The organism is Pseudomonas sp. S35, from assembly GCF_009866765.1.
Lineage (GTDB): Bacteria > Pseudomonadota > Gammaproteobacteria > Pseudomonadales > Pseudomonadaceae > Aquipseudomonas.
The window spans coordinates 804,715-918,009 of the sequence record NZ_CP019431.1 but is presented as its reverse complement, the minus strand read 5'-3'; the positions used below and the strand labels follow the sequence as shown (position 1 = coordinate 918,009).

At 60.6% G+C, this 113,295-nt stretch carries 111 protein-coding genes, 2 tRNA genes and 1 pseudogene (2 of these 114 cut by a window edge); 61 read left to right on the top strand and 53 right to left on the bottom strand.

What is annotated here, in order from left to right; translation table 11 throughout:
• The 3 genes from clpB to rluD form a co-directional block, all read right to left on the bottom strand.
• Positions 1-1,413: the 5' portion of an ATP-dependent chaperone ClpB gene (gene clpB, locus PspS35_RS03985; RefSeq protein ID WP_159932877.1), read on the bottom strand. Its footprint begins 1,152 nt before the window's first position; 1,413 of the gene's 2,565 nt are visible here — the first part of the coding sequence; the start codon lies at positions 1,411-1,413; its stop codon lies beyond the left edge, outside the window.
• Positions 1,414-1,545: 132 nt separating this feature from the next.
• Positions 1,546-2,271, bottom strand: a complete 726-nt coding sequence (gene pgeF / locus PspS35_RS03980) for a peptidoglycan editing factor PgeF (RefSeq protein ID WP_159932876.1) — start codon at positions 2,269-2,271, stop codon at positions 1,546-1,548.
• On the bottom strand, positions 2,268-3,230 hold the full coding sequence (rluD, locus tag PspS35_RS03975) for a 23S rRNA pseudouridine(1911/1915/1917) synthase RluD (RefSeq protein ID WP_003171668.1): 963 nt from the start codon (positions 3,228-3,230) through the stop codon (positions 2,268-2,270). The genes pgeF and rluD overlap by 4 nt, the downstream gene beginning before the upstream one ends.
• A gap of 149 nt (positions 3,231-3,379) precedes the next feature.
• On the opposite strand from rluD, the gene PspS35_RS03970 reads away from it, so the two are divergent.
• Positions 3,380-4,405: an outer membrane protein assembly factor BamD gene (locus tag PspS35_RS03970; RefSeq protein ID WP_159932875.1), complete on the top strand. Its 1,026-nt coding sequence runs from the start codon at positions 3,380-3,382 to the stop codon at positions 4,403-4,405.
• A gap of 127 nt (positions 4,406-4,532) precedes the next feature.
• On the top strand, positions 4,533-4,766 hold the full coding sequence (locus tag PspS35_RS03965) for a PP0621 family protein (protein WP_159932874.1): 234 nt from the start codon (positions 4,533-4,535) through the stop codon (positions 4,764-4,766).
• Here PspS35_RS03965 and thiO read toward each other — a convergent pair.
• Genes thiO through pilV form a run of 5 tightly spaced genes read right to left on the bottom strand, consistent with a single transcriptional unit; the run spans position 4,753 to position 8,063 of the window.
• Positions 4,753-5,862: a glycine oxidase ThiO gene (thiO, locus tag PspS35_RS03960; protein WP_159932873.1), complete on the bottom strand. Its 1,110-nt coding sequence runs from the start codon at positions 5,860-5,862 to the stop codon at positions 4,753-4,755. The genes PspS35_RS03965 and thiO overlap by 14 nt on opposite strands.
• A 60-nt stretch (positions 5,863-5,922) precedes the next feature.
• A complete protein-coding gene (locus PspS35_RS03955; protein ID WP_159932872.1) occupies positions 5,923-6,324 on the bottom strand; it encodes a type IV pilin protein in 402 nt (133 codons plus the stop codon).
• Positions 6,325-6,335: 11 nt separating this feature from the next.
• The gene (locus PspS35_RS03950; protein ID WP_159932871.1) at positions 6,336-6,866 is read right to left on the bottom strand and encodes a PilX N-terminal domain-containing pilus assembly protein; all 531 of its coding nucleotides are present in this window, start codon (positions 6,864-6,866) and stop codon (positions 6,336-6,338) included.
• Positions 6,867-6,873: 7 nt separating this feature from the next.
• Positions 6,874-7,581, bottom strand: coding sequence for a prepilin-type N-terminal cleavage/methylation domain-containing protein (locus PspS35_RS03945; RefSeq protein WP_159932870.1), 708 nt, complete (start codon positions 7,579-7,581; stop codon positions 6,874-6,876).
• Positions 7,578-8,063: a type IV pilus modification protein PilV gene (gene pilV / locus PspS35_RS03940; RefSeq protein WP_159932869.1), complete on the bottom strand. Its 486-nt coding sequence runs from the start codon at positions 8,061-8,063 to the stop codon at positions 7,578-7,580. The genes PspS35_RS03945 and pilV overlap by 4 nt, the downstream gene beginning before the upstream one ends.
• 201 nt (positions 8,064-8,264) lie before the next feature.
• On the opposite strand from pilV, the gene PspS35_RS03935 reads away from it, so the two are divergent.
• On the top strand, positions 8,265-8,846 hold the full coding sequence (locus PspS35_RS03935) for a GspH/FimT family protein (RefSeq protein ID WP_159932868.1): 582 nt from the start codon (positions 8,265-8,267) through the stop codon (positions 8,844-8,846).
• Here PspS35_RS03935 and ispH read toward each other — a convergent pair.
• From ispH to murJ, 6 genes are all read right to left on the bottom strand, one after another.
• Positions 8,800-9,747: a 4-hydroxy-3-methylbut-2-enyl diphosphate reductase gene (gene ispH / locus PspS35_RS03930; RefSeq protein WP_159932867.1), complete on the bottom strand. Its 948-nt coding sequence runs from the start codon at positions 9,745-9,747 to the stop codon at positions 8,800-8,802. The two genes, PspS35_RS03935 and ispH, sit on opposite strands and share 47 nt — an antisense overlap.
• A 101-nt stretch (positions 9,748-9,848) precedes the next feature.
• A complete protein-coding gene (gene fkpB, locus PspS35_RS03925) occupies positions 9,849-10,286 on the bottom strand; it encodes an FKBP-type peptidyl-prolyl cis-trans isomerase (protein ID WP_174244855.1) in 438 nt (145 codons plus the stop codon).
• A gap of 7 nt (positions 10,287-10,293) precedes the next feature.
• Positions 10,294-10,803, bottom strand: a complete 510-nt coding sequence (lspA, locus tag PspS35_RS03920) for a signal peptidase II (protein ID WP_099583982.1) — start codon at positions 10,801-10,803, stop codon at positions 10,294-10,296.
• On the bottom strand, positions 10,796-13,627 hold the full coding sequence (ileS, locus tag PspS35_RS03915) for an isoleucine--tRNA ligase (protein WP_159932866.1): 2,832 nt from the start codon (positions 13,625-13,627) through the stop codon (positions 10,796-10,798). Before ileS ends, lspA begins: the two co-directional genes overlap by 8 nt.
• Positions 13,628-13,641: 14 nt before the next feature.
• Positions 13,642-14,580: a bifunctional riboflavin kinase/FAD synthetase gene (gene ribF / locus PspS35_RS03910; RefSeq protein ID WP_174244783.1), complete on the bottom strand. Its 939-nt coding sequence runs from the start codon at positions 14,578-14,580 to the stop codon at positions 13,642-13,644.
• A gap of 119 nt (positions 14,581-14,699) precedes the next feature.
• Entirely contained in the window at positions 14,700-16,238 is a 1,539-nt protein-coding gene (gene murJ / locus PspS35_RS03905) for a murein biosynthesis integral membrane protein MurJ (protein ID WP_159932864.1), read from the bottom strand.
• 253 nt (positions 16,239-16,491) lie between these two features.
• Between murJ and rpsT the strand changes: the two genes are divergently transcribed.
• Positions 16,492-16,770, top strand: coding sequence for a 30S ribosomal protein S20 (rpsT, locus tag PspS35_RS03900; protein ID WP_003188401.1), 279 nt, complete (start codon positions 16,492-16,494; stop codon positions 16,768-16,770).
• Positions 16,771-16,950: 180 nt separating this feature from the next.
• Here rpsT and PspS35_RS03895 read toward each other — a convergent pair whose 3' ends face one another.
• Positions 16,951-17,436: a peptidylprolyl isomerase gene (locus PspS35_RS03895; RefSeq protein WP_032886172.1), complete on the bottom strand. Its 486-nt coding sequence runs from the start codon at positions 17,434-17,436 to the stop codon at positions 16,951-16,953.
• Between PspS35_RS03895 and PspS35_RS03890 the strand changes: the two genes are divergently transcribed.
• The 3 genes from PspS35_RS03890 to PspS35_RS03880 are packed head-to-tail and all read left to right on the top strand — an operon-like array spanning position 17,405 to position 20,800.
• On the top strand, positions 17,405-17,740 hold the full coding sequence (locus tag PspS35_RS03890) for a DUF3565 domain-containing protein (protein WP_159932863.1): 336 nt from the start codon (positions 17,405-17,407) through the stop codon (positions 17,738-17,740). The two genes, PspS35_RS03895 and PspS35_RS03890, sit on opposite strands and share 32 nt — an antisense overlap.
• A 60-nt stretch (positions 17,741-17,800) precedes the next feature.
• Positions 17,801-19,900, top strand: a complete 2,100-nt coding sequence (gene pta, locus PspS35_RS03885; protein ID WP_159932862.1) for a phosphate acetyltransferase — start codon at positions 17,801-17,803, stop codon at positions 19,898-19,900.
• A complete protein-coding gene (locus PspS35_RS03880; RefSeq protein WP_159932861.1) occupies positions 19,901-20,800 on the top strand; it encodes an acyltransferase in 900 nt (299 codons plus the stop codon).
• 95 nt (positions 20,801-20,895) lie between these two features.
• Here the strand turns inward: PspS35_RS03880 and cysN are convergent, their stop codons facing one another.
• From cysN to PspS35_RS03865, 3 genes are all read right to left on the bottom strand, one after another.
• Positions 20,896-22,794 carry a sulfate adenylyltransferase subunit CysN gene (gene cysN / locus PspS35_RS03875; RefSeq protein ID WP_159932860.1) on the bottom strand — a complete coding sequence of 633 codons (1,899 nt, stop codon included), beginning with the start codon at positions 22,792-22,794 and terminating at the stop codon, positions 20,896-20,898.
• A 9-nt stretch (positions 22,795-22,803) separates the two neighbouring features.
• The gene (cysD, locus tag PspS35_RS03870) at positions 22,804-23,721 is read right to left on the bottom strand and encodes a sulfate adenylyltransferase subunit CysD (protein ID WP_032886164.1); all 918 of its coding nucleotides are present in this window, start codon (positions 23,719-23,721) and stop codon (positions 22,804-22,806) included.
• Positions 23,722-23,899: 178 nt separating this feature from the next.
• Positions 23,900-24,658: a Nif3-like dinuclear metal center hexameric protein gene (locus PspS35_RS03865; protein ID WP_159932859.1), complete on the bottom strand. Its 759-nt coding sequence runs from the start codon at positions 24,656-24,658 to the stop codon at positions 23,900-23,902.
• A 102-nt stretch (positions 24,659-24,760) separates the two neighbouring features.
• On the opposite strand from PspS35_RS03865, the gene algW reads away from it, so the two are divergent.
• The gene (algW, locus tag PspS35_RS03860) at positions 24,761-25,915 is read left to right on the top strand and encodes a Do family serine endopeptidase AlgW (RefSeq protein ID WP_032886161.1); all 1,155 of its coding nucleotides are present in this window, start codon (positions 24,761-24,763) and stop codon (positions 25,913-25,915) included.
• A 112-nt stretch (positions 25,916-26,027) separates the two neighbouring features.
• Positions 26,028-28,133: a TonB-dependent receptor gene (locus PspS35_RS03855; protein ID WP_159932858.1), complete on the top strand. Its 2,106-nt coding sequence runs from the start codon at positions 26,028-26,030 to the stop codon at positions 28,131-28,133.
• A 53-nt stretch (positions 28,134-28,186) separates the two neighbouring features.
• Here the strand turns inward: PspS35_RS03855 and hemH are convergent, their stop codons facing one another.
• Both hemH and PspS35_RS03845 read right to left on the bottom strand, forming a co-directional pair.
• A complete protein-coding gene (hemH, locus tag PspS35_RS03850) occupies positions 28,187-29,212 on the bottom strand; it encodes a ferrochelatase (RefSeq protein ID WP_159932857.1) in 1,026 nt (341 codons plus the stop codon).
• A gap of 14 nt (positions 29,213-29,226) precedes the next feature.
• Entirely contained in the window at positions 29,227-30,126 is a 900-nt protein-coding gene (locus PspS35_RS03845; protein WP_159932856.1) for a TIGR01777 family oxidoreductase, read from the bottom strand.
• 212 nt (positions 30,127-30,338) lie between these two features.
• Here PspS35_RS03845 and PspS35_RS03840 point away from each other — a divergent pair, with 212 nt between their 5' ends.
• The 12 genes from PspS35_RS03840 to PspS35_RS03785 all read left to right on the top strand — a co-directional run bounded on the left by PspS35_RS03840 (position 30,339) and on the right by PspS35_RS03785 (position 40,323).
• Positions 30,339-31,325 carry an FAD-dependent oxidoreductase gene (locus tag PspS35_RS03840; protein WP_159932855.1) on the top strand — a complete coding sequence of 329 codons (987 nt, stop codon included), beginning with the start codon at positions 30,339-30,341 and terminating at the stop codon, positions 31,323-31,325.
• Positions 31,322-31,537 carry a TIGR02450 family Trp-rich protein gene (locus tag PspS35_RS03835; protein ID WP_159932854.1) on the top strand — a complete coding sequence of 72 codons (216 nt, stop codon included), beginning with the start codon at positions 31,322-31,324 and terminating at the stop codon, positions 31,535-31,537. The genes PspS35_RS03840 and PspS35_RS03835 overlap by 4 nt, the downstream gene beginning before the upstream one ends.
• Positions 31,538-31,649: 112 nt before the next feature.
• A complete protein-coding gene (locus PspS35_RS03830) occupies positions 31,650-32,609 on the top strand; it encodes a DUF523 and DUF1722 domain-containing protein (RefSeq protein WP_159932853.1) in 960 nt (319 codons plus the stop codon).
• Between the two features lie 3 nt (positions 32,610-32,612).
• Complete coding sequence (locus PspS35_RS03825) at positions 32,613-33,542, top strand: MerR family transcriptional regulator (RefSeq protein ID WP_159932852.1); 930 nt, start codon at positions 32,613-32,615, stop codon at positions 33,540-33,542.
• Positions 33,543-34,985, top strand: coding sequence for a deoxyribodipyrimidine photo-lyase (phrB, locus tag PspS35_RS03820; RefSeq protein WP_159932851.1), 1,443 nt, complete (start codon positions 33,543-33,545; stop codon positions 34,983-34,985). It begins immediately after the preceding gene.
• Positions 34,978-35,400, top strand: a complete 423-nt coding sequence (locus PspS35_RS03815) for a nuclear transport factor 2 family protein (RefSeq protein WP_159932850.1) — start codon at positions 34,978-34,980, stop codon at positions 35,398-35,400. Before phrB ends, PspS35_RS03815 begins: the two co-directional genes overlap by 8 nt.
• Entirely contained in the window at positions 35,397-36,179 is a 783-nt protein-coding gene (locus tag PspS35_RS03810; RefSeq protein WP_159932849.1) for an SDR family NAD(P)-dependent oxidoreductase, read from the top strand. Before PspS35_RS03815 ends, PspS35_RS03810 begins: the two co-directional genes overlap by 4 nt.
• Positions 36,176-37,423 carry an FAD-dependent oxidoreductase gene (locus PspS35_RS03805; RefSeq protein WP_159932848.1) on the top strand — a complete coding sequence of 416 codons (1,248 nt, stop codon included), beginning with the start codon at positions 36,176-36,178 and terminating at the stop codon, positions 37,421-37,423. The genes PspS35_RS03810 and PspS35_RS03805 overlap by 4 nt, the downstream gene beginning before the upstream one ends.
• Complete coding sequence (locus PspS35_RS03800; RefSeq protein ID WP_159932847.1) at positions 37,420-38,229, top strand: DUF1365 domain-containing protein; 810 nt, start codon at positions 37,420-37,422, stop codon at positions 38,227-38,229. The genes PspS35_RS03805 and PspS35_RS03800 overlap by 4 nt, the downstream gene beginning before the upstream one ends.
• Entirely contained in the window at positions 38,216-39,487 is a 1,272-nt protein-coding gene (locus tag PspS35_RS03795; protein ID WP_159932846.1) for a cyclopropane-fatty-acyl-phospholipid synthase family protein, read from the top strand. The genes PspS35_RS03800 and PspS35_RS03795 overlap by 14 nt, the downstream gene beginning before the upstream one ends.
• Positions 39,480-39,965, top strand: a complete 486-nt coding sequence (locus PspS35_RS03790; RefSeq protein ID WP_159932845.1) for a DUF2878 domain-containing protein — start codon at positions 39,480-39,482, stop codon at positions 39,963-39,965. Before PspS35_RS03795 ends, PspS35_RS03790 begins: the two co-directional genes overlap by 8 nt.
• A 52-nt stretch (positions 39,966-40,017) precedes the next feature.
• Positions 40,018-40,323, top strand: coding sequence for a YkgJ family cysteine cluster protein (locus PspS35_RS03785; RefSeq protein ID WP_159932844.1), 306 nt, complete (start codon positions 40,018-40,020; stop codon positions 40,321-40,323).
• A gap of 65 nt (positions 40,324-40,388) precedes the next feature.
• On the opposite strand, the gene PspS35_RS03780 is transcribed toward PspS35_RS03785, so the two are convergent.
• From PspS35_RS03780 to hemA, 6 genes are all read right to left on the bottom strand, one after another.
• A complete protein-coding gene (locus PspS35_RS03780) occupies positions 40,389-40,907 on the bottom strand; it encodes an acyloxyacyl hydrolase (RefSeq protein ID WP_159932843.1) in 519 nt (172 codons plus the stop codon).
• A gap of 102 nt (positions 40,908-41,009) precedes the next feature.
• The gene (gene murI, locus PspS35_RS03775) at positions 41,010-41,804 is read right to left on the bottom strand and encodes a glutamate racemase (RefSeq protein WP_159932842.1); all 795 of its coding nucleotides are present in this window, start codon (positions 41,802-41,804) and stop codon (positions 41,010-41,012) included.
• Positions 41,797-42,552: a molybdopterin-synthase adenylyltransferase MoeB gene (locus PspS35_RS03770; RefSeq protein ID WP_159932841.1), complete on the bottom strand. Its 756-nt coding sequence runs from the start codon at positions 42,550-42,552 to the stop codon at positions 41,797-41,799. Before PspS35_RS03770 ends, murI begins: the two co-directional genes overlap by 8 nt.
• On the bottom strand, positions 42,546-43,376 hold the full coding sequence (gene prmC, locus PspS35_RS03765; RefSeq protein WP_159932840.1) for a peptide chain release factor N(5)-glutamine methyltransferase: 831 nt from the start codon (positions 43,374-43,376) through the stop codon (positions 42,546-42,548). The genes PspS35_RS03770 and prmC overlap by 7 nt, the downstream gene beginning before the upstream one ends.
• Positions 43,377-44,459, bottom strand: coding sequence for a peptide chain release factor 1 (prfA, locus tag PspS35_RS03760; protein ID WP_099583953.1), 1,083 nt, complete (start codon positions 44,457-44,459; stop codon positions 43,377-43,379).
• On the bottom strand, positions 44,456-45,745 hold the full coding sequence (gene hemA, locus PspS35_RS03755) for a glutamyl-tRNA reductase (RefSeq protein ID WP_159932839.1): 1,290 nt from the start codon (positions 45,743-45,745) through the stop codon (positions 44,456-44,458). The genes prfA and hemA overlap by 4 nt, the downstream gene beginning before the upstream one ends.
• A 182-nt stretch (positions 45,746-45,927) precedes the next feature.
• On the opposite strand from hemA, the gene PspS35_RS03750 reads away from it, so the two are divergent.
• From PspS35_RS03750 to PspS35_RS03660, 19 genes are all read left to right on the top strand, one after another.
• Complete coding sequence (locus PspS35_RS03750; protein ID WP_159932838.1) at positions 45,928-47,652, top strand: tetratricopeptide repeat protein; 1,725 nt, start codon at positions 45,928-45,930, stop codon at positions 47,650-47,652.
• A gap of 4 nt (positions 47,653-47,656) precedes the next feature.
• Positions 47,657-48,274, top strand: a complete 618-nt coding sequence (gene lolB / locus PspS35_RS03745; protein ID WP_159932837.1) for a lipoprotein insertase outer membrane protein LolB — start codon at positions 47,657-47,659, stop codon at positions 48,272-48,274.
• A 1-nt stretch (position 48,275) separates the two neighbouring features.
• Positions 48,276-49,127, top strand: a complete 852-nt coding sequence (gene ispE / locus PspS35_RS03740; RefSeq protein ID WP_159932836.1) for a 4-(cytidine 5'-diphospho)-2-C-methyl-D-erythritol kinase — start codon at positions 48,276-48,278, stop codon at positions 49,125-49,127.
• Positions 49,128-49,164: 37 nt separating this feature from the next.
• Positions 49,165-49,239, top strand: a tRNA-Gln gene (locus tag PspS35_RS03735).
• Positions 49,240-49,285: 46 nt separating this feature from the next.
• Positions 49,286-50,227 (top strand): ribose-phosphate pyrophosphokinase, encoded by a 942-nt coding sequence (locus tag PspS35_RS03730; RefSeq protein ID WP_003171603.1) that lies wholly within the window; start codon positions 49,286-49,288, stop codon positions 50,225-50,227.
• Positions 50,228-50,365: 138 nt separating this feature from the next.
• Positions 50,366-50,965, top strand: a complete 600-nt coding sequence (locus tag PspS35_RS03725; RefSeq protein ID WP_099583948.1) for a 50S ribosomal protein L25/general stress protein Ctc — start codon at positions 50,366-50,368, stop codon at positions 50,963-50,965.
• A 168-nt stretch (positions 50,966-51,133) separates the two neighbouring features.
• On the top strand, positions 51,134-51,718 hold the full coding sequence (gene pth, locus PspS35_RS03720) for an aminoacyl-tRNA hydrolase (RefSeq protein ID WP_017529915.1): 585 nt from the start codon (positions 51,134-51,136) through the stop codon (positions 51,716-51,718).
• 22 nt (positions 51,719-51,740) lie between these two features.
• Positions 51,741-52,841, top strand: a complete 1,101-nt coding sequence (gene ychF, locus PspS35_RS03715) for a redox-regulated ATPase YchF (RefSeq protein ID WP_159932835.1) — start codon at positions 51,741-51,743, stop codon at positions 52,839-52,841.
• Positions 52,842-53,206: 365 nt separating this feature from the next.
• Positions 53,207-54,133 (top strand): sigma 54-interacting transcriptional regulator, encoded by a 927-nt coding sequence (locus tag PspS35_RS03710; protein WP_159937976.1) that lies wholly within the window; start codon positions 53,207-53,209, stop codon positions 54,131-54,133.
• A 189-nt stretch (positions 54,134-54,322) separates the two neighbouring features.
• Positions 54,323-54,604, top strand: a complete 282-nt coding sequence (locus PspS35_RS03705; RefSeq protein ID WP_159932834.1) for a hypothetical protein — start codon at positions 54,323-54,325, stop codon at positions 54,602-54,604.
• Between the two features lie 87 nt (positions 54,605-54,691).
• The gene (locus PspS35_RS03700; protein ID WP_159932833.1) at positions 54,692-55,054 is read left to right on the top strand and encodes a hypothetical protein; all 363 of its coding nucleotides are present in this window, start codon (positions 54,692-54,694) and stop codon (positions 55,052-55,054) included.
• Positions 55,055-55,061: 7 nt separating this feature from the next.
• Complete coding sequence (gene sctJ / locus PspS35_RS03695) at positions 55,062-55,847, top strand: type III secretion inner membrane ring lipoprotein SctJ (protein WP_159932832.1); 786 nt, start codon at positions 55,062-55,064, stop codon at positions 55,845-55,847.
• Positions 55,840-56,388, top strand: coding sequence for a type III secretion protein (locus PspS35_RS03690; protein WP_238785979.1), 549 nt, complete (start codon positions 55,840-55,842; stop codon positions 56,386-56,388). The genes sctJ and PspS35_RS03690 overlap by 8 nt, the downstream gene beginning before the upstream one ends.
• A gap of 11 nt (positions 56,389-56,399) precedes the next feature.
• Positions 56,400-56,978: a type III secretion system stator protein SctL gene (gene sctL / locus PspS35_RS03685; protein WP_159937975.1), complete on the top strand. Its 579-nt coding sequence runs from the start codon at positions 56,400-56,402 to the stop codon at positions 56,976-56,978.
• 75 nt (positions 56,979-57,053) lie between these two features.
• Entirely contained in the window at positions 57,054-57,272 is a 219-nt protein-coding gene (locus PspS35_RS03680; protein WP_159932831.1) for a hypothetical protein, read from the top strand.
• Positions 57,253-57,666, top strand: coding sequence for a type III secretion protein (locus tag PspS35_RS03675; RefSeq protein ID WP_238785977.1), 414 nt, complete (start codon positions 57,253-57,255; stop codon positions 57,664-57,666). Before PspS35_RS03680 ends, PspS35_RS03675 begins: the two co-directional genes overlap by 20 nt.
• A 17-nt stretch (positions 57,667-57,683) precedes the next feature.
• Positions 57,684-59,828: a type III secretion system outer membrane ring subunit SctC gene (gene sctC, locus PspS35_RS03670; RefSeq protein ID WP_159932830.1), complete on the top strand. Its 2,145-nt coding sequence runs from the start codon at positions 57,684-57,686 to the stop codon at positions 59,826-59,828.
• The gene (hrpT, locus tag PspS35_RS03665; RefSeq protein WP_159932829.1) at positions 59,825-60,028 is read left to right on the top strand and encodes an HrpT family type III secretion system protein; all 204 of its coding nucleotides are present in this window, start codon (positions 59,825-59,827) and stop codon (positions 60,026-60,028) included. Before sctC ends, hrpT begins: the two co-directional genes overlap by 4 nt.
• Complete coding sequence (locus PspS35_RS03660; RefSeq protein WP_159932828.1) at positions 60,025-60,336, top strand: transcriptional regulator; 312 nt, start codon at positions 60,025-60,027, stop codon at positions 60,334-60,336. The genes hrpT and PspS35_RS03660 overlap by 4 nt, the downstream gene beginning before the upstream one ends.
• On the opposite strand, the gene sctU is transcribed toward PspS35_RS03660, so the two are convergent.
• From sctU to sctW, 11 genes are read right to left on the bottom strand one after another with little or no spacing between them, the layout of a single operon-like run.
• Positions 60,322-61,419, bottom strand: coding sequence for a type III secretion system export apparatus subunit SctU (sctU, locus tag PspS35_RS03655; protein WP_159932827.1), 1,098 nt, complete (start codon positions 61,417-61,419; stop codon positions 60,322-60,324). The two genes, PspS35_RS03660 and sctU, sit on opposite strands and share 15 nt — an antisense overlap.
• Positions 61,416-62,204 carry a type III secretion system export apparatus subunit SctT gene (gene sctT, locus PspS35_RS03650; protein WP_159932826.1) on the bottom strand — a complete coding sequence of 263 codons (789 nt, stop codon included), beginning with the start codon at positions 62,202-62,204 and terminating at the stop codon, positions 61,416-61,418. The genes sctU and sctT overlap by 4 nt, the downstream gene beginning before the upstream one ends.
• A 9-nt stretch (positions 62,205-62,213) precedes the next feature.
• Positions 62,214-62,477: a type III secretion system export apparatus subunit SctS gene (sctS, locus tag PspS35_RS03645; RefSeq protein ID WP_159932825.1), complete on the bottom strand. Its 264-nt coding sequence runs from the start codon at positions 62,475-62,477 to the stop codon at positions 62,214-62,216.
• A 7-nt stretch (positions 62,478-62,484) separates the two neighbouring features.
• Positions 62,485-63,138: a type III secretion system export apparatus subunit SctR gene (gene sctR / locus PspS35_RS03640; RefSeq protein ID WP_159932824.1), complete on the bottom strand. Its 654-nt coding sequence runs from the start codon at positions 63,136-63,138 to the stop codon at positions 62,485-62,487.
• The gene (locus tag PspS35_RS03635) at positions 63,135-64,151 is read right to left on the bottom strand and encodes a FliM/FliN family flagellar motor switch protein (protein ID WP_238785975.1); all 1,017 of its coding nucleotides are present in this window, start codon (positions 64,149-64,151) and stop codon (positions 63,135-63,137) included. The genes sctR and PspS35_RS03635 overlap by 4 nt, the downstream gene beginning before the upstream one ends.
• A gap of 11 nt (positions 64,152-64,162) precedes the next feature.
• Entirely contained in the window at positions 64,163-64,609 is a 447-nt protein-coding gene (locus PspS35_RS03630; RefSeq protein WP_159932822.1) for a type III secretion system HrpP C-terminal domain-containing protein, read from the bottom strand.
• Positions 64,606-65,019 (bottom strand): YscO family type III secretion system apparatus protein, encoded by a 414-nt coding sequence (locus tag PspS35_RS03625; RefSeq protein ID WP_159932821.1) that lies wholly within the window; start codon positions 65,017-65,019, stop codon positions 64,606-64,608. The genes PspS35_RS03630 and PspS35_RS03625 overlap by 4 nt, the downstream gene beginning before the upstream one ends.
• Positions 65,006-66,364, bottom strand: coding sequence for a FliI/YscN family ATPase (locus PspS35_RS03620; RefSeq protein ID WP_159932820.1), 1,359 nt, complete (start codon positions 66,362-66,364; stop codon positions 65,006-65,008). Before PspS35_RS03620 ends, PspS35_RS03625 begins: the two co-directional genes overlap by 14 nt.
• Entirely contained in the window at positions 66,361-67,260 is a 900-nt protein-coding gene (locus PspS35_RS03615) for an FHA domain-containing protein (RefSeq protein ID WP_174244782.1), read from the bottom strand. Before PspS35_RS03615 ends, PspS35_RS03620 begins: the two co-directional genes overlap by 4 nt.
• Entirely contained in the window at positions 67,253-69,358 is a 2,106-nt protein-coding gene (gene sctV / locus PspS35_RS03610; protein ID WP_159932819.1) for a type III secretion system export apparatus subunit SctV, read from the bottom strand. The genes PspS35_RS03615 and sctV overlap by 8 nt, the downstream gene beginning before the upstream one ends.
• On the bottom strand, positions 69,355-70,425 hold the full coding sequence (gene sctW, locus PspS35_RS03605) for a type III secretion system gatekeeper subunit SctW (RefSeq protein ID WP_159932818.1): 1,071 nt from the start codon (positions 70,423-70,425) through the stop codon (positions 69,355-69,357). The genes sctV and sctW overlap by 4 nt, the downstream gene beginning before the upstream one ends.
• Before the next feature lie 263 nt (positions 70,426-70,688).
• Here sctW and PspS35_RS03600 point away from each other — a divergent pair, with 263 nt between their 5' ends.
• Positions 70,689-71,240: a sigma-70 family RNA polymerase sigma factor gene (locus PspS35_RS03600; RefSeq protein ID WP_159932817.1), complete on the top strand. Its 552-nt coding sequence runs from the start codon at positions 70,689-70,691 to the stop codon at positions 71,238-71,240.
• Between the two features lie 51 nt (positions 71,241-71,291).
• Here the strand turns inward: PspS35_RS03600 and PspS35_RS03595 are convergent, their stop codons facing one another.
• Complete coding sequence (locus tag PspS35_RS03595; RefSeq protein WP_159932816.1) at positions 71,292-72,488, bottom strand: MFS transporter; 1,197 nt, start codon at positions 72,486-72,488, stop codon at positions 71,292-71,294.
• Between the two features lie 247 nt (positions 72,489-72,735).
• Here PspS35_RS03595 and PspS35_RS03590 point away from each other — a divergent pair.
• From PspS35_RS03590 to ggt, 7 genes and pseudogenes are all read left to right on the top strand, one after another.
• Positions 72,736-72,812 (top strand) — tRNA-Met (locus PspS35_RS03590).
• Positions 72,813-73,013: 201 nt separating this feature from the next.
• Positions 73,014-73,129: pseudogene (locus PspS35_RS03585) on the top strand (cell filamentation protein Fic); the annotation flags it as partial.
• A 197-nt stretch (positions 73,130-73,326) separates the two neighbouring features.
• On the top strand, positions 73,327-73,854 hold the full coding sequence (locus tag PspS35_RS03580; RefSeq protein WP_159932815.1) for an RNA polymerase sigma factor: 528 nt from the start codon (positions 73,327-73,329) through the stop codon (positions 73,852-73,854).
• The gene (locus PspS35_RS03575) at positions 73,847-74,803 is read left to right on the top strand and encodes a FecR domain-containing protein (RefSeq protein WP_159932814.1); all 957 of its coding nucleotides are present in this window, start codon (positions 73,847-73,849) and stop codon (positions 74,801-74,803) included. The genes PspS35_RS03580 and PspS35_RS03575 overlap by 8 nt, the downstream gene beginning before the upstream one ends.
• Positions 74,804-74,906: 103 nt before the next feature.
• Positions 74,907-77,348: a TonB-dependent siderophore receptor gene (locus tag PspS35_RS03570; RefSeq protein ID WP_159932813.1), complete on the top strand. Its 2,442-nt coding sequence runs from the start codon at positions 74,907-74,909 to the stop codon at positions 77,346-77,348.
• Between the two features lie 97 nt (positions 77,349-77,445).
• Positions 77,446-78,225, top strand: a complete 780-nt coding sequence (locus PspS35_RS03565; protein WP_159932812.1) for a PhzF family phenazine biosynthesis protein — start codon at positions 77,446-77,448, stop codon at positions 78,223-78,225.
• A 35-nt stretch (positions 78,226-78,260) separates the two neighbouring features.
• Positions 78,261-80,090, top strand: coding sequence for a gamma-glutamyltransferase (gene ggt, locus PspS35_RS03560; RefSeq protein ID WP_159932811.1), 1,830 nt, complete (start codon positions 78,261-78,263; stop codon positions 80,088-80,090).
• A 21-nt stretch (positions 80,091-80,111) separates the two neighbouring features.
• On the opposite strand, the gene ddlA is transcribed toward ggt, so the two are convergent.
• Complete coding sequence (gene ddlA / locus PspS35_RS03555) at positions 80,112-81,206, bottom strand: D-alanine--D-alanine ligase (RefSeq protein ID WP_159932810.1); 1,095 nt, start codon at positions 81,204-81,206, stop codon at positions 80,112-80,114.
• A 44-nt stretch (positions 81,207-81,250) separates the two neighbouring features.
• Positions 81,251-81,889, bottom strand: a complete 639-nt coding sequence (locus PspS35_RS03550; RefSeq protein ID WP_159932809.1) for a LysE family transporter — start codon at positions 81,887-81,889, stop codon at positions 81,251-81,253.
• A gap of 136 nt (positions 81,890-82,025) precedes the next feature.
• Between PspS35_RS03550 and PspS35_RS03545 the strand changes: the two genes are divergently transcribed.
• A complete protein-coding gene (locus PspS35_RS03545; RefSeq protein ID WP_159932808.1) occupies positions 82,026-82,835 on the top strand; it encodes an AraC family transcriptional regulator in 810 nt (269 codons plus the stop codon).
• A 49-nt stretch (positions 82,836-82,884) separates the two neighbouring features.
• On the opposite strand, the gene PspS35_RS03540 is transcribed toward PspS35_RS03545, so the two are convergent.
• The 3 genes from PspS35_RS03540 to PspS35_RS03530 form a co-directional block, all read right to left on the bottom strand.
• Positions 82,885-83,484 (bottom strand): flavin reductase family protein, encoded by a 600-nt coding sequence (locus PspS35_RS03540; protein WP_159932807.1) that lies wholly within the window; start codon positions 83,482-83,484, stop codon positions 82,885-82,887.
• Positions 83,485-83,543: 59 nt separating this feature from the next.
• A complete protein-coding gene (locus tag PspS35_RS03535; RefSeq protein WP_159932806.1) occupies positions 83,544-84,860 on the bottom strand; it encodes a methyl-accepting chemotaxis protein in 1,317 nt (438 codons plus the stop codon).
• Between the two features lie 104 nt (positions 84,861-84,964).
• Positions 84,965-85,297: a DUF2790 domain-containing protein gene (locus tag PspS35_RS03530; RefSeq protein ID WP_159932805.1), complete on the bottom strand. Its 333-nt coding sequence runs from the start codon at positions 85,295-85,297 to the stop codon at positions 84,965-84,967.
• A 225-nt stretch (positions 85,298-85,522) separates the two neighbouring features.
• Here PspS35_RS03530 and PspS35_RS03525 point away from each other — a divergent pair, with 225 nt between their 5' ends.
• The 3 genes from PspS35_RS03525 to PspS35_RS03515 all read left to right on the top strand — a co-directional run bounded on the left by PspS35_RS03525 (position 85,523) and on the right by PspS35_RS03515 (position 89,242).
• Complete coding sequence (locus tag PspS35_RS03525; protein WP_159932804.1) at positions 85,523-86,842, top strand: OprD family porin; 1,320 nt, start codon at positions 85,523-85,525, stop codon at positions 86,840-86,842.
• Positions 86,843-87,185: 343 nt separating this feature from the next.
• Positions 87,186-87,860: a heavy metal response regulator transcription factor gene (locus PspS35_RS03520; RefSeq protein WP_159932803.1), complete on the top strand. Its 675-nt coding sequence runs from the start codon at positions 87,186-87,188 to the stop codon at positions 87,858-87,860.
• The gene (locus PspS35_RS03515) at positions 87,857-89,242 is read left to right on the top strand and encodes a heavy metal sensor histidine kinase (protein ID WP_159932802.1); all 1,386 of its coding nucleotides are present in this window, start codon (positions 87,857-87,859) and stop codon (positions 89,240-89,242) included. The genes PspS35_RS03520 and PspS35_RS03515 overlap by 4 nt, the downstream gene beginning before the upstream one ends.
• A gap of 192 nt (positions 89,243-89,434) precedes the next feature.
• On the opposite strand, the gene PspS35_RS03510 is transcribed toward PspS35_RS03515, so the two are convergent.
• The 4 genes from PspS35_RS03510 to PspS35_RS03495 all read right to left on the bottom strand — a co-directional run bounded on the left by PspS35_RS03510 (position 89,435) and on the right by PspS35_RS03495 (position 96,389).
• Entirely contained in the window at positions 89,435-92,578 is a 3,144-nt protein-coding gene (locus PspS35_RS03510) for a CusA/CzcA family heavy metal efflux RND transporter (RefSeq protein ID WP_159932801.1), read from the bottom strand.
• An 18-nt stretch (positions 92,579-92,596) separates the two neighbouring features.
• Positions 92,597-93,703 (bottom strand): efflux RND transporter periplasmic adaptor subunit, encoded by a 1,107-nt coding sequence (locus PspS35_RS03505; protein WP_159932800.1) that lies wholly within the window; start codon positions 93,701-93,703, stop codon positions 92,597-92,599.
• Between the two features lie 18 nt (positions 93,704-93,721).
• Positions 93,722-94,942, bottom strand: a complete 1,221-nt coding sequence (locus tag PspS35_RS03500) for a TolC family protein (protein WP_159932799.1) — start codon at positions 94,940-94,942, stop codon at positions 93,722-93,724.
• Between the two features lie 157 nt (positions 94,943-95,099).
• Positions 95,100-96,389 carry an MFS transporter gene (locus PspS35_RS03495; RefSeq protein WP_159932798.1) on the bottom strand — a complete coding sequence of 430 codons (1,290 nt, stop codon included), beginning with the start codon at positions 96,387-96,389 and terminating at the stop codon, positions 95,100-95,102.
• Positions 96,390-96,574: 185 nt separating this feature from the next.
• Here PspS35_RS03495 and PspS35_RS03490 point away from each other — a divergent pair, with 185 nt between their 5' ends.
• The 5 genes from PspS35_RS03490 (at position 96,575) to PspS35_RS03470 (ending at position 102,190) form a co-directional block, all read left to right on the top strand.
• Positions 96,575-97,993 (top strand): TIGR00366 family protein, encoded by a 1,419-nt coding sequence (locus PspS35_RS03490; RefSeq protein WP_159932797.1) that lies wholly within the window; start codon positions 96,575-96,577, stop codon positions 97,991-97,993.
• Between the two features lie 130 nt (positions 97,994-98,123).
• Complete coding sequence (locus tag PspS35_RS03485; RefSeq protein ID WP_159932796.1) at positions 98,124-98,444, top strand: hypothetical protein; 321 nt, start codon at positions 98,124-98,126, stop codon at positions 98,442-98,444.
• 82 nt (positions 98,445-98,526) lie between these two features.
• On the top strand, positions 98,527-100,227 hold the full coding sequence (gene acpA, locus PspS35_RS03480) for an acid phosphatase (protein WP_159932795.1): 1,701 nt from the start codon (positions 98,527-98,529) through the stop codon (positions 100,225-100,227).
• Positions 100,228-100,348: 121 nt separating this feature from the next.
• Complete coding sequence (locus PspS35_RS03475) at positions 100,349-101,518, top strand: hypothetical protein (RefSeq protein ID WP_159932794.1); 1,170 nt, start codon at positions 100,349-100,351, stop codon at positions 101,516-101,518.
• 147 nt (positions 101,519-101,665) lie between these two features.
• Positions 101,666-102,190, top strand: a complete 525-nt coding sequence (locus PspS35_RS03470; protein WP_159932793.1) for an SET domain-containing protein-lysine N-methyltransferase — start codon at positions 101,666-101,668, stop codon at positions 102,188-102,190.
• Here PspS35_RS03470 and can read toward each other — a convergent pair.
• Entirely contained in the window at positions 102,187-102,831 is a 645-nt protein-coding gene (can, locus tag PspS35_RS03465) for a carbonate dehydratase (RefSeq protein ID WP_053134092.1), read from the bottom strand. The genes PspS35_RS03470 and can overlap by 4 nt on opposite strands.
• Positions 102,832-102,970: 139 nt before the next feature.
• Between can and PspS35_RS03460 the strand changes: the two genes are divergently transcribed.
• On the top strand, positions 102,971-103,375 hold the full coding sequence (locus PspS35_RS03460; protein WP_159932792.1) for a serine kinase/phosphatase: 405 nt from the start codon (positions 102,971-102,973) through the stop codon (positions 103,373-103,375).
• Positions 103,376-103,433: 58 nt separating this feature from the next.
• On the opposite strand, the gene rimI is transcribed toward PspS35_RS03460, so the two are convergent.
• Complete coding sequence (gene rimI / locus PspS35_RS03455; protein ID WP_159932791.1) at positions 103,434-103,886, bottom strand: ribosomal protein S18-alanine N-acetyltransferase; 453 nt, start codon at positions 103,884-103,886, stop codon at positions 103,434-103,436.
• Positions 103,879-104,622 carry an energy transducer TonB gene (locus PspS35_RS03450; protein ID WP_159937972.1) on the bottom strand — a complete coding sequence of 248 codons (744 nt, stop codon included), beginning with the start codon at positions 104,620-104,622 and terminating at the stop codon, positions 103,879-103,881. The genes rimI and PspS35_RS03450 overlap by 8 nt, the downstream gene beginning before the upstream one ends.
• A 187-nt stretch (positions 104,623-104,809) precedes the next feature.
• On the opposite strand from PspS35_RS03450, the gene mksB reads away from it, so the two are divergent.
• Genes mksB through mksF form a run of 3 tightly spaced genes read left to right on the top strand, consistent with a single transcriptional unit; the run spans position 104,810 to position 109,621 of the window.
• Positions 104,810-106,087 (top strand): Mks condensin complex protein MksB, encoded by a 1,278-nt coding sequence (mksB, locus tag PspS35_RS03445; RefSeq protein WP_159932790.1) that lies wholly within the window; start codon positions 104,810-104,812, stop codon positions 106,085-106,087.
• The gene (gene mksE, locus PspS35_RS03440) at positions 106,077-106,784 is read left to right on the top strand and encodes an Mks condensin complex protein MksE (protein WP_090409743.1); all 708 of its coding nucleotides are present in this window, start codon (positions 106,077-106,079) and stop codon (positions 106,782-106,784) included. Before mksB ends, mksE begins: the two co-directional genes overlap by 11 nt.
• On the top strand, positions 106,781-109,621 hold the full coding sequence (gene mksF, locus PspS35_RS03435) for an Mks condensin complex protein MksF (RefSeq protein WP_159932789.1): 2,841 nt from the start codon (positions 106,781-106,783) through the stop codon (positions 109,619-109,621). The genes mksE and mksF overlap by 4 nt, the downstream gene beginning before the upstream one ends.
• 342 nt (positions 109,622-109,963) lie before the next feature.
• On the opposite strand, the gene PspS35_RS03430 is transcribed toward mksF, so the two are convergent.
• The 3 genes in view from PspS35_RS03430 to PspS35_RS03420 are tightly spaced (each overlapping or abutting the next) and all read right to left on the bottom strand, a layout consistent with a single transcriptional unit that may run on beyond the window.
• Positions 109,964-112,267 carry an MlaD family protein gene (locus PspS35_RS03430; protein WP_159932788.1) on the bottom strand — a complete coding sequence of 768 codons (2,304 nt, stop codon included), beginning with the start codon at positions 112,265-112,267 and terminating at the stop codon, positions 109,964-109,966.
• Complete coding sequence (locus tag PspS35_RS03425) at positions 112,260-112,883, bottom strand: paraquat-inducible protein A (RefSeq protein WP_159932787.1); 624 nt, start codon at positions 112,881-112,883, stop codon at positions 112,260-112,262. The genes PspS35_RS03430 and PspS35_RS03425 overlap by 8 nt, the downstream gene beginning before the upstream one ends.
• On the bottom strand, positions 112,870-113,295 hold the 3' portion of the coding sequence (locus tag PspS35_RS03420) for a paraquat-inducible protein A (RefSeq protein WP_159932786.1). Its footprint extends 234 nt past the window's final position; only the last 426 of its 660 coding nucleotides appear in the window; its start codon lies beyond the right edge, outside the window; its stop codon occupies positions 112,870-112,872. Before PspS35_RS03420 ends, PspS35_RS03425 begins: the two co-directional genes overlap by 14 nt.

Sequence of the window (113,295 nt, the reverse complement as noted above, 5' to 3'; positions counted from 1 at the left end):
GCCCTGCACCTCAGCTTTTTCCGAGGTCCAGATCTCTTCAAGGTCTGAATACTCGCGTTCCAGACGCACGATTTCCTCCTGGAGTTTTTCCAGGCGTTTCTTCGCCGCGTCGTCCTCTTCCTTTTTAAGCGCCTGAGATTCGACTTTCAGTTGAATCAGGCGCCGGTCCAGGCGGTCGAGCACTTCCGGCTTGGAATCGATTTCCATACGAATACGGCTGGCCGCTTCGTCGATCAAGTCGATGGCCTTGTCCGGCAACTGGCGGTCGGTGATATAGCGATGGCTCAATTTGGCCGCCGCAATGATCGCCCCGTCAGTGATCGCCACCTTATGGTGGACCTCATAGCGTTCTTTCAGGCCACGCAGGATCGCAATGGTGTCTTCTTCGCTCGGCTCTTCTACCAGCACTTTCTGGAAGCGCCGCTCAAGCGCCGCGTCCTTCTCTATATATTGGCGGTACTCGTTGAGCGTCGTTGCACCAACACAATGCAACTCGCCCCGCGCCAAGGCTGGCTTGAGCATGTTGCCGGCGTCCATGGAGCCCTCGCCTTTACCGGCGCCGACCATGGTGTGCAACTCGTCGATAAACAGAATGATCTGCCCTTCCTGCTTCGACAGTTCATTCAGCAAGGATTTCAGGCGCTCTTCGAACTCGCCACGGAACTTGGCACCGGCGATCAGCGACCCCATGTCCAGGGACAGCAGGCGTTTGCCCTTGAGGCCATCCGGCACTTCACCATTGATGATGCGCTGGGCCAGGCCCTCGGCAATCGCGGTTTTACCCACGCCAGGCTCACCGATCAGCACCGGGTTGTTCTTGGTGCGACGCTGCAGGACCTGGATGGTGCGACGGATTTCATCGTCACGGCCGATTACCGGATCCAGCTTGCCTTCTTCGGCGCGCTTGGTCAGGTCGACGGTGTACTTGTCCAGGGCCTGGCGCGACTCCTCGTGGTTAGGGTCGTTTACCGCGTCGCCACCACGCAGGTTGTTGATGGCATTCTCCAGGGCCTTCTTGCTCACCCCCTGGCCCAGCAGCAACTTGCCAAGCTTGCTGTTTTCGTCCATGGCGGCGAGCAGCACCAGTTCGCTGGAGATGAACTGGTCACCTTTCTGCTGGGCCAGCCGGTCGGCCTGATTGAGCAGGCGCGCCAGATCCTGCGACATGTTCACGTCGCCGGTCGGGTTTTGGATTTTCGGCAGTTGGTCGAGCTCTTTGCTCAATTCCTTGCGCAGGCTGTTGATGTCAAAGCCCACCTGCATCAGCAAGGGCTTGATAGAACCACCCTGCTGCTCCAGGAGCGCCTGCATCAAGTGAGCAGGCTCGATGGCAGGGTGGTCAAGACCCACCGCCAACGATTGGGAGTCCGACAACGCCAACTGTAATTTGCTGGTTAAACGATCAATACGCATTTAGTCACCTTCCTTTTGAGCAGGCCGGAGCTATAAAACATTCCTGAATGAAGAAACCTGCCAGATACCCTTATAGATGGGGTGGATTCTGGAAGATTCAAGCCACGGGCAGTTGACGTAAGTCAGGAGAGTCTAGCGTTCGAGCCAGATAAGGGAGGCGAATCGACCGGTGCGCGGGCTGCGCCGGTAAGAAAAGAAGCGCGGGTCGGTCACGGTGCAGAAACCGCCACCGTAAACCGCCGCAACACCCCGTGCGGCGAGGCGCAGGCGTGCCAGTTGATAGATGTCGGCCATGAACTTGCCGGGGTTACGACTCGGCACAAAGGCTTCAGCCGTGATCGGCAGTTGCTGCACGAAGGCTTCAAGCACTTGCGGGCCGACTTCAAAGGCTTGCGGACCGATTGCCGGGCCCAGCCAGACCAGTACGTCGGCAGGCTCGCAATCCAGGCTTTCGAAAGCGGCTTCCAGCACGCCAGCCGCCAACCCACGCCAACCGGCATGGGCCGCTGCGACGCGAGTCCCCGCACGGTTGCAGAACAGCGCGGGCAGGCAATCGGCAGTCATGGCGGTGCAGGCGATGCCTGGGGTACGGGTCCAACTGCCATCGGCTTCAGCCGTGCGGCCAGGGTCGGCCTCGACCACGCTCACGCCATGGACTTGGCGCAGCCAGGCCGGCTTGATCTCAAACGCGTCGCTAAGACGACGGCGATTTTCAAGGACGGCGTCCAGGCTGTCCTCGACGTGATCGCCCAGGTTGAGGCTGTCGAACGGCGCCAGACTGACACCGCCCGCACGGGTGGTAACGCAGGCCTTTACCCGAGCGGGCGCGGGCCAGTCAGGTATCAGCCAGTTACTCATCCGACAAACGCCTCGCGATCCTGCTTGAGCAGCGACAGCAACCAGACAAAATCGTCCGGCAGTGGCGACTCCCAGCTCATGCGCTGACCGCTCGTCGGATGATCCAGTTCCAGGAAGCGTGCATGCAGTGCCTGGCGCGGGAACGTCTTGAGCGACTCAACCATGGTCTGGCTGGCCGCAGGCGGAATACGGAAGCGCCCACCGTAGGCAGGGTCACCGACCAACGGGAAGTTGATGTGGGCCATGTGCACACGAATCTGGTGGGTACGACCGGTTTCCAGCTTGACCCGCACGTGAGTGTGGGAACGGAAACGCTCCAGCACACGGTAGTGGCTCACGGCCTGCTTGCCGCCCTCCATTACCGCCATGCGCTGGCGCTGCTGGCCGTGGCGGCCGATGGGGGCGTTGATCTTGCCACCCGCGACAACCACGCCAATCACGATGCACTCGTAGATCCGGCTGACGCTACGGCTCTGCAATTGCGTAACCAACTGCGTCTGCGCCTGAATGGTCTTGGCGACCACCATCAGGCCAGTGGTGTCCTTGTCCAGACGGTGCACAATGCCGCAGCGCGGCACGTTGATGATGTCCGGGATGTGGTGCAACAGGGCATTGAGCAAGGTGCCATCAGCGTGCCCGGCCGCCGGGTGAACCACCAGGCCTGCGGGTTTGTTGATGACCAGGATGTCGTCGTCTTCATAGACGATATCCAGCTCAATGTCCTGGGCGACCCATTCTCCCTGGGCTTCCTGCTCGGCAGTCAGCTCAAGAATCGCACCACCATGAACTATGTCTCGCGGGCGGATAACCGCTCCATCCACAGTCAGGCGGCCGTCTTTGATCCAGGCGGAAAGGCGCGAGCGCGAGTGCTCAGCGAATAATTGTGCGGCGACTTGATCGAGGCGTTGGCCGCCCAATTCGGACGGCACCTCTGCGCGAAGTTCAATTTTATCGGACATGCTCAGACTAGGCGTGGCACAGCCTTTGGTTTCGGCTGCGCGCTTGTGGTTAAATACGGCGTCTTTTGCCCCGAGGCTTTCAACGGGGCGCTCATCATAACAGGACGGCCCCGCCCAAGACAGCGGCCGTCATAGGGACGCAAGCCGCCATGCAAGTGAAACACCTGCTGCTGATCGCCATCCTCGCCATGACTGCTGCTTGCTCGTCAACAAAGGACGTCGTCGACGAAAACCTGAGCGAAGTCGAGTTGTACCAACTGGCTCAGAAAGATCTGGACAATAATAGCTACACCAGCGCCACAGCGAAGCTGAAGGCACTGGAGTCGCGTTATCCGTTCGGACGCTACGCCGACCAGGCCCAGCTTGAGCTGATCTACGCCAACTACAAGAACGCTGAGCCGGAAGCCGCCAAGTCCGCCGCCGAGCGCTTCATCCGCCTGCACCCGCAGCACCCGAATGTCGACTACGCCTACTACCTGAAGGGTTTGACTTCGTTCGACCAGGACGTTGGCCTGCTGGCGCGCTTTCTGCCGCTGGACATGACCAAGCGCGACCCGGGCGCAGCCCGCGACTCCTATAACGAGTTCGCCCAACTGACCAGCCGCTACCCCAACAGCCGCTACGCGCCAGACGCCAAGCAGCGCATGATCTACCTGCGCAACCTGCTGGCCTCCTACGAAATCCACGTAGCCCACTACTACCTGACCCGTCAGGCGTATGTAGCGGCTGCCAACCGTGGTCGTTATGTGGTGGAGAACTTCCAGGAAACCCCTTCCGTGGGTGACGGCCTGGCGGTGATGACCGAGGCTTACCAGCGTCTGCATCTGGACGAACTGGCCAACACCAGCCTGGAAACCCTGAAGCTCAACTACCCGGATCACCCAAGCCTGAAAGACGGTCAGTTCGTGCCTCAGGTTGCCGAAGCAGACAACCGTTCGTGGCTGAGCAAATACACCCTGGGCCTGATCGAATCGCGCCCACCGTTGCCGCCAGGCGAGACCCGCGCCAACCAGGACGTGATCAAGCAGTTCCAGGACGCCAAGGAAGCCATTCCTTCGGAGCTCAAGCCGCACGACGAGAACGGTGACGTGATCGAAGAAGAAGAGCCACAGGCCCTGGGCAACAACCAGGACCGCTCGTGGTTCAGCTACATGACCTTCGGCGTGTTCGACTGACCTGTCGACACGCAATGCAAAAAGGGAGCCCCTAGGGCTCTCTTTTTTGTGGGCCAGCATTATTGCGCTGTGCGCCCGCCACGTCCTTGGCTAAACTGGCGCATTACCTGTCGAGAAACTGCTCATCATGCTTCGTCTTCTATTCTGGATAGCTGTCATTGCGGCCGCGGTATGGTTCTGGCGTAAATTCAAAAGCCCGGCCACCCAGCAGCGGCGCCCTGACGAACCCGGTGCAGCCCTGATGGTGCGCTGCGCACACTGCGGCGTGCACCTGCCGCAGGATCGCGCCCTAAGCTCGCGCCAGGAGTGGTATTGCACGCAGGCGCATCTGGAACTAGGGCCGAAGTCTATTCAACGTTGATCCGACCTTCAGGCGCATAGGGTGCCGGATCGATGATCGGCGCACGCGCCAGCAACAGATCTGCAAACAACTGACAGGACGCCGGCGCCAGTACCAAGCCGTTGCGATAATGCCCGCAGTTGAGCCACAGCCCTTTGAAACCGGGCACCGGGCCGATATAGGGAATACCTTCCGGTGAGCCAGGCCGCAACCCCGCCCAATGCCCCACCACTTCGGCATCGGCCAGGGCGGGAATCAGTTCCACAGCCGAGGCCTTGAGGCTTTCCAGCGCCGTTTCGGTGGGTGTTTTGTCGAACCCCTCATGCTCCAGAGTGCTGCCGATGAGGATATGCCCGTCGCGTCGGGGGATGGCATAACGCCCCTTGGCCAGGACCATGCTCGAAAGGAAGTCCGAGGCGCACTTGTACAAAATCATCTGCCCCTTGACCGGCTCCACCGGCAGCGCCAAGCCCAACGTGGCGAGCAACTCACCGCTCCACGCGCCCGCAGCCAGCACCACCTGATCCCCCAGAATCTGCCCCTCTGCCATATTCACACCCACCACATTGCCGCCGTCCAGAACAAACCCGGTGACTTCACACTGCTCGTGAACGGTTACGCCAGGCAGCGCTAACAGCGCCGCCTTGAGGGATTTGACCAAACGAGGGTTGCGTACGTTGGCCACATTGGCCATGTAGACCGCCCGGGAGTAACCGCCTCCCAGCACCGGAACCGCATCGTGAGCAGCAGACACATCCACTTTGCTCAGCGGACGTGCTTCGCGGGCCGCCCAGTCCAGCGCCTCGGTTTCGTCGTCAAGATCAAGCCAGTACAAGCCTGTGGTATGCACCTCAGGATCGATGCCGGTATCGGCGAAAAGCCGCTCCGCCAGTTGTGGATAAAAATCCTGGGACCAATGTGCCAGCGCAGTGACCGCCGGACTGTAACGCCACGGATACAGCGGCGAGACAATGCCTCCGCCTGCCCAGGATGACTCCTTACCTACACCCGCACGCTCCAGCAGTACCACCGCCTGCCCCTGGCGCGCCAGGTTGTACGCCGTCAACAAGCCGATGACTCCGCCACCGACAATCACCACCCGCTGTTGCTTAGCCATCATTTGATCCAGCCAATAAATAGGAACAAGCGCACACGGCGCCCAGTCATCCCGCCCTCATCACTGCCCCCAGCATATCCGGCGCGACATTTCAGGCGCCGCGCCCGGATTGTCCCGCACGCCGGTACTGCTCAGGCTGAAGTCGCCGCAAGGGTCGCCGGCCATCGCTGAGTCCGCGATCGGCGCAGCTGTAAGCTTGAAATCCTGAGGGTTCAACGCAACCGTGATTCTATAGCGATCATTGCCCGCACTGACGCCGCCTGCATCAATAAAAGTGCCGTTCCTCGTATAAAACCGCTCCAGGTGTTGAGCTTGCTCCGTCAGCAGCACGACAATTTCGCCACGGTAGATCTTTTTTACATGGCTGGTGTATCCGGGGTAAGCAACCCCGGCTACCACCGCGATGATCGCCACGACGATCAGTAACTCGATCAGGGTGAAGCCTCGGCTGTCCATGCCCATCTCACTGCTCCTTATTGAAGTTGCCGCCATGCCACTCGCTGAAACCAGGAGATACCACCCTCTTCCACCCGCGCATATACAGTCTCCAATACTGTGCGCGATTGACCACTGAGTCCGACCGCCGTTACCCGGTACAACGCCGCAGGTGTTTGTGGCGGTAAATTCGCCAGTCCGATGCCAGGCCCCAGGGATTGAATGCCGTACAACGCGCCCTTGACGGCAACCCAGGTGACCGCCGAAGAGGGATTTGTCCCGGCGCCAATCACTGAGAACGCCTCATCCGGCGGCGCACAGGTAATGCTCGACGAACACTTCGGCAACGCCGTACCCGTTCGCTGCACGACCTGCTCCCCCAGCCTCAAGCCGCCTTCAGCACTTTGAAGGGATTGGTTGCGATGCCAGAAGCTGCCGGTGATTTTTTGCTGGGCCACAGCGCCTTGTATCGACGACAAACCAATCAAGGACAACAGCAGCAGAAGCACCAGGCTGACCAACAGCACCATGCCCGCCTGTCGCGAAAAAATACGTCCTGCATACACCATGATCGCCCTACCCCTGACGGTTGCGCAGCGTCGCCACGACGTTGTAAGTTTGGTCTTTTACCCGTCCCGCCGGGTCTTGCAGTGTCATGCGAACGCGCACGCTGCGGATCAACGTCTCGTCGGCCGGGGCTTCGTCGTAACGCACCACCTGCGTCGACTCTGACCTGGCAGCCACGCCAAAACTGAGGTCAAACGCCCGCACGTTATCCACCAGCACCGCCTTGGCCGGCATCGCAGGTGTGCTGACCTTCAACTGGCCCGACTCGAAGGTATAGGTGAGTTGGCGTATCGCAAACCGAATCTGCCCGGGCGCGGACGCAGGCAAGCTGCCGGGATAGGCTTGGGCGGCCGTTGTGCAGTCAGACAGCACCGTCCAGTCTGGCCTGCCGACTTCGCCACCAACATCTGCAGTGACCAGCGTCAGCGATTTCGATCCGCCTGCGGCACTCCACCCGACAGGCCGCCCAAAGGCTGGAGGAGCGTTGTGGATAAAGGCCGTGGCCAAACACCCAAACATGCCCGCCTGACGGATATCCTGGATCATCTTGCCCAACACAAAACGTGCATCATCCTGCAACAGCATGGCCGCTTGCTGGCTGGCGTGAGTCGCTCGCGAACTCATCATCACCTGACTGCCCCCGAGCACCACAACCAGCCCGAGCGTCAGCGCCAGCAGCAACTCCACCAAACTGAAACCTCGAACCAGCGGCCTCATTGCATACCACCTGACGCCCTGTCGATACGGCTGGTCAGCGTGAAGGTTTCCCGCGTGCCAGGGGTATTGGCCGCCCGGCGGTCATCCCAACTGATACTCACAGTTACTTCGCTTGCACTGACAGTCACCGATCCCTTGGCGCCCTCCCCTGCAAAGCCAAGGATATTGGCTTCGAAATCGTGCAAGTCCAGGTCGCGTACGCTGGCGGTGGCAGGAATGGCCAGGACTCGATCAGCTCCACCCCATGAATAGTCGGCGCCAGAGTTGGCGCGGATTCGGTCGAGCACATCGTAGGCGATGAAACTGGCCTGGCTGATCATCCTCGAATTGTCGGTGTGCTTGAGCGAATTGAGCTGAAGTACTGCCGCACCTAGTAGGCCGACAGCGAGAATCAGTACCGCCACAAGCACCTCGATCAGCGTCATGCCGGTCTGGAGCCGGAGTAACGGGTAGCAGGAACAAGTGTTCAGGTTGCGGGGCATTACCGTCGTCATCCGTGTCGAAGATCGAAAATAAGCAGGTAGTACCTGCTGCTCGACCCTAGCCTAGCGGCGGTTTTTCGCCCGTGCGGCTCACGGAACAAAGGGAAATACTTTGGACATAAAGGCCATCACTCAAGGCTGAGGCCTGGACGCTATACCTATGTCTCACCCGGCATTCACTCGCGTCCACGGAGGGACCCCATGAAACAACAAGGCTTCACGCTGATCGAGTTGTTGCTCGCTCTTATACTGAGCAGCGTCATGGCGCACTTGGCGGTGCCCAGCTTCAAAAGCCTTTTAGAATCGCAACAGCAGCGCAGCGCGGCACAATCGCTGGCCGGCGGGCTTCGTTTCGCCCGCACCGAAGCCATCGCGCGCAACCGAGCCGTGGTCATCCACGCACGCGATAACGACTGGAGCCAAGGCTGGCGGGTGATAGTGGATGTGAGCGGGCGCGGCCACCTGGACGATGACAACCCGGTATTGCTGGAGCACCAAGGCAACGGCCGCGTACCGATAATCGGCAATGGACCGGTCAGGGAACAGGTGCGCTTCAGCGGGTTAGGTGAACCGGTATTTTCAGGAGGGGGTTTTCGTGCCGGTACGGTGCATGTGTGCGCCGCGGCCCCGGCACAAAGCCTGTACCAGGTAGTGCTGGCCCCCAGTGGACGCATCAGCCTGCGCAGCGATAAAACCGAGCAGGCGCTGTGCCGGAGCTACTCCGGCGCCCTGGCACTCAGAGCAGTGAGCGAACCCGCAACTCCTTGGGCATGGAGAAAGTGATGTTCTCCTCACGTCCGGCCAATTCGTCGGCGCCAGTGGCTCCCCAGGCGTGCAGTTGCTGGATGACACCACGCACCAGCACTTCCGGGGCTGAAGCGCCTGCAGTGATGCCGATACGCTCGACGCCATCGAACCAGCTGCGCTGCATGTCTTCGGCACCGTCGATCAGATACGCCGGCGTCGCCATGCGCTCAGCCAGTTCGCGCAAGCGGTTGGAGTTTGAGCTGTTAGGGCTACCTACCACCAACACTACATCGCATTCATTGGCCAACTGCTTAACCGCGTCCTGGCGATTCTGCGTGGCATAACAGATGTCGTCCTTGCGCGGGCCGCCAATGGCCGGGAACCGGCTGCGCAGCGCGTCAATAACGCGGCTGGTATCGTCCATGGATAAGGTCGTCTGGGTCACGAACGCCAAACGATCGGCATTACGAACCTGCAGGTTGGCGACGTCCTTTTCGTCTTCTACCAGGTAGATGGCGCCACCATTGCTGGCATCGTACTGGCCCATGGTGCCTTCGACTTCCGGATGTCCGGCATGCCCGATCAAGATGCACTCACGGCCGTCACGACTGTAGCGAGCAACTTCGATATGGACCTTGGTGACCAACGGGCACGTCGCGTCGAATACCTTCAGGCCGCGACCTGCCGCTTCGGTACGCACGGCTTGGGAAACGCCGTGGGCACTGAAGATAACGATAACGTCGTCCGGCACCTGGTCCAACTCTTCGACAAAGATCGCGCCACGTGCACGCAGGTCTTCGACCACGAACTTGTTATGAACGACTTCATGGCGCACGTAAATCGGCGGCCCGAAGACTTCCAGGGCGCGATTGACGATTTCGATCGCCCGGTCCACGCCGGCGCAGAAGCCACGGGGGTTGGCGAGTTTGATTTGCATGCTGTGCCTCGTGTCTTGCCCTGTGGATGTGCGCTTTGTGGTGAGGGAGCTTGCTCCCTCACTACAACAAGCCCTACACCACAATAGGCCGGAATCTTCTGTTAGAGCGCTTTAACGTCGAAGATTTCAACGTCAAACGTCAAGGTTTTACCGGCCAACGGATGGTTGAAGTCGATGGTCACTTGCGCGTCATCGAAGGTTTTTACCACGCCAGGCAACTCGGTATTCGCCGCATCATTGAAAATCACCAGCAGGCCTTCCGACAGGTCCATATCCTGGAACTGCGAACGCGGGATGATCTGCACGTTTTGTGGGTTAGGCTGGCCAAAAGCGTTTTCCGGCAGGATCTGCAGGGTGCGCTTGTCGCCGGCCTTGAAACCGAACAGGGCTGCTTCGAAACCCGGCAGCAGGTTGCCGTCGCCGACCTTGAAGGTCGCCGGGGCTTTGTCGAACGTACTGTCGACCGTGTCGCCATTCTCCAGGCGCAGTGCAAAATGCAAAGTGACTTCCGTGTTCTGGCCGATGCGTTGCTCAGCCAATACCTGATCAGTCATTGACGGTCTCTCCGGTTTTCTTACTTTTGAACATATCCAACGCCAGCATGATTGCACCGACGGTGATGGCGCTGTCGGCGAAGTTGAACGCCGGGAAGTAATGACGGTTCTGCCAATGCACCAGGATAAAGTCGATCACATGGCCCAAGGCAATGCGGTCGTACAGGTTCCCCAACGCGCCGCCCAGCACCAGGGCCAACGCGACGGCCAGCCAGGTGTCATCGCGACCCAGACGCTTGAGCCAGACGACGAGCACCGCACTGACCACCAACGCAATAACGGCGAACAGCCAGCGCTGCCAGCCACCGCCATCAGCGAGGAAGCTGAACGCGGCGCCGGTGTTGTAGGCCAGGGTCCAGCTGAAGTAATCCGGGATCACCACGATTTGCTGGAACATTTCCAGGGAGCCTTCGAAGTGAGCCTTGCTGACCTGGTCAATGACCAGCACCAGCAGACTCAATACGAGCAAGCCCAGACGTCCGAAACGGCTGGCGTTAGGCATAGTGGCGAACCTCGCCTTCACCGCTGATGTTGTCGACGCAACGACCGCAGATTTCCGGATGCTCCGGGTTCACGCCGACATCTTCACGGCAGTGCCAGCAACGGGCGCACTTGGCAAAGGCGGACTTCATCACTTTAAGCTTGAGGCCCGGCACTTCGGTGGCCACGGCATCAGTCGGGGCTTGAGCGAATGGCGCCAGGCTCGCGGTGGAGGTGATCAGCACGAAGCGCAGCTCGTTACTCAACTTGGCCAGGTCAGCGGTCAAGCTTTCCTCGGCAAACAGGGTGACTTCGGCCTGCAAGTTGCCGCCGACGGCCTTGGCTGCCCGCTGAACTTCCAGCTCCTTGTTTACCGCAACCTTGACGGCCATCACGCCTTCCCAGTATTCGCGGCCCAGTTCGAAGTCAGCCGGCAGTTCGGTCAGGCCTTCGTACCAAGTGTTGAGCATCACCGATTCGTTACGCTCGCCCGGCAGGTATTCCCACAGTTCGTCGGCGGTGAAGGCCAGGATCGGCGCGATCCAGCGCACCAGCGCTTCGCTGATGTGGTACAGCGCAGTCTGCGCCGAACGGCGCGCCTTGCTGTTGGCGCCGGTGGTGTACTGGCGGTCCTTGATGATGTCGAGGTAGAAACCACCCAGCTCCTGCACGCAGAAGTTGTGGATCTTCGAGTAGACGTTCCAGAAGCGGTATTCGCCGTAGTGTTCCTGCAACTCGCGCTGCAGCAACAGGGTACGGTCCACGGCCCAACGGTCCAGGGCGAGCATGTCCTCGGCCGGCAGGATGTCGGTGGCCGGGTTGAAACCGGTCAGGTTCGACAACAGGAAGCGTGCGGTATTACGGATACGACGATAGGCATCGGCGCTGCGGGCCAGGATCTGGTCCGAGACGGCGATTTCGCCCGAGTAGTCGGTCGACGCAACCCACAGACGCATGATGTCGGCGCCCAGGGTGTCGTTGATCTTCTTCGGCTCGATCACGTTTTTCAGCGACTTGGACATCTTGCGGCCCGTCTCATCGACGGTGAAGCCGTGGGTCAGCAATTCGCGGTACGGAGCGTGGTCGTCGATGGCGCAGCCAGTCAGCAACGAGGAGTGGAACCAGCCACGGTGTTGGTCCGAGCCTTCCAGGTACAGGTCGGCACGCGGGCCAGTCTCGTGGCCCATCGGGTGCGAACCGCGCAATACGTGCCAGTGGGTGGTGCCCGAGTCGAACCACACGTCGAGGGTGTCGCTGATCTTGTCGTACTGCGGCGCTTCATCGCCCAGCAGTTCAGCGGCGTCGAGCTTGAACCAGGCTTCGATGCCTTCCTGTTCAACGCGCTGGGCCACGATTTCCATCAGTTCGACGGTGCGTGGGTGCAGCTCGCCGCTTTCCTTGTTCAGGAAGAACGGGATCGGCACGCCCCAGTTACGCTGGCGGGAGATGCACCAGTCCGGACGATTGGCGATCATCGAGTGCAGGCGCGCCTGGCCCCAGGCCGGGACGAACTTGGTGTCTTCGATGGCTTTGATCGCGCGGTTGCGCAGGGTCTCGCCGCTTGCGGGCTCTTTGTCCATGCCGATGAACCACTGCGCGGTGGCGCGGTAGATCAGTGGGGACTTGTGGCGCCAGCAGTGCATGTAGCTGTGCTTGATGGTGTCGGTTTGCATCAGCGCACCGACTTCACGCAGTTTGTCGATGATCGGCTGGTCGGCCTTGAAGATGAACTGGCCGCCGAAGAACTCCAGCGACGGCACGTACACGCCGTTGCTTTGCACCGGGTTGATGATGTCATCGTTAACCAGGCCGTACTTCTTGCAGATCACAAAGTCGTCCACGCCATAGGCGGGCGAGCAGTGAACCACGCCAGTACCCGAACCCAGCTCGACGTAGTCAGCCAGGTACACCGGCGACAGACGGTCATAGAACGGGTGGCGGAAGTTGATCAGTTCCAGCGCGGAGCCGGTGGTGGTGGCGATGACCGAACCCTGCAGCTCGTAACGCGCCAGGCACGCCTCGACCATTTCCTCGGCCAGCACCAGCAGGCGGTCGCCCACATCTACCAAGGCGTAGGTGAACTCCGGGTGCACGTTCAGCGCCTGGTTGGCGGGAATGGTCCACGGGGTGGTGGTCCAGATCACGATGGCAGCTGGTTTGCTCAGGCTTGCCAGGCCGAACGCCTGGGCCAGCTTGGCGTCGTCGGCAATCGGGAACGCGACGTCGATGGTCGAGGACTTCTTGTCTTCGTACTCGACTTCGGCTTCGGCCAGGGCCGAGCCGCAGTCGAAGCACCAGTTCACAGGCTTGAGGCCCTTGAACACGAAGCCGCCCTTGACGATCTCGGCCAAGGCGCGGATTTCACCGGCCTCGTTCTTGAAGTTCATGGTCTTGTAGGGGTTGTCCCACTCGCCCAGCACACCCAGGCGGATGAACTCGGACTTTTGCCCTTCGATCTGCTCGGCGGCGTAGGCACGGCACAGTTCGCGGGTTTTATCGGCGCCCAGGTTCTTGCCGTAGGTCACTTCAACCTTGTGTTCGATCGGCAGGCCGTGGCAGTCCCAGCCCGGGACATAAGGTGCGTCGAAGCCCGAAAGGGTTTTCGAGCGCAGGATCATGTCCTTGAGAATCTTGTTCAGCGCATGACCGATGTGAATCGTGCCGTTGGCATAAGGAGGGCCGTCGTGCAGGACGAATTTCGGACGATCCTTGCCAATTTCGCGCAACTTTCCGTACAGGCCAATACTGTCCCAGCGCTGCAGGATCTGCGGTTCGCGCTGTGGCAGGCCGGCCTTCATTGGGAAGGCGGTGTCCGGAAGGTTTAGCGTGGCTTTATAGTCGGTCATTTAAGGCTCTTCGGTTAGCGATGGGCGCTAGGTGCGGCTAGTGCACGGGCGGCGGCGACATCCGCATTGATCGCCGTTTTCAACGCCTCAAGGGAGGCGAAACGCTGCTCTTCACGCAGCTTCTGGTGGAAAACCACCGTCAAACGCCGGTCGTATAAATCACCGGCAAAATCCAAAAGGTGAACTTCCAGGTGGGCCTTGCCATCACCTGCAACCGTGGGCCTGACGCCTATGTTGGCGACTCCTGGCGACGGCTGGCCGTCGATGTCGACGCTCACCAGGTAAACCCCGGTCAGCGGTACACGACGGCGCTTGAGCTGCACGTTGGCAGTTGGCGTGCCCAGTTGGCGCGCCAGCTTCTGGCCGTGCAATACCCGTCCGGCAATGCGGAACGGGCGACCGAGCAAACGCTCGGCCAAGGCGAAGTCGGCAGCGGCCAGGGCGTTACGCACCTGGGTACTGCTCACGCGCAGGCCGTCGAGTTCGACGGTTTGCGCGGCTTCGACGGTAAAGCCCTGACTGATACCGGCGTGTTGCAGGAATTCGAAATCCCCAACCCGGTCGCAACCAAAACGAAAGTCGTCACCGACCTCCAGATGCTGTACACCCAGGCCATCCACCAGGATGCGGTCGACGAACTCGGCGGCACTGAGGCTTTGCAAACGCTGGTTGAAAGCCAGGCAGAGGACGCGGTCCACACCTTCTTCGGCCAGCAGTTGCAGCTTGTCCCGCAGGCGGGCCAGACGGGCCGGCGCCGTTTGCGGGGTGAAATATTCCCGCGGCTGTGGCTCAAAAATCACCACGCAGCTGGGCACGCCCAACTCGACCGCACGCTCGCGCAGCCGCGCCAGGATAGCCTGGTGGCCACGGTGAACACCGTCAAAGTTGCCAATAGTGGCGACGCAGCCCCGATGCTGGGGGCGCAGGTTGTGGAGACCTCGAACCAGCTGCATAACGCGCTTCTTGCTCATAAAGTGGTCGATTATAACCACACCCGGCCCCAGACGACAGGCAACAGCGCAGGGCAAATGGATCGAATCGATAAAACTGCCGCTTTATCGCGGCAAACTTTCTAACTCAACGACTTGCGATTGAAATCCCGCAGGCGGAAACCCTGCAGCAGCAACATCCCGAAGTACACCACCACGCCGACGACTACCAGCACGCCAAGGCGCATGAAGCGCTCCAGCATATGGCCTTCGTCCCAGGCAGGCATAAAGTGCATCAGGCCGAGCAATACCGCAGACATCATCGCAACCGCCACCAGCAGCTTGAGCGCAAACATGCCCCAACCCGGCTGTGGCTGAAACATTTGCTGTTTGCGCAGCTGATAAAACAGCAGGCCGGCGTTGATACACGCACCGGCACTGATTGCCAGGGCGAGGCCGGCGTGGGCCAGCGGGCCGATAAACACCAGGTTGAGCAATTGCGTGACGATCAGCGTGAAGATCGCGATTTTCACCGGCGTACGGATGTTCTGCTGCGCGTAGAACCCCGGCGCCAGCACCTTGATCACGATAATCCCCAGCAGGCCTACGGAGTAGGCAACCAGCGCATGCTGCGTCATCAAGGCGTCATGGGCGTCGAACTGCCCGTATTGGAACAGCGACACTGTCAGCGGCTCGGCCAGGATTCCCAGGGCCAGGGCGCACGGCAACACCAGCACGAAGCACAGGCGCAGGCCCCAATCGAGGATGCGCGAGTATTCCTGGCGGTCCTTGCTCGCGTAGGTACGGGCCAGGGTTGGCAGCAAAATCGTGCCGAGGGCTACGCCCAGTACGCCAGACGGCAACTCCATCAGACGATCAGCGTAATACATCCACGACACCGAGCCCGATACCAGCAGCGAGGCAAACGCGGTGTTGATGATCAGGGAAATCTGACTGACCGATACGCCCAGGATCGCCGGCAGCATATTGCGCATCACGCGCCAGACGCCGGTGTCCTTGAGGTTCAGGCGCGGCAGTACGAGCATGCCGATCTTTTTCAGGTGCGGCAGTTGATAGAGCAATTGCGCCAGGCCACCGGCCAGTACCGCCCAGCCGAGCGCCATGACCGGAGGATCGAAGTACGGCGTGAGGAACAACGCAAAAATGATCATGCTGACGTTAAGCAGCGTCGGCACAAACGCAGGGACCGAAAACCGATTCCACGTATTGAGGATCGCCCCGGCCAGGGACGACAGGGAAATCAGCAATATATAAGGAAAGGTCACTCGCAGCAGATCAGTGGTCAGCGCAAATTTTTCCGGGGTGTTGGCAAAACCGGGGGCAGTGGCCCAGATCACCCAGGGTGCGGCGAGCATGCCGAGGATGGTCACCAGCATCAACACCAGGGTCAGCAGGCCCGAAACGTAGGCAATAAAGGTGCGGGTGGCTTCCTCGCCCTGCTGAGTCTTGTATTCGGCCAAGATCGGCACGAACGCTTGGGAAAAAGCGCCTTCAGCGAAGATCCTGCGCAGCAGATTGGGCAGTTTAAACGCAATAAAAAAGGCATCCGTGGCCATGCTGGCGCCAAAAATACGCGCCAGCAGGGTGTCACGCACGAACCCCAAAACCCGGGAGATCATCGTGATAGAGCTGACGGCGGCCAACGATTTGAGCAGATTCATTGAAAGAGTTTGCGCCTATAGATAAAGAGCAGGCGAACTAAGCGCCCACTTATGCGATACTGCGCGCCTGCAACAGCACAGCGCCAAAGCTCGCGAGTTTACAGGTCAAGCGCCGGAAATAAATCACCCGCCTCTTCAGATCGACCACTCAGCAGTTCGCATCAGCCGCTCTTGACAACACATCAAGTCATCGGCATGATTCGCGGCCTATTTTGTTTGCTATTTCCTAAAAAGTCTTTCGAGGAGCTCGACGGTGGCCAACACACCTTCCGCCAAAAAACGTGCAAAACAGGCTGAGAAGCGTCGCAGCCACAACGCCAGCCTGCGTTCCATGGTTCGTACCTACATCAAGAATGTAGTTAAAGCCATCGACACCAAAGACGCTGAAAAAGCTCAAGCAGCTTACGTTCTGGCTGTGCCAGTTATCGACCGTATGGCCGATAAAGGCATCATCCACAAGAACAAGGCCGCTCGCCATAAGAGCCGCCTGAACGGCCACATCAAGGCTCTGAGCGTTCCTGCTGCAGCCTAAGTGGTAACAACTGCGACGTAGCCTCGGTTACGAAACAGTTAAAAAATGCCCCGTACCGAAAGGTCCGGGGCATTTTTGTTTTCTGGAGGGTACACCTTTGAACTTCAGCGCTTTTTAAGCGCAAAAAAAACGCCCCGAACCAGTCGGGGCGCTTTTGCTGTCAGCTGATTAACGCATCAATCAGTGCTGATGACCGCCTTCACCGTGGACGTGGCCGTGAGCCACTTCTTCCTGGGAAGCGTCGCGGATGGCAACGATCTTCACTTGGAAGTTCAGGCGCTGGCCCGCCAGAGGGTGGTTGCCGTCGACGGTTACGTCGTCGCCGTCCAGATCACGAATGGTCACGATCTGCATTTGGCCGTCCGGCGCGGAAGCGTGGAACTGCATGCCCACTTCCAGCTCATCAACGCCTTCGAACATGCTGCGGCTCAGGGTACTGACCAGTTCAGCCGAGTATTCGCCGTAGGCATCTTCAGGTTCTACGGCAACAGTCAGTTCATCACCAACTGCCTTGCCTTCCAGCGCCTTTTCCAGGCCTGGGATGATGTTACCTGCGCCTTGCAGGTAGACCAGCGGCGCGCCGCCGGCGGAGCTGTCGATGACCTCACCAGCGTCGTTGGTCAGGGTATAGTCGATGGAGACAGCCTTGTTAGCGGCGATCGTCATGGGGCGAGACCTTTTGCATAAGAATGAAGAACGGACAAGTCTAAACAAGGATTTGCCCGAAAGCGAACAGAACCCGGACAGACGGGACCAATCCAGGGTCACGATCATCGGTTTTCATCTGGACGAAGAAGGGCACTGGGTGGCCGAGCTGTCCTGCGGCCACACCCAGCACCTGCGGCACCTGCCGCCTTGGCAGTCTCGCGCCTGGGTACTCGACCCCGTGCAGCGCCTGGAAAAAATAGGCCAACCCTTTGCCTGCGGCTGGTGTGCGCAAGCGCCGAATAACGATAACCTTGGCGCCTGATTCCCGGTAGGCCCTCAGCCATAGAGCGCCACCGAAGCCATGCACCTCCAGAGAATTCGCATGCAGACTTTTTTTATCGCGCCCACCGATTTTGGTGTGGGTCTGACCTCCATCAGCCTTGGGCTGGTGCGCACCCTTGAGCGGGCCGGGCTGAAAGTCGGTTTCTTCAAGCCGATTGCCCAGCCGCACCCCGGCGACACCGGCCCCGAACGCTCCACCGAACTGGTGGCACGCACCCACGGCCTCAAGCCGCCACAGCCTTTGGGCCTGGCCCATGTCGAGCGGATGCTCGGTGACGGTCAACTCGACGAACTGCTCGAAGAAATCATCACGCTGTACCAGCAAGCCGCTGTGGGCAAGGACGTGCTGATCGTCGAAGGCATGGTGCCGACGCGCAACGCCAGCTATGCGGCGCGGGTCAACCTGCACCTGGCCAAGAGCCTGGATGCTGAAGTGATCCTGGTCTCGGCCCCGGAAAATGAAGTGCTCACCGAACTCTCCGGACGCGTGGAATTACAGGCCCAACTGTTCGGCGGCCCGAAAGACCCGAAAGTGCTTGGCGTAATCCTCAACAAGGTGCGCACCGACGAAAGCATGGAGGCATTCTCCGCGCGCCTCAAAGAGCATTCGCCGTTGCTGCGCAGTGGTGATTTCCGCCTGCTCGGATGCATTCCTTATCGCCCCGAACTCAACGCACCACGTACCCGCGATGTCGCCGACCTGATGGGCGCCCAAATCCTCAACGCGGGCGATTACGAAAGTCGGCGCATGAGCAACATCATCATCTGCGCCCGCACCATGCGTAACACCGTGGAGCTGCTCAAGCCCGGCGTGCTGGTCGTAACCCCCGGCGACCGCGACGACATCATCCTCGCCGTCAGCCTCGCGGCGATCAACGGCGTGCCCCTGGCCGGCCTGCTGCTGACCAGCGACACCCTGCCCGACCCGCGCATCATGGATTTGTGTCGCGGGGCGTTCCAGGCCGGGCTGCCAGTGCTGTCGGTGAGCACGGGCTCCTACGACACCGCCAACCAGCTCAACAGCCTGAACAAGGAAATCCCCATCGATGACCGCGAGCGGGCCGAGATCATCACCGATTTCGTCGCCAGCCACCTCGATGCGCGCTGGCTGCACCAGCGATGCGGCACGCCACGGGAGATGCGCCTGTCGCCCGCCGTGTTCCGCTACCAATTGATCCAGCGCGCCCAGGCCGCCAACAAGCGCATCGTCTTGCCCGAAGGCAGCGAACCGCTGACCGTGCAGGCAGCCGCCATCTGCCAGGCGCGGGGCATCGCCCGTTGCGTGTTGCTGGCCAAACCCGCCGATGTGGAAGCCGTCGCCCGCGCCCAAGGCATCGAGTTGCCCGAAGGCCTGGAAATTCTCGACCCGGACCTGATCCGCCAACGCTACGTCGAACCGATGGTCGCGCTGCGCAAAAGTAAAAGCCTCAACGCGCCGATGGCCGAGCAACAATTGGAAGACACCGTGGTGATCGCCACCATGATGCTCGCGCTGGATGAAGTCGACGGCCTGGTGTCCGGGGTTATCCACTCCACCGCCAACACCATCCGCCCTGCCCTGCAACTGATCAAAACGGCGCCGGGCTGCACGCTGGTGTCGTCGGTGTTCTTCATGCTGTTCCCCGAGCAGGTGCTGGTGTACGGCGACTGCGTGATGAACCCGCACCCAAGCGCCGCCGAACTGGCGGAGATCGCCCTGCAAAGCGCCGACTCGGCGGCGGCGTTCGGCATCACCCCGCGCGTGGCGATGATCAGCTATTCCAGCGGTGATTCGGCCAGCGGCGAGGAAGTGGAAAAAGTCCGCGAAGCCACCTTGCTCGCCCATGAACAGCAAAGCTCGCTGCTGATCGACGGCCCGCTGCAGTACGACGCCGCCGCCAACGAAACCGTGGCCCGGCAACTGGCACCCAACAGCCAGGTCGCCGGCAAGGCCACGGTGTTTGTGTTCCCTGACCTGAACACGGGCAACACCACGCACAAAGCCGTGCAACGCAGCGCCGATTGCGTGAGCCTGGGGCCGATGCTCCAGGGCCTGCGCAAACCGGTCAACGACCTGCCCCGCGGCGCCCAGGTAGACGACATCGTGTACACCATCGCACTGACTGCGATCCAAGCCGCCAATCGACCTATGGATATCTAAATGCTGGATTTTCTACCTGCCGCCGTGCGCGGGGTGATCGCGTCGTTGCTGCTGGCGCTGAACACGATCCTGCTGTGTTCGTTCCTGTTCATCGTCGCGCTGTTCAAAGCTCTGCCGTTTGCCAAGCGCTTCAGTGAATGGCTGATGAACCACACCCACGAAGCCTGGGTCACCAACAACAAGGGCTGGATGAACCTGGTGCAACCCACGCGCTGGCACCTCAAAGGGCTTGAGGGCCTGGATTACCAGCACTCGTACCTGGTGACCAGCAACCACCAGAGCTGGGTCGACATCATGGTGTTGCAATACGTGCTCAATCGACGCATCCGCCCGCTGAAGTTCTTCCTCAAGCAAGAACTGATCTGGGTACCGGTGATTGGCCTGGCGTGGTGGGCACTGGGTTTTCCGTTCATGAAGCGCTACACCAAGGCCTATCTGGAGAAACACCCGGAGAAGAAAGGCAAGGACCTGGAAACCACGCGCAAGACCTGTGCGAAGTTTCGCGACAACCCGGTCGGGATTTTCAACTTTGCCGAAGGCACGCGGTTTACTGATGGCAAACATGCCCAGCAAAAATCGCCGTTCCGTTACCTGCTCAAACCCAAGGCTGGCGGCATCGCATTTGTGCTGGACGCCATGGGCGAGCAGCTCAAATCACTGGTCAACGTGACTATTCACTACCCTGGCGGACGCCCTGGCTATTGGGATTTGCTATGCGGGAATGTGAAGGACGTGGTGGTGCAGTTTGAAGAGGTGCAGATCCCGGCCGAGTTCATTGGCAAGAATTATGAGCAGGATGGGGAGTATCGGCTGGCGTTCCAGGGCTGGATCAATAAGCTTTGGGAAGACAAGGATGCTCTGCTAGACAAGCTGCACACCGAATTTCCAGACAAAAAGTGATCAGCCAGCTCCCACATTGATCGAGTCCGGTCTTGAGGAAGTAAAAAAGCCCGCCACCGAGTGATCGGTGGCGGGCTTTTTTGTGGTCGCGAAGTTTAGATCGCGCCGCGTTGACGCAACAGCTCCAGCACTTGCTTGACGCTGTCTTCCAGCGACAGGGCCTGGGTGTCGAGCACCAGATCGGCATTCAACGGCACGTCGTACGGGAAGGATTCGCCAGGGATATTATCCCCGCCGGCAGCGTACAGGCCTTGCGGATCACGCTCGGCGCATACCAGTGGCGACGCCTGCACGTAAACGGTCAGCAAGCGGTCGCTGCCGATCAATGCCTTGGCCTGTTCGCGGCCTTCGGCATCCGGGGCAACGAACGCGGCCAACGTCAGCAGGCCGGCTTCGTTGAACTGGCGCGCCACGTGAGCGGCACGACGCCAGTTCTCGGTACGCCCGGCACGGTCCTGCGGCAGGCCTTTGTTCAGGTCGTGACGCAGGTTCTGGCCATCCAGTACGAATACCGCACGCCCCATGTCGAACAGCTTGCGCTCGACCGCATAGGCCAAGGTGCTTTTGCCAGCGCCCGACAGGCCGCTGAACAGCACGGTGGCCGGTTGCTGGCCGAAGCGCTGGGCACGCTCTTCAGTGGCCACGTGAGCCAACTTGCCATGCTGCGCCGCGCTGCCGTGGGTCACCGGCGGTGCGATGATCATGCCGGCGGCGACGGTGCCGTTGGTCAAACGGTCGATGACGATAAACGCACCCGTGGTGCGGTTGCTGTCGTAGCCGTCCAACGCGATGGCGGCGTCGAGGCTGACCTTGACCCGGCCAATCTCGTTCAATTGCAGCGAACTCGCCGGGCCTTCGGCCAGGGTGTTCACGTCCACGCGGTGCACGATGCTGGTGATGGAACCCGGCACGTAGCTGGTGGCGCGCTTGATGTCGTATTTCTTGCCCGGCAGCATCGGCTCTTCGGCCATCCACACCAGCATGGCGTCGAAGGCGTCAGTCACTTGTGGCACGTTGTCGGCATGCACCAGCAGGTCGCCACGGGAGATGTCGATCTCGTCTTCCATGGTCAGGGTCACGGCCTGGCCTGGGCCGGCGTGCTCAAGCTCGCCGTCGAAGGTGACGATGGACTTGACGCGACTGCTCTTGCCCGATGGCAGGACAACAATTTCATCGCCCTTGTGCACGATGCCGCTGGCCAGGGTGCCGGCGAAACCACGGAAGTTCAGGTTCGGACGGTTGACGTACTGCACCGGGAAACGCAGGTCGGTGTAGTTGCGGTCGTTGGCGATCTCGACGGTTTCGAGGATCTCCATCAGCGACTGCCCGGTGTACCAAGGCGAACGCTCGCTCTTGTTCACCACGTTGTCGCCCTTGAGCGCTGACATCGGCACGAAGGCCAGGGTGCTCGGCTTGAACGCGATACCGTCGGCGAACTTCAGGTAATCGGCCTTGATCGACTCGAATACGCTTTGGTCAAAGCCATTGATGTCCATCTTGTTGATGGCAACCACGATGTGCTTGATGCCCAGCAGCGAGGCGATGAAGCTGTGGCGACGGGTCTGGGTCTGCACGCCGTAGCGGGCGTCGATCAGGATAATCGCCAGGTCACAGGTGGACGCACCGGTGGCCATGTTGCGGGTGTACTGCTCATGGCCGGGGGTGTCGGCGATGATGAATTTGCGCTTGGCGGTGGAAAAGTAGCGGTAGGCAACATCGATGGTGATGCCCTGCTCACGCTCGGCCTGCAGGCCGTCGACCAGCAAGGCCAGGTCGATGTCGTCACCGGTAGTGCCGGACTTCTTCGAATCGCGGGTGATGGCTTCCAGGTGATCTTCGTAGATCATCTTGGAGTCGTGCAGCAGGCGCCCGATCAGGGTGCTCTTGCCGTCGTCGACGTTGCCGCAGGTCAGGAAGCGCAACATCTCTTTGCGCTCGTGCTGGCCCAGGTAGGCGAGGATGTCCTCGCTGATCAAATCAGATTGATGCGACATGACAGCCCCTTAGAAATAGCCTTGACGTTTTTTATCTTCCATCGAGCCTGCGCCATCGTGGTCGATGACCCGGCCCTGGCGCTCGGAAGTTCGCGTCAGGAGCATTTCCTGAATGATGTCCGTCAGCGTCTCGGCTTCGGACTCCACCGCGCCCGTCAACGGGTAGCAGCCAAGGGTACGGAAACGTACTTTCTTTTTGACGATACGGGCTTTGTCTTCGTCGGACAGGTGCTCGAGGATGCGGTCGTCGTCGATCATGATCAACGTGCCGTTCTTCTCGATCACGTCGCGCTCGGCGGCGAAGTACAGCGGCACGATCGGGATGCCTTCCAGGTAGATGTACTGCCAGATGTCCAGCTCGGTCCAGTTGGACAGCGGGAACACACGGATCGACTCACCCTTGTTGACGTTGCCGTTGTAGACGTTCCACAGCTCGGGGCGCTGGTTCTTCGGGTCCCAGCGGTGCTTGCTGTCGCGGAACGAGTACACGCGCTCTTTGGCGCGGGATTTCTCTTCATCACGACGGGCACCGCCGAACGCTGCGTCGAAACCATGCTTGTCCAATGCCTGCTTGAGGCCTTCGGTCTTCATGATATCGGTGTGCTTGGCGCTGCCGTGGGTGAACGGGTTGATGCCCTGCGCAACGCCATCGGGGTTGACGTGGGTGATCAGGTCCAGGCCCAGTTCCTCGACCATCTTGTCGCGGAACGCGTACATCTCCTGGAATTTCCAGCGGGTGTCGACGTGCATCACCGGGAACGGCAGTTTGCCCGGAAAAAAGGCCTTGCGTGCCAGATGTAGCATCACGGCGGAGTCTTTACCGATCGAGTAGAGCATCACCGGGTTGTCGAACTCGGCGGCGACCTCGCGGATGATGTGGATGCTTTCCGCCTCCAGCTGTTTCAGATGCGTCAGTTTGTCGACCATGGTTACTCACGGAAAAACGATCTTATGGACGGCCTGCGGGCCGTGTTCGAGCGAGGCATGCTAGCACAGCACCTTCTTCTATTCAGGGAGCTGGCTAGATCGAAACGGTATATGAATATGCCGCCAGGTTTGGCCTGCAATGAGGCAAGCCCGCTCCCACATTTGTTCCCGGGCGTTATCAGATTGGGTTGGGGCAGTCGATGAATAAATGTTCAAGGGCAAAGCGTCGCGCCAGGTAATCGCCCAGCGCCTGCACGCCGTAGCGTTCGGTGGCGTGATGGCCGGCGGCGATGAAGCTGATGTGGTTTTCCCGGGCGCTGTGAAAGGTTTGCTCGGAAGCTTCGCCACTCAGGAACAGGTCGACGCCGGCGGCAATCGCATTGTCGATGTAGCCTTGGCCACCGCCGGTGCACCAGCCGACGCGGCGGATCATCTCACTGCCTTCGATCAGCAGCGGCTCGCGGCCCATGACGTCCTGCACGCGGCGGGCAAAGTCACGGGGCGACAGGGGTTCGGCGAGGGAGCCGACCAGCCCGACGACCTTCGGGTTGCTGGGGTCGAGCGGGCCTTCGACGGTGATGTCCAGTTGGCGAGCAAGCTGCACGTTGTTGCCGACGTCAGGATGCAGGTCCAGCGGCAGATGGTAGGCCAGCAGGCTGATGTCGTGCTTGAGCAAGGTTTTCAGGCGGCGCTGCTTCATGCCGGTGATGCAGGGGTTCTCGCCTTTCCAGAAATAGCCGTGGTGCACCAGGATCAAATCGGCCTGGGCTTCGACGGCTGCATCCAGCAGGGCTTGGCTTGCGGTAACACCGCTGACGATACGCATCACCTGCGGGCGGCCTTCGACTTGTAGGCCGTTGGGGCAGTAATCGGCAATTTTTGCACTGCCGAGGTAGCGGTCCGCTTCCTCGACGAGGGTGGTAAGGGGGACGGCCATAAAAGACTCCTAAATATCCCGTTCCGAGGCGCTCTCAGCCTCGTATAATGCGCGACATTATGGGCGCTCTCCCGCCCCCTGCAACCTGTCAGGACTTACTTGATGCTCAAGGCACTGCGTTTTTTTGGATGGCCATTGTTGGCTGGCGTGCTGATCGCGATGCTGATTATTCAGCGTTTCCCCCAGTGGGTGGGCTTACCGAGCCTTGATGTAAACCTGCAACAGGCCCCGCAAACCAGCGCGGTGGTGCAAGGCCCGGTGACGTACGCAGACGCGGTGGTCATTGCCGCCCCGGCCGTGGTCAACCTGTACACCACCAAGGTCATCAACAAACCGGCGCATCCGTTGTTTGAGGACCCGCAGTTCCGCCGCTACTTCGGCGACAACGGGCCCAAGCAGCGTCGCATGGAGTCCAGCCTGGGTTCCGGGGTGATCATGAGCCCCGAAGGCTACATCCTCACCAACAACCACGTGACCACCGGCGCCGACCAGATCGTGGTGGCCCTGCGTGATGGCCGGGAAACCCTGGCCCGTGTGGTGGGCAGCGATCCGGAAACGGACCTGGCGGTGTTGAAGATCGATTTGAAAAGCCTGCCGTCCATCACCCTCGGCCGCTCCGACGGCCTGCGCGTGGGTGACGTGGCGCTGGCCATCGGCAACCCGTTCGGGGTGGGCCAGACCGTGACCATGGGCATCATCAGCGCCACCGGGCGCAACCAGTTGGGGCTCAACAGCTACGAAGACTTCATCCAGACCGACGCGGCGATCAACCCCGGCAACTCCGGCGGCGCGCTGGTGGATGCCAATGGCAACCTGACCGGTATCAACACCGCGATTTTCTCCAAGTCCGGCGGCTCCCAAGGCATCGGTTTTGCGATCCCGGTAAAGCTGGCGATGGAAGTGATGAAGTCGATCATCGAGCACGGCCAAGTGATTCGCGGCTGGCTGGGGATCGAAGTACAACCGTTGACCAAGGAATTGGCCGAGTCGTTTGGCCTGACCGGGCGCCCTGGCATCGTGGTCGCCGGGATCTTCCGCGACGGCCCGGCGCAGAAAGCCGGCCTGCAATTGGGTGACGTGATCTTGAGCATCAACGGCGAACCGGCCGGCGATGGCCGCAAGTCGATGAACCAGGTGGCGCGGATCAAGCCGACCGATAAGGTGACGATCCTGGTGATGCGCAACGGTAAAGAGATCAAGTTGTCGGCGGAAATCGGCCTGCGCCCACCGCCGGCTCCGGTAAAAGAAGAGGAATAAGCCGCCTCGCCCAGGTGCCCGTTCGCGGGCACCGGCAAGCTGAAATTTCATAGCGATTCATTCTCATTAGTCATGTTATATTGTTTCAATATCGCTATTGGAACGCTCTATCATGCCGTCTCGAAAAATTGCCCCATTGGCTGGCCTGGCCTTTGGCTTGTTGCTTGACCCCGCCTTTGCCGAAGAAACCACCGTCGAACTCGATGCCATCAGCGTGACCGCCGACGCCTATGAATCCGCCACCGGCCCGGTCACGGGCTATCGCGCCACCCGTTCTGCCAGCGCGACTAAAACCGACACGGCCCTGCGCGATATCCCACAATCCATCAGCGTGATTCCCGCCACGGTACTCAAGGACCTGGGCAGCACCAACGTGGAACGCGCCCTGGAATTTGCCGGCGGCGTGTCCAAGCAAAACAACTTTGGTGGCCTGACGCTCTACGAATACAGCGTGCGCGGTTTCACCACGTCGGAGTTTTACCAGGACGGCTTCAGTGCCAACCGTGGCTACCCGAGCACACCGGACGCGGCCAATATCGAGCGCATCGAAGTACTCAAAGGCCCTGCGGCCAGTTTGTACGGGCGTGGCGACCCAGGTGGCACCGTGAACATCGTCACCAAGAAACCCCAGCCTGAGGCCTTCACCACCCTGCAAACCAGTGCTGGCAGCTGGGACCGTTATCGCACCGCCATCGACCTCAACACGCCGCTGGACAGCGAGGGCCACGTGCTGTCGCGGGTCAACCTGGCGGTGGAAGACAACCACAGCTTTCGCGATCACGTGCAGAGCAAGCGCGTTTTCGTCGCGCCTTCGTTCAGTTGGCAGTTGGACCCGGACACCAGCCTGCTGGTGGAAAGCGAATTCGTGCGTCACAGCTCCACCTTCGATCGCGGCATCGTCGACGCCCCCGGTCTGTCGCGCTCCACCTTCCTCGGCGAGCCCAACGACGGCGACATCGACAACCACAACAACCGCATCCAGGCGACCCTCGAACATCATCTCAACGACGCCTGGAAACTGCGCCTGGCCAGCCACTACAAACAAGGCAGCCTGTGGGGCGACGCCTCGGAAAATCGGCCACTCAGCGCCGACGGCCACACCCTCAACCGCCGCTACCGCGAACGCTCCATGGGCTGGCACGACAGCATCACCCAATTGGAGCTGCGCGGTGTGTTCGACATCGGCAGCTGGCAGCATGAACTGTTGATCGGCACCGAATACGAGGACTACCGCAAGAAGGAACGCGTGACCGCCATCGCCGGCAGCCCCGGTAGCTCATACGCCATCGACATCTACAACCCGGTCTACGGCCAAGCCAAACCCAACGGCATACGCTCCGGCACCGACTTTTTCGAGCAGACCAAAAGCCACGCCCTGAACCTGCAAGACCAGATCGTCTTCACCGACCGCCTGCGCGGCATGGTCGGCGCACGCTTGGAGCATTTCGAGCAAACCGTTGACGACTTCACCCGCAACGCAGCACCGAGCCGGCAAACCCACGACGCGCTCACCCAGCGCGCCGGCCTGCTTTACCAACTCACGCCCGAAGTCGGCGTGTTCGCCAACGCCTCCACCTCGTTCAAACCCAACAGCGGCCTGGACGCCACGGGCAATACCTTCAAGCCAGAAGAAGGCGTGGGCTATGAAGTGGGGATCAAGAGCGAGCTGTTCGACGACCGCCTCAGCACTACCCTCGCCGCGTTCCATATCGAAAAGGAAAACGTGCTGGCCCTGGACCCGGCCACCAACACCAACCGCGCCATGGGCAAGGCCCGCAGCCAGGGTCTTGACCTACAACTGACCGGCCAGGTTACTGACGCCGTGAGAGTGATCGGCGCCTTCGCCTACATCGATGCCGAAGTGACCAAGGGCGACAAGGCCATTCCGGCAGGCAGCCGGATTCTCGGCGTGGCCAAGCGCAGTGGCAGTCTGCTTGGGGTGTATGAGTTCCAGGATGGCGCGTTGCGCGGCTCCGACCTGGGCGCGGCGTTCACTTATGTGGGCGACCGCTCGGGTGAAGCCGGCAGCCGTTTTGAACTGCCGGCCTACCACACTGTGGATCTGCTGGCCCATTACAAGGCCACGCAGAACGTCACCGTGGGCCTGAACCTCAACAACCTGTTCGATGAAAAGTACTACGAGCGGTCCTACAGCAATTACTGGGTCAATCCCGGGGAGCCGCGCAACCTCACCGTCAGCCTGACCCTCAACCTGTAAAACGAAAAAAATGTGGGAAGGCGCCTCGCCCCTCCCACATTGGGATGAGGTGATTACAACGACAACGGCGCTCTTTCGCACAAGATATTGAGCGCCGCCGCCCACTGCGGATCGTCATTCAAGCATGGCACCAGCAGCAACTCCTCGCCCCCCGCCTCGCGGAACTGCTCCAAGCCGCGATCGCCGATCTCTTCCAGGGTCTCGATGCAATCGGCCACAAACGCCGGGCACATCACCAGCAGCTTTTTCACGCCTTGTTGGGCCAGGGCTTCCAGGCGTGCTTCGGTGTAGGGTTCGATCCACTTCGCCCGGCCCAGGCGCGACTGGAACGCCACCGACCATTTGCCATCCGGCAAACCCAGGCGTTCGGCCACGTCGCGGGCGACGCTGAAACATTGTGCGCGATAGCATTTGGCAAGCACTTGCGGCGAGGCGTTCTTGCAGCAATCGGCATCCTTGAAACAATGCTGGCCGGTGGGGTCGAGCTTCGTCAGATGGCGCTCGGGTAAACCATGAAAGCTCAGCAGCAAGTGGTCGTAATCCTGCTCGACATAACGCCGTGCGCTCGCCGCCAGGGCATCCAGGTACTCCGGCTGATCGTAGAACGGCTGCAGGATCGAGAACTGCACATTCAGTTTCTTGTCTCGCACCACGCGCCGGGCTTCTTCGATCACCGTGGTCACGGTGCTGTCGGCGAACTGCGGGTACAACGGCGCCAGGGTGATCTTGTGAATACCCTGGGCGGCCAGGCGGGTGAGGGTCGTTTCCAGGGACGGCTCGCCGTAACGCATGGCCAGTTCCACCGGGCCCTGGGTCCACTGCGCGGTCATCTGCTGTTGCAGGCGGCGGCTGAGCACCACCAGCGGTGAGCCTTCGTCCCACCAGATCGACGCATAGGCATGGGCCGACTGTTCGGGGCGCTTGATCAGGATCAGCGACACCAGCAAACGCCGCACCGGCCACGGCAGGTCGATCACGTAAGGGTCCATCAAAAACTGGTTGAGGTAGCTGCGCACATCGGCCACCGAAGTGGACGCCGGTGAGCCCAGGTTGACCAGTAACAACGCGTGATCCGTCATGCAACATCCTATTTCTAGAGGCGGCTGGACAAGTCATCCAGAGCCGCATGCAACTCAGTGAACTGGAAAATGAAACCGGCAGCCATCAAGCGTTCGGGCATCGCCTTCTGCCCGCCCAGCAACAGCCCCGACAACTCACCCAAGCCGACTTTCAGCGCAAACGCCGGCATCGGCATGAACGCCGGGCGGTGCAGCACCTGGCCCAGGGTCTTGGCGAACTCGCGGTTACGCACCGGGTGTGGCGCGCACGCATTATAAGGACCGCTGGCGTCATCCTTGTGCAGAAGAAAATCAATCAGGGCGATTTGATCCTTGATGTGCACCCAGGGCATCCATTGCCGACCATTGCCGATAGGCCCGCCCAGCGCCAGCTTGAACGGCAGCAGCAGCCGCGACAAAAAGCCGCCCTCGGCCGCCAGCACCAAGCCGGTCCGCACCAGCACCACGCGGATGCCCAAGGCTTCGGCGCGCTGGGCGGTTTCTTCCCAGGCAATACAGAGTTGGCTGGGAAAATCGTCCTGCACCGGGCCGCTGGCCTCGGTCAGCTCGCGCTCGCCACCGTCGCCGTACCAGCCCACCGCCGAGCCGGAAATCAACACCGCCGGTTTCTGCGCCTGGCCTTCGAGCCACGCCAACAGGGTTTCGGTAAGACCGATGCGGCTGCTCCACAACAGGGCCTTGCGCTTGTGGGTCCAGGGTCGATCAGCAATCGGTGCGCCAGCGAGATTGACCACCGCGTCCACCGCGCCGATGACCTCTTCCAGGCGCGCAACGCCCAGCACCTCGGCGCCGCACACGGCAGCAACCTCTTCGGGATGACGGCTCCACACGGTCAGGCGATGGCCTTGGCCGAGCCAGTGTTGGCAAAGTTGGCGGCCGATCAAGCCGGTACCGCCGGTCAGCAAAATATGCATGGGATCTTCCTCATGTAACGTTCGCCGCCGATCACTGGTCTATTTTATAAGCAGGGATCAATTTGTAATCGGGCGTGACTGTTGTGAAAGCCTCAGCTTTAACCATAGGTCACGCCACACGTTCAGGTACGCCAAAACTTATACCAAAAAACAATATTGTACAGCTATTGGTGTCGGCGTAGTCTGTACCCAACGGTAAAACGAGGCCTCCCATGACTGTCCCCATCGCGATCATCGGCACCGGCATCGCCGGTCTCTCCGCCGCCCGAGCGTTACGAGACGCCGGGCACGCTGTGCAACTGTTCGATAAAAGCCGCGGCAGTGGTGGCCGCATGTCCAGCAAGCGCAGCGATGCCGGCGCATTGGACATGGGCGCGCAATACTTCACTGCCCGCGACCGACGCTTCGTCAACGAAGTACAGCGCTGGCAAAGCAACGGCTGGGCCGAGCAATGGAAGCCCCAGCTGTACAACTTCAAATCCGGCCAACTCACGCCCTCCCCCGATGAACAGGTCCGCTGGGTCGGCACGCCACGCATGAGCGCCATCACTCGGGCCCTGCTCGATGACTTGCCGGTGGAGTTCGGTTGCCGCATCACCGACGTGTTCCAAGGCACACACCACTGGAACCTGCTCGACGCCGATGGCAGCAATCACGGGCCGTTCAGCCACGTGGTCATCGCCACGCCAGCGCCACAGGCCACCGCCCTGTTGGCTGCCGCGCCCAAGCTGGCCAGCGCTGCCGCCGGGGTAAAAATGGACCCGACGTGGGCCATCGCCCTGGCGTTCGACAAACCCCTGGATACCCCGATGGAAGGCTGTTTCGTACAAGACAGCCCCCTCGACTGGCTGGCGCGCAACCGCAGCAAACCTGGACGCGACAACACCCTCGACACCTGGGTACTGCATGCCACCAGCGCTTGGAGCAAAGCCCACCTGGACCTGCCCAGGGAAGCCGTGATCGAACACCTGCACGGCGCTTTCGCCGAACTGCTGCACAGCGCCATGCCCGAGCCGTCCTTCAGCCTGGCGCACCGCTGGCTCTACGCACGACCGTCAAGCAGCCATGAATTCGGCGTACTCGCCGATGCCGACCTGGGCCTGTACGTGTGCGGCGACTGGTGCCTGTCCGGCCGCGTCGAAGGCGCCTGGCTCAGTGGCCAGGAAGCTGCACGACGCCTGATCGAGCACCTGCAATGAACCGCCTCAACCCCGCCAAGTTGCTGCTGTCGAAGTGGACAGCAGCCCATCCGCGCAACAAGGAAAAACACTTCCTGGTCACCGAGCTGTTCCGTGACGAAGAAGGCACGGTGCTGGACATCGAGCTGCAAGCTGTCATGACCAAGCGCGGCGAACGCCTGCCGTGGCAGACGTTGCAGAATGCCGAGGCATGGAAAATCGGCTGGAAATAGTCCACCCGAAAAAACCTGTACAAATAATTTGACTTGTACAGCTTCAAACCTATGATGAGATCAGGTTGTACAGGAATTCACGCTTGTACAAGAATCTTGCAGAGGTTTGACCATGTCCAGCAGCGCAAAACCGAAGATCGCGATCAGCGCCTGCCTGCTGGGCGAGAACGTGCGCTTCAACGGTGGCCATAAGCAATCCTTGCTGTGCAGCCAGACCCTTGCCGACTATTTCGACTTTGTGCCGCTGTGCCCCGAAGTCGCCATCGGCCTGGGCATCCCCCGTGAACCGATCCGCCTGGTCGGCGACCCTGCCCACCCACAGGCCGTGGGCACGGTGCACCGCGAACTCAACGTGACCCAGCCCCTGGACGACTACGGCCAGCAGATGGCCCAGGAACACACCGACCTGTGCGGCTACATCTTTATGCAGAAGTCGCCGTCCTGTGGCCTGGAGCGAGTCAAGGTGTACCGCGACAACGGCACCCCGGTGGACGGCGGCGGACGCGGCATTTACGCCCAGGCGTTTTGCGCACGGCACCCCAACCTGCCAGTGGAAGAAGACGGCCGGCTGAATGATCCGGTGCTGCGCGAGAACTTCCTGACCCGCGTGTTCGTCTACGCCAGTTGGCAGCAGTTGCTGGCCGAAGGCCTGACCCGTCACGGCCTGCTGGCCTTTCACTCGCGCTACAAATACCTGCTGATGGCCCATAGCCCCGAGCATTACAAAAGCCTGGGCCACCTGCTGGGCAGCATGGGCAAAGGCACCGACCTCAATGAACTCGCCGAGTGCTACTTCAGCGATTTGATGACCGGCCTGACCAAGTGCGCCACCCGCGGCACCCACACCAATGTGCTGCAACACATCAGCGGCTACCTCAAGCAGGTCATCAGCGCCGACGACAAACAGGAAATGCAGACCGTGATAGGCCAATACCGCCACGGCATCGTGCCGCTGGTGGTGCCGCTGACCCTGCTCAAGCACCACTTTCGCCAACACCCGGACCGCTACATCGCGCAGCAGGCGTACCTGCAACCGCACCCGGAAAACCTCAGCCTGCGTAATGCGATCTAGACCATGAAAGTTGCCCTGCAAGACGAACCCGGCGAAGACATCGCACAAGCCCTGGAAGACGGCTGGCTGCCGATTCGCGAAGTGGCGCGCCAGACCGGCGTCAACGCCGTGACCCTGCGCGCGTGGGAGCGCCGCTATGGCCTGATCGTGCCCCAGCGCACGCCCAAGGGCCACCGGCTGTTCAGCGCCGAGCACGTGCAACGCATCCACACCATCCTCACCTGGCTCAATCGCGGCGTGCCGGTCAGCCAGGTCAAGCACCTGATCGACTCTGCCCTGGCCAGCCCGGACACGGTCGAAAATGAATGGCACGCCCTGCGCCAGACCCTGGTGCAGGCCATCAGCGAACTGACCGAGCGCCGGGTCGATGATGCCTTCAACCAAGCCATGGCGCTGTACCCACCGCGCACCCTGTGCGAGCAACTGCTGCTGCCGTTGATCAAAGAGCTGGAGCAGCGCTGGCAGGGCCAGTTCGGCGCGCAGATGGAGCGGGTGTTTTTCCTGTCCTGGCTGCGCAGCAAGTTCGGGGCGCGCATCTACCACAACAATCGCCAACTGCACGGGGCGCCGCTGCTGTTGGTCAACCAGTCTGACCTGCCCTTGGAACCGCACCTATGGCTCAGCGCCTGGCTGGCCAGCAGCGCCGATTGCCCGGTGGAGGTGTTCGACTGGCCGCTGCCCGCCGGTGAACTGGCGCTGGCGGTGGAACACCTGCAACCGCGCGCAGTGCTGCTGTATTCGAGCAAAGCCCTGCACCTGCCGGCGCTGACCAAACTGCTGGTGGGCATCAGTTGCCCGGCCTTGCTCGTCGGACCAACGGTCTGCATCCATCAAGCGGAGTTAGCCGTATTAACCCGTGACACTCCTGAATTGTTTGTGGCCGAAGATTCGTTGTCGGCCCACCAGCTTCTGATCCAGCGTGGACTTCTCTAAATGCATTTGATCTGGCTGCGCACCGACCTGCGCCTACACGACAACACCGCCCTGGCCGCCGCAAGCCAGCGCGGCCCGGTTGCCGCCGTGTACCTGATCACGCCCGGGCAATGGCTGGCCCATGACGATGCACCGTGCAAAGTCGACTTCTGGCTGCGCAATTTGCAGCACTTGAGCCGGTCTCTGGGCGAGTTGAACATTCCCCTGCTGATCCGCCAGGCGGCAACCTGGGACCAGGCGCCCGGCGTACTCAGCGAACTGTGCCGGGAACTGTCGGTGCAGTCGCTGCACGTCAACGAGGAATATGGCATTCACGAAAGCCGTCGCGATGCCGCTGTGAGCCAAGCGCTGGAAGCCGATGGCGTGACCTTCCACAGCTACCTCGACCAACTGTTTTTCCAACCGGGCAGTGTGCTGACCAAGACCGGCACCTACTTCCAGGTGTTCAGTCAGTTCCGCAAGGTCTGCTACACACGGCTGCACAGCGCGCTGCCACGGTTGGTGTCCACGCCAAAGGCCCAGGCCAGGCTCGCCCTCAAAAGCGACCAGGTCCCGGCCACCGTTACAGGCTTCGAGCCACCCAGCGATGCCCTGCGTGCCCTGTGGCCTGCCGGTGAAGACGAAGCACGGCGCCGCCTCGACGCCTTCGCCGACCAGCAGATCAGCTACTACAAAGACGAACGCGACTTCCCCGCCAAGCCTGGCACCAGCCAGTTGTCGGCGTACCTCGCAGCGGGCGTGGTGTCGCCGCGCCAGTGCCTGCATGCCGCGCTGCAGACCAACCAGGGCGAGTTCGAAAGTGGCGACATCGGCGCCATTACCTGGATCAACGAGTTGCTCTGGCGCGAGTTCTACAAACACATTCTGGTGGGCTACCCACGGGTGTCCCGCCACCGTGCGTTCCGCCCCGAGACCGAAGCCGTGGCCTGGCGCAATGCGCCCAAGGACCTGGCCGCCTGGCAAGAGGCGCGCACCGGCCTGCCGATCATCGACGCCGCCATGCGCCAGTTGCTGGAAACCGGCTGGATGCACAACCGCCTGCGCATGGTGGTGGCGATGTTCCTGACCAAGAACCTGCTGATCGACTGGCGTGAAGGTGAGCGCTTCTTCATGCGTCATTTGATCGACGGCGACCTGGCCGCCAACAACGGTGGTTGGCAGTGGAGTTCGTCCACGGGCACCGACTCGGCGCCGTATTTCCGCATTTTCAGCCCGCTGAGCCAGTCGGAAAAATTCGACAGCGAGGGGGTTTTCATCAAGCACTGGCTGCCGCAATTGGCCGCGCTGAATAAAAAGGAAGTGCATAACCCCGAAGCCGCCGGCGGTCTGTTTGGCGTGGCGGATTATCCGCGTTCGATTGTCGACTTGAAAAAGTCCCGCGAGCGAGCCCTGGCGGCCTTTCGCAGCCTGCCTTCACGTCAGTCGGTCGTGGAACATGAGTGACTTCCTGCAGCGCTTCGCCCACACCTTCGCCACGCTGGACAAGCACAACCTGCACCTGCTCGACAGCCTGTACAGCCAGGACATCGCCTTTGCCGACCCGCTGCACGAGGTCCACGGCCTGAGCGCACTGCGCACTTATTTCGCCGAGTTGTACAGCAACGTCAGTCAACTGCGCTTTGACTTCCACGGCTTCGACCAAGTAGCAGAAGGCGAAGGCTACCTGCGCTGGAACATGGTGTTTTGCCACCCGCGCCTCAACGGCGGCAAGGTGATCAACGTGCAAGGCTGCTCGCACCTGATGTGGGATGAGAAGGTATACCGCCACCGCGATTACTTCGATGCAGGCGCGATGCTCTACGAACATTTGCCCGTACTGGGTAGCGTCATCAGTTGGCTGAAAAGGAGAGTGGGATGAACACGGTTTCGCCCCGTCGTTATTGGCTGACCGGTGCCAGCAGTGGTATCGGTGCCGCCCTGGCCGTGGAGCTGCTCGACAGCGGTGCCCATGTCGCCCTCAGTTCGCGCACCGAAGCGCCACTGCAAGCACTGGCCCAACGTTACCCCGGCCAAGTGCTGGTGGTGGCCGGCGACCTGACCAACAGCCAGACCGTACGCGAGATTGGCGAACGCATCGCAGCGGCCTGGGGCTCGCTCGACACCGTGATCCTCAACGCCGGCACCTGTGAATATGTGGATGCCAAGCAGTTTGACTCATCGATCATCGAGCACGTGGTGCGCACCAACCTGCTGGCCAGCAGTTATTGCATCGAAGCCGCCCTGCCCTTGTTGCGTGCCGGGCGCACACCGCATCTGGTGGGTGTCGCCAGCGCTGTGACCTACCTGCCGATGCCCCGCGCCGAAGCCTATGGCGCGTCCAAGGCCGGCCTGCGCTACCTGTTCGAATCCCTGCGTATCAGCCTGTCGCCGGAAAATATCGACGTCACGGTGATCAGCCCAGGCTTCGTCGACACGCCACTGACCGAGCGCAATGACTTCCCGATGCCCCTGAGCTGGCCGGCCGACAAGGCCGCCCGGCACATCTTCGCCAAGCTGGAAAAGCGCCCGCTGGAAATCGCCTTCCCGGCGCTATTCATTGCCACCCTGTGGCCGCTGTCGAAACTGCCGAACCGCGCTCAACTGATCATCGGCAAACGCATGCTGCGCAACCCACCACCGAAAAAGGACGACCTGTGAAGATCGCCATTATCGGCAGCGGCATTGCCGGGCTGACCAGCGCCTACCTGCTCAGCCGCCGTCACGACATCACCCTGTTCGAGGCGGGCGAGCGCATTGGCGGGCATACCCACACGGTCAACGTGACGGTTGAAGGCAAAAGCTATGCGGTGGACACCGGTTTCATCGTGTTCAACGACTGGACCTACCCCAACTTCATCCGCCTGCTGGGGCAGATCGGCGTGGCATTCAAACCCACCGAGATGAGCTTTTCGGTGTGCGACGAACACACCCGTTTCGAATACAACGGCAACAACCTCAACAGCCTGTTCGCCCAGCGCCGCAATCTCCTGTCGCCGGGCTTTTGGGGCATGTTGCGTGACATCCTGCGCTTCAATCGCCAGGCGCCGCTGGACCTGCAAGAGCAACGGATCAGCGCCGAAATGACCCTCGGCGATTACCTCAAGGCCGGTGGTTACGGCGAGCGGTTTGTGCGCCACTACATCGTGCCGATGGGCGCGGCGATCTGGTCGATGTCCCTGGCGGACATGCTGGGCTTTCCGTTGCAGTTCTTTGTGCGCTTCTTCAAGAACCACGGCTTGCTGTCGGTGAACAACCGGCCGCAGTGGTGCGTGATCGAAGGCGGTTCCAGCCGTTATATCGAGCCGTTGACCCGCAGCTTTCGCGAGCAGGTCCGCCTCAATTGCCCGGTGCACAAGGTCGAGCGCACCGAGGATGGCGTAGTTATCCACAGCGCTGGCGGCAGCGAGGCATTTGATCGCGTGGTGTTCGCCTGCCATAGCGACCAGGCGCTGGCATTGCTCGCCGACCCGAGCCAGGCCGAACAAGAAATTCTCGGTGCCCTGCCCTACGCCGACAACGACGTGGTGCTGCACACCGACACCCGCCTGCTGCCCGACCGCAAACTGGCCTGGGCCAGTTGGAATTACCGACTGAGCGGCAACGCCCAGACCCAGGCGGCCGTGACCTATGACATGAACATCCTGCAAGGCATCGACAGCGCCACCACCTTCTGCGTCAGCCTCAACCAGACGCCGATGATCAACCCGTTGAAGATCCTCGCGCGCTACACCTACGCCCACCCGCAATACAGCCTCGCAGCGGTGGCCGCGCAAAACCGCTGGGAAGAACTGGCCGGTGTACGCAACACCTTTTATTGCGGCGCCTACTGGGCCAATGGTTTCCACGAAGACGGCGTGGTCAGTGCCTTGCGTGTGGCCCAAGCCTTTGGGGAAACCCTGTGAACAGCGCCCTGTACAGCGGCTGGATTGCCCATCGACGGTTTGCGCCCAAGGCCCACGCCTTTCGCTACCGCATCGGCCTGCTGTACCTGGACTTAAGCGAACAAGAGCAAGTCCTCGGGCTGTCGCCGTTGGCCGGGCGCAGCCGTATGGCGCCCTTCGGCTTTCGCCAGCAGGACTACCTGCGTGAATTCACGCGCCACGGCATTGGCTTGAGCGATGCCGTGCGCCAGGAAGTCGGCAAGGCCCTGGGGCGTAAGCCTCAGGGCGCTATCTGCCTGCTGACCCAGGCCCGCAGTTGGGGCCTGGCTTTTAACCCGGTGAGTTTCTTCTACTGCTTCGAGGCCGACGGACAACTGGCCGCGATCCTGTGTGAAGTGACCAACACGCCGTGGCGCGAGCGTTACCACTACGTGCTGCCGGCCCAAGCCCTGGGCGCGAATGAGCACCAGCATTTCGCCGTGGCCAAGGCCTTCCATGTGTCGCCGTTCTTGCCCCGCGACCTGGAATACCGCATGAGTTTCAGCCCGCCCGCCGACAGGCTCGGCGTGCACATGGCCGATTGGCAGGGTGAGCTGAAAGTGTTCGACGCCACCTTGATCCTGCAAAAAGAAGCGCTGGATCGCGCCAGCCTGCATCGCTACTTGTGGCGGTTTCCGTGGATGACCGCCAAGACCTGCCTGGCCATTTACTGGCAGGCACTGCGCCTGTTTCTTAAACGCACACCGATTTTTCCCCACCGGGCCGCCGATGGCGCCTCACGTACAGCCGTCGGGTATACCAAGGATCGCCGCCATGAAATCCCCTAGCTTATCGGTCAAGACCAACCGCCTGAACGTCAACGGTGTGACCAGTGCGCTGCTGCGCAAACGCGTGCTGCGCCAACTCAGCCAACTGCGCCACGGCCAATTGGTGGTGATCGAGGACGGCGAACGCCAAGTATTCGGCGCCCGGGAAGCGCATTTGCTGGGGGAGATCCAGATCCTTGACCCGGCGGTGTGGGGCCTGGTGGCGGCCAACGGCTCCATCGGCGCGGGCGAGGCGTTTATCCACGGTTACTGGAGCAGCCCGGACCTGACCGCCGTGGTGCGCGTGATGGTCAGTAACCTGGACGTGCTCGACGCTATGGAAGGTGGCCTGGCGCGCCTGGCACGCCCGTTCACCCAAGGCCTGCACTGGCTGAACCGCAACACCCGCAAGGGTTCGCAGAAAAATATCGCGGCCCACTACGACCTGGGCAACGACCTGTTCGAAGAATTCCTCGACCCGACCATGATGTATTCGGCGGCGCAATTTCTGAGCCCCGACGACACCCTGGAACAGGCGCAACTGAACAAGCTTGAACGCATCTGCCAGAAGCTCGCCCTCAAACCTAGCGACCACCTGCTGGAAATCGGCACCGGTTGGGGCAGCATGGCGCTGTACGCCGCGCAACACTATGGCTGCAAGGTCACCACCACGACCTTGTCCAAGGAGCAGTTCGCCTACACCGCAAACCGTATCGAAGCCCTGGGTTTGCAAGGCCAGGTCACGCTGTTGCTGAGTGACTATCGCGACCTCACCGGCCACTACGACAAGTTGGTGTCCATCGAGATGATCGAAGCAGTGGGCCATCGCTTCTTGCCGACCTACTTCAAGCAGTGCGCGCACCTGCTCAAGAGCGACGGGCTAATGCTGCTGCAGGCCATCACCATCCGCGAGCAACGGTTCGAGCAGGCCAAGAACAGCGTGGACTTTATCCAGCGCTACATTTTCCCCGGCGGCGCCCTGCCCAGCGTGCAGAACATGCTGCAGATCGTCAGCCGCGACACCGACATGAACCTGCTACACATGGAAGACTTTGGCCTGCACTACGCGCGAACCTTGCGCCTGTGGCACGAGAACTTTCGCCGCGCCCACGGCCGCCTGACGGAGCTGGGCTACGACGAGTATTTCCTGCGGTTGTGGGAGTTCTACCTGTGCTACTGCGAAGGTGGCTTTATGGAGCGCACCATCGGCACCGCGCAATTGCTGTTGGCCAAACCGGCAGCGATCACCCCGCCGTTGCTCGGGCGCTTCAATGCTTAAAACCCTGGCCAATGCCGTGCTGTTCCAGTGCGGCTGGTTTGCGTGTGTACTGGGTGGCGACAGCGTGTGGTTACTCGTCGGGCTCGTTGCGCTGGCTATTCATCTGCTGTGGATAAGTTCGTGGGCCGAAGACGGCAGACTGATTCTCAGCGTGACAGTGCTGGGCACACTGCTGGATACGGCGTTACGCACGGTGGGCGTGTTTCATTTCACCGAGCCGGGCCCGCTGATTCCCTTCTGGTTGATGTTGCTATGGGCGCTACTGGCAACCACATTGCGTCATTGTTTGGCCTGGAGTACCCGGCCTCGCTGGCGCGCAGCCCTATTGGGCGCCGTGGGCGGCCCCCTGTCTTATTACGCAGGTAGCCAACTGGCCGGGGTGAGCTTCGGTTACGCCCTGTGGCCGAGCCTGTTCGGCTTGGCGCTGCTGTGGGCTGCGCTCTTTGTACTGCTTGCTCGCGCCGCGACAAAATACTGAAGCCGGTCGGCTTTTTCTTGCAGCTTGCCGCTCAAAGCTTGAAGCTGGCGCCATGATCAACATCCCCCATACCCAAATCACCGAGCCTGCCGTCACTTGCGCAACCTGCGCGGCCTGCTGCTGCCAGCTGGAAGTCATGCTGATTACCGACACCGGCGTGCCGGAACGCTACATCGACACCGACGACTGGGGCGGCGAAGTGATGCTGCGCCTGGACGACGGCTGGTGCGCGGCGCTGGATCGGGACACGATGATGTGCACGATTTATGAGCGTCGACCGTTGATTTGCCGGGAATTCGAGATGGGTGCACCGGAGTGCATTGAAGAGCGCCAGGGCATCGCGACGGCCTACCGCTGACCTAAAGACCGATGAAGATCAAATGTGGGAGGGGGGTTGCCCCCTCCCACAGGGGATTTGCGCAATTACAGCTGCAGGGTGTAGTGCAACGAGTAACTCTCTACCCCATCGTTGTTGCTGCTGATCCCGGCGTTGGAATAGTGCGTGGCACGAATGCCCACTTCATGCCCACCGGTAAACCGCAGGCCGAACCCCAAGCGATCTTCGAACTGAAAGGCTTGGCCGATGTTGTTGTCTTCCACTTTTGTGCGGGAAAACACTGCCACGCCGATCCCTGCCTCGATGTAAGGCTTGACCGACTCCCCGGCAAACTCATACACAAACACCGGCGAGAACGACAAGCTGCTGACGCTGGCGCGTTTATCGCCATCCCAGTAGGTGTAGGCGCCGCTCCAATAGCCGGTCAGCCGGCCCACATCACTCTGCCACCAGCTTTTATCCCAGTCCGACGTGAGCCCCAATCGGTAGGTCATGGTCGAATCACTGGTGCTGCCCACCCCCAATTCCAGGCCGGCAGCCTGGGCCGAAACCGAGTGTCCCACCACTACGGCTGCAATCGCAGCCAAACAGAACAAGCGCTTCATAAGAAACAATCCTTTGAAAACGAAGTTGTATGGTTTTGTACAGGCCATCTCGCTATAGAAGCTGACACACAGCTAGAAGTTCAGCGACATTTCACGAAATTTTCACGCACCGAAGCTTCGCACAACGCCGGAATGTTTCCATAGTGTCGGTAGGATATTTCTTAGATGACACGCATCGCCGCTGGTCCAGAACCGCGCAGGTTCAGGATCGCCGACGGCCAACAGGTCGTGCTCGATCAGCAAGCGCTTGAGCTGGCGGGCCACTGCGGCGCCGGTGTCGATAAGGATGATGCTGGGGGGCAGCATCTGCGCCAATAGGGGCTTGAGGAAGGGATAGTGGGTGCAACCGAGGATGATGGTGTCGCAACCGGCGCTGAGCAGCGGGTCGATGTAGCCCTGCAACAGCTGGCGCAGGGCCGGGCTGTTCAGGTCGCCGGTTTCGATCAGTTCAACCAGGCCCGGGCACGGTTGGGTGATTACCCGTACATCCGTGGCGAATCGGTCGAGCAACGCGGCGAACTTGGCACTTTGCAGGGTGCCGGTGGTGGCGAGCACGCCGACCACGCCACTGCGCGTGGCAGCGGCCGCAGGTTTAACGGCGGGCTCCATGCCCACCAATGGCCAATCGGGGTAGTCCTGGCGCAAGTCGGCCACAGCCGCGACGGTCGCGGTGTTGCAGGCAATCACGAAGGCCTTGGCACCTTGCTCGCGGAAAAAACCGGCAACCAAGCGCGAGCGCTCACGAATAAATTCGGGGGTTTTCTCGCCGTAAGGGATATGCCCGCAATCGGCCACGTACAGCAGCGACTCGTGGGGCAGCAGTTGCTGGATTTCATCCAGCACCGACAAGCCGCCGACGCCGGAATCGAACACACCGATCGGCGCGTCCTTAACCATGGTGCGTCCCACAGACACTGCAACCGGGGTCACGCTTGACGCGCAATTCGCGAAAGCGCGTGGTCAAGGCGTCAATCAGCAACAAACGCCCCACCAGCGGCTCACCGAAACCGGCCAACAGCTTCAAGGCTTCCAAGGCTTGCAGGCTTCCGACCAGCCCCACCAATGGCCCGACCACACCCGCTTCGCTGCAGGTAAGTTCGGTGTCGCTGCCATGCCCGTATAAACAGTGGTAGCACGGGCTGTCGGCGCGGCGCGGGTCGAAGACCGACAATTGGCCTTCAAGGCGAATCGCGGCGCCGCTGATCAACGGCTTGGCGGCAACAACGCACGCGGCGTTGACCGCCTCGCGGGTAGAGAAGTTGTCGCTGCAATCGAGCACCACGTCGACCGCGGCCACCGCTGCTGCCAGGGAATCGGCGTCCAGCGCTGTGCGGTGGGCAATCAAGCTGATTTCAGGATTGATCGCGCTCAAGCGGCGCAGGGCCGAGTCGACCTTGGTCTGCCCGACGCTGTCGGTGTCGTGGATGATCTGGCGTTGCAGGTTGGTCAGGTCGACGGTGTCAAAGTCGGCCACATGCAGCTCGCCCACGCCGGCAGCGGCCAGGTACAGCGCAACCGGCGCGCCCAGGCCGCCCAAGCCGATAATCAGCGCGCGACTGTTTTTCAGGCGCAACTGACCCTCGATGTCGACATGCTGCAACAGAATCTGTCGGCTATAGCGCAACAGCTCCTGATCGGTCAGCACGGACGGCGTCCCAGGGTGATGCGTTCGTGACCACCGAGGTCGATGCGGCTGTGCACCTGCTCAAAGCCCTGGCTCATTAATAGATCACGCACAGCCAGTGCCTGGTCGTAACCGTGTTCGAGCAGCAACCACCCCCCGGCGTTCAGGTGGCCCGGTGCCTCCTTGCTGATCAGGCGCAGGTCGTCCAGACCGTCGTGACCGGCCACCAGCGCGCTGGCCGGCTCGAAACGCACATCGCCCGCGACCAAGTGCGGGTCGTTGTCGGCAATATACGGCGGGTTACTGATGATCAGGTCGTAGGTGTGACCTTGCAGGGCGCTGAACCAATGGCTGTTCAACACCGTGACATTGTTCAAGTGCAGCCGCTGGCGATTACGCTCGGCCAGGGCCACGGCTTCCAGCACACGGTCAACGGCGGTGACCCGCCAGGCCGGCCGCTCGCTGGCCAGGGCCAGGGCGATAGCGCCGCTGCCGGTGCCCAGGTCGAGGACCTGGGTAGGCGTGGCGGGCAATAATTGCAGGGCCGCTTCCACCAGCAACTCGGTGTCCGGACGAGGGATCAGCGTGTGTGGCGCGACCTCCAGGTCGAGTTTCCAGAAGCCCTGCTGGCCGAGAATATAAGCCACCGGCTCGCCGGCGTGGCGGCGTTGCAGGTAACCGGCAAAGGTCAGCGCGTCTTCGCTGCTGACAATTTTCTCGGGCCAGGTATGCAGGTAGCTGCGGGACTTGCCCAGGGCAGCGGCCAGCAACAATTCGGCATCCAGGCGCGCGGTGGGCGAGTCTGGCAGGTCGGCGGCGCGCAGCAGGCTGGCGATGATGGTCATTTATTCACCTATCGCCGCCAATTGATCGGCCTGGTATTCGGCGAGCAACGGCTCGATTACCGCATCGACGCCACCGGCGAGAATCTCGTCGAGGGAGTAAAGGGTGAGGTTGACGCGGTGGTCGGTGACCCGGCCCTGGGCGAAATTGTAGGTACGAATGCGTTCGGAACGGTCGCCCGAGCCCACCAGCAACTTGCGCTCGCTGGCAATCGCATTGGCGGCGGCGCTGGTCTGCTGGTCGTTGAGCTTGGCCGACAGCCAGGACATGGCCCGCGCCCGGTTCTTGTGCTGGGATCGCTCTTCCTGGCACTCCACCACGATGCCCGACGGCAAGTGGGTGATGCGGATCGCCGAGTCGGTCTTGTTGACGTGCTGGCCGCCAGCGCCCGACGAGCGGTAGGTGTCGACCCGCAAGTCCGCCGGGTTGATCTCGATGGCTTCCTGCTCGTCCGGCTCGGGTAACACGGCCACGGTGCACGCGGAGGTGTGGATACGGCCTTGGGATTCAGTCGCCGGCACCCGCTGTACGCGGTGCGCGCCGGATTCGAACTTCAGCTTGCCGTAGACATTTTCGCCCTCGACCCGCGCAATGACTTCTTTATAGCCACCGTGTTCGCCCTCGTTCTCGGACAAGATCTCCACACGCCAGCCACGCCGCTCGGCGTACCGCGAATACATGCGAAACAGGTCGCCGGAGAAAATCGCCGCCTCGTCGCCACCGGTGCCGGCGCGGATTTCGAGGAACACGTTGCGCCCGTCGTTGGGGTCCTTGGGCAGCAGCATGCGTTGCAGGTCGCCTTCCAGCGCGATCAACTTGTCCTTGGCCTCGCGGACTTCTTCCACGGCCATTTCGCGCATGTCCGGGTCGCTGTCCTTGAGCAGCGCCTGGGCGCCTTCGAGGTCGGCCTGGGTTTTCAGCCATTGCCCGTAAGTGGTTACGATCGGCTCAACTTCGGCGTATTCCTTGGAATAGGTGCGGAACTTGGTCTGATCGGAGATGACTTCGCCATCGCCGAGCAAGGCGGTCAGTTCTTCGAAACGGTCCTGGAGCACGTCCAGTTTATTGAGCAGTGACGCTTTCATTGCGGTTTTTTATCCGAAGAGCTTTCTGACGCGCCCTCACCGAGGGCAAAGAGTTCCTGGGCCATGGCCAGCGCATCGAGGCGGCCTTCGGCGGTAAGCTTTTTCAACTGTACGCTGGGTGCGTGGAGCAACTTGTTGGTCAGGCCACGGGCCAGTTGCATCAGCACCTCTTCGGCGCTGCTGCCGTTGGCGAGCAAACGCTGGGCCTTGATCAGTTCCTCGTCGCGCAGGCGTTCGCCCTGCTGACGATACGCCTTGAGCACGTCCACCGCCGCCAGTTCACGCAGGCGCACCATAAAATCTTCGGCGCCGGTGCTGACCATCTCCTCGGCGGCCTGGGCCGCGCCCTGACGGCTCTTGAGGTTTTCGGCGACGACTTCGTGCAGATCGTCGACGCTGTAGAGGTAAACGTCGTCCAACTCGCCGACTTCGGGCTCGATATCCCGGGGAACGGCTATATCTACCATGAAGATCGGTTTGTGCTTGCGCAGCTTCAGCGCACTTTCCACCGCGCCCTTGCCCAGGATCGGCAACTGGCTGGCGGTGGAGCTGATGACGATATCGCTGCGCACCAGTTCGGCCGGAATATCCGCCAGCAGCACCGCATGAGCACCGAATTGTTCGGCAAGGATACTGGCGCGCTCCAGGGTACGGTTGGCCACCACGATGCGCTTCACCCCCAAGTCATGCAGGTGGCGGGCGACCAGGGTGATGGTCTCGCCGGCGCCGATCAGCAAAGCCTGGCTGCGTTGCAGGTCGCTGAAAATCTGTTTGGCCAGGCTGACGGCGGCAAATGCCACCGACACCGGGTTCTCGCCGATGGCGGTATCGGTGCGCACCTGCTTGGCGGAATTGAACGTGGCCTGGAACAGGCGCCCGAGCAGCGGGCCGACCGTGCCAGCCTCACGCGCCACGGCGTAGGCGGATTTCATCTGCCCCAGGATCTGCGGCTCGCCCAACACCAGCGAATCGAGACCGGCGGCCACACGCATCATGTGACGAACTGCCGCATCCTCTTCGTGCACATAAGCACAGGCGCGCAGGTCGTCGAGGCTTAAATGGTGGTAATCGGCCAGCCAGCGCAGGACGACATCCGCTGAAAGATGTTCCTGCTCTATATAAAGCTCGCTGCGATTGCAGGTCGAAAGGATCGCAGCTTCGCGGCTGTCGGTGAGCCGGCAGAGCTGCTGCAAGGCCTCAACCAACTGCTCTGGCGTGAACGCCACGCGCTCGCGCACGTCTACGGAGGCAGTCTTGTGGTTAATACCGAGTGCGAGGAAGGCCATTCAATATCGCTGATGATGTCGGGAAGCCGACAATTGTCCTACTTCGAAAGATTCAGAACAACCACCGTCGTCTATTGTCCTAATGCCTTGTGTCTATAAAGGCATCAACTGAGACTCGGTTATGTTTGGCCGAAGGCTTGTGTCATGATGATCCGACCGCAGGTTAGTCGTCCTCTTCCTATATGAATAGATCTTCCGCGTTGCTCCTTGCTTTTGTCTTCCTCAGCGGCTGCCAGGCCATGGCGCCCGTGTCGCCGGACGGTACGCCGCCGGTGGAAGACAGCACCCCCGCCCCTGAAAAGCCCAAGGTTTACTCCTCGTTCAGTGAAGAAACGGTGTTCAGCCTGCTGAGTGCGGAACTGGCCGGCCAGCGCAATCGCTTCGATATTGCGCTGGATAACTACGTGACCCAGGCCATCAACACTCAGGATCCAGGCATCTCCGAGCGTGCGTTCCGCATCGCCGAGTACCTGGGCGCCGATCAGGCCGCCTTGGACACCTCGCTGATCTGGGCGAAAAATGCGCCGGACGACCTGGAGGCGCAGCGGGCAGCCGCCATCCAACTGGCGCGGGCCGGGCGCTATGACGACTCCATGCTCTATATGGAGAAAGTCCTGCAGGGCAAGGGCGACACCCATTTCGATTTCCTCGCGCTGTCGGCCGCCGACACCGACCAGGACACGCGCAACGGGTTGATGAAGAGCTTCGACCGCCTGCTGCAAAAACACCCGAAGAACAGCCAACTGATTTTCGGCAAGGCCCTGCTGCTGCAACAGGACGACGAAGCCGACGCCGCCCTGAAACTGCTGGAGCAGAACCCGCCGGACGAGGGCGAGATTGCGCCGATCCTGCTGCGTGCGCGCCTGCTGCAAAATCTCAATCGCGGCAAGGAAGCCATTCCTCTGCTGGAAAAAAGCATCAAGAAGTATCCGGAAGACAAGCGCCTGCGCCTTACCTATGCGCGCATGCTGGTCGAGCAGGACCGCATGGAGGACGCCAAAGTGCAGTTCGCCAACCTGGTCCAGCAATACCCGGACGACGACGAACTGCGCTACTCCCTGGCGCTGGTATGCCTGGAAGCCAAGGCCTGGGATGAGGCCAAGGGCTATCTGGAAGAGCTGATCGAGCGCGAAAGCCATGTGGATTCGGCGCACCTGAACCTGGGCCGTATCGCTGAAGAGCGTAACGACCCACAGGCGGCCCTGCTCGAATACGCCCAGGTCGGCCCCGGCAACGACTACCTGCCAGCCCAGTTGCGCCAGGCCGATATCCTGATGAGCAACGGTCGCACCGACGAGGCGGAAAAACGCCTGACCGCAGCCCGCGACGCCGAGCCGGACTACGCGATCCAGCTGTACCTGATCCAGGCCGAGACCTTGTCGGCCAACAATCAGGGCGAGCGCGCCTGGAAATTGCTGCAGCAAGCCTTGTTGCAATTCCCTGACGATTTGAACCTGCTGTACACCCGCGCCATGCAGGCCGAAAAACGCAATGACCTGGCGCAGATGGAAAAAGACCTGCGCCTGATCATCAAGCGCGACCCGGACAACGCCATGGCCCTCAACGCCCTGGGCTACACCTTGTCGGACCGCACTACGCGCTACGACGAAGCCAAGGTGCTGATCGAACAGGCGCACCAGCTCAACCCGGAAGACCCGGCGGTGCTCGACAGCCTGGGCTGGGTAAATTACCGCCTGGGCAACCTCGACGAAGCCGAACGCCTGCTGCGCCAGGCGCTGGAGCGCTTCCCCGACCAGGAAGTCGCAGCCCACCTGGGTGAGGTGCTGTGGGCCAATGGCAAGCAGCGCGAAGCCCGTCAAATCTGGGAAAAATTCCTCAAGGAACAACCCGAAAGCCCCATCCTGCGCGGCACCATCAAGCGCCTGACCGGATCCGAGACCCTTTAAGCTTATGTTCTTGCGCCACGTTGTCGTTTTCAGTCTCATCGCCCTGCTCGCCGGTTGCGCGGGCTTTGGTGCCCGTGAATCCGTTGAAGGCCAGGGCAACCCGGCGCAATGGAAGCAGCACAAGGATCAGCTCAGCAGCATCGATGGCTGGCAGATCGAAGGCAAGGTCGGGGTGCGTGCACCCAAAGATTCAGGCAGCGGCACTTTGTTCTGGCTGCAACGCCAGGACTACTACGATATTCGCTTATCGGGCCCACTGGGCCGTGGCGCTGCGCGCCTGACCGGTCGCCCGGGGCAAGTCAGCCTCGAAGTGGCCAACCAGGGCCGCTACGAGGCGACTTCGCCGGAAGCGCTGCTGGAGGAACAGATTGGCTGGAAGCTGCCCGTTTCGCACCTGGTGTGGTGGGTGCGCGGCTTGCCCGCGCCGGACAGCAAGAGCCGCCTGAGCCTCAATGGCGACAGCCGCCTCGCGTCACTGGAGCAGGATGGCTGGCAGGTCGAGTACCTCAGCTACGTGGAACAAGGCGGCTATTGGCTGCCAGAGCGTATCAAGCTGCATGGCACTGACCTTGACGTCACGCTGGTGATCAAGGACTGGCAACCGCGCAAGCTGGGGCAATAACGTGACCGTGCAAACGCTGACACTGCCCTCCCCCGCCAAACTCAATCTGATGCTGCATATTCTCGGTCGTCGTGAAGACGGCTATCACGAGCTGCAGACGCTGTTCCAATTTCTCGACTACGGCGATGAGCTCACCTTCGCCGTGCGCGACGATGGCGTCATCCAACTGCATACCGAGTTCGATGGCGTGCCCCATGACAGCAATCTGATCGTGAGGGCGGCAAGAAAACTACAGGAACACTCCGGTTGTGCGTTGGGCATCGATATATGGATCGATAAAATCTTGCCCATGGGCGGCGGAATCGGTGGCGGCAGCTCGAATGCCGCGACGACGTTGCTGGGTCTGAATCACTTGTGGCAACTGGGCTGGGACCACGATCGCCTGGCCGCGCTGGGCCTGACGCTGGGCGCCGACGTGCCGGTTTTCGTGCACGGGCACGCCGCTTTTGCTGAGGGCGTGGGGGAGAAACTCACCCCCGAATACCCCGAAGAGCCGTGGTATGTCGTGCTTGTCCCGCAAGTATCTGTAAGTACAGCAGAAATTTTTTCAGATCCGTTGTTGACACGTAACTCTTCTCCCATTAAAGTGCGCCCCGTTCCCAAGGGAAACAGTCGAAATGACTGCTTACCGGTTGTAGCAAGGCGTTATCCAGAGGTACGTAACGCTTTGAATTTGTTAGGTAAATTTACCGAAGCAAAATTAACCGGAACTGGAAGTTGTGTGTTTGGGGGCTTCCCAAACAAAGCTGAAGCTGATAAAGTCTCGGCCCTTCTTACAGAGACCCTTACAGGGTTTGTAGCAAAGGGAAGCAACGTTTCGATGTTGCATCGCAAGCTGCAAAGTCTGCTCTAAAAGGAACCGAGTACTGGGTACTCGTTGCAACAGATACAGGGGCGTCGCCAAGCGGTAAGGCAGCAGGTTTTGATCCTGCCATGCGTTGGTTCGAATCCAGCCGCCCCTGCCATTTTCTAATACTCATCCAGGTTACCCTCAGCCTCTAGGTACTGCGCGTGTCCAAGATGATGGTCTTTACGGGGAACGCCAACCCCGATCTGGCTCGACGTGTCGTACGTCAGCTGCATATCCCTCTCGGTGACATCTCTGTCGGTAAATTCTCCGACGGCGAAATTACAGCCGAGATCAATGAAAACGTTCGCGGTAAAGACGTCTTCATTATTCAGCCGACCTGCGCTCCGACCAACGATAACCTGATGGAACTCGTCGTGATGGCTGATGCCTTCCGCCGCTCCTCAGCGACTCGAATCACAGCTGTAATCCCTTACTTTGGTTATGCCCGTCAGGATCGCCGTCCGCGCTCCGCACGTGTGGCTATCAGCGCGAAAGTCGTTGCTGACATGCTGACCGTGGTAGGCATCGACCGTGTTCTCACGGTTGACCTGCACGCTGACCAAATCCAGGGGTTCTTCGATATTCCGGTAGATAACATCTACGGTTCGCCAGTATTGGTGGACGATATTGAAGACCAGCGCTTTGAAAACCTGATGATCGTGTCCCCGGACATTGGTGGCGTCGTGCGTGCACGGGCCGTTGCCAAATCCCTGGGCGTTGATCTTGGGATCATCGACAAACGCCGCGAGAAAGCCAATCACTCTGAAGTGATGCATATCATCGGTGATGTCGAAGGGCGTACCTGTATTCTGGTTGATGACATGGTCGACACCGCCGGCACCCTGTGCCACGCGGCAAAAGCCTTGAAAGAGCACGGTGCTGCAAAAGTCTTCGCCTACTGCACACACCCTGTGCTGTCGGGCCGAGCGATCGAGAACATCGAGAACTCTGTGCTGGACGAACTGGTGGTGACTAACACCATCCCGTTGTCCGCCGCTGCTCAAGCCTGTGCGCGTATCCGTCAACTGGATATCGCACCGGTCGTTGCCGAAGCGGTTCGCCGCATCAGCAATGAAGAATCGATCAGCGCGATGTTCCGCTAAGGGTCAACCCTTGGCGACATCAACCTGACGAAAAGCGCCCCGCCCCAGCATTCTGTTGGGGCGGGGCTTTTTTGCCCATATCGCCTTTAGCGCTGGTCGCAAACGCTGGGGCGAATGTGGTTATTTTGGAGATACAACATGAACGATTTTACTCTGAATGCTGAAGTGCGTTCCGACCTGGGGAAAGGTGCGAGCCGCCGCCTGCGTCGTCTCGCAAGCCTGGTTCCAGCTGTAGTTTACGGTGGCGAAAAAGCCCCTGAATCCATCAGCATGCTGGCTAAAGAAGTTGCCAAACTGCTCGAAAACGATGCTGCCTACAGCCACGTTATCGAACTGAACGTTGGCGGCAAAAAGCAGAACGTCATCATCAAAGCTCTGCAACGTCACCCGTCCAAGGGTCACGTACTGCACGCTGACTTCGTACGCGTCGTAGCTGGCCAGAAACTGACCGCTATCGTGCCTGTGCACTTTGTTGGTGAAGAAGCTCCGGTCAAGAAAGGCGGCGAGATCTCTCACGTCCTGAACGAAATCGAAGTGACCTGCCTGCCGAAAGATCTGCCTGAGTTCATCGAAGTCGACCTGTCGGCTCTGGAAATCGGCGCAATCGTTCACCTGTCCGACCTCAAAGCTCCTAAAGGCGTTGAGTTCGTTGCACTGGCTCACGGTGACGACAAAGCTGTTGCAAACGTTCACGCTCCACGCGTTGCACCAGAAGCTGAAGAAGGCGCTGCAGAGTAATTCACTCTGTATTGCCGGAGCTTGAGGAAACATCGCGGACCGGAACGTAGCGAGAAAGCGGGCGACAACGCGAAGTTTATCTCTGGATAAGTGAGCTCTTGTCGTCCACTTTCGCCGCACTCAGGTTGCGGCGATGTTATCTACAACTCCAAAGGAAGGGCCCCTGTCGTGACTGCCATTAAACTGATCGTTGGCCTGGGAAATCCAGGCGCCGAATACGAACAGACCCGGCATAACGCGGGGGCCCTTTTTGTTGAGCGCATCGCCCATGCCCAAGGTGTAAACCTGGCGGCCGATCGCAAGTATTTTGGCCTGACCGGGCGTTTCTCGCACCAGGGTCAGGATGTTCGTCTACTGATTCCCACCACCTACATGAACCGCAGCGGCCAGTCTGTGGCGGCACTTGCGGGCTTCTTCCGGATCAAACCCGAAGAAATCCTGGTGGCCCATGACGAACTGGACCTGCCACCCGGCGTTGCCAAGCTCAAGCTCGGCGGCGGGCACGGCGGGCACAACGGCCTGCGCGACATCATCGCGCAGTTGGGTAATCAGAATAATTTCTACCGTCTGCGGCTCGGCATTGGCCACCCAGGCGTTGCGAGTATGGTTTCAAATTTCGTCCTGGGTCGTGCGCCACGCGCCGAACAGGAAAAACTCGATGCGAGCATCGACTTTGCCCTCGGCGTGCTGCCGGATATCTTCGCCGGGGAATGGAACCGCGCGATGAAAAACCTGCACAGCCAGAAGGCCTGACTTTTTTCCGAGGGGAAACACCATGGGATTCAATTGCGGCATCGTCGGCCTGCCCAACGTCGGCAAATCCACCTTGTTCAACGCTTTGACCAAGTCCGGTATTGCGGCGGAGAACTTCCCCTTCTGCACCATCGAACCCAACAGCGGTATCGTGCCGATGCCGGACCCACGCCTGGACGCCCTGGCGGCCATCGTCAATCCCAAGCGCGTGCTGCCGACCACCATGGAGTTCGTCGACATCGCCGGCCTGGTCGCCGGTGCGTCGAAGGGTGAAGGCCTGGGCAACAAGTTCCTGGCCAACATCCGCGAAACCGATGCCATCGCCCACGTGGTCCGCTGCTTTGAAGACGAGAACGTGATTCACGTCTCCAACAGCGTCGACCCGAAACGCGACATCGAGATCATCGACCTGGAACTGATCTTCGCCGACCTCGACAGCTGCGAGAAGCAACTGCAGAAAGTCGCGCGTAACGCCAAGGGCGGTGACAAGGACGCAGTGGTCCAAAAAGGCCTGCTGGAGCAGTTGATCGCACACTTCACCGAAGGCAAGCCGGCGCGCAGCCTGATGAAGAGCATGGGTGCTGACGAGAAAGCGGTGATCAAGGGCTTCCACCTGCTGACCACCAAGCCGGTGATGTACATCGCCAACGTGGCTGAAGATGGCTTCGAGAACAACCCGCTGCTCGACGTGGTCAAGGCCATCGCCGACGAAGAAGGCGCTATCGTGGTGCCGGTGTGCAACAAGATCGAAGCGGAAATCGCCGAGCTCGATGACGGCGAAGAAAAAGACATGTTCCTCGAGGCCCTGGGCCTGGAAGAGCCTGGCCTGAACCGCGTGATCCGCGCCGGCTACGAAATGCTCAACCTGCAGACTTACTTCACCGCCGGTGTCGAAGAAGTTCGCGCCTGGACCGTCAAGGTCGGCGCCACCGCGCCACAGGCTGCCGGCGTGATCCACACCGACTTCGAAAAAGGCTTTATCCGCGCTGAAGTGATCGCCTACAACGACTTTATCCAGTTCAAGGGTGAAGCCGGCGCCAAGGAAGCCGGTAAATGGCGCTTGGAAGGTAAGGAATATATCGTCAAGGATGGCGATGTAATGCACTTCCGTTTCAACGTGTAAGTCATCCGGCGGTTCAATCCTCGCCACTCAAAAAGCCGGTGCATTGCATCGGCTTTTTTGTGCGCGGTATAAATACACACTTACATACACTATTAACCCGTACAGGCCACGCCTAGTTTGAACTTTCAACACATCAAAACCCCTTCACTCAAACTAATTACGCTCAATTACAGACTTTACCTACACGCCACCCTCCCCGTTCCCATGATCGACGCTTGCATATTCCACCCACCACAAAATTTGAAGCAAACCCCACTAATCAACAGGTTCAAGCACGATGACAACACCTAACTTTTGAGCTTTAATTGCCACCTCTCGAGCGCTCAAACACCAAAAAAGTGGTAAACGTATTGGAACTTCAACCCCTGTCGGCTCACTACCATAACGAAGCCTACACAACCGTTGCCGTTGCCGAATGCCCAATTATAGAAACCACACTCTTAACTACTGCGGCACTTAACATCGACATTCTATTGTTGGGGGAAACCGGTACCGGCAAAGATACGCTGGCGCAGCGCATCCATCGCTTATCCGGTCGCAAGGGTGGCTTCGTTCCCGTGAACTGTGCGGCCATTCCGGAAACATTGGCAGAAAGCCAACTGTTCGGCGTTAATAGCGGTGCCTATACCGGGGCAGTGCAATCACGCGCCGGGTGTATTGAGGCCGCTCATCTGGGTACCCTTTATCTGGATGAAATCGACAGCATGCCACTGCCTCTGCAAGCCAAGTTGCTACGCGCACTGGAGTGCCGTGGGGTTGAGCGCCTGGGCTCTACCCGGTTTATTTCCGTGGACATGCGCGTCATTGCCTCGGCCCAGCACTCATTACATGCAATGGTCGAACAAGGCACGTTCCGGCGTGATCTCTACTTTCGCCTGAATGTCGTCAATATCCACCTGCCGCCTCTTCGCAACCGGCGCGAACGTATCATCCCGCTATTCCAGCGCATGATCGCCGAAGAAGCCAAGCAGTTCGGGCGCCAGCCCCCCGTACCGTCAAAAGCATTACTTCAACAGCTGCTTTGCCACCCGTGGCCGGGGAACGTGCGCGAGTTGCGCTCGACCGCCAAGCGCTTCGTGCTGGGCCTGCCGACTATTGGCGCATCCCCTTTTGCACATCAGGACAATGAGATGAGCCTGAAGGATCGCATGCAGCAAATTGAGAAGGTGATGATTGAGGAGTCCCTGCGCCGACACAAACACTGCGTGGATGGCGTAGCACTGGAGCTGGGCGTGGCCAAGCGTACGCTTTACTACAGGATAAAACAGCTGGACATATCGCTGAATGCGTAAGGCCACAAAAGGCACACTTGCAGCGAAAGTGCCATTCTTGCCAACTGCTGGAGTGATCAAGGCTTACCTGTTGTGGAACCCAACTTTGCATTTCAACCACACAGGGTATGAATCACATAGCGCAAGCAAGTAATCTCACACCTAAAAAATTAATTGATATTAGTTTAACTCAACGACAGAGGTGGTCTTATGTCCTTTTTTGACGCAGTCAACAAAACTGCAGGAACGACCTTTGGATTGCCCTCACTCCCCCAAGTGGCAGGAACGGCCACTGGAACTATCTTCGGCGCCGACGGGGGAATTAATGGGGCTGATAAAGCCAAGACGGACTATAGCGACGCTCAAACCGCGTCCCAACTGACAGATTTACATGTTAAAAAGAATAAGACACAGGTCAGAACCGCACAAGAAAATCTGCGGGCAGATATCAACAACCACTACGTGCAGATCCTGAAAAAACAGCAGCTTTAACCGGCTTTACCGGCCTTTTCTACCACGCATAGAAGAGGCCTTATTTACCGCAGCGTTCATGCTTTCCACCCCCTGCTGGAGATACCTATGCGCATCAGCACAACAAACCTCTCAGAAGCTGCGACGCCCACCACTAAAACGGAAACGCCCATCACCGTCAACGAGGGTTCAGACGTCAACTTTTTCAATGCGCAGATGAGTCATGGCAAACAACCCAATAACCCGGCGAGTTCAGTATTGATGGATAGTATTGCCGCGCGTTCCACAGAGCTGAATATGATATCGAAAAAAGCCGTTCGAGGGCTTCGGGACTTCAGCCTCAACAAACACAGCAAGGAAGTGCGCGAACTCAGCAAGTCAATCGGCGAATTCCAGCGCGAATTGACTCTTAATGTGAAGATCATCAACAAAACCATACAGTCCGTCGAGAAAATCACCAGCCTCGGGTAAGTAGAACATGCGCCGCTGTCTGATCACCCCGCTACTTCTATCGTCGGCACTGATGCTCGCAGGCTGCAGTGAGAGCGTAGAGCTCCATCGCCAGCTCTCGGAACAAGAGGCCAATGAGGTGATTGCCGAACTGGCCGACAAACAGATCCGCTCGCAGAAAATCCCCGCAAAAGACGGCGTGACCGTTCGCGTGAAGGCCGATGATATAAGCCGGGCGGTCCGCACCCTGGAAGCTGCGGGCCTGCCCAAGGTCGCTCGCTCGACACTGGGCGATATCTTCCGCAAGGAAGGCGTTATCTCCACGCCCCTGGAGGAGCGTGCCCGTTACATCTACGCCTTGTCGCAAGAGCTGGAGGCTACCCTGTCGAATATCGACGGGGTGATCGTCGCACGCGTGCACGTCGTGCTGCCCGAACGGGTGGCGCCGGGCGAACCCGTACAGCCAGCCTCCGCGTCGGTGTTCATCAAGCACGATCCGCGCCTGGACCCTGACAACATACGCCCCCGCGTACGCAGGATGGTCGCCAGCAGCATACCCGGGATGACCACAGCCCTGGACAACACACAAAAACTCACCGTTGTGTTCGTGCCAGCGGCCGCTTACCTGGAGCAACAACAACTGGTGTATTTCGGCCCATTCCTGGTGCCCGAGAACAACCTTGGCTTCTGGCGCACCAGCACCGTGGCGCTACTGAGCACGCTGTTGCTGGGCGCTGCTGGCGTTCTATTCTGGCGCAAGCGGCTAACGCCACGCCAACCGAACGTACCGGCCATCACCGCCATCCATGAGTGAACACCTTGCCTGGGCTCAATGGTGGGCGTGCCCGCTGCGAGGCGCCCATCCCGATTGGCAGGTAGCAGGCGCACCGAGCCTGCCAACGTCGCTGCAGCGCAGTCACCCTGCTCAGGTGAACGCGTTGTTTCAGATTCATCCGTGCCTACCGCCCTTTCCATCGCCGGCCCTGTTGCAGCTGCTGCATGCAACCGGCGAACAACGGGAACTCATGCTGATGCTGATCAAGGGGGTGTATCACGCAAGCCCGGATAGCCTGTTGAGCCAGGAGCAGCAACTGTGGTGCCGGCGCCTGGCCAAGGCATTGGCACCGAGCCCGACCCTGGACGCCAGCGACGACCCCCTGCACTACCTGCGCGCGTGGGTAGAGCCTGCCGTATGGCAGCGACTGCGCCTGAGCTTTGCCCGCGAACGCGTACTTGCGCTCGAGACCCACCCCAGGCTCTCGGACAGTCACAGTCGGTTGAATACACTCTGGCAGGCCGCACTCTGGCGCGTGACCGGTGCCGCGCACGATACCGCTCAACACGCCCTCCCGTGAGAACGCCGACCATGTTTTGCTCACGCAAGATTGAGTTACACAAAGATATCCCTGACCCGCCAACCACCCTGGTCACACGGGAAATGCTGGCTGAATATGCCCAGGCCGGCCGTTTGCTTGAACATGCCCAAGCGCAGGCGAAACTGCTGTTGCAGCAAGCGCAAGCAGATTGCGAAAGCCTGCTGCAGCGCGCCAACGATGAATTCTGGCAGCGCGCCAATGCCCAATTGCACCGCTGGGAGCTGGAGCGTCAAGCGATGTACGACAGCCTGGAACAAACGGCCACGTATGTCACCCAGCAAGCGATTCGCACCGTTCTTGCAGAAGCGCTCCCCACGCAGCGCCTCACTGCACTGCTCAAGAAACTGTTGGACTCCCAAGTGCCCGTGGTGGTGGCGAACCTGCTATGCAACCCGCACGACCGCGAGCAGATAGAGCAATGGCTCATTCAACACAATCAAGTCCCCTGGACGCTGCGCTGCGAGGAGGAACTCCCTCTCCAGACGCTGATCCTCGAGACAGATGAGGGCGGGTTTCACATCGACTGGAACAGCGCAATTGAGACGTTGATGGTGGCTCATCCCCGATAACTTTTCGGCTGTTCAGATGGAACTGGTAACAAATCGCGCACCACCCAGTAACAGCAACCCACTGGAGAGACACCGATGAGTTCTGATTACCGTGCAACAGAAGCAAAAATCAGTAGCCGCATAGCCCTGCTCGAACAAAGCTACGACAAGCCCGACATTGGTGGTGAAGACACCGAGGAACAGTTGAGGGTTCTCTTCGAGACACAGCTAGCGTTATCGGCAGGACTTAATGCGCACAGTACGCTGACAAGCTTCGCGAACTCGAAGGTGAAAATTGCGACCGAAACCCCATAGCTGGCTGGAACAATTGAGCGATTGCTCAAACGGTCGCGAGCAGGAAATAACGTTGATGGAGGGCGACGACCACATCAACGTGCGCAGCAGTGAGCATGGCGTGTTGCTATGCGTCCAACTGACCCGCGATTGCCCGGACCCACGCTCATTAGGTACCTGGTTGCGCATTGGGCAGTCGAGCCTCCTGCACTTCGCCGGCGCGCTTGCCCAGGCGCCCGCATGTGGCCGGCTCTGGCTGCTCCAGCACCTGCCGCACACCTGCAGCCAGGCTGAAGTGCTTGCAACCCTGGAGGCTCTGCTCAACCAACGCGACACCTGGCGTAGGGTAGCCAAGCGTCTGGTGATGCCCGCCAGCAAGCTTTACGTCACGTCATTACGGTCGCTGCCGAACTAAATCCGAGACCCATCATCATGCATAGCAAACTCCACAAGCACAGTCGCTTGCACCTCAGCGCGCGCGTTGCTGCAACACCCCGCACGCCTTGGCGCTACCTGCTGGCCCTGCCCTTCTTGCTGGCACCCTTGTCACAGGCGACGGCCGGCATCCCTCCCGAATGGAAAAACACCGCGTTTGCCTATGAGGCCGAACACAAACCTCTGCGCGATGTGCTGGATGACTTCGCCAAGAGCTTCGGCACACAGTTGCAGATCGAGGGCCTGCTCGATGGCAACGTAAACGGAAAAATCCGCGCCAATACCCCGCAGTCACTGTTGGACAGACTGGGAATGGAGCATCGCTTCCAGTGGTTCCTGTACAACAATACGCTGTACATCAGCGCACTGGACCAACAGGAATCCGCACGCCTGGAGGTTTCCAGCGAAACCGTGGGCGACCTCAAGCAGGCGCTCACTGACATCGGCCTGCTCGACAGCCGCTTCGGTTGGGGGGAGTTGCCCGAGGACGGTGTAGTGCTGGTGTCCGGCCCCAAGCGCTATATCGAACAGATCAAACAGTTCAGCAGCCAGCGTCGCTCGGATGATCAAAAACAGAGTGTGCTGAGCTACCCGCTGAAATTCGCCAACGCAGGCGACCGCCAAATCGATTATCGCGGTCAAAAAATGCTGATTCCCGGCGTGGCAACAATGCTGCGCGGGCTACTAGAACCTCGCTCTTCCTTAGCCACTACAAAAGCCACCCAGCGCCCGGCGGCGAGAGCACCGGCGTTCACGCCGATGGCCCAGGGCTTTCCCTCGTCGAGCAACCCATTACTGAGCCAGATGCTCGCCCCGCCACCCGGTCCGACACCACTCAATCCAGGCGTGTCGGAAACCCGAACCGCGACGGCGTCCAATCGTATTCGGGTCGAGGCCGATTTACGCAACAACGCCGTGATGATCTACGACCTGCCGGAACGCCACGGCATGTACCGCGACCTGATCGCCCAACTCGATATCGCACGCAAACTGGTGGAAATCGACGCGATCATTCTCGATATCGAACGCACCCAACTGCGCGAACTGGGCGTCAACTGGGGTTTCCAGGGCAACAACGTGCGAGGCGGCGTGAACAATACGACGCCGGGCACGGCGTCACAGCTGTCGATCGAAAACAGAGAAGGTTTTTTTGCCGACGTACGCGCACTGGAGGCTCGTGGCCTGGCGACCTTGGTGTCTAACCCATCGGTGCTCACCCTGGAAAACCAACCCGCCGTGATCGACTTCAACCGTACCCAGTACCTGACCGCTGGCAGCGAAGTCGCCTCCATCGTACCCGTGACTGTCGGCACCAGCTTTCAGGTCGTCCCACGGGTCATCACTGCCCGAGGCGGGCACCAGATTCATCTGGCGATCGATATCGAAGACGGTAATTTCGATGAATCCAACCCCAACCGCAGTGGCCCCGATGTGCACAAAGGCGCGGTCAGCACCCAGGCGGTGATGGCAGAAAAGCGCTCCCTGGTGGTCGGCGGTTTCCATGTCACGGAAAACATCGACACGCTCACAAAAGTACCTCTGCTGGGTGATATTCCCTTGCTGGGTAAAGCGCTGTTCTCATTCACCGAGCGCAAGAACAACCGACGCGAGCGGCTGTTTATCCTCACCCCCCGAGTCATCGGCGATCAGGCCGATCCGTCACGCTACCTGCCGCAAGACGACCAGTTGGAGTTGCAAGCCGCAATCAAGCCGCTGGCCCGGCGCATGTCCCCTCAAGCCCCGGAGATCAAACGCAACGACCTGATCCACGCGTTGGCCAGCCTGGTCAGCGGGGAGGTGCCCAAGGCGTTCAAGGCTAAACCGATGCCGCTGGGCGTGAGCACCCTCTGCTCGACCCGTGACATGTTGGCAGTCAGTACCGAGCGCAGCCAGTGGTATGAAGGCCCGCACTTCAACATCGCCGTGGTCATTGTGCGTAACCAGCACGACCGCCACGTGCGTATCGATGAAAAAGAGTGCAGCAACGCCCAGACCCTTGCTGTAACGGCCTGGCCGCGTGCCTGGCTCAAGCCTGGCGAGGAAGCCGAAGTGTTTATTGCCATGCGCCCTGTGGTGAAGGATGAGTACGTCACTGTCCCTCGCCCTTCGTTGATTGTACCTGCCGGGAAACCTGCCCAATGAACCGCATACTCTCCTGCCTGACCTTGACCGGCCTGGCCCTGCTCAGCGTCGGCTGCACCTCCACCTGCAAGGGCGACTCCTGCTCTCGCCCGCAATCGAGCGCCGACAAGATGGTGATCTGGTGGCCGGAACACATGCGTGTGCAGCCCGGCCCAAATGAAGAACGTTCGGACCACCAGACGGTGTCGCTGGAACGATGAACCTTGTCCTGTGCGCTGGCGTTGAGCTACGCCGCTCAAACGCCGGCACGCGGGGCGGCCTGGCCTTGTGTATCAAACCCGAAGCGCAACAAACCGGGCAGCTGCAGCGTCTGTTGCAGCGCCGCTTCGAGCAGGCGGTGGCGTTCGATGGCTGCTTTGTATTCGTGGAGCCCGACGGGACATTGGTGATCTGGCAGGAGCTCACGGCGGCAGGCCCGGCGCTGGGTGAAGTCTCACGCCGTTTGTTGTCGCTGGCCGAGTTCAATGAGTTGGACAGCGAGGGCAGTGATGCCTTAGCGCTGTTCTAGCTCCGGCAGCTCCAGCGTTTCGCGCTTGGCCTCGTCGTCCAGTTCTCGCAACGTGCGATAGATAAGCGCCACGGCCTGCAAGGTCTCGCGCGGGATATTGGCGCCCAGCTTGTTCGTGTACAGCGTACGCGCCAGCCAAACACACTGGATCACAGGTATGTCGGCTGCCTTGGCCCGGTGGATCAACGCGCGCGCGCGAGCATCGGTCCCTTTTTCTACCAGCCGCGGCAACGGCGTTTCTCCCGGTCGGTAGTATAGCGCTACGGCAAAGTGCGTCGGGTTGACCACCAGCATGTCCGCCTCTTCAAGCTTGGGCAGCTTGAGCTTCGGCTCTTCCTGGGCCAACTCATGAGCCAGTTGACGGCGCTGGCGCTTCACGAAAGGATCGCCCTCCATGTCCTTGTACTCCTTGACCACCTCCACCTGAGTCATACGCATACGCTTGGCAAAGAAGTATTTCTGCAGCGTCAGGTCAATGATCGCAAGCACCAACAACAAACCCAGGCATGCGTGCAGCAGATAGCGGAACAGTTCGATCAACGCCGAAATGTAACTCTGTAAATCGCTATTGGCCAGGCTAACCAGCGCACCAAGGGACGGTCCGACCACCACGTACAAAATCGTCGCCAGCAACAACGCCTTGGCCACGCCCATCACCAAGTTCATCACCGACTGTGCGGAGAACATCTGTTTTGCCTGATTGATCGGGTTGAGGCGGTTGAAGTCCGGCTTGAGGGTTTCCGGCGCGAACAGGAAACCAAACTGCATCCAGCCGCTGATCAGCTTTATGACGATGACTAGCGAGGCCATCAGCAAAGAGAAGGCGAGAAACACCCCCAGCGCGTCCATCAGTACCTCTTCCAGCGCCCGTATAAAGGGCTGGTCCATGCGCGACAGAGGCAACGCCAACATTTGTTGAAACCGTTGCATGCTGGGTTCAGCGGTGAATAAGGCGATCTCGCTGATAATCGTCAGCACCAGCAATTTGCCGACGTCCTGGCTTTGAGCGACTTGACCTTTCTTGCGTTGATCGCGCAGTTTTTTCGGCGTCGCGGCATGTTTTTTCTCTCCGGAATCACTCACTGCCGCACCTCCGTAAAGAACAGGCCCAGTGAATGCTTGAGATCCCCCAGCATGCCCATGCGTCCCACGATCAAGTCTTGCAGCAGCGGCAGATACAGCAGCAGAAACGCCAGGCCCGCCAGGCATTTGACCGGCACCGCCAAGCTCGACACCTGTAGTTGCGGGCTGTACAGGCCCAGCAGTGCGACGGCGAATTCCAGCAGTAACAACACGGCTATGAAGGGCGCCGCGTAGAGCATCATGTGGCTCAAGGTATCCCCCAGCAGCCCGAGGAAAACGCTGAAACCTTCGACAGCCGGCTGCGGCCACCACGCCGTGGGTGGCCAGATCAGGTAGCTGTCCCAGATCACTTGGGTCAGCGCACCCAGCCCCAACGTGACCATCAACAGATAAATCGCCAACTGCTTGAACATATGCCCGATAGGCGTGGCATCCGGCCCCAAGGCAGGGTTGAGTTGGCCACCGGTCAGGGCGCCACGCTGGTTATCCAACAAGGCCCCCACCGACTCGAACAACCAAAACGGCATACTCAGCAAAATGCCCAGCAACAGGCCCAGCGCAACTTCCTTGAACAGCAGCCCAACGATCATCAAGGCTGAGTAATCCTGGACGGCCAAGGTCGCATGGATCCCCGGGGCCGGAATCATGGCCATGACCGCCACAATGGTGTGCCTTGGCAGGCCACGGATGTGCGCGAAACAAAACGCTGGCACCAGGAAAGCACACGGGTAGATACGCGCCATGGCAATCAACAGGCTCGGCAAAAACTCAGTGAACGCAAACAACGGATAACCTCAGTTAATTGCCGAACGGGCGACCATGTCGAAGGTCAGGTTTGTCAGTTGGATCAGTTCCATACCGATCCAGCGTCCCGTCAGCGCCAAGGTAATACCCACCGAGACCAACTTGATGCCGAACGGTAGCGTCTGGTCCTGTATCTGCATCAGTGCCTGCACCAGGGACGTCATCACCCCTACGATCACCGCCACCATCAACGGCGGTGCCGACAACAACACCACCAGCAACATGCCCTGCTTGAACAGCATGATCGGGTCCATAGGCGCCTCAGAGATACGAAAGGAACAAGCTGTCGAGCAACCGCGACCACCCGGACACGAGCACGAACAGCAGCAGCTTGAGGGGCAGCGAAATGGTCATCGGCGAGACCATCTGCATGCCCAGCGCCAGCAGCAGGTTTGAAACAATCAGGTCGATGACGATAAAGGGGATATAGATCAAAAACCCGATCTCAAACCCCGCCTGCAACTGCGAGAGCACGTAGGCCGGAATCAGTAGCATCAGGTCGTCACGTTGGGCGCCTTGCGCCATTTCCTCCGGCCACATCCGCGCGGTGCTTTCCAGCAAGTGGGTCAATACGTCCGGGTCGGTGTTTCGGCTCATGAACGTGCGCAACGGCTGGATGGCTCCAAGGCCCGTCTCCTGAAAGGCTTGTACGCTGCTCAGGTCCACGGGGGACTCCTTCACGTTTTGCGCCACCTCATAGCCCACCGGCGCCATGATGAATAGCGTCGCCGCCAAGGCAACGCCATAGAGCGCCATACTCGGGGGCACCTGCTGCACGCCGATGGCATTGCGGGTAATCATCAGCACAATCACGATTTTCAGGAACGAGGTGCACACGATCAGCAACATCGGCATCAACGAGAGCGCACCGATGAACATCGCCAGAAGTAGGGGATCAACCCCCTGTAGCGTCATCGGGAAAAAATCACGCGGGACAACTGCAGGCCCAGCCGCCCGTTCACATCCACCAGTTGCCCTTGGCCAATGGGGCGGTCACCGTAATAGAGCCCGGCCATCCCCGGCGCATACCCCGTAACCCCAAGCACCGCACCCGGCGCCAACTGGCGCAACTCGCCCAACGATAACAGCAGGGCGCCACAGCGTACGCTCAGGGACATGGCCAACTCGTCGAACGGCTCGTGGCCGAACACATCCGCCGACGTCTCGTCCGCTGTCTGCTCTGGCTCGCACCATTCGTAGCTATCGTTCGGTTCTACAAAAACCTCGTCCACATCGGTCTCCTTAATAGAAAAAAGCGTCAGGCGTAGCGCCTCACGATCAACGTCCAGGCGTCCCTCCAAGCGGTATCGACCGAGGGACAGCACACCGTCGCCTTCGGTGTTGAACGCGGGACAATCCATCAGCACCACATCGCCAGGGCGCAGGTTGCACACCTGTGAGACAGGCAATTTCAGGCGCCCCAATATCATCGGCAGCGACAAGCGAAATGAATTCGGCAGCGAATGGGCCAAGGGCTGCCAGGCACCCGCAGCATGCAACGCCAGAAATGTTTCGGGCGCCAATGCCAGGTGGCTGACTGCCCGCGCGTCCCCCAGCGTCACCGTGAGCCGGCAACCAAACGTCAGGGGTTGCGCCGCCTCGACCAGCCGCAGATAGCTGAACAGCGATTGCACCTGGGGGCTAAGCTGGTCCTGGAACAATGCCCAGAACCATGACGCCGGGTCGTTGCAGTGTTCGGCCAGGGTGACTGGGCACTCGCCCAGCAGGTTGAGTACGGGGCCAGGGTCACCCAACGCCAACACACCGCACGCGGTCTCGAAGCACAGTGCGCTGCCCACCTGCGGGGCTGCACCCGGCTCCAACCTCAGTTCACCACGCTGATCCGCCACGCAATACGGCAAAAACAGGCCACGCCCCAGCCGCGTCAAGGCGCAGACCGTGGTGCCATCGATCGGGGGAAGTGCCAACGACCTGAGATTCACAGCGCTGCCAACTGCACATTCACCGAAGGACCAAGGTCACTTGCCAGCCGCTCTTGAACACTGTGGCGCACATCAGCCAGCCAGGCCCGGGTACGCTCTTCTTCGGGGGCCAACTCAATGTTCCAGGCGCCCTGTTGCCGGCTCGCGCAGACATTGATTCGCCCTAGGCGAGGCAGGTAGAACGTTGCGTGCATCGGCCATTGCGCAGTTGCGTGAAGCCTCGGTACCAGTTGCTCGGCAAACGCGTCGACACCACTCGTATCGGCCAACGCCAGCACGCCGTCCGATGCAGACGCAAAGCTGCGCTCCTCGCCGTCGCTGACGGACAAAAAATTCGTAAACAAGCGCCCCTGCTCCAAGGGCGCAGGCCCGTCCTTCGTCACATACTGATCATCACTGGAGGAGCGCTGGCGCTCGGGCTTGCTCGCTGGGATCTGGCTCATGGTGCCTCCTGCGCCAACAGTGCAGATAGCTCATGGAGTTTTTCCACTTGGCGCAGGCATTGGCTGACGTGCTTCTGCGCACGGTCAATCGCGACCACATGGCCCTCTTGCTGGCCTTGCAAGTCATGCACACAGTCACGCTCGCGCTGGGTGTCAGCCGACAACGTATGCTCTTCGGCATTCCAGGCCTTGAGCGCGAGCAAAGAGAGTACTTGGCCTTGGTGCTCGCTCAGCAGTTGCGCCCGTTGTTGCATCTCCTGCTCGCGCGTCAGTGCCAGCCGCTCATTGGCCTGCTCGATCTTGACCAGCAGGGCACGCTGAAGCTGTCGAGCTTCATGCAAAGCGCGCTCGGCACGATCGGCGCGACTCCTGCGCAAGCGTCGCAAGGTGTCGATTTCAGAAAGGGACATACGCAGTCAGCTCCGTCAGTTGGTCTAGGGTGGAGAGCATCGGCGAGGGCTCACGCAAGTCCTGGCGCAGAAAGCGGTCGACCGCCTGGCGACTTTCTACGGCCAGGTCTGTCAGTGCGTCGTTACCGCGCTGGTATTCGCCCAGCTTGAGCATCAGCTCGATCTGCTGGTACGCCGACAACAGACGCCGCAACGCCGTGCCGGCCTGTATGTGAGAGGGTTCGGCCACATTGCTTAAAATCCGCGACAGGCTGGCCAGCACATCCACCGCCGGGTAGTGCCCGCGCTCTGCGAGTTTGCGTGACAGCACAATGTGCCCGTCCAGCAGCGAGCGCACTTCATCGGCCACCGGGTCGCTCATGGAGTCCTGCTCAATCAATACGGTGTAGATGGCTGTGATTGCACCTTCCCGGGTCAGCCCGGCACGTTCGACGAGGCGCGGCAATAAGCTGTAGACCGAAGCTGGCAGGCCGCCACGGCCCAACGGTTCGCCAGCCGCCAAGCCGATTTCACGCTGGGCACGGGCGAAGCGTGTCAATGAGTCAATCAACAACAACACCCGGCGACCCTTGCGGCGAAACCCCTCCGCCAGCGCCGTAGCAGTGAATGCGGCACGCGCCCGCTCCATGCTGGAGCGATCGGATGTCGAACACACCAGCACCGCCTTGGCCCGCAGTTGATCGTCCAGTTCATGGTCGAGAAACTCGCGCAGCTCCCGCCCCCGCTCGCCGATCAAACCAAACACGATCACATCGCACTCCACGTTGCGGGCGATCTCCGCCAGCAATGTGGTCTTGCCACAACCGGCACCGGCGAACAGGCCTACACGCTGGCCTTCACCGAGGGTAAGCAAGCCGTCGATGGAGCGAACCCCCGTCGCCAGCGCATGGGTGATGCGTGGGCGATCAGTGGGCAGCGGTGCCTCGCACAATACGGCGCTCGCTTCGTCGCAATCGTTCTCCACGAATGCACTTGGCCCATTCCCCGCAATCGGCCGGCCGAACCCATCGAGCACCGCTCCCAGTAAATCTTCGCCAACCCGCACGCGGTGGGGCACGCCCAGGCGTTGCACACTGGCCCCGACCTGCACACCTTCAAGGTTGCCGAGCGCACTGAGAATCGCGTCTTGATGATCAAAGCCAATGATCTCGGCGAGCATGCTGCCGCCACCGCCCTTCTCGACGTTGCACAGATCGCCGATGCGCGCATGGGGCAGCCTACATTGCAACAACATGCCGTTGACGCGCTGGATGCGGCCGCGCACTGCCACCGGCGCGAAGTCTGCAAGATGCTGGGTTTCGCGCAGTTGCCAACGCTCCAGGCGCGCCTGTAGATCCAGGCTCACCAACTCACCTCGTACCGCTGCTGCCCGTCGAAGATCACCTTGTTGTTGTCGATGGACACCAGCCGCAAGCCGTCCACCTCATCCCCCAGGAACAACCTTCGCCCCTCTTCCAGCACCACATGCCCGTGGGCGCCACTGACGATTTGCACAATTTTGAACGGTAGTTGGTCATTGCGCTCACGCACCCGGCTGAGCACCGGTACGGGCGTATTGAAACGTTCGGCAAAGCGGTCCAGCATGCGGGCCAGCAAGGCCAGTTCGTCTTCAGACACCAAGCCATTCAGGGTGATCTGCCCGTTGATGACCTGGAGCGTGACCTGGCGGCTCAATTCACGTTCATCCAGCATTTTCATCAACGTCTGACGCACTTCAGACGCCGACGCCAGATCGGTCTTGCCACCGGCAGCAGGCATCAGCGAGGCCTGTGCCTCGCGCTCATCGGTGCTCACCATGCCTATGGCCGCAATCAATATCGCAATCACCAGCAAAATGCCCAACCAGCGCTTTTGAGTCGACTGGGGCAGGCTGCCAAGGGCCAGGTTCGACGGCACATCCGGGCTGGCTACCGGTAATAGCACGACAGGCTCAGGCTCCTGAGGCCACGGCTGATCGGAAAACGCCACGCACAGACGAATACCGCCAATGGAGAACGGTGCGTCGAGGGCCAAGTCGCAAATCTGCGCAACAACCCGACCCTCGCCGTCTTGCACCAGGCCCTCCTCAGCCTGCACCCTCCAGCGCTGCTCGGCCTGATACAACGAGATATGGCGCCCCGCGATGCCTGGGTCGCACAACACCAAATCGGCATCAGCGCTCGCACCGACACTCCACTGCTCACCAAACAAGGGCAAAGCCGCACCTTGGTGCAAGCCATTCAACACACGCAGTTCAAACATGATCAGGCACCACAGCCCCCGGCATCAGACCATCACCGTCCAAGTCAAAACGTCCCAGCACTTTCACCTTGGAGGTGCTGCTCAGTTCGGCAAAAGACAGGACCGGCACATGGTTGAATTCTTCCACCAGCAGGGTTCGCAACGGGCTGCGTAAATCCTGTGCCACCAACAGCACACTCTTGCGCTTGGCACGCAGGCTGAATGCTTGCTTGAGCAGGCCGATCAACGCTGTGCTGTGGTCGTTGTCGAGGGCGAAGAACACGCCGGTCTGGGTCTGGCGCAATGCCTCACGCAAGATGTTTTCGGTCTGCGGCGATAACAGCCAGGCGTGCAAGCCATCGGCTTCACTGTATTGATGGAAGATCTGCGACTTGAGCGCAATGCGCGCGTAGTCGACCAAGGCGTCCGGCTCACGCTCATGCTGGCCGTACTCAATCAGCGACTCCACGATCAAGCGCACCGCGCGCAATGGCACGCCCTCGCTGGCCAGGCGTTGCAATACCGCCGAGAACCGCGACAACGGCATGATGCGTTGCAGCTCCTGTACCAACTCCGGCTGGCTCGTTTCCAGCCAACCGAGGATCGATTTGCTTTCCTGTACACCCAGAAACTGCGGCCCACTCATCATCATTGCGCGCGTCATGCGCTCCAGGATCAGGCTTTGCGCAGTGCACCGCTCCAGGCTTTCATCGCTGAGCAGGGGATGGTCCACCGCCAGCCACACCCAGTCCTCTTCATCGCGAACGGCCTGCCCAAGCACGCCGTCCTCCGGCACCGCTGCGAGTGCCGTCAGCTCGACTGCCAGCCACACCCCAATAGTGGCGTTGAGCACCGGCACTTCATGCACGCAAAAACGCAGTTCATCTTCCGCCAGCGTAGGGTTGAACTCGATCTCAAACGGCGGCAGCGTGAGGCCCAGCTGGGTTACCAGGCCATTGCGGGTCTGGCGAATGCCTTGCACCAGTTCATCGGCCATTTGGCTATCGCGCAGCGTGGCGGGAAACTGCAGCAGGTAGGGTCGCGACGGATCGAAGGTCCGCAAGTCCTCCTTGCCATTTTGCTCGGGTGCGACCGTAGTGGCCGACGCACCTTCGGACTGCTCACGTACTTTACGCGCGTGCGCAAGGTAATAACCGAGCGCGCCGGTCATCAACGAGATGATGATGAAGACGACCGTCGGCATGCCGGGTAACAGGGCGAATGCGAGCATACCCACCGACGCAATCATCCAGCTCTTGGGCTCACTGGTCATTTGCCGGGCAATTTCAGTACCCATGTTCGTCGCACCGCGCCGCCCATCCGGGGCGACACGGGTGATGATCATACCGGCAGTCAAAGAGATCAGCAGAGCAGGGATCTGTGCGATCAAACCGTCGCCAATGGTCAACACCGAATACAGCGACATGGAATCAGCGGCGCTCATTCCGTGCTGAAACATGCCGGTGGAAAAACCACCCAGCAAGTTGATCACCACAATCACCAGACCGGCGATGGCATCGCCTTTAACGAACTTCATCGCCCCGTCCATGGCGCCAAACAGCTGGCTCTCGCGGGACAACTGCTCACGCTTGCTCTGGGCTTGCGCGCCGTCGATCAAGCCCGAGCGCAAGTCGCTGTCGATCGACATCTGCTTGCCGGGCATCGCATCCAGGCTGAAACGCGCCGCCACTTCGGCCACCCGCTCTGAACCCTTGGTGATCACCAGGAAGTTGACGAGGGTGAGGATCATGAATATCACCAGGCCCACCGCCAGATTGCCACCCACGACAAAGTTACCAAAGGCCTCGACGATGTCTCCGGCGTCCTGCTCAAGCAGGATCAAACGTGTGGTGGCGATCGACAACGCCAGACGAAACATCGTCGTCAGCAGCAGGATCGATGGGAACGACGAGAACGCCAGCGGACCGGGAAGGTAGAGAGCAAGCACGATCAGCAAGCATGAAATACAGATGTTGAGCGCAATCAGGATATCCACCAGCCAGGTGGGCAGCGGCACGATAAAAATGAACACGATGGCCATCACCACCACCGCGCCCAACACCTCCGCACGCCTTGCCACCTTGAGCAGAACATTGTTGACTGTTGCCAGTGCGGTCACACCTGGGCCCTCAGCTCAATATTGAACGGCTTGCGAGCTGACTCACAGCGGGTGAACTCATCCATCACCACCAAGAAGTTGTTCAGTGCGTCCTTGCGCCCTTGACTGTCGCGCCACAAGACGACCGGCAGCCTTTGCACCAGGGGGTAAAGGGCATTCAGGGAGACCAGTTGCCGACTGGCACTCTCACCACCAAACTCGCCAGCCAGGCGCAGCACTTCATTTGAAGTCACGCCTGCCGTGGTGTAGCCCAAAAAACGTTGCAACAGGACCACCGCGTCCTGCTCAACCTTGAGCCGCCGGGTCAAATCCTGGCAACCCAACAACACGCCGACCAGATGGCTACAACTTTTCAGCCCCTGCAACAGCGTGCGTAATTGCCCCGTCGGAACCGACGAAACATGCGCGGCAATATCGTCTGCCAACGCACGACTCATCAGCTTGAGCCCGGCCGCAAAGCGCTCGCCACCGAATATCCCCAGCAGCGATTGCATCATCGTCGCCAGGGACTGACGCACCACGACACTGGCGTAATACAACGCACGCACGGCCTCGCGCTCTTGCGGGTCGTCACTGGCCACCTGCAGTGCCTTGGCAATGTTGATACCCGCCCGGATTTCGCGCTCATAGCGCATTTCCAGTTTTACCCGGGCTTCACTCGCCAGTGCCAATTCCTTCTTGCGCATCTCGGCTTCGGCCTGGGCGGCTACGTGGCGAAGTACCACATGGGCACGCGCCGGGTCTCGGCCAGTAAGTTCCAGCAACGCTTCAACGCTGGAGTTCTGCAACAGCAGCAGCCTGACACGCCGAGAGAGGGACTCCAGACTCTCCTGGGCCGGATGCCCAAGCTGCCTGTAAAGCTGCGACATATGCTCCACGGGCGCGACGCGTTGTTTCATCACGCGATTACTCAGTGTCGTGCTGTTGATCGCGACTTCCTGACTGAAAATATTGGCCAGCTCATTAACCCCCGAAGCGATGGGTTTTGCGGGGCGCTTGGCTTTAACGAGGACAGATTTATCCAACTGCCGGACCGTTTGCGCTTCGGGGGTGGATTCAACTTTCATGGGCGTGCCAGGGCAGGAAGAGTGTGTGCTTGTGTGGCAAGCAGTCGCACTACAGTTCCATTCACAACACCCTTGACCAAGGTTTTGAAAAGACCGGCACAAGCCTGGGCCACCTTTTGCAAACCGCTGCACAAAAAGGGCTCAATTCAAGATATTTAATCAATAAAAACAATAAGTTATGTGTTTTTTACGCTTGGCACAGCCAGTGCTAAAGGGGTTCCCGTCGAAATCATTTCGATCGCGTCTACCCTGAGGAAAAAATCATGGATATCCCTATTGGTGTTTTGGCTCACCTTAATGGCGGCTCGCCTCAATTCATGCTCCACCTGACAGACGAGCACCAGAAAAAACTCCGACGCTTTATCCACAAACGCGTACTCAACCCCGAAGATGCAGATGACATCCTGCAACTGACCTACCTGGAAGCCTGGCGCAACAAAGACCGCTTCAACGGCCAGGCGACCCTCAGCACCTGGATGTGCGGGATCGCGCAGAACCTTATCCGCAACCACTTTCGGCGCATGTACGCGAAACCGGTGCATTGCGAATTCGATGAAACGTTGTGGCATGGCCAAGAGGAAAACAACAATCTGGATTGGGAATTCGAGATCAACCGCAGGCTAGAAAAAACCTTGATTGCCATCAATCACCTGCCGGTGGAAATGCGCAAAACGTTGTACGCCTCACTCGAGACCGACGGTAGCTACCAAGACACCGCCGACGCCTTGGACATCCCCATAGGCACTGTGCGCTCTCGCCTGTCGCGGGCACGTGAGCAGCTCAAACGCGCCACACACAACGGGCTGCACCGGTAAGCCAGGCTAGCTGGCAAGCGTTGGGCGACAGGGACATCTGCCCAACCAAAGTCACACCTTTTTTGTACGTGGCAGAAAGATCGCCAATAGACCGAACAACGGCAGGTACGAACACAGCGTGTAAACGTATTCGATGCCGTGAATATCCGCCAGATGCCCCAGCAGCGCCGCACCAATCCCGCCAAAACCGAACATAAGCCCGAAGAAAACCCCGGCAATCATCCCCACGTTGCCCGGCACCAACTCCTGCGCATACACCACAATCGCCGAAAACGCCGAGGCGAGTACAAAGCCGATAATCACACTGAGCACACTGGTCCAGAACAAGTCCATGTGGGGCATCAACAAGGTGAACGGCGCGGCGCCCAGGATCGAAAACCAGATCACTGCCTTACGCCCGATCCTGTCACCAATCGGCCCACCAAAGAACGTGCCCGCCGCCACCGCCCCGAGGAACAGAAACAAATGCAACTGTGAACTGGCGACGGACAAATCGAACTTCTCGATCAGGTAGAAGGTGAAGTAACTGGTGATACTCGCCATGTAGAAGTATTTGGAAAACACCAACAGCCCCAAGACCACCAGCGCGCTCATCACGCGTTTTTTCGAGAGTCCGTGATTCGCCGCCTGGCCAGCCTTGAGCTTGAACAGATTCAAGTGATTGCGATACCAACGGCTGATGGCATACAGCACCCCTAAGGCGAAGATCGCAAACAGGGCAAACCACGCGACGTTGCCCTGGCCAAAGGGAATGATGATTGCCGCCGCCAGCAAGGGCCCAAACGCCGAGCCGGCATTGCCGCCGACCTGAAACGTCGACTGCGCCAGGCCGTAGCGCCCGCCCGAAGCCAGCCGCGCTACGCGGGAGGCTTCAGGGTGGAAGGTCGAGGAGCCAACGCCGATCAACCCTGCCGCCAACAGAATCAGCGGGAAGCTGCCGACCTGGGACATCATCAAGATCCCCACCAGGGTGCAGATCATGCCGCACGGCAACAGGAACGGTTTCGGGTGACGGTCTGTGTAGTACCCCACCCACGGTTGCAGCAGCGACGCGGTCAACTGGAACGTCAGGGTAATCAGCCCAACCTGGGTAAATGTCAGACCGTAGTTGGCCTTGAGCATCGGGTAGATGGAGGGCAGCACCGACTGAATCAAGTCATTGATCAAATGCGCCAGCGCCACCGCGCCAATAATGCGCATGACCAACGGGCTGGTTTGCCCGGTGGCGGGGGAGTTGCTCAAAGCCATGGGAACGTTTCCGTACAACAGGGGAATGCACAGGTGCAAAGACATAACAATGTGCCATTTTTACCCGCGCGACGGTATCCCGCATGGGAGCTGACGGCCCCTCTCTGTCCTGGGCGCTGGCGCTCTGATTGAACAAGGCTCGACGCCCCAAAAACGGCCGTTTCAGTTAAACAGTTGAAAGCGTAGAAAAAATTTAAACAAAAACGCTTGACGCATTCCCGTTCTACGCGAATAATGCGCGCCACTTGGCTACATAGCTCAGTTGGTTAGAGCATAGCATTCATAATGCTGGGGTCCGGGGTTCAAGTCCCTGTGTAGCCACCAAGTACCGATCCATAGATGTCTACAGCAGTCTATGAATCACCTCAAGAAGCCCGCCTAGTGCGGGCTTTCTTGTTTCTGGCAATCTCTCCTTGTATCCCCCTATACCTTCCCTCTTTGTATCCTCGACAAATAATTGAACCGAGGGGATTGCTCATTTTCGAGTTAGCTTAAGGCTGAATTCCAGATAATGTTTAGCGCATGCTAAGCGCAGGCGCGAGGCAGTACACAATCGGATTTTCTAACAATATCTAATTCGAGGTGTGATCAAGTCACTCAGGGAGCAGGGGTTCATACCTGAACCGCTGGAAAAACCATAAGCATCGATTCAAAGAAACAGTAAGCGGAAATAGCCCCTCCCTATGCCAATTCAGGCTGACGCAACTTGATGAGCACTAACCTGATCAAGGCGTAGCCAGAGCAAGAATACCGCGCCAGGCATGAGCCCTTTCAAATGAGACGACTTCTCATTAGTATGCCCGCTATTCGCACACTGCAGCATCAGGGTATCGGGGCCATGGAGACGGGGACGCCAGGGGATCAGGAAAAACTCAGCGCCGTTTTTATCGGGCAGCGCAGTGCGTTAATCCGTATGCTGTCGCGCGTCGTCGGCTGTTCGAGCCAGGCAGAGGACCTTGCCCAGGAAACCTACCTGAAGGTGGCCAAGGCGCTATACGCCCGCCCCATCGAACACTTGAAGCCGTTTCTTTATCAAACCGCGCAGTACCTGGCCTTTGACCATTTGCGCAGTGTGCGCAGTAAAAGGCGCTATGAGTGCCATTTGGCCGAAAACCTGGTGGCCCTGGTGCCTACCCTGGCACCCGGACCGGAGAGCCAGGCCCAGGGCCAACAGCAACTGCAGCAGTTTCAACAGGTGCTCGCTACCTTGCCCAAACGCCAGCAACAAATCCTGGTATTGCATCGATTGCACGACCTGTCCCAAGGCGAGATCGCCCAGCGCCTGCAAGTGTCGTTGAGTACGGTGGAAAAAGACCTGCGCCAAGCCCTCACTGCCTGCGTCAAGCAAACGACCTACCATGATTGATCATCCAGACACTCCCGACACCGTGCGTGAACAGGCGGCCGACTGGTTCGCCCAGCGCGATGAGATGGCGCGCAACCTCATCACCCGCCAGCGCTTTGAGCAGTGGCGCGCTGCCGATCCCCGGCATGCCAGCGCGTACAGCGAACTGGAGACGCTGTGGGAAAACCGCGCCTTCGAGCAGGCCTTGAAAGACCTCGCCGTCGACCTTGAATTACCCCCTGCCCCACTCGCCGCCAAGCCTCCCAGGATGCGTTTGATGGCCACCGCCGCTGCGGTGTTGCTCGCACTGGGCATCGGCTGGATGGCCGACGTGCCCATGCGCCTGCAAGCCGATCACATGACCGACATCGCCCAGCTGGAACGCTTTGACCTCGAAGACGGCTCACACATCGTGCTGGGCAGCCACAGCGCAATCAGCACCGCCTTCGACGGCGGCCATCGACGCATCAAGCTGCTGCGCGGCGAGCTTTACGTCGAAGCCGCCCATGACGCAAACCGCCCCCTGAGCATCGAGACTGCCGAGGCCAGCGTGACCGTGGTCGGCACGCAATTGAGCGTCAGCCAGCGCGACGCGAGCGTCACCGTCGCCGTGCGCCAGGGCCAAGTGCGCTTCGCCAACCGCAAGGGCGAACAAAGCCTGCTGCACGCGGGCAACTGGCAACAATTGCGCGATGGACAACTGCAACCGTTGTCCCTGGAAGGCAGTGAACGGCAGATGGCCTGGATCAACGGGCGGCTGTCGTTCCAGAACGCGCCACTGGCGCAGGTACTGGAAGAGATCCAGCGGTATTACCCGGCGCCGATCCTGTTATTCAACGATGCCGCCGCCAGTGAGCGCGTCAGCGGCAATTACCAATTGGATGACCCGCTGGCGATCGTCCAGGCGCTGAGCAAAGTCACGTCCACCCAGGTCCAGCGCCTGCCCGGCGGCATCCTGGTTATCCGCTGACACCGAGCACCGATACCGTCGAAAAAAGTTTTACGGCTTTCGAAGGTTCAACCCGTCAAGAACTTTGCCTTTGCAAATCATTCCTATTTATAACGGGGCTCACATGCACTTTCCAGCACTCAATCCGACCCATGCGCGCAGCATTCTGGCGCTCGCCATCTGCCTGGCGTGCAGCCACGCCGTTGCCGTGGAACCGGCGGGCCAGCCGGCCACTCGCGAAGCGGCGGACACCCGTAGCTTTGCCATCGCGCGGCAGTCGCTGGTCAATGCCCTGGATCAATTGAGTGTGCAGAGCGGGCTGCAGATTGCCTACGCGGCAGAGCTGGCCCAGGGCGTCGAATCGCCCGGCGTCAGCGGTCGCATGACCGCCCTGGAGGCATTGGCCCAATTGCTCAAAGGCACGCCCCTGAGTTTCGAGAGCAACGGCCCCAACGCAGTGATGCTGACCCGCACCGAGCAACCCGGCGCGGCCTTGCAACTGGGCACCACCACGGTGATCAGCAACCAGTTGGGCACCGTCACCGAAGGCACCGGTTCCTACACCCCGGGCACCATCGCCACGGCCACGCGCCTGGTGCTTACGCCCCGTGAAACGCCGCAGTCCATCAGTGTCGTCACGCGCCAGCACATGGATGACTTCGCCCTCGACAGCGTTGACGACGTAATGCGCCACACGCCTGGCATCACCGTGTCGGCCTACGACACCGATCGCAGCAACTACTACTCGCGCGGTTTTTCGATCAACAATTTCCAGTACGACGGCATCCCCTCCGCCGTGCGCAACGTGGCTTATTCGGCGGGCAACACCCTCAGCGACATGGCGATCTACGACCGTGTCGAAGTGCTCAAGGGTGCCTCGGGCCTGCTCAGCGGCGCCGGCTCCCTGGGCGGCACCATCAACCTGGTGCGCAAGAAGCCCACGGCGGAGTTCCTCGGCCACATCACTACGGCGGCGGGCACCTGGGACAACTACCGCACGGAAGTGGATGTCAGCGGCCCGCTGACCGAAACCGGCAATGTGCGCGGGCGCGCGGTGGCGGCGTATCAGGACAGCAAGTCCTGGATCGACCGCTACTCGAACAAAAGCTCAGTGTTCTACGGCATCCTCGAGTTCGACCTGTCGCCCGACACCCTGCTCACCGTGGGCGCCGACTATCAGGACAGCAAACCCAAAGGCTCGACCTGGTCCGGCAGCTTCCCGCTGTTCAACTACGCCGGTGAGCTGAACAATGCCAAACGCTCCTTCAGCAATGCCACCGACTGGAGCAGTTGGCAGCAATACACCCGCACGGTGTTCGCGAACCTGGAGCACGACCTCGGCGACGGCTGGGTGACCAAGCTGCAACTGGACCACAAGCTCAACGGTTACGATGCCCAACTGGGTGCGATCCAGTTCTACCAGCCGGCAGCGGACGGCACTGCGGACATCAACGCCCAGCGCTACAAAGGCGAGACCACCAGCGATTCGGCCGACCTGTACCTCAGCGGCCCATTCAACTTCCTCGGCCGCGAACATGACCTGGTGGTGGGCGGCTCGATCAGCACCGCCCACTGGAAGGGCAAGGGTTACTGGGACGAAACCTTCCCTACGGCCAACCTGGTTGACTACTTCAACTGGCACGGCAATCTGGCCAAGCCCGGCTGGGGCGTGGCCTCGCAAGTCATCGACGACACCATTCGCCAGACCGGCCTGTACGTCACCACCCGCTGGAGCCTCACCGACGATCTGAAACTGTTGCTCGGCGGTCGCGTGGTCGACTACACCCTGACCGGCAGCACCGACACCTATCGTGAAACCGGACGTTTCATCCCCTACGCCGGGGCCATCTATGACCTCACAGAAAACCTGTCGGCCTATGTCAGCTACACCGATGTGTTCATGCCCCAGGAAAGCTACAACCTCGACCGTGACCGTAAGCTGATCGACCCGGACGAAGGCGAGAACTACGAAGTGGGCCTCAAGGGCGAGTTCCTCGACGGTCGCCTGAACGCCAGCCTGGCGTACTTCGAAGTCAAGGAAAGCAACCGTTCCTTGCCCGACGATGCCTACAACAACCAGACACCGACCCCATCCAACTATGCCTTCAAGGGCACCGACGCGACGACCAAGGGCTATGAGCTGGAACTGTCCGGCGAAATCGCCCCCGGCTGGCAGTTGCAGGGCGGCTACACCCACAAAGTGGTGCGCGACGATGCCGGCAAGAAAGTCTCGACCTTCGAGCCCGAGGACCAGGTGAGCATGTACACCATCTACAAGCTCAAGGGCGAGTTGGACAAAGTCAGCGTCGGTGGCGGCCTGCGCTGGCAGAACACGGTGTGGCAGGACATCTACAACAGCCCCAAGGGCACCACCGATAAATTCTCCCAAGAGTCCTACTGGGTGGTGGACCTGATGACGCGCTACCAATTCACCAAAAACCTGTCGACCACGCTGAACCTCAACAACGTGTTCGATAAGTACTACTACACCAACGTGGGCTTCTATAACTCGGCCATCTACGGCGCACCGCGTCACTTCATGCTGACCACGCGCTGGGACTTCTGATGGATTGATCCACACGGCCTACCCCAGGGCAGGCCGTTTTTGACGCCCTCCCTTGCCACTGTTAGTGTCCAGCCTCCCCTACACGGAGTGCTTCCCGGTGAAACTGGACATCTACCAAGTCGACGCCTTCAGCCAACATCCCTTCGGCGGCAACCCGGCCGCAGTGTGCCCGCTCACCGAGTGGCTGCCTGACGATCAACTGCAAAATATCGCCGCCGAAAACAACCTCTCCGAAACCGCCTACTTCGTGCCCCGTGACGGGTTTTACGAATTGCGCTGGTTTACCCCCGAAGTCGAAGTGGACCTGTGTGGCCATGCCACGCTGGCGGCGGCGTGGGTGCTGATCAACCAACTGCCCGATGCCCCCGAAGTGCTGCGCTTCGCCACCCGCAGTGGTGAGCTGCGGGTCACGCGCGATGGCGATGAGCTGGCGATGGATTTCCCGGTACGGACGCCACAGCCCTGTGAGCCGCCAGCCGGTCTGTTGAGTGCATTGGGAATCGAAAGCGCCGAGGTCTTCGGCACCGATGACTACATCGTGCTGGTGGACGACGAAGCCCAGGTCGCCGCGCTGACGCCGGATTTTGCACGGCTCAAGGGCCTGCCTAAACGCGGGATCGCAGTAACCACCCAAGGCACGCAGTTCGATTTTATTTCCCGCTGGTTCGGGCCGAACGTGGGCGTCAACGAAGACCCGGTCACAGGTTCCGCGCACACCTCGCTGGCGCCGTTCTGGGCTGCACGCCTGGGCAAAACAACACTGACGGCGGAGCAAGGCGGTAAACGCAAAGGCCAATTGCGCTGCGCGCTCAAGGGCGACCGGGTGATCATTTGCGGTAAGGCCGTGTTGTACATGCAAGGCACGATCTACCTGTAATCAGCAGTTCCCAAGGACAACAGATCATTCTCAAAATGAACGGAGTTCAGCACGTGTTTTCGATTTCCCGCCGTCAGTTGTCGGTTATTGCCGCAGCCCTGGCCCTCGCGGCCTGCCACACCCCGGTCAACGAACAACCACCGGCACCGGAACTGGGCTCGGGCTATCGCACCGACCTGAGCACTCGACACGCCGAACGCCATATGGCCGCCGCCGCCAACCCGCTGGCCGCCGAAGCCGGACGCGAGATGTTGCGCCAAGGCGGTTCGGCGATTGATGCGGCGATCGCCATGCAGGCGGTGCTGACCCTCGTAGAGCCGCAATCCTCCGGCATCGGCGGCGGTGCGTTCATCATGCTGTGGGACGGGAAAAAGGTGCACGCCTACGACGGTCGCGAAACCGCGCCGGCCGGGGCGACGGAGCGATTATTCCTGAATGCCGACGGCACACCGATGGCCTTCACCGACGCGCAGATTGGCGGGCGTTCGGTGGGCACGCCCGGTGTGCTGCGCGCCCTGGAGATGGCCCATAAACAGACCGGCCACCTGCAATGGGCCACGCTGTTTGAGCCGGCGATTCGCTTGTCGGAGCAAGGCTTCGCGATTTCACCGCGCCTGCACAGTCTGATCGCGGCTGACCGCTTTATTGCGCAGTCACCCGAGATGGCCGCCTACTTCCTGAATGCCGATGGCTCACCCAAAGCCACCGGCACGCTGCTGAAAAATCCGGCACTGGCTGCCGTGTTCAAACGCATCGCCAAGCAAGGCCCGGACGCGCTGTACCACGGGCCGATTGCCGATGAGATTGCGCGCAAAGTGCAGGGCCATCGCAATGCGGGCAGCCTGTCCGTGGCCGACCTGAAGGGTTACGCGGCCAAGGAGCGCGAACCGCTGTGCACCGACTACAAGCGCTGGAAAATCTGTGGCATGCCGCCACCGTCGTCAGGGGGAATTGCGGTCGCGCAGATCCTCGGCACCTTGCAGGCCCTGCAAGCCCGCGACCCGCGCCTGGCCATCGCGCCGATGACACCGATAACAAGCACCTCGCCGGCCGGGCTTGAGCCAAGGCCCGAGGCCGTGCACCTGATCGCCGAAGCCGGTCGCCTGGCCTTCGCCGACCGTGCGCTGTACGTGGCGGATTCGGACTTTACACCGGTGCCGGTCGCCGGCCTTGTCGCGCCAAGCTACCTGGCCCAACGCGCCTCGCTGATCGGTGAGCGCAGCATGGGCATCGCCACGCCAGGCCAGCCTGCGGGCGTTCAAGTGGCCTACGCGCCGGACCGTTCGCCACTGCGCATTTCCACCTCGCAAGTAGTGGCCGTGGATGACCTGGGCGGCGCCGTGTCGATGACCACCACGGTGGAAGCCGCGTTTGGCTCACATGTGATGGTCCAGGGCTTTTTACTCAACAACCAGATGACCGACTTCTCGTTCATCCCCGAAGAGAACGGTCAGCCGGTTGCCAACCGCGTGCAACCCGGCAAACGCCCGCGTTCGGCCATGGCGCCGACTCTGGTGTTCGACCGCCAGAGCGGTGAGCTGCTGGCCACGGTAGGTTCGCCGGGCGGCTCGCAAATCATCGAATACGTGAGCAAATCCCTGGTGGCCATGCTCGACTGGAAACTCGACCCACAAGCCGCCATCAACCTGCCGAACTTCGGCAGCCGTAATGGGGCAACCGAGCTGGAGGCTGGCTTGTTCAGTCCAGGCTTGAAGCAGACGCTGAAGGACAAGGGCCATGCGCTGAGCGAGATGGACATGACCAGCGGCGTCCAGGCGATTGTTCTTACGCGCGATGCCCAGGGCAAGGTGTCGCTGAGCGGCGGCGCGGATCCTCGGCGTGAAGGCGAAGCCCTGGGGGATTGATGAACATCAAGGCTTGGTAAATCAACGGCTGATCTTCAACCCCTGGCGCCCCGCATGCCGCTCCAGCGCCAGCTCAATCAACCGGCTCACCAACTCGCTGTAGCTCATGCCCGCTGCCTGCCACAGCTTGGGGTACATGCTGATGCGGGTGAAGCCGGGCAGTGAGTTGATTTCGTTGATCAGCACTTCGCCGTCGTCGGTCAAAAACACATCGACCCGCGCCAGGCCTGAGCAGCCCAACACTTCAAATGCGTCGATGGCCAATTGGCGAATCCGCTCGCTGGCCTCTGGGCTGATCGCCGCCGGGACCACCACCTGGGCGGCCTGGTCGTCGATGTATTTGCTGTCGTAAGAATAGAAACCGCTTTTCACCACAATCTCGCCGCAACCGCTGGCGATGGGGTTCTCGTTGCCCAGCACGGCGCATTCGATTTCGCGGCCACGCACTGCGGATTCCACCAGCACCTTTTGATCAAACCCCAGGGCCAGTTCCACGCCAGCGTGGTACTCGGCCTCGTTACCCACCTTGCTCACGCCTACCGAAGACCCCTGGTTGGCCGGTTTGACGAACATCGGCAGGCCGAGTTTATCCGCCGCAGTTTCAAAGGAAGTACGCGCCGCAGTGCTGCGGGTCAGGGTAATGAACGGCGTCACCGCAATGCCGGCGTCGCGCAGCAAGCGCTTGCTGATGTCCTTGTCCATGCACACCGCCGAGCCGAGCACATCGGAGCCGACGAAAGGCAGGTCGGCCATGCGCAGCAGGCCTTGCAGGCAGCCGTCTTCGCCAAGGGTGCCGTGGACGATGGGGAAGATCACGTCAATGTGTGCCAGCAGGCCGTTGCCAGCGGTTTCCACCACTTGCTGGCTGGCTTTGCCGGGCACCACGGCCAGTTCGCGGTTGGACTGGTTGAGGGCGATGAGCGCCGGGTTTTCCTGGTTGATCAGGAAGTTCGACGTGTCGTTGAGGTGCCAGTGGCCTGCCTTGTCGATGCCGATAAGGACCGGTTCGAAGCGTGTGCGATCCAGCGCATCGACGATGTTGCGCGCCGATTGCAGCGACACTTCGTGCTCGGCCGAACGGCCACCAAAAATAATACCGACCCGCACCTTGCTCATGACTCGCCCTCACAAATAAACGTAAGGCTTCTTACCACGGGCCGTCAGCGATTCGCTACAAGATGTGCGCCGAACAACACGTAGCAACCGCCGGCAAAACGATCGAGCCATTTGCGTGAGCGGCTGTAGAGACTGGCCATATGCGCACTGGAAAAAACCAGGGCCACGCAGGAATACCAACTGAACGACAAGGTAGCCATGGTGATGACCGCCAGGGTCAGCAGCATCGGCGACGGTGACGGCGGCATGGTGGAGGCGAAGATGGTGGCGACGAACAACGCGGCCTTGGGATTGGACAGATTGCCCAATAACCCCAGGCGCCAGGCGGAAAACAGCGAACGTCGCGCATCGTCCGGTAACGGGCTCTGGCCCATGGCCGGTGCCGAGCGTTTGAACAGTTTCAGGCCCAGGTAAATCAGGTAGCAGCCGCCAATGATCTTGAACGCCAGGTACAACATGGGTGCAGCGGTAAACAGCGACTTGATGCCCAGGCCACCCGCCAGCCCCCACATGATCGTGCCGGTGGACACGCCCGCCGAAGCCACCACGCCATGGCGGCGCGAACAACTGGCCGCCAACTGTGCCGTGTTGAAGAAGTTGGGCCCCGGCGTCACCACCGCCACCGTCCACAGCATGGCCAGCGATGCTAGGGGCGCCACGTAGGCGGGGTTGAAAACTTCCATGCGGGCGCTCCATCAGGGCAATTACGAGTTTGCAGCATAGGCCGCCCCCACCGCCTGCACAATCGTACAAGACCCCGGCAGACAGGCGATGCAGACTGGGTTAACGTAATTCCCTCTCTTTTTGTGACAAGCCACCATGGGCAAACCGACCCCCAACTTCGACTGGCTGCACCGCGCCCCGCATGCCAGCGGCCTGGACCGTATCGAGGCGTACTTTGCGGGCTTTGCCTTCGACCCACACCGCCATGACACCTACGCCATCGGGCGTACTTTGTCTGGCGTGCAGAGCTTTCATTACCGCGGCCACATGATCCACAGCCTCCCCGGCACGACCATGGTGCTTCACCCCGATGAGACCCACGACGGCCACGCCGGCAGCGACGAAGGCTTCAAGTACCGGATGATCTACGTGGAGCCGGCACTGATCCAGCAGATCCTCGGCGGCAAGCCGCTGCCGTTTATCCCCAGTGGTTTATCCACGGACCCCAGGCTGTTTCGCGCCAGCGAAGCGTTACTGCAAAGCCTCGATTGCCCGATTGATCCGTTGCAGGAACAGGACGCGATGTTCGACCTGGCCCATGCGCTCAGCAATGCCTCGGGGGCGATCGTCAGCCGCAAGACCTTCGATTACGTAGCCGCCGAACGCGCCCGGGAATTTATCCACAGCGCCCTGGGCCGCAGCATCACCCTGGATGAAATGGCCGACCACGCCGGCCGCGACCGCTGGGCGTTATCGCGGGATTTTCGCTTGCTGTTCGGCACCAGCCCCTACCGCTACCTGACCATGCGCCGGCTGGACCTGGTGCGCAGCCTGCTGGCCCAGGGCCAATCCTTGGTGGATGCGGCAATGACGGCCGGCTTCACCGACCAGAGCCACATGACCCGGCAGTTTCGCAGCACCTACGGCATGCCGCCGTCGCGATGGGTGAAGATGCTCGGGCGCTGAGTCAGCGACTTGAAATGCACGCCCACTCCCACATTTGCTTGATGTTGTTTCAGCTATCGGGTGCACCCTTGGGTTTTAGGCTGACCGCTTGCAGTTGATCTCCGATCACCAGGAAATTGCCGCCGGCCACATGGTGCAAGGTCCGCCGTTCATCATGGCCGTCAAAGTGCCAATGGCCTTCGCTGAACACGCGCTCGTCGGCATACGCCGCGACCACTTCGCCGAGGAACAAATCGTAGGTTTGCTGGTTGTGGGGTTCGGGCAGCAGGCGGCACTCCAGCCACGCGACGCAGCCTTCCAGCAACGGCGCGTCGGTGTGTTCGCCCTTGAAGGTGTGCAGGCCATACGCGGCGAATTTATCGGTTTCAGAACCGGTGGTATTACCGACCGTCTGCACCAGGTCGGCCTGGGCCGCGCAAGGCACCTGCAGCACAAACGTACCAGCGCCTTCCAGCAGTTGGCGGGTCCAGGTGGCCTTGTCCAGCACCACCGCGACTTTCGGCGGCTCAAAATCCAGCGGCATCGCCCAGGCGGCAGCCATGATATTGCGTTGGCCGTTGTGGGCAGCACTCACCAGCACGGTCGGGCCGTGGTTGAGCAAGCGATAGGCCTTGGACAGCGGAACGGGGCGGCAGTGGGCAGGGCTCATGGAGGATCGGCTCTTCAAAACGAAAAAACCTACGATACCTCAAGCACGAGCCCTACGGATCAAGTCGACAATTGGTTTGCGAATTGCCCCACAGCGCTGACCACCTTCTGTGCACCGTCCTGGATTTCCACGATCACCGTGCCCGCTTCTGCCGCCAGGGCCAAGCCCTGCTCGGCTTGCAGGCGGCCATCGGTCATCAGCGCCACGGCGTCGCGGGCCATGTCCTGGTTCTGACGCACCACACCGACAATTTCCTCGGTGGCTTTGCTGGTACGTGACGCCAACTGGCGCACTTCATCGGCCACCACCGCAAACCCCCGACCCTGCTCACCGGCACGCGCCGCTTCGATGGCGGCGTTGAGCGCCAGCAAGTTGGTCTGCTCGGCGATGCCACTGATGGTTTTGACGATGGTGCCGATCACTTGGGATTGTGCATTCAGCGCCTCGATACCTTCGCCCGCCTGCTGCATGTGCGTGGCCAGGTCGCGCATCACCTCCACCGCCTGAGTCACCACCGTGGTGCCGCGCTGGGCGCTGCTGTCGGTTTGCAGGGAGGTGCTGTACGCGATGTTCGCGGCGTCGGCCACTGTCTGTTCACGGTTGACCTGATCGGTGATCACCGTGGCGAACTTGACCACTTTGTACAGCCGCTCGTTGGCGTCCAGCACCGGGTTGTAGGTGGCTTCCAACCACACCACCTGGCCACGGCTGTCCACACGCTTGAAACGCGATGCGACGAACTCACCGTTGTTCAGACGCTTCCAGAAGTTCTGGTACTCGGCGCTGTTGTACTCCTCTGGTTCGCAGAACATGCGGTGATGTTTGCCCTTGATCTGCGCCAGGCTGTACCCCATGCCGGCGAGGAAGCGGTCGTTCGCGGTGAGCACATGCCCGCCGAGGTCGAACTCGATCACGGCGGTGGAGCGTACCAGCGCGGTGATCAGGTTTTCATGCTCGCGCGACGCTTCGATGGTGCGGGTAAGGTCGCTGGAGAAAATCGAGAAATGCTTGATGCGTCCATCGGAACTGCGCACCGGCTGCACGATGGAGCGCAGCCAGGCTTCCTGGCCATTGCCACGCATCAGCCGCACGGTGCCGGCAAAGTGTTCGCCACGGCGCAGGGCATTGTTGAAACGCTGCTGGAATTCATCCCTGCGCACGTGTTCCGGCATCAGATCGTCAATGGGCCGCCCCACAATGTTGCTCGACTGATAGGCCAGTTCCTGCAGGAAGTTGGTGTTGGCCCATTCCACGCGGCCTTCGGCGTCCAGCGTCAGGCACAGCATTTCGCTTTCCAGGCTCTCCTTGACCTGTTGCAAGCTGGACAATTCTTCGCGAAGAGCCGAAAGCTCCTGCTTCAAACGGGTGTTGAACATTAGGCACCGATGGTCAATGGGAGAGAGATCTGACCTGCATCGGCCCTGCGGGGCTTTTCTGAAGCGTACTTTAGTGTCATACCGCACTCTTTTTTTTGACGCCATTAACCGCCGTTATTTCGACACACGCCCATAACTTGATATTCCAAAGTATTGAGCGAGCCGCTGGAGTCTTCATAGGTCATGCGCGAGGGCACCGCCTTGCAGGCGCGAATCGGCGGCGTGACGCTGACCACCTTGGCGATGTCCAGGTCCATGCCATAGCGATACACCTGCACCTGAGGCGCCGGCTTGCCCTGTTTCTCGGCATAGGCGGCCATTGCCTTTTCGTTGCGCTCCATCATCAGGGCAAAGGTGCGATCACCGCCGTTTTCAGCCAGCGCCCCGAATGACAACGTTGCGGTCAATACACCCAAGCCAACGCGATAAAAGTTCATGGTTAATTCCTCGACTGAAAGTTCAGTGCCGAGACTAACCACCCCACCCTTTCACGAGGTTCACCAGAACATTACTTATTTGTTAGATGCCGGTGAGGTTCCAGAATTGTAATGTTCAAGCCATCCAATCGTTATCCACGGTTTGCAACTATCAGCCCGGGCCAGATCAATAAGAACGCCCACCCCCATAAGAAGCTGACCACTGCCAATACCGAGGAGCGAAACATGCACATCCGTTATTACACCCTTCCCCTTTCACTGTGCGCCGCCTTACCCCTGGCAGCGGTAGCCGCCGAAGACACGCCCGAGGGGTTCATCGAAGGCAGCAGCCTGAACGTGCTGGCGCGCAACTTTTACTTCAATCGCGATGATCGCAAAGGCCAGTCCAGCCCTACCGGCAATGGCTATTCCGAGGCCTGGGCCCAGGGTCTGATCGGTAAATTCGAGTCCGGCTTTACCCAGGGCACCGTGGGGTTTGGCCTGGACGCATTTGCCATGGTCGGCGTGAAGCTCGACTCGGGCACCGGCCGCAGCGGCGGCAAAGGCTCGTTCGGCATGCTGCCAGTGGACAGCAACAATCATCCCGAAGACAGCTACAGCAAAGTCGGCGGCGCGGCGAAACTGCGCGTGTTGGACAGCGTGATCAAGGCCGGCGACGTGTTCCCGCTCACGCCGGTGGTGGCCTACGGTGATTCGCGCGTATTGCCGGAAAGTTTTCGCGGCGTGACCTTACAGAACACCAGCCTGCAAGGCCTGACGCTGCAGGGCGGGCGCCTGGACGGCATGAGCCAGCCCACCCAAAGCGGCATGAACAAAGGCTTCGCAACGTTTTACGCAGGCCCCGTGGACTCGCCCTGGATCGCCTACGGCGGCGGCGATTACCAACTCAACAAACACCTCAGCCTGAGCCTGTACAGCAGCCGACTCAAAGACGCCTGGAACCAGTATTACGCGGGCAGCGCTGCCAGTTACCCGCTGAGCGACGACGTCTCATTGTTCGGCGACGCCAACGTCTACAAGGCGGTGGACGAAGGTAAAAAACTGCTCGGTGAATTCGACAACACCATCTGGAGCGCCCGCGTCGGCGTGAAGGTCGGCGCCCACAGTCTGGCCGTGTCCCATCAACGCAACAACGGCGATGACGACTTCGATTACCTGCGCAACTCGGACTCGATCTTCCTCAACAACTCGATCCAATACAGCGACTTCAACTCGCCCAAGGAACGCTCGTGGATGGTGCGCTATGACCTCGACATGCAGGCCTTCGGCATCCCCGGCCTGTCGTTCATGACCCGCTACGGCAAGGGCACCGGCGCCGATTACAGCAATGCCAACGCGGTGTACATGCGCCGCGATGGGGCCGGCGACCCGCTGACCGACCAACGCCGATGGGAGCGGGATATCGAAGCCAAATATGTGGTGCAAAGTGGCAACTTGAAAGATCTATCCCTCAGGCTGCGCCAGGCCAGCGTGCGCTCAAGTGCATTCGAGTCGGACCTGGAAGAAGTCCGTGTGATCATCGAATACCCACTGGCCGTACTGTAAGTCGCCGCGCTTACATTCACTTGCCGAAGCGCTACATCTCTTCACAAGTTGAAGTCTGTCAAAACTGTAATATCGGCCTCACCTTCTCGTTAAGTTGCACTTTTTATACTGCACATCGAACACACTTCATCTCTGCAGCTTTTGTGTAGCTCCTTTGGAACAGAGATGATTTTTTACGCCCCGCTTGGGGCGTTTTTTTTGGGCATAGGCCCAGCGGCGAATCGTCGCAGCGGCCTGACGCGCCTTGACCCTAAAGCTACTTCAGGCTTCAGAGTTTTCCTACAGCTTCCTCAGCGCCTCATATGAGGCCATCTCCTTTCGTTTTCCTTGAAGGTAAATTCCCATGCGTATCCTTGTGGTTGAGGACGAGCAGAAAACCGCCGATTACCTGCAGCAAGGCCTGACCGAAAGCGGTTACGTCGTCGACTGCGCCGCCAGCGGCATCGACGGCCTGCACCTGGCCAGGCAAAACACTTATGAACTGGTGATCCTCGACGTCAACCTGCCCCACACCGACGGCTGGGAAGTGCTGGAACAACTGCGCAGCGAGGGCAACCAGCGCGTGATGATGCTGACCGCGCGCGGGCGCCTGGCCGACAAGATCAAGGGCCTGGACATGGGCGCCGACGACTACCTGGTCAAACCCTTCGAGTTTCCCGAGTTGCTGGCCCGTGTGCGCACCTTGCTGCGGCGCAGTGAACATATCCCGCTGCCGGAGGTGCTGCGCGTCTCGGACCTGGAACTGGACCCGCGCCGGCATCGTGCCTATCGCGGCAACCGACGCATCGACCTGACCACCAAGGAGTTCGCCCTGCTGCATGTGCTGATGCGCCAGACTGGCGAGGTGATGACCCGCACCCAGATCATTTCGCTGGTGTGGGACATGAACTTCGATTGCGACACCAACGTGGTGGAAGTCTCCATCAGCCGCCTGCGCGGCAAGGTCGATGACCAGAGCGAGGTCAAGCTGATCCATACCATTCGCGGCGTCGGTTACGTGCTGGAAGCGCGCCAATGAAGACCAGCAGCCTGTCGATGCGCCTGGGTTTGACGGTCAGCCTGATGGGCGCCGGCCTGGTGGTGTTGCTCGCCACCCTGGCCTACCTGGCCCTGACCCACGAGCTGGAAAACCTCGCACGCAAGGGCCTGGAAAACAAGATGGCGCAGTTGGAGCACAGCCTGCGCCAGGATCTCAAACCCCACGATATCGCCGCCCGCCCGCATTCGCTGCTGGACCTGGTGATGGGCCACGACAACATTTACCTGACCATCACTGGCACCCAGCCTGACGCGCCGGTGCTGCTCAGCGTCGGCGCCAAACCCCAGCAGCCGTTGTTGCTCGATGCGCCTGCCGGCAAAACCCTGGCCTACGTGAATTGGGTGGACGGTCGCGACAATCGCATCCTCACTGCCACCCACGTGATGCCCCTGCGCGGCGGCGATTATGTACGCGTGTTGCTGTCGCTGGACCGCTCCGACGATGAAGCGCTACTCAGCGCCTACCTGCGCTCCACGGTGATCGCCGTGCCGTTGCTGCTGATCCTGATCGGCATGGGCGCCTGGTGGCTGGTGCAACGCGGTTTGGCGCCGTTGAAGCAGTTCAGCCATGTGGCGGCGCAAGTCACCACCCAGGACCTGACCCACCGGTTGTCTGTGGATAACCTGCCCAAGGAACTGGGCGAGCTGGCCCAAGGTTTCAACGTGATGCTCAAGCGCCTGGATGCCGGGGTGCAGCAACTGTCGCAATTTTGCGACGACTTGGCCCACGAACTGCGTGCGCCGTTGACCAACCTGATGGGCAAGGCCCAGGTGACCCTGTCCCGCGAGCGGCCTTCGGCAGACTACAAAGCCGGGCTGGAGTCCTGCACCGAAGAAATGGAACGCCTGTCGCGCATCGTCTCCGACATGTTGTTTCTGGCCCAGGTCAGCCACCCGGCGGCGCGGGCGGGGTTTGGTGCGGTGTCATTGGGCGACGAAGCGCAGCGGGTGATGGAGCTGTTTTCCCTGAATGCCGAGGACAAGCAGGTCACCCTCAGCCTGCGCGGCGACGCCTGGGTGACCGGGGACCGCCTGATGATCCAGCGCGCCATCTCCAACTTATTGTCCAACGCGATTCGCCATACCCCCGACGGCGCCAGCGTGTTGTTGCTGGTGGAGACCTATGACCAGAGCGTCGTGCTATCGGTCGGCAACCCTGGCCGGGGCATCGAAGCACACCACCTGCCGCACCTGTTCGAACGTTTCTACCGCGCCGACAGCAGCCGCACCCGCGCCGAAGGCGGCACCGGCCTGGGGCTGGCCATCGTGCGGTCGATCATGCACCTGCACCAGGGCCACGCCGACGTCACCAGCCAGCCTGGCGTTTTTACGCGGTTCAGCCTGGTGTTTCCCCTTCCCTGACAGTTGTAGTGAGCACCTTTGTTGTAGTTAGCGGGCTTGCCCCGCGCTGGGCTGCGAAGCGGCCCTAAAACCAAGCGCCGCGTTTTTAATTGAAGAGCCGCGGTGGTTTTGATGGGGCCGCTTCGCAGCCCAGCGCGGGGCAAGCCCGCTCACCACAAAAACCACAACCACACCTTGAGCACCTTGAGCACCTCAAGCACCTTGAGCCGTGTCCTCTTCCTTGCGATGCGCCCACTGGTACAACGCCGGCAGCACCAGCAAGGTCAGCAATGTCGAGGAAATAATCCCGCCGATCACCACTGTCGCCAACGGCCGTTGCACTTCGGCGCCGGTGCCGGTGGCCAGGGCCATGGGGATAAAACCGAGGGACGCCACCAGTGCGGTCATCAACACCGGGCGCAGGCGGGTCAGCGCGCCTTCGTTGATCGCCACCGACAGCGAGCGCCCTTCCTCGCGCAGGTTGCGGATAAACGCAATCATCACCAGGCCGTTGAGCACCGCCACGCCGGACAAGGCAATAAAACCCACCCCCGCCGAGATCGACAGCGGGATATCACGCAGCCACAGCGCCATGATCCCACCGGTCAATGCGAACGGAATCCCGGTAAACACCAACAGCCCGTCCTTGAGGTTGTTGAACATCATGAACAGCAAGCCGAACACCAGCAGCAGCGCCACCGGCACCACGATGCGCAAGCGCTCGGAGGCTTCCTTGAGTTGCTCGAACTGCCCGCCCCAGGTGGTCCAGTAGCCCGCCGGCACCTTCACTTGGTGGGTGATGGCCGCTTCGGCCTCTGCCACAAACGAGCCGATATCGCGCCCGCGCACGTTGGCGCTGACGATCACCAGGCGCTTGCCATTCTCGCGGCTGATCTGGTTCGGGCCGAGCACCAGGTCCAGGCTGGCAACCTGGGACAGCGCGATAAAGCCCAACTGCCCGGAGGCCAGCGCCGGCACTGGAATCAGTAGCCGCGACAGGCCGTCGATATCGGTGCGCAGCGCGTCAGACAACCGCACAACCATGTCGAAACGGCGGTCGCCTTCGTACAACGTACCGGCCTGGCGCCCACCGACGGCGACGGCGATGGTGTCCTGCACATCGCCGACATTCAGGCCAAAGCGCGCCGCCTTGTCGCGGTCGATATTGATGGTCAGCACCGGCAGGCCGGAGGTCTGTTCCACCTTCACTTCTGAGGCGCCGTCGAGTGCCTGCAAGGTCTCGGCGATTTCCCCGGCGGTCTTGTTCAACACGGCCATGTCATCGCCAAACACCTTCACCGCCACGTCGCTGCGCACCCCGGAAATCAGCTCATTGAAGCGCAGCTGGATCGGTTGCGACAGTTCATACGCACTGCCCGGCACAATCGCACTGGCGCGTTGGATATCGGCAATCAGCGCTTCGCGGGACTTGTTCGGGTCGGGCCATTGGTCCTTCGGCTTGAGCATCACGTAGCTGTCGGAAATATTCGGCGGCATCGGGTCGGAGGCAATTTCTGCGGTGCCGGTGCGCGCAAATACCCGCTCGATTTCCGGCACCTGGGCCATCAATGCTTTCTCAAGCTGCTGCTGCATCTGCACCGATTGCGTAAGGCTGGTGCCGGGCACCCGCAGGGCCTGTTGGGCGAAGTCGCCTTCGCTGAGGCTGGGGATAAATTCACTGCCCATGCGGCTCGCCACCCAACCCGAACCGACGATGGTCAGCAGCGCCAGGCCAAACACCAGCGGGCGGCGCGTCATCACCCAGTCCAGCACGGGCGCGTACACCCGGCGCGCGCTGCGCATTACCAGGTTTTCTTCTTCCTTGACCTTGCCGGTGACAAACAACGCAATCGCCGCCGGCACGAAGGTCACCGACAAAATCATCGCGCCGAGCAAGGCGATCACCACGGTGAAAGCCATAGGGTGAAACATCTTCCCGGCCACGCCCGTGAGCGCAAAGATCGGCAGGTACACCACCATGATGATCAGTTGCCCAAAGATCAGTGCGCGGCGCGCCTCTTTGGCAGCGGCGAACACTTCGTGCAGGCGCTCGCTGCGGGTAAGCAGGCGGCCGTGGCGCTGTTGCGCGTGGGCCAGGCGGCGGATGGCGTTCTCGACGATCACCACCGCGCCGTCGACGATAATGCCGAAGTCCAGCGCGCCGAGGCTCATCAGGTTGGCGCTGACTTTGTTGGTGAACATCCCCGTGAAGGTGAACAGCATCGCCAGGGGAATCACCATCGCGGTGATCAACGCCGCCCGAATATTGCCCAGGAACAGAAACAGTACCGCGACCACCAACAGCGCACCTTCGAAGAGGTTTTTCTTCACGGTGGCGATGGCTTTTTCGACCAGGTTGGTGCGGTCGTAAACGGTGACGGCCACCACGCCTTCGGGCAGCGAGCGGTTGATGTCTTCGAGTTTTTTCGCCACGGCCTGGGACACGCTGCGGCTGTTTTCGCCGATCAACATGAACACCGTGCCCAACACCACTTCACGGCCGTTTTCGGTGGCCGCGCCGGTGCGCAGCTCGCGGCCGATCTCGACCTCGGCCACGTTGCGCACACGAATCGGCGTGCCGTCCGCAGACGTGATGACGATGTTGGCGATGTCGTTGATGGACGCCAATTGCCCCGGTGCGCGGATCAACAGTTGCTCACCACTGCGCTCGATATAACCGGCGCCGACGTTGGCGTTGTTGCGCTCCAGCGCGGTGACCAGATCGTTCAAGGTCAGGTTGTAGGCCGCCAGGCGCTTGGGGTCGGGCGCGATCTGGTATTCCTTGGCAAAGCCGCCAATGGTGTTGATCTCGGCCACGCCCGGCACGTTGCGCAGTTGCGGCTTGATGATCCAGTCCTGGATCACCCGCAAATCCGTCGGTGTGTAAGGCGTGCCGTCGTCCTTGAGTGCACCGTCCTTGGCTTCCACGGTCCACAGGAAAATCTCCCCCAGCCCGCTGGAGATCGGCCCCATCGCCGTTTCGATGCCGCTGGGCAATTGCGCGCGGGCTACTTGCAGGCGCTCGTTGACCAGTTGGCGGGCGAAGAACAGGTCGGTGCCGTCCTTGAAAATCACCGTGACCTGGGACAAGCCGGAGCGCGACAGCGAACGTGTCTGCTGCAAACCCGGCAAACCGGCCATCGCCGTTTCAATGGGAAAGGTGATGCGTTGCTCGGTTTCCAACGGCGAAAACCCGGCCGCTGCGGAATTGATCTGCACCTGTACGTTGGTGATGTCGGGCACCGCGTCGATGGGCAGTTTCTGATAGCTGGCGATGCCGACACCGGCCATCAACAGCACCGCCAGCAGCACGATGATGCGCTGCTCGATGGCGAATTGGATAAGGCGCTCAAACATGGGGAATCACTCGCAGGATCAATGGGCGTGCTCGGCCGAGCCTTTGCCCAGTTCGGACTTGAGGATGAAGCTGCCGACGGTGGCCACCTGTTCGCCGGCGGCCAGCCCCTGGCGCACTTCGACGTAGCCGTTTTCACTGACGCCCAGCTCAAGGTGGCGGGTGATAAAACCGTGTGGCGTGCGCACGAATACCGAGGGTTTGTCCTCAACCGTCTGGATCGCTTCCTGAGGGACGGTGACCTTGGCCTGGGCGGTGTCCGTGGCCAGTTGCACGGTGACAAACAACCCTGGGCGCCAGGCGTCATCAGGGTTGGGCACGCTCACGCGTACGGTGGCGGTGCGCGTTTGTTCGCCGAGCAGATTGCCGACGTAGGCCACGGTGCCACGTACGTCGGTGCCCATTTCGGTGGAGCTGACGGTCACCGGCTTACCGACGCGAACCTTGTTCAAGTCCTTGGGAAATACGCCAAAGGTGACCCATACCTGGGACAGGTCCGACAGGGTGAAGGCGTTGCTGGTTTCGCTCACCACTTCGCCGACGCCGAGGTGTTTTTCCACCACCACACCGGCGAACGGCGCACGCAGTTCGTACCGATTGCCGCCGACCAGCAGCGCACTGCCACTGAGGGCGGTCATTTTCTGGCGGGCATTGTTCAGAGCGATTTCGGCCTCTTGCAGGGCTTGGCGCGCCAGCAGGTAATCTTGTTCGGCAGAGATCTTGTCCTGCCATAACTGGCGCTCGCGCTGGAAGGTGGTGCGCGCCAATTCGACTCGGCGTTCGCTGGCGGCCAGCTCGCTGCGCTGATCGGAAATCTGCTGGCTGGCGATCACCGCCAGCAGCTCACCTTTTTTCACCGACTGGCCGAGGTTGACCTTCACCGCCTCCACCACCCCGGCTGCACGCGGCACGATGTGCGAGGTGCGGTCTTCGTCAAACCGCACTTCCCCCGGCAGCGTCAGCAGCGTGCTGATCGGCCGGGGCTGGGCCTGGGCGAGTTGGATCCCGGCCGCCTCGATTTGCTGCACGGTGAGTTCGAGTGCGCCTTCTTCTTCCTCGGCATAGGCCAGGCCGGACAGCATCAAGCCCAGGGCGACGGCAAGCGCCACGCCGTGTTTTCTATTCATAGGAGACTCCAGAAAAAATCAGAACCGGGCGAGGTCGCCATAAATCCGCTCGATGCGCAGCCAGGCGTCGGTGGCCTCGGCGGTAGCGGCCAGGTATTGGGTGCGCGCAGTGATCAGCGTGCGCTGGGCGTCGAGCACATCGAGGAAGTTGAACTTGCCCATCTCAAAACCACGGGTGGCGGCGTCCACTGCGCTTTGCGCGGCAGGCAGGATCTGCTGGTTGAACGCGCGCACCTCGGTATTGGCGGCGCGCCACAGGTCGAGGGCCTGGCGGGTTTCGGTGCGCAGGCGCAGTTCGGCGGCGTTGCGCAGGTCGCGGGACTGGTCGGCGCGGCGTGTGGCCGCGAGCACGTTGCCTTGGTTGCGGTTGAACAGCGGGATCGGCATCGACACGCCCACCAGGTTCACCCGCTCGCGCACGCTGGCGTCGTATTGGCTGCCGATGGACACGTCCAGGTCGGGAATACGCTGGGCTTTTTCCAGGCCCACGCTGGCCTCGCTTTGCTGAATGTGCAGTTCGGCCAGACGCAGCTCAGCGGTCTGCTCAAGGCGTGCCAGCAACTGTGCGGCAGGCGGCAGGGCCGGTGTGGATTGGCTTGGCGTGGCGACAGCGTCGAAGTCGGCGGCGCGGTTACCGGTGCTGGCGGCCAGCCGGCGATACGCGTCAGTGAGGCCTATCTGTGCGCGGTTCAATTCCAGGCGGATTTGCGACAACTGCACCTGGGCGCGGGTGGCTTCCACCGGTGATGATTTGCCGGCGCTGACGCGGCCGTTGGCGACCACCAGACCGCGTTCGGCCAGGGCCAGGGAACGTTGTGCCAGATCGAGGCGCTCCTGAGCACGAAGGGCGCCGTAGTAGCGATCGATCACATCGGCGCGCAGGGCGTTGCGGCGCTGTTCCAGGGTCAGCGCGGCGGCGTCCTGGGCGCGGGTGGCAACATCGATGCGCGCACCGCGTTTACCGCCCAGCTCAACGGTCTGGCTGAGCTTGACGGTGGTGGTACGAGAATTGCGGCGGGTGTCTTCGGCGTCCCAGGAGGCGACCGGGTTGGGGATTAGCCCGGCCTGCTGGCGACCGCCCGCAGCGATGTCGATTTCCCATTGCGCGGCGGCCAGGTCGGGGTTGTTGGCGAAGGCGGTTTGCAGGGCTGAATCGAGGGTCAGGGGTTGCGCCAGTGCCGCGTTTGCAGCTGCCCACAGCAACGTCGCCCCGACCAGTTTTTTAACGGAAATTGCCATAACGAGAGTTCCACGGCCATGAGGTCCAAGCGCTGGCAATGTAGCGCTCGTGACTTATCAGGGCGGTGGAGCAAAGATTACAAAATCGACAGCAAGGGCTCTAGGGCGGGCTTTTTCATCGGAACGCCAGGCACCTGTTTCAGTGCCGAGCGGCTCCTCACGCGGCTAACGTGTGGCGCTTGCCAAACAGCGCCACACTCGCCACGCCTACCGCCCCCATTACCACGCAATAGCCCACGCAGATCCACGGGCTCGTTGGCATCAACGCAATCAGCATCAGCGGCGTGGTGCTCGCCCACAGCGCGTAGGCGATGTTGTAGGTGAAGGAAATCCCCGACACCCGCACCTGCGCGGGGAACAGCCCGACCATCACCGACGGCACCGCGCCCACTACGCCGCAACTCAAGCCCGCCACGGCGTACGCCGCGCCCAACCACACGCCGCCGTTGATCAGGCTGGCGTACAGCAATGCGATGCCCATCGGCAGCAACAGGCTGTAGACCAGCACCGCGCGCCAGGCGCCGATGCGGTCCACCAGCAGGCCGGCGAGGACGCAGCCGATGTTCAGGAACACGATGCCCAAGGCGCTCAGGGCGAAGGTGTGACTGGGGCTCATGCCGAAGGTTTTCTGCATCATGGTCGGGGTGATGACGACGAGGACCACCACGGCGGAGGTGAGCACGCAGGTGAGGATCATCGCCGGCAACAACACGGCGCGGTGGTCGCGCAGTACGGTGCGCAGGGGCAGTTCGGCGGCCGCTTGGCGGCGGGCCTGCATTTCGAGGAACACCGGGGTTTCGCTGAGCCAGCGACGCAGCCATACGCCGATCACGCCGAACACACCGCCGAGCAGGAAGGGGAAGCGCCAGGCGTAATCGAGGATCTCGGCCGGGGTGAAGACTTGCGCCAGCAACGTCGCCGTCAGGGCGCCGAGCAGGTAGCCGAAGGTCAGGCCGGCTTGCAGGAAGCCGAGGGCGTAGCCTCGGTGATTGCGCGGCGCGTGCTCGGCGACGAAGGTCCAGGCGCTAGGGACTTCGCCGCCCACTGCGGCGCCTTGCAGCACGCGCAGCGCCAGCAGGATCAGCGGTGCGAAATAGCCGATTTGCGCGTAGGTCGGCATGATCCCGATAAGCAGGCACGGCAGCGCCATCATCAGGATGCTGAGGCTGAACACGCGCTTGCGTCCCAGGTGATCGGCAAAGTGCGCCATCAGGATGCCACCCAACGGGCGCGCCAGGTAGCCGGTGACGAAGATCCCAAAGCTTTGCAGCAGGCGCAGCCACTCGGGCATTTGAGGGGGGAAGAACAGTTGGCTGAGGGTCAGCGCAAAAAACACGAAAATAATGAAGTCGTAGATTTCCAAGGCACCGCCCAGGGCGGCCAGGCCCAGGGTTTTGTAGTCGGAGCGGGAAAAACGCTGCGCCTGTGGGGAAAAGGTGGCAGTCATGTGCAAGCTCGGCAGACAGACAAAATGGCGTGCAGGTTATGAGCTGAGCCGGTTGATGGCAATCGCTGCAGATATATTTGTTTTCCTCATGGATCGATGAAGATAACTGCATTCCCATATCAATGGCCGTGGAGGAACATGCGCGAAAACTGCCGCCCCCATAATAAATACAAGAGGTACGACCCGTGGCCGATGCTATCGAAGAAAGCCGCTATGCCCGATTTGCCCTGCGTTGCTCCAACTTCGCCGAACGCTGGTTCCCTGACTCGTGGGTGTTCGCTGCGCTCGCAGTGATCATCGTCGCCGTGGCGACCCTGGGCATGGGCGCTGCGCCCACCGACGCCGCCAAGGCGTTTGGCGATGGGTTCTGGAGCCTGATCCCGTTCACCATGCAGATGGCCTTTGTGGTGATCGGCGGTTACGTGGTGGCCAGTTCGCCGCCAGCGGTAAAGCTGATTGACCGCTTGGCGCGCATCCCGAAAAACGGCCGTTCGGCCGTGGCGTGGGTGGCGTTGATTTCCATGGTCGCCTCGCTGCTTAACTGGGGCCTGTCCCTGGTGTTCGGCGGTTTGCTGGTGCGGGCGCTGGCCCGGCGTACGGATTTGCGCATGGATTACCGCGCCGCCGGTGCGGCGGCCTACCTGGGCCTGGGCGCGGTGTGGGCGCTGGGGTTGTCGTCGTCGGCCGCGCAGTTGCAGGCCAACCCGACCAGCCTGCCGCCGTCGATTCTGGCGATCACCGGGATGATCCCGTTCACCGAGACCATCTTCCTGTGGCAATCCGGCGTGCTGTTACTGGCGCTGATCGTGGTGTCGCTGATCATTGCCTACGCCACCGCGCCCGGCCCGAACAGCGCCCGTGACGCCAAGGCCTGCGGCGTCGATCCGGCCTTCAACCTGCCCAAGCCGCAAGCCCCGACACGCCCCGGAGAATGGCTGGAACACAGCCCGCTGCTCACCATCCTGCTGGCACTGCTGGCGGCCGGTTGGTTGTTCCACGAGTTCTCCACCAAGCCGGCGATCAGCGCCATCTCGGGGCTCAACACCTACAACTTCCTGTTCATCATGGTAGGCGCGCTGCTGCATTGGCGCCCGCGCAGCTTCCTGGATGCGGTGGCCCGCGCGGTGCCAACCACCACGGGTGTGCTGATCCAGTTCCCGCTGTACGGTTCGATTGCGGCGCTGATGACGGTGGTCAAAGGCGGCGACGGCCAAACCCTGGCGCACCATATCTCGACATTCTTTACCTCCATCGCCTCGCACGACACGTATGCGTTGCTGATGGGCGTGTACTCGGCGGTGCTGGGCTTCTTTATCCCGTCGGGCGGCGGCAAGTGGATCATCGAAGCACCGTACGTGATGCAAGTGGCCAATGACCTGCAATACCACCTGGGCTGGTCGGTGCAGATCTACAACGCGGCTGAAGCGCTGCCCAATCTGATCAACCCCTTCTACATGCTGCCGTTGCTGGGGGTATTGGGGCTGAAGGCGCGGGACTTGATCGGGTTTTCGTTTGTGCAGTTGCTGGTGCATACGCCGCTGGTGTTGTTTTTGTTGTGGGCGCTTGGGACGACGTTGAAGTATCTGCCGCCGGTGATGCCATAACGCACGGCCTTTCTGACGCAATGCATAGGGGTTGTCCCACTCAGTGTGGCGACAACCCCTGACTCCTACCGCGCACACCTTTGATTAACCTGACTCGGATTCCCACTCACCTAACACTAAGGAAACTCCGATGACGCCCCTATCCAAATCGCTGGAAGAGCTGATCACTGACATTTACAAGGACGACAACGTTTCGGTCACGGAGTATCGGACCCTGCGAGACGATGCCGATCGGCGCATGGCTGTCGTCATCAACGAGTTCGGCCTGCACAACAACGTGACGGCCTTTCAGAAGGCGGTGGATGTGGCCATGCAACTGCTGCAGACCAGCGTCATCGACGCCAAGAAAAACAAACTGACCGACACCGGCGAAGCCATCGTCAAGGATGCAGTGACAGCACAAGTAGAATACTTGCGCGCTGGCAGCCAATTGGCATTGCGGTTGCTGTAATACCTGTCTTCGTTCCGTCACATCGCCTTGCTACCGTTCCGGGAAATATTTTGCAACAACTCCCCAGCAAGGACTCTCCGCAATGAGTGATGAGCACCAAGACTGCCCTTCCCCCGATTCTGTAACCCAAGCGCCGGTGGACAGCAGCCGCCGGCGTTTCCTGGGGGGTGCAGCGGTACTGGGGGTAGGTGCGACCTTGAGTGCGTGCGGCAATACCAGTCAAGCGCCGGGAAAACCGCAGGCGCGGCCGCTCACCCCACAGGCGCTGGACAAGGCTCTGCGCGACCACGTGAAGACCGTCGTGGTGATCTATGCCGAGAACCGCAGCTTCAACAATCTGTTTGCGGATTTCCCAGGGGTCGAGAAACCACTTTCAGCACTTTCCGCGACCGACACTCAGCAACGCAACCGCGATGGCAGCCTGTTGGACAAGCTGCCCCCGGCCTGGGGCGGCGTGCTGCAAGTCGGCCCGCAAAGCGTAGACGGGGTGACCTACCCCAGTGAAGTGCAGTTCCAGGAAAACTTGCCCAATGCACCGTTCGCCCTCAAAGGCCCGAACGGCGAAGACCTGCCCTTGAGCCTCGTGACCCGCGACCTGTGGCACGTGTTCTACCAGAACCAGATGCAGATCAACGGTGGCAAGAACGACGGTTTCGTCGCCTGGGCCGATTCCGGTGGCCTGGTGATGGGGCACTACGCCCAGAGCCGTTATTCCCTGCGCCTGTGGGACGTGGCCAAGGAATTTGTGCTGTGCGATAACTTCTTCCAAGGCGCGTTCGGCGGTTCATTCCTTAACCATCAATACCTGATCAGCGCCACTGCGCCGGTGTATCCGAATGCTGCGCAATCAGTGGCCAAGGCGCAGATTGCCACACTGCAAAGCAATGACCCGACCGACACACGCCTCAAACCCTTGGACACATCCCCGGCCAGCGCCATGACCGGCCCACCGCAGTTTGGCCCCAGCGCGCTGACCCCGGACGGTTACGCCGTGAACACCCTGGCCCCGCCGTACTGGCCGACGTGGATTCGCGACCCGCAAAACCCGGACTACTCCAAACCCGACCTGCCCAACGTACTGGTGCCACAGACCCACGAACACATTGGCGACAAGCTGTCGAAAAAGAACGTCGACTGGGCCTGGTACGCCGGCGCCTGGCAGGCGACGCTGGATCAGTTCAAGGACTCGGGCGGCATTCCGAAGATCCCGAACTTCCAGTACCACCACCAACCATTCAACTACTTCAAGAAACAGGGGCCCGAGAACCGTGCGGAGCGTGACAAACGCCTGCGTGATGGCGGGCTGGGCGACGAGTCCGGCACCAATAAATTCTTTGCCGACGCCCAGGCAGGCAAGCTGCCGGCCGTGAGCTTCTACAAACCCCAGGGCAACCTGAACATGCACGCCGGTTACGCCGACGTGGCCTCGGGCGACCGCCATATTGCCCGCGCCTTGAAAGTGCTGCAGGAGAGCCCGCAGTGGAAAAACATGGTGGTGGTGGTGACGGTCGATGAAAACGGCGGCTGGTGGGACCACGTGGCGCCGCCCAAAGGCGACCGCTGGGGCCCTGGCACGCGGATTCCGGCGCTGGTGGTGTCGCCGTTCGCACGCAAAGGCACGGTGGACCATACGGTATACGACACCGCGTCGATCCTGCGCCTGATTACCCGGGTATTCCAGTTGGAGACCCTCGATGGCCTCAAGCAGCGCGATGAGGCGATGATTGCCCGCGGCCAGAAACCCATGGGGGATTTAAGCGACGCGTTGCAGTTCACCGTGTAGGACGCTTATCCAATAGCGACACATCTGGCGATTTAGCACGCGGTTTTCCTGGTCAGCCGCTACTGTGAGGAGGTGGGCTTTCACCCCGCGCAGACGGGCTTTCGCTGACAAGGAATCAACTATGTTCACACCGACCAGGCTGTGCTTGACCGTGGCCGCACTGATAACCAGCGCGCTCGTACAGGCCGACATCGAAGTACCGCTGGGCAGCACGCAACGCGTCACCCAGCTGTTTGCCTACCCCAATAACTGCAACGTGATCTGCTTTCGGCCATGGACGCTGGAGCAGACCGCCGAGCACTACCTGAACCAGAGCGTGCTGCGCGACGGGTATAGCCGGGGCAAGGTCAGCGTCAAGATCCATGACGGCCAAGTGTCAGCGACGTTCAGCGGCGTGCCCGACAGCTATGGCCAGCCGCTGACCACGCTGCTCAATACGGCCGACCTGGCCTACCAGGGTGCCAGCCGGCTCAACAGCGACGGCAAATGGGCCTACAACTGGTACCTGTTCCTGCCACTGGGCATGGCCCTGGAGAACCGCAAAAGCATCGAGCTGCTGCACTTCCCGCCGGATTATTCGCTGACACAGGCCCAGGACTACCTGGAATCGGCCACCACTGACCGCTGGGCCACCCTGCTCACCGACAACGGTGTGCCAGCCGCCGAAACCCCGGCCTACCAGACCATCATCGATATCGCCCCGATTGCCGCACCGTCCAACGCAGGCAAAGACCTGGAAGGCATCTACAACTACTTCACCGACTACCAGACCCGCATGGTCAAGGAGCTGAGCCTTTTGCCCAACGGCTCGCTGCCGATGATGGCGTTTGGCGCCCCGGTACGTAACTGGATCAAGCAGCAATATGGGCAAACCGTGACGGTGCTCGGGCTGGCGCAGATCAGCCCGGCCGAGGGCAAAACCGTTTCGGTGCTGGGCGCCAACCACCCCAGCTACATCTGGTATGCAGCCGATCCTGACGCCTATGACGGCGACGAGCAGAAAGCCGATGAGGCCGGCTTGAAGGTAATGGGCCAGGATTTGAGCGCCGCCTGCTGGCAGGCCGGGATGGGCCAGAAACCCGCCAGCGATGCGAATGTGCTGCTCAAGGCCTGCATGAACACCTGGCAGGTCACGCGCAAAGAGCAGACCTGTGAATTGTTCTACACCTCGGTACGCAATCTGAGCGCCGAAGAGGCCAACGCCAAGTGTGCCACGCCAGCAATCAAAACTCAGTTGAAGCAGTTGAAGAGCGCCGCTCCAACCCCAGCAAACAAAGGCCCCGCGTTGTAGGTCGCACAAAAAACGACCGATTTCTACTGTCATCTTTGACAGTAGAAATCGGGTCCAACTTCAGCGAGTCTTGAGCCGCGCCCATCCGCTGCAAGACTGGAAGTCAGATACCACCCGCAGGTCGATGCAGCCTAACCAAGGAGAGTTATGAAAACTCAAGCCATGGATAAGGCTAAAACTGCTGTGAGTGAATGCCTGTACCCGTTCAAGACGCTACTGACCGAGCAGGGATACCCCTCGTGCGACCACTTCAAAGTGATGCAAACGGCGAATGGTACGCAAGGCAGGGTCAGGGCTCGCGTCGCCTTTGAGAGCCGCATACGCATTGCCAAGATCTCCGGCTACGCCGTGGGCGAGCGTCGCCCGTGCACGTTACAGCTGTCACCGCGCATCCACTTGTACGATTGCTGGTTCTGCGGCTTGCTGCCCCATTCCTGCAACCCCAATGTGTTCTTCGACACCACGTATCTGGAGCTCTGGAGCGTGCAGCCCATCGCCGCTGGCGCCTGGCTGACCCTGGATTACGCCAGCACCGAGGAGGCGCTGTTCCGGCAGTTCGCTTGCCACTGCGGCGAGCTGAACTGCCGGGGCTGGATCACCGGCAGCCAAGAGCCGCTGAACGCCGAAGGCCAGGCGTTCATGGCCCAGTGGCGCAACCGCAAGCGACCTTAGACTTCGCCCAATGGGCGCAGGCGATATTGCGGCGGCAACTGCTCGAAACCACTGATGGTGGTGTTCAAGCTTTTCCAGCGGCCGTCCTTGATGCCGTAGATGCAACCATGGATCGACAGGCTCTGCCCACGGTGCCAGGCGTTTTGCACAATGCTGGTATGGCCGACGTTGGCCACCTGCTGGATCACATTCAGCTCGCACATGCGGTCGACGCGTTCCTCTTCGGTTGGCAGTTGGGCAAGCACATCGCGGTTCTCGTAGTACAGGTCGCGAATGGTGCGCAGCCAACCGTCGATCAGGCCGAACTGGCGATCCTGCATCGAGGCGCGCACACCGCCGCAGCCATAGTGGCCGGTGACGAGGATGTGTTTGACCTTGAGCACATCGACCGCGTACTGGATCACCGACAGGCAGTTGAGGTCGGTGTGCAGCACCACGTTGGCCACGTTGCGGTGCACGAACAGATCACCCGGCAACATGCCGACGATCTCGTTGGCCGGCACGCGCGCGTCGGAGCAGCCGATCCACAGGTATTCCGGGGTTTGCTGGCGGGCGAGCTTGGCGAAGAATTCGGGATCTTCCTGTTTGATCGCATCCGCCCAGCGTTCGTTGTTATCAAGCAGGTCTTGTAGTTCGTTCATCAGGGAAAGCCTCAGGAATGATGCGCAGTTTTGTGACTGACGCCCCCACGTTCAGGTCACGCGATGCGCAAATTAGCTTGAATCTTTGGCGAGCCGCGCCTGTCCACACACTATAAGCCCCACAGTATGAGGATTGGCCATGACTGAATCACGACGTCCCTATGGCGCTACGCAGCCCGAACCGATTGATGACAACGAAGATCGCATGGGTTCGATGCGCGAGCTGGATTTTGACGGGCAGGAGCCGACGGCGCAGATTGGCGACGAGATCCCGCGCCGCGAGCGCGAGCACCGGATGCCCGAAGAACGGGCGCGTGAGGCGGGGCTGACCGGCGCTTCGACCGACGATCATGAGCCGACCGATGACGACATGAGCCCGGAAACGCTGATCCATGAGGATGGGGCGCGAGATGCTCGGGAGGAAGGTGAGGATAATGCGGCGGATTATGACCTGAGCATTGTGGATGAAGATGAGATTGGCGGCGGGAATGGGCTGGATGAGGCCGAGTTGGCGGATATTGACCCGGTAGACGGGAACCGCTGACACGACACAGGTCAAAATGTGGGAGGGGGCTTGCTCCCTCCCACATTGATTTCGGCGTCTAGTCGACCAGGGTGCAGGCCATGACGACCGCATCTTCGCGACCACCCACGGCGGGGTAGTAATCGCGCCGACGGCCGATCTCGTTGAACCCGTAACGCTCATACAAGCGGAACGCGCCGGTATTGCTGTCGCGCACTTCCAGGAAGCACTCTCGCGCATTGGCGGCATACGCACGGGACATCAACTGTTCCAACAGCGCCAAACCCAGGCCACGCCCTTGGTTTTCCGGCTTGACGGTGATGTTCAGCAAATGCGCCTCATCGAGGATGATTTGCACCACCCCGTGGCCCACCTGTTGCTCACCTTCGAACATCAGCCAGATCTGGTACTTGCCCAGGCCATCGAGAAAAATCCCGCGTGTCCAGGGATGGCTGAACGCTGCGTATTCGATTTTCAGCACGGCGTCGAGGTCAGCCTCGGTCATCGGGCGGAAGGATAAAGCCTCACTCATCGGTTGTTTTCCAGCGCGCCATCAGCCGGCGCATGGCTTGCCAGACATCAGCCTTACGCTGTGGCTCTTCCATTAATAATTCCAGGCCCGGCAGGGCCCATACCGAACCCAGGCCTTCGACCTGCAGTTCGCGGTACCAGGCTTCGGCGTTTGCCTCGCCGGCAAAGCGCACGGCGGGTAGGCCGATCAGCCACAGGCACACGCAGGGTTCGTCTTCCAGGCGGGCCGAAACAAAGCCCTGCACAAAGTCCCGCGCCGCTTCCGGGCCTTGGTCCATCGTGCCGCGTGCCAACAGCGGCCAGCGCACCGGGTCGCCGACGATCTGCGGGCTGTCGGGCAAGCCGGCGGCGCGCAGCATGTCCTTGAGCAGCATGTAGGCAGGGTCGCGGGTCTGGAAGCGCTCGCCGGTGGGCAGTTCCACCAAGAGCAAGCAGCGCCCGGCCCGCAACAGTTGCAGGGCAAAGCGTGGCGGCGGCACGACCGGGGCCTTGACCACCGGGGCCACGGCTTCGGCGACCACCGGCTTGGCGATTGGCGACGGGCGTGGCACTTCGATCTTGGTGCGCTCGACCGCCGGGCGCGCCTGAGGCTCTGGCTTGACCGCCACCACCGGTGCAGCGGCCTCCTCGCCCGAAGCCTCGAACGCCTCATAGGGCTCAGGCACCTGCAGCAACTCGGGCCGCGACGGCGCGGCAAACGGCAGTTCGGTGCGGGGCAGCCAGTTGACCACCTGCATGGCGGTCAAGTAAGCGCGACGTCGGGACTCGATAAGCACAGCTCGGCCACTTGTGGATAAGTAAAGAGCGGGGATTCTACCGCTGTTCGGCAACAATCGCCCACTGCGCACTGACCGGCTGTGGATAAATCCCGCGTCCGATGCAGTACAATCGCGACTTTTAATCGCCAACCAGCCGGCCATTCCGATGATCGAACCCAAGCGCGTCTTGCGCGCCCTCGCCGAACACTGGGCCCTGCTTGAGCCACTGTGCGAACACTTCGACCAAGGCACCCTGAGCCTGGGCGAGCTGCGCACACAACTGGCCGCCCAACAACTGGACAGCACGCCACAGGACATCACCAGCCTGTTGGACGTGTGGATTCGCCTGGATATCCTGGTGCCTGTCGCCAAGAGCCCGAACCGTTTCGAGCTCAACGCACAGATCCACGATTTCCTGGCCTATCTTCGCAAGGAGCACCGGCTTGGCCTGTGCCTGGAAATCGAAGCCTACCTGCGCCACCTTGAGCGCTTGGCCGGTTATATCCAGGACGCCTTCGACATCCGTGATGGCCACGACCTGGCCCGCCAACTGCGCCTGCTGGATATGCGCGTGCGGGATGTGCTGAAAAAACTCGCCAACGACGAACAGGCCCTCGCCGCCGTGGCCGACCGCGCCAAGACCAGCGACCGGCAGATCCCGCTGCGCCAGCGTTACGCCGAAGTCCTGGCGACTTGGGACGAATACGTCGAACCGATGATCCAATTGGTGAACGCCGACGGCGCCTTCGAGCAAGGCGTGCGCAAGGTCGAGAATGTGCTGCTGCGCATGCTCACCGAGCAACAGCGCCTCGGCCACCTGGTGGACGACGACATGCTGCTGCGCACCCACGCGCGCATCCTGGAAATGCAAACCAGCGCCCAGTTGACCCTGCGTCATGCGCGCGAACTGCTGCTGCCGCTGCGTGAAGAAGCACGCCGGCACAATGCCGTGACCCGTGGCGCGGCGCTGGCCTTGTCGGCCATCCGCCGCAAAGGCCTGGACGCGGTACCGCAGGCGGCGATGCCGATGTTCACCCGGCCGCAAAGCACCTTCCTCGGCAGTGCCAGCCAGGTCGAGGCCTATGTGTACGCCCTGGCGAATTTCGAACCGAAACCGGCGCGTTTCCCCAAGGCGCACAAATCCCACAAGGGCGAAGCCCAACGCGCACCGCGCACGGTCAAGGAAATGCTGGAGCGTTGCGAGGACGCCCTGCCGATGCCGGACCTGATGACCTGGCTGCTGGAGCAGGAACCGGACGGCGCCACTGACGAATTGCTGTACTGGTTCTCGCGACTGTCCCGTGAGAAACGCTTCAAGCGCGAGCGCCTGGAACGCCGCGATTACCACACACACGAGCACCAGGTCAGCCTGCGCTCATTCGCCCTGCTCCCGGCTGGCACCGACGCCGCCGAGCATTCTGCGAGTACACCTCATGCATCTTGATTTATCCGAACTGTCCCAACTGGCGCCGATCTTTCGCGAGCTGTTCAAGGGTTACCACGTCAGCCGCCGCGACCCGGAGCTGTACGCGCAACTGTCGAACTTCCAGGACCAGTACCGCACGCTGTTCAAAGCGCTGGGCTTTGAGCTGGTGTGCGACACCCGAGGGTTCTATTACTTCGTGCCGGACTCCGCGATTGCCAGCGCGCAGGTCAACAAGACCGCCCAGCGCCTGGCGTTGTTCACCTTCATCATCGTCGAGCACCTGGCCGACCAGGGCCGCGATCCCATCGCCGTGCTCGACGGTGGCAGCCTGGGCCGTGATGAATTGCCATCGCTGCTGGAAAAGTACCGTGACCTGTTTATCCAGGCCGAAGTGCAGACCCAGGAAGAACTCGAAGAAAAAATCATGCGCCGCATGACCCAGTTGGGCTTTGCCAGCGAAGACAACGGCATCTACCGCTTCCTGCCGCCGATGCACCGCTTCCTCGACGTGTGCCTGTCGGTGCAGCAGGACCGCGACCTGGCGGCCAGCGTGCACAGCGTGTTGCCACTGCCGGCACCGGTGATCATCGACGAAGACAGCGATGAGAAGCTGCTGAAAACCGATGACCCACTGGACTTGAGCGACTTCGCGCAAGAAAGCGAAGAAGACGCCCTGGCCCGCGCCATTGCCGAAGAACAGGAGACTGATGCATGAGCAAGGAACGCTACGGCATCCGCCGCTTCGCCCTATTGAACACCGCCGGTTACAGCCTCGGTTTGTTCCCCCTGGAAGAACCGCTGTCGGTGTATGGCGCGAACAACCTGGGTAAATCGGCATCGATCAACGCCTTGCAGTTCCCGATCCTGGCGCGCATGTCGGACATGAGTTTCGGCAAGTACACCCTGGAACAATCGCGGCGTTTCTACTTTGCCACCGACACCAGCTACATCCTGGTGGAGGTGTCCCTGCCCCATGGCCCGCACGTTATTGGTGTGGTAGGGCGCGGCCCCGGCGGTGGTTTCGGTCACCAGTTCTTCGCCTATGCGGGCAAGCTGGACCTGGCCCACTATCAAAAAAACGACACCTGCCTGCGGCAGAAAGAGCTGTTCACCAACCTTGAGCGCGAGGGCCTGAAAGCCTACGAACTCAAGCCCGATGAACTGCGCCGCTTGCTGGTGGGCGGCCACACGTCGATCCCGCTGGACCTGACATTGATCCCGCTGCGCTCCACCAGCGAGCAGAGCCTGAAGACCTTCCGCGCGTTGTTCATCAACCTGCTGCACATGCGCGAAATCACGGCGGCCAAGCTCAAGCAATTGTTCCTCGATGCCTTCGAACACAGCCTGCGTTCCGGCAGCGTGGACTACATCGCGGCGTGCGAAGAAGCCTTCCGCGATGTGCGACGCATGGAACAGGACTACAACTCCCTGGTCGCCGCCGGGCCGCTGGTCGAGGCGCTGGCCAATGGCGTCCGCCAGCGCGACAGCTTGCGCGGCAAATTGCATCGCCTGTCGCCGCTGCTGGACTCGCTGCTGGGCACTTGGTCGGACTACGCCGGTGCGCGCAAGGAAGAACTGACCATCCAGGCCGAACACTACCGCAACGAGCAGGACGCACTGCAGAACGATCAGCGTGGTGGCACTCAGGAGCTGATGCGCCTGGAGCGCGAGATCAGCGGCATCCAGCGCTGGTTGGGCGAGCTGTCGGTGCTCAAGCATCGCTTTGCCCTGGTCGATGACGTCAAGGTGCTGGAGCAGCAACTGTTGGCGGCCAAGGATGCCCACGATGAACTGGCAGGTGCTTTGGCGCAGTCACGGCAGTTCAGCGCCGAAGACTTGGAAGAGCGTCTGCGCGATCTGGAAAAACGCTTGAAGTCGGTCAGGCAGCAGCTTGATCACGCCGACAACAATAGCTACGCCAAACTGCGCGAAGAATTCTCACAGCAGGATGTCGAGCGCCTGATGCGTCTGTTCAACAGCTCGTTGTTCAGCCTACCGTTGGGTGAGCATGGCATCACGCTGGACGAGGACGGCCAGTGGGTCAAATCCCTGGAGCAGATCCTCGATGGCTTCAAGGGCGAGCGTTTTGAAGTGCCGGGGCTGTCCATCGACATCTCCCACATTGAACCGCCGGCGTTGCAGGCCCTGGCGGACCGCGCCGCATTGCGCGACCAGAAAGAACGCCTGGAAAAAGAACTCAAGCAGCTGAAAACCCAGCAGGCCGTAGCCTCTGACCGCGCCGCAAGCAAGACCCAGACCGAAGCGCTGTACCAGCAGGTGCTGGACGCGCAAAAGGCCTTGGAAGATTTCCGCCGCGCCCAAACCCTGAGCGCCGAAGAAGGCGAGAAGCTGGAGAACCTGGCGCAGATGGAAGCCGCCCAGGACGAGTTGAAGCGCTCCAGCGATGCGTTCACCGAACGCGTCCAGCAGCTGTCGGCCAAGCTGCAGCTGGTCGGTCGGCAGATCGGTGATATGGAAGCCAAGCAACGGACGTTGGACGACGCCTTGCGCCGCCGCCAGTTGCTGCCGGCGGACTTGCCGTTCGGTACGCCATTCATGGATCCGGTCGACGACTCCATGGACAACTTGTTGCCGCTGCTCAATGACTATCAGGACAGTTGGCAGGGTTTGCTGCGCGCCGATGGCCAGATCGAGGCGCTGTACGCCCAGGTCCGCCTCAAGGGCGTGGCCAAGTTCGACAGCGAGGATGATGTCGAGCGTCGCCTGCAACTGCTGATCAACGCCTATGCGCACCGTACCGATGAAGCACTGACGCTGGGCAAGGCGCGCCGTGCGGCGGTTACGGATATTGCGCGTACCCTGCGCAATATCCGCAGCGACTACGACAGCCTGGAACACCAGTTGGCGTTGTTCAACCGTGAGATCAACAAGCGCCAGGTGTCCAACCTGCAAAGCTTTCGCATTGTGCTGGCGCCGAACAAGGAAGCGCTCAAGCATATCGACCAGATCATCCACAGCGCCGGTCAGTATGAAGAAGGCGAAACCCTGTCGGTGTTCGACCTCAGCCAGAGCGCCGAGCAAGACAACAAGAACGAAGAGGCCAAGGAATACCTCGCACGCCTGGTGGCAGCCAACCATAACCAGTTGGGCCTCAAGGACTTGTTCGAGCTGGCGTTCGAGATTACCAAGGTGCACGGCCAGCCGGTGATTCACACCGACATCGATGGTGCGGCGTCCAACGGCACCACCATGACCATCAAGGCGCTGACCAACATGTACTTGTTGCTGCACTTGATGGACCGCGACCAGGCCGGGCGCGTGCGTTTGCCGTACTACCTGGATGAAGCCGCGGACATCGACGAGAAGAACCAGGCCGCGTTGCTGGAGACCAGCTTGCAGTTGGGCTTCGTACCGATCCTGGCGAGCGTGAAGCCGCAGGTGTCTGCCCAGGTCGCGATCGACCTGGAAGGCGGCAGTGGGCCGAACGGGATCTATATCGATGAGGCGGATTGGAAGTACATCCGTCGTCACGATGCAGTGAAGGCCACGGTGAATGCGCAGGCGGATGAGCCGGAGTTGGATGAGGTCTGATTTTTTCGGCTGACATGCAAAGGCCCCTGGGTTCTCCCCCAGGGGCCTTTTTTTGTCTGGGCCGGCCTCATCGGGGCATAGGTATCTACACAACTTCCCGTGGATGCTGAATCTATGGCAAATGGGCTGTTGTGGTGAGCGGGCTTGTCCCGCGCTGGGCTGCGAAGCAGCCCCATCAAAGCCACCGCGTTTTTTCAGAAAAACCAAGTTGCCTGGTTTTGGGGCTGCTGCGCAGCCCAGCGCGGGACAAGCCCGCTCACCACAGAGTTATGTATAAGCCTTTGAGAGTTGTGTAGATACCTATGCTCATCGGGGGCAAGCCCCCGATGGTCGCGCCTCGGTCTACTTGCCGAGTGGAATTTTAGGCGCCCAGGTCAGCCACTCATCTTCAAACTTGTCGAACAGCGGGAAGGTCTGCTGTGGCCGCGCAGCGTTGCCCATGCGCTCGCCGTCTGGCGTGGCGAACGCAATGCCGCCGGCAACCAGCGTCTCCAGGGACTCGGTGCGTACGGTCGCACCTTTGAACAAACCGAAGTCGAGGCCAAAGCCGCTGGTGTTCCAGAAGCGACTGCCACCGCGCACCAGCGATGCGTACTTGGGTTCGATCAGGATGTGGATCAACACGCGATCGGCGGTTTGGCCCAACTCGTAGCCGGTGACCTTGCCCACGGTGACTTCACGGTAAGTAACCGGTACACCTTCCTTCAGCGAGCCACGGCGGGCGGCGCTGAGTGTGAGACTCAGGCCCTCCTCTTGGTGGACAACTTCAGGCGGCTGCTCCAGGGCGACGAAGCTCTTTTGCGGGCCTGTGCTTTTTACCGCTGGCTGCACTTCGATGTATTGGCCGGTAACCAGGGTTTCCAGGTTAGAGGTTTTCATCAGCCCCAGCTCTGGCTTGACCACCCAGAACTGGCTACCTGCGCGCGCAATACGATCCGCTACTTGGGTGATACGTGCGCTGAGCAGCACCGACTGCATGTCGGCACTCAAGTCGACACTCTCGATCTTGCCGACATCAAGGCCTTTGAAACGGACTGCCGTGCCCGGGCGCAGGCCGTCGGCGCGGTCTACCTTGATGGTCACCAAGGTGCCGTGCTGATTGGCTGCCTCGCGATCAGCGAACAAGCGGAAACGCGGGATCCGTTTTTTCAGCGGCACGTTCGGCTGCGGGGTTTCGAAGGCGATACCACCGGCCATCAGGCTGGCCAACGACTCACTCTTGACTTGGATGCCGCCGGTCAGTCCACCGGTCAGGGTGACGCCACTGGCGTTCCAGAAACGCGTCGAACCGTTGACCAGGTTTTCGTATTCCTTCTCGATGTGCACGCCGATCACCAGTTGCTTGTTCTTGCGTGAGAACTGGTAGCTCTGCACCGAACCCACCTTGACCTGCTTGTAGAGGATCGGGCTGCCGACATCCAGGGAACCTAGGTTGTCGGTGAACAGCACCATGTGCAGTCCCGGAGAGCGCAGGTCCAGCGGTGGCGCCTTGGCGCGGGCAACGAATTCACGTTGCGGGGCGCTGCCCTTGTCGCCAGGACGAATGGCGATGTAGTTACCTTTTACCAAGGCTTCCAGGCCGGTGATGCCGGCCAGGGAAATGGACGGTTTGACCACCCAGAATTGGGTGTCCTGGACCAGATAATCTTCCGCCAGTGGGTCAAGGGTAAGCTCCGCATTGGCGCTGGACAGGTCCGGGTCGATCTTCAGGGTTTTCAAGCTACCGACCTGGATACCTTTGTACATCACCGGCGTACGTCCGGCTTGCAGCCCTTCGAAGTCGGTGAGTTTGACCTTGACCCTGATGCCTGCGGCTGCGGCGTCGAAATCCTCGTAGAGGCGGAACGGCAGGCTGGGATCAGTCGGCGGACTGTCCTTGCGATTTTCCGGCGTGGCGAAGGCAATACCGCCGGCGACGATGCTGGAGAGGGATTCGCTGCGCACCTTCACGCCTGAGAGGTTGGCGTCGATACTGATGCCGCTGGCGTTCCAGAAACGTGTGTGTTTGCGCACCAGGCTGGCATAGGTCGGCTCGATGTAGACCTTGATCTCAACGGTGCTTTGATCCTCGGACAACAGGTAGCTTTTCACCTGGCCCACTTGGATCTGTTTGTAGAACACCGGGCTGCCACGGTTCAGCGAACCCAGACGATCAGCCTTGATGGTCAGGTGCAGTCCGGGTTTGGCGTCGGACAATGGCGGCTCTTCGGAAAGCGCCTTGAATTTGCGGGTAGGCTCACCATCGCCTGGGCTGGCGGCGATGTAGTTACCCGAAACCAGGGTTTCCAGACCGGTGATGCCGGCAAGGCTGACACTGGGCTTGACCAGCCAGAAGCGGGTATTGGTCTTGAGGTATTGATCGACGTCCTTGTTCATCTCGATGGTGGCGATCACCCCGCGATTGTTACCTTCGTCGTCCAAGGCCAGCGCCTTGACCTTGCCCACAGGCATACCTTTGTAGACCACTTCGGTCTTGTTGACCTGGATGCCTTCGCCGCTTTCAAAGCGCACTTGGATTTCGATGCCCTGTTGGGAATAGGCACGCCATCCCAGCCAGCCGCCGATGATCAGGGCAATCAGGGGTAACACCCAAATGGCCGACCAGTTGGAGGCTGGGCGGGTTTTAGCTTTAGGTAGATCACTCATGGTCGTCGTCCGACTCCGTGTTATCCCAAATCAGTCGGGGATCGAAAGTTACAGCGGCAAGCATCGTCAAGATCACCACACTGGCGAACGCCGCAGCGCCGAGGTTGGCCTCGACACTGGCAAGGCGCCCAAAGTTAACGACCGCCACCAGGATGGCGATCACGAAGATATCCAACATGGACCAGCGCCCAATGAATTCGATAAAGCGGTACATCACAATGCGTTGTTGTGCAGAAAGCGGTTGGTGACGCTGCACCGAGAACAGTAGCAGACCAATGCCCACCAATTTGAATGTCGGCACCAGGATACTGGCGATGAATACCACGGCGGCGATGGGATACATCCCATGCTGCACCAACTCGATCACGCCCGCCATGATCGTACTGGGGGAGCCTTGGCCAAGCGTATTGATCGTCATGATCGGTAATAGGTTGGCAGGTATATACATAACGGCGGCCGTGACCAACAAGGCCCAAGTGCGCGCAAGGCTGTTGGGGCGGCGGGCATGGATCAGCGCACCGCAACGGGTGCAGACTTGCTCGTGCGTCTGCGGCTCTTGCTTGTTCAACTCGTGGCATTCGGTACAAATCAAAATGCCCGCATCAATCGCCCGCATGATCATCCTCTCCCGACAGTGCTTGCCAGATCTGGTGCGGCGACATCACCACTTCAAGCAGAACCTGAACCATTAATAGGCTGACGAAGCAGACCAGGCCAAGGCCGATGGTAATAGAGGCCATGTCGGCAAGCTTTACGATGGCAACCAGCACGCCCATCAAGTAGACCTCCAGCATTCCCCAATCTTTCATGTGGTGGTAGATGCGGTACAGCAGAAGGCCATAGCTGCGGCCTATTTTCCAGCGAATGCTGAGCAATACTGCTAATTGGCAGAGTAACTTGAGCAAGGGAATACCCATGCTGCACAGGAAAACTATGGCGGCCACGCCTTGCATACCGGTATCGAACAGGCCGACCACGCCGCTCCATACGGTGTCCTCCGAGGACTGCCCGAGCAGATTGAGCTGCAT

What these genes read in the sequence shown, in the direction of transcription:
- pgeF (WP_159932876.1), bottom strand. Translation starts at nt 2,271, where the DNA reads ATGAGTAACTGGCTGATACCTGACTGGCCCGCGCCCGCTCGGGTAAAG.
- rluD (WP_003171668.1), bottom strand. Translation starts at nt 3,230, where the DNA reads ATGTCCGATAAAATTGAACTTCGCGCAGAGGTGCCGTCCGAATTGGGC.
- PspS35_RS03970 (WP_159932875.1), top strand. Translation starts at nt 3,380, where the DNA reads ATGCAAGTGAAACACCTGCTGCTGATCGCCATCCTCGCCATGACTGCT.
- PspS35_RS03965 (WP_159932874.1), top strand. Translation starts at nt 4,533, where the DNA reads ATGCTTCGTCTTCTATTCTGGATAGCTGTCATTGCGGCCGCGGTATGG.
- thiO (WP_159932873.1), bottom strand. Translation starts at nt 5,862, where the DNA reads ATGGCTAAGCAACAGCGGGTGGTGATTGTCGGTGGCGGAGTCATCGGC.
- PspS35_RS03955 (WP_159932872.1), bottom strand. Translation starts at nt 6,324, where the DNA reads ATGGGCATGGACAGCCGAGGCTTCACCCTGATCGAGTTACTGATCGTC.
- PspS35_RS03950 (WP_159932871.1), bottom strand. Translation starts at nt 6,866, where the DNA reads ATGGTGTATGCAGGACGTATTTTTTCGCGACAGGCGGGCATGGTGCTG.
- PspS35_RS03945 (WP_159932870.1), bottom strand. Translation starts at nt 7,581, where the DNA reads ATGAGGCCGCTGGTTCGAGGTTTCAGTTTGGTGGAGTTGCTGCTGGCG.
- pilV (WP_159932869.1), bottom strand. Translation starts at nt 8,063, where the DNA reads ATGCCCCGCAACCTGAACACTTGTTCCTGCTACCCGTTACTCCGGCTC.
- PspS35_RS03935 (WP_159932868.1), top strand. Translation starts at nt 8,265, where the DNA reads ATGAAACAACAAGGCTTCACGCTGATCGAGTTGTTGCTCGCTCTTATA.
- ispH (WP_159932867.1), bottom strand. Translation starts at nt 9,747, where the DNA reads ATGCAAATCAAACTCGCCAACCCCCGTGGCTTCTGCGCCGGCGTGGAC.
- lspA (WP_099583982.1), bottom strand. Translation starts at nt 10,803, where the DNA reads ATGCCTAACGCCAGCCGTTTCGGACGTCTGGGCTTGCTCGTATTGAGT.
- ileS (WP_159932866.1), bottom strand. Translation starts at nt 13,627, where the DNA reads ATGACCGACTATAAAGCCACGCTAAACCTTCCGGACACCGCCTTCCCA.
- ribF (WP_174244783.1), bottom strand. Translation starts at nt 14,580, where the DNA reads ATGCAGCTGGTTCGAGGTCTCCACAACCTGCGCCCCCAGCATCGGGGC.
- murJ (WP_159932864.1), bottom strand. Translation starts at nt 16,238, where the DNA reads ATGAATCTGCTCAAATCGTTGGCCGCCGTCAGCTCTATCACGATGATC.
- PspS35_RS03890 (WP_159932863.1), top strand. Translation starts at nt 17,405, where the DNA reads ATGGAGACAGCCTTGTTAGCGGCGATCGTCATGGGGCGAGACCTTTTG.
- PspS35_RS03895 (WP_032886172.1), bottom strand. Translation starts at nt 17,436, where the DNA reads ATGACGATCGCCGCTAACAAGGCTGTCTCCATCGACTATACCCTGACC.
- pta (WP_159932862.1), top strand. Translation starts at nt 17,801, where the DNA reads ATGCAGACTTTTTTTATCGCGCCCACCGATTTTGGTGTGGGTCTGACC.
- PspS35_RS03880 (WP_159932861.1), top strand. Translation starts at nt 19,901, where the DNA reads ATGCTGGATTTTCTACCTGCCGCCGTGCGCGGGGTGATCGCGTCGTTG.
- cysN (WP_159932860.1), bottom strand. Translation starts at nt 22,794, where the DNA reads ATGTCGCATCAATCTGATTTGATCAGCGAGGACATCCTCGCCTACCTG.
- cysD (WP_032886164.1), bottom strand. Translation starts at nt 23,721, where the DNA reads ATGGTCGACAAACTGACGCATCTGAAACAGCTGGAGGCGGAAAGCATC.
- PspS35_RS03865 (WP_159932859.1), bottom strand. Translation starts at nt 24,658, where the DNA reads ATGGCCGTCCCCCTTACCACCCTCGTCGAGGAAGCGGACCGCTACCTC.
- algW (WP_032886161.1), top strand. Translation starts at nt 24,761, where the DNA reads ATGCTCAAGGCACTGCGTTTTTTTGGATGGCCATTGTTGGCTGGCGTG.
- PspS35_RS03855 (WP_159932858.1), top strand. Translation starts at nt 26,028, where the DNA reads ATGCCGTCTCGAAAAATTGCCCCATTGGCTGGCCTGGCCTTTGGCTTG.
- hemH (WP_159932857.1), bottom strand. Translation starts at nt 29,212, where the DNA reads ATGACGGATCACGCGTTGTTACTGGTCAACCTGGGCTCACCGGCGTCC.
- PspS35_RS03845 (WP_159932856.1), bottom strand. Translation starts at nt 30,126, where the DNA reads ATGCATATTTTGCTGACCGGCGGTACCGGCTTGATCGGCCGCCAACTT.
- PspS35_RS03840 (WP_159932855.1), top strand. Translation starts at nt 30,339, where the DNA reads ATGACTGTCCCCATCGCGATCATCGGCACCGGCATCGCCGGTCTCTCC.
- PspS35_RS03835 (WP_159932854.1), top strand. Translation starts at nt 31,322, where the DNA reads ATGAACCGCCTCAACCCCGCCAAGTTGCTGCTGTCGAAGTGGACAGCA.
- PspS35_RS03830 (WP_159932853.1), top strand. Translation starts at nt 31,650, where the DNA reads ATGTCCAGCAGCGCAAAACCGAAGATCGCGATCAGCGCCTGCCTGCTG.
- PspS35_RS03825 (WP_159932852.1), top strand. Translation starts at nt 32,613, where the DNA reads ATGAAAGTTGCCCTGCAAGACGAACCCGGCGAAGACATCGCACAAGCC.
- phrB (WP_159932851.1), top strand. Translation starts at nt 33,543, where the DNA reads ATGCATTTGATCTGGCTGCGCACCGACCTGCGCCTACACGACAACACC.
- PspS35_RS03815 (WP_159932850.1), top strand. Translation starts at nt 34,978, where the DNA reads ATGAGTGACTTCCTGCAGCGCTTCGCCCACACCTTCGCCACGCTGGAC.
- PspS35_RS03810 (WP_159932849.1), top strand. Translation starts at nt 35,397, where the DNA reads ATGAACACGGTTTCGCCCCGTCGTTATTGGCTGACCGGTGCCAGCAGT.
- PspS35_RS03795 (WP_159932846.1), top strand. Translation starts at nt 38,216, where the DNA reads ATGAAATCCCCTAGCTTATCGGTCAAGACCAACCGCCTGAACGTCAAC.
- PspS35_RS03790 (WP_159932845.1), top strand. Translation starts at nt 39,480, where the DNA reads ATGCTTAAAACCCTGGCCAATGCCGTGCTGTTCCAGTGCGGCTGGTTT.
- PspS35_RS03785 (WP_159932844.1), top strand. Translation starts at nt 40,018, where the DNA reads ATGATCAACATCCCCCATACCCAAATCACCGAGCCTGCCGTCACTTGC.
- PspS35_RS03780 (WP_159932843.1), bottom strand. Translation starts at nt 40,907, where the DNA reads ATGAAGCGCTTGTTCTGTTTGGCTGCGATTGCAGCCGTAGTGGTGGGA.
- murI (WP_159932842.1), bottom strand. Translation starts at nt 41,804, where the DNA reads ATGGTTAAGGACGCGCCGATCGGTGTGTTCGATTCCGGCGTCGGCGGC.
- prmC (WP_159932840.1), bottom strand. Translation starts at nt 43,376, where the DNA reads ATGACCATCATCGCCAGCCTGCTGCGCGCCGCCGACCTGCCAGACTCG.
- prfA (WP_099583953.1), bottom strand. Translation starts at nt 44,459, where the DNA reads ATGAAAGCGTCACTGCTCAATAAACTGGACGTGCTCCAGGACCGTTTC.
- hemA (WP_159932839.1), bottom strand. Translation starts at nt 45,745, where the DNA reads ATGGCCTTCCTCGCACTCGGTATTAACCACAAGACTGCCTCCGTAGAC.
- PspS35_RS03750 (WP_159932838.1), top strand. Translation starts at nt 45,928, where the DNA reads ATGAATAGATCTTCCGCGTTGCTCCTTGCTTTTGTCTTCCTCAGCGGC.
- lolB (WP_159932837.1), top strand. Translation starts at nt 47,657, where the DNA reads ATGTTCTTGCGCCACGTTGTCGTTTTCAGTCTCATCGCCCTGCTCGCC.
- PspS35_RS03725 (WP_099583948.1), top strand. Translation starts at nt 50,366, where the DNA reads ATGAACGATTTTACTCTGAATGCTGAAGTGCGTTCCGACCTGGGGAAA.
- ychF (WP_159932835.1), top strand. Translation starts at nt 51,741, where the DNA reads ATGGGATTCAATTGCGGCATCGTCGGCCTGCCCAACGTCGGCAAATCC.
- PspS35_RS03705 (WP_159932834.1), top strand. Translation starts at nt 54,323, where the DNA reads ATGTCCTTTTTTGACGCAGTCAACAAAACTGCAGGAACGACCTTTGGA.
- PspS35_RS03700 (WP_159932833.1), top strand. Translation starts at nt 54,692, where the DNA reads ATGCGCATCAGCACAACAAACCTCTCAGAAGCTGCGACGCCCACCACT.
- sctJ (WP_159932832.1), top strand. Translation starts at nt 55,062, where the DNA reads ATGCGCCGCTGTCTGATCACCCCGCTACTTCTATCGTCGGCACTGATG.
- PspS35_RS03690 (WP_238785979.1), top strand. Translation starts at nt 55,840, where the DNA reads ATGAGTGAACACCTTGCCTGGGCTCAATGGTGGGCGTGCCCGCTGCGA.
- sctL (WP_159937975.1), top strand. Translation starts at nt 56,400, where the DNA reads ATGTTTTGCTCACGCAAGATTGAGTTACACAAAGATATCCCTGACCCG.
- PspS35_RS03680 (WP_159932831.1), top strand. Translation starts at nt 57,054, where the DNA reads ATGAGTTCTGATTACCGTGCAACAGAAGCAAAAATCAGTAGCCGCATA.
- sctC (WP_159932830.1), top strand. Translation starts at nt 57,684, where the DNA reads ATGCATAGCAAACTCCACAAGCACAGTCGCTTGCACCTCAGCGCGCGC.
- hrpT (WP_159932829.1), top strand. Translation starts at nt 59,825, where the DNA reads ATGAACCGCATACTCTCCTGCCTGACCTTGACCGGCCTGGCCCTGCTC.
- PspS35_RS03660 (WP_159932828.1), top strand. Translation starts at nt 60,025, where the DNA reads ATGAACCTTGTCCTGTGCGCTGGCGTTGAGCTACGCCGCTCAAACGCC.
- sctS (WP_159932825.1), bottom strand. Translation starts at nt 62,477, where the DNA reads ATGGACCCGATCATGCTGTTCAAGCAGGGCATGTTGCTGGTGGTGTTG.
- sctR (WP_159932824.1), bottom strand. Translation starts at nt 63,138, where the DNA reads ATGACGCTACAGGGGGTTGATCCCCTACTTCTGGCGATGTTCATCGGT.
- PspS35_RS03630 (WP_159932822.1), bottom strand. Translation starts at nt 64,609, where the DNA reads ATGAGCCAGATCCCAGCGAGCAAGCCCGAGCGCCAGCGCTCCTCCAGT.
- PspS35_RS03625 (WP_159932821.1), bottom strand. Translation starts at nt 65,019, where the DNA reads ATGTCCCTTTCTGAAATCGACACCTTGCGACGCTTGCGCAGGAGTCGC.
- PspS35_RS03615 (WP_174244782.1), bottom strand. Translation starts at nt 67,260, where the DNA reads ATGTTTGAACTGCGTGTGTTGAATGGCTTGCACCAAGGTGCGGCTTTG.
- sctW (WP_159932818.1), bottom strand. Translation starts at nt 70,425, where the DNA reads ATGAAAGTTGAATCCACCCCCGAAGCGCAAACGGTCCGGCAGTTGGAT.
- PspS35_RS03600 (WP_159932817.1), top strand. Translation starts at nt 70,689, where the DNA reads ATGGATATCCCTATTGGTGTTTTGGCTCACCTTAATGGCGGCTCGCCT.
- PspS35_RS03595 (WP_159932816.1), bottom strand. Translation starts at nt 72,488, where the DNA reads ATGGCTTTGAGCAACTCCCCCGCCACCGGGCAAACCAGCCCGTTGGTC.
- PspS35_RS03580 (WP_159932815.1), top strand. Translation starts at nt 73,327, where the DNA reads ATGGAGACGGGGACGCCAGGGGATCAGGAAAAACTCAGCGCCGTTTTT.
- PspS35_RS03575 (WP_159932814.1), top strand. Translation starts at nt 73,847, where the DNA reads ATGATTGATCATCCAGACACTCCCGACACCGTGCGTGAACAGGCGGCC.
- PspS35_RS03570 (WP_159932813.1), top strand. Translation starts at nt 74,907, where the DNA reads ATGCACTTTCCAGCACTCAATCCGACCCATGCGCGCAGCATTCTGGCG.
- ggt (WP_159932811.1), top strand. Translation starts at nt 78,261, where the DNA reads ATGAACGGAGTTCAGCACGTGTTTTCGATTTCCCGCCGTCAGTTGTCG.
- ddlA (WP_159932810.1), bottom strand. Translation starts at nt 81,206, where the DNA reads ATGAGCAAGGTGCGGGTCGGTATTATTTTTGGTGGCCGTTCGGCCGAG.
- PspS35_RS03550 (WP_159932809.1), bottom strand. Translation starts at nt 81,889, where the DNA reads ATGGAAGTTTTCAACCCCGCCTACGTGGCGCCCCTAGCATCGCTGGCC.
- PspS35_RS03545 (WP_159932808.1), top strand. Translation starts at nt 82,026, where the DNA reads ATGGGCAAACCGACCCCCAACTTCGACTGGCTGCACCGCGCCCCGCAT.
- PspS35_RS03540 (WP_159932807.1), bottom strand. Translation starts at nt 83,484, where the DNA reads ATGAGCCCTGCCCACTGCCGCCCCGTTCCGCTGTCCAAGGCCTATCGC.
- PspS35_RS03535 (WP_159932806.1), bottom strand. Translation starts at nt 84,860, where the DNA reads ATGTTCAACACCCGTTTGAAGCAGGAGCTTTCGGCTCTTCGCGAAGAA.
- PspS35_RS03530 (WP_159932805.1), bottom strand. Translation starts at nt 85,297, where the DNA reads ATGAACTTTTATCGCGTTGGCTTGGGTGTATTGACCGCAACGTTGTCA.
- PspS35_RS03525 (WP_159932804.1), top strand. Translation starts at nt 85,523, where the DNA reads ATGCACATCCGTTATTACACCCTTCCCCTTTCACTGTGCGCCGCCTTA.
- PspS35_RS03520 (WP_159932803.1), top strand. Translation starts at nt 87,186, where the DNA reads ATGCGTATCCTTGTGGTTGAGGACGAGCAGAAAACCGCCGATTACCTG.
- PspS35_RS03515 (WP_159932802.1), top strand. Translation starts at nt 87,857, where the DNA reads ATGAAGACCAGCAGCCTGTCGATGCGCCTGGGTTTGACGGTCAGCCTG.
- PspS35_RS03510 (WP_159932801.1), bottom strand. Translation starts at nt 92,578, where the DNA reads ATGTTTGAGCGCCTTATCCAATTCGCCATCGAGCAGCGCATCATCGTG.
- PspS35_RS03505 (WP_159932800.1), bottom strand. Translation starts at nt 93,703, where the DNA reads ATGAATAGAAAACACGGCGTGGCGCTTGCCGTCGCCCTGGGCTTGATG.
- PspS35_RS03500 (WP_159932799.1), bottom strand. Translation starts at nt 94,942, where the DNA reads ATGGCAATTTCCGTTAAAAAACTGGTCGGGGCGACGTTGCTGTGGGCA.
- PspS35_RS03495 (WP_159932798.1), bottom strand. Translation starts at nt 96,389, where the DNA reads ATGACTGCCACCTTTTCCCCACAGGCGCAGCGTTTTTCCCGCTCCGAC.
- PspS35_RS03485 (WP_159932796.1), top strand. Translation starts at nt 98,124, where the DNA reads ATGACGCCCCTATCCAAATCGCTGGAAGAGCTGATCACTGACATTTAC.
- acpA (WP_159932795.1), top strand. Translation starts at nt 98,527, where the DNA reads ATGAGTGATGAGCACCAAGACTGCCCTTCCCCCGATTCTGTAACCCAA.
- PspS35_RS03475 (WP_159932794.1), top strand. Translation starts at nt 100,349, where the DNA reads ATGTTCACACCGACCAGGCTGTGCTTGACCGTGGCCGCACTGATAACC.
- PspS35_RS03470 (WP_159932793.1), top strand. Translation starts at nt 101,666, where the DNA reads ATGAAAACTCAAGCCATGGATAAGGCTAAAACTGCTGTGAGTGAATGC.
- can (WP_053134092.1), bottom strand. Translation starts at nt 102,831, where the DNA reads ATGAACGAACTACAAGACCTGCTTGATAACAACGAACGCTGGGCGGAT.
- PspS35_RS03460 (WP_159932792.1), top strand. Translation starts at nt 102,971, where the DNA reads ATGACTGAATCACGACGTCCCTATGGCGCTACGCAGCCCGAACCGATT.
- rimI (WP_159932791.1), bottom strand. Translation starts at nt 103,886, where the DNA reads ATGAGTGAGGCTTTATCCTTCCGCCCGATGACCGAGGCTGACCTCGAC.
- PspS35_RS03450 (WP_159937972.1), bottom strand. Translation starts at nt 104,622, where the DNA reads ATGCAGGTGGTCAACTGGCTGCCCCGCACCGAACTGCCGTTTGCCGCG.
- mksB (WP_159932790.1), top strand. Translation starts at nt 104,810, where the DNA reads ATGATCGAACCCAAGCGCGTCTTGCGCGCCCTCGCCGAACACTGGGCC.
- mksE (WP_090409743.1), top strand. Translation starts at nt 106,077, where the DNA reads ATGCATCTTGATTTATCCGAACTGTCCCAACTGGCGCCGATCTTTCGC.
- mksF (WP_159932789.1), top strand. Translation starts at nt 106,781, where the DNA reads ATGAGCAAGGAACGCTACGGCATCCGCCGCTTCGCCCTATTGAACACC.
- PspS35_RS03430 (WP_159932788.1), bottom strand. Translation starts at nt 112,267, where the DNA reads ATGAGTGATCTACCTAAAGCTAAAACCCGCCCAGCCTCCAACTGGTCG.
- PspS35_RS03425 (WP_159932787.1), bottom strand. Translation starts at nt 112,883, where the DNA reads ATGCGGGCGATTGATGCGGGCATTTTGATTTGTACCGAATGCCACGAG.